Below are 113660 nucleotides of genomic sequence, written 5' to 3'. Positions count from 1 at the left end.
AGCCCCTGTCTTTGGTTCTTGTCTTTTGCCATTGGTCATTGGCGAAGCGGCCCGGCTCGATTATCTAACCGCAAGGAGATGCGCGTCTCGCGTCTCGTCGCGCAAGGAAAATGAGAATGGCCGCTGATCATGCCGGGATAAGCAAGGAGATTGTCCTCGAAGCCCTGAGAGCCGTGCGCGGCCCGGAGCTTGAAGGCAATATCGTCGATCTCGGCCTCGTCTCCGACGTCTTTATCTCGGATGGTAAGGTCTATTTCTCCATCACGGTGCCGGCAGAGCGCGCCCGCGAGCTCGACCCGTTGCGCGCTGCGGCCGAACGCGTCGTCAAGGACATCCCCGGCGTCAAGGGTGCCATGGTCGCGCTCACCGCCGACCGCAAGGCCGGGACGGCAAGCCCGCGTCCGGCCGCTGCCCCGGGCCCGCGTCCAGCCGCAGGGCCCGCGCATTCCCATGCCCATGCCCATTCGCATTCCCATCCGCAGGGCGGCGCGCCGTCTCCCGCCGCGCCGCGGGGCCCCGTCAAAGCCGGCATTCCCGGCGTCGGCGCCATCATCGCGGTCGCATCGGGCAAGGGCGGCGTCGGCAAGTCCACCACGTCGGCCAATCTGGCCCTGGCCCTGCACGCCAACGGTCTGCGGGTCGGCATTCTCGACGCCGATATCTACGGCCCCTCCATGCCGCGTCTTTTGAAGATCTCCGGCCGGCCGGAGCAGATCGGCGGCAAGATGATCAAGCCGATGGAGAATTACGGCCTCAAGGTCATGTCGATGGGCTTTCTTGTCGACGAGGAGGTCGCGATGATCTGGCGCGGCCCGATGATCCAGTCGGCTTTGCTGCAGATGCTGCGGGAAGTCGCCTGGGGCGAGCTCGACGTCCTCGTGGTCGACATGCCGCCCGGCACCGGCGATGCCCAGCTGACGATGGCGCAGCAGGTGCCGCTGGCGGGCGCCGTCATCGTCTCCACGCCGCAAGATCTCGCCCTGATCGATGCGCGGAAGGGACTGGCCATGTTCCGCAAGGTCGAGGTGCCGGTGCTCGGGATCGTCGAGAACATGAGCTATTTCATCGCACCGGATACCGGCGCCCGCTACGACATCTTCGGCCATGGCGGCGCCCGCTCGGAAGCGGAGCGGATCGGCGTTCCCTTCCTCGGCGAAGTGCCGCTGACCATTGCCATCCGGGAGACGTCCGATGCCGGGACGCCGCTGGTGGCGCTGGAGCCGGACGGGCCCGTCGCCGCCGTCTACCGCGAGATCGCCACCCGGGTCTGGGACCAGGTCTCGGCGGCCAAGGCCGACACGTCGCGCGAGATGCCGTCGATCGTATTCGAATAGGGCGGCGCCGGACGGCCCGGGGTATCCTCCGGGTATCTGCCGGGCATCGAAGGCACGCGTTCCATCACCGCTTGAAATCGCTGGTCGAGAGCGCCGGTCGAGATCGCTGATTGCGGTGCGCAATCGACATCGCCGATTGACATGGCTGTCCCCGCCGCCGTTAAGTCCTGTGGCGAAAGGGTGGCGCGGGACCGGATGGCGGTTGATTTTCGAAGGACCATGCGTCATATGCCTCTCCGCACGCCGGTCGGTCGCGACCCCCGAGCGGACGGACCGCCTTCGGGACGCGCCTGCTGGCCGCAACGCCGGGGGTCTCGTGCCTGTCGTTTCCGTTTCGCCGGTGGTCTCAGGTCCGGTTTGCCGTCCACGTCTCGAAAAGTCCGTTCGTCAGGGTCCAACGTCCAGCACTGCCTTTCGCCGTTCACGCCCAGAGATATTTCCGCACGCCCGCGTGACCCTCGCCGTCACAGCCGCGGTACGAGGTTTACGCCATGATCACTGTCTATGACGCCCGCGGCGAGGCGATGATCATCGATGCTGCGTCGGCACCGACGAGCATTCCCGACGATATCGTCTGGATCGACATGCTGTGTCCGGACCGCGCGGAGGATCACATGATCGAGCGCTATCTCGAGATCGAGATTCCCACCCGTGAAGACCTGAAAGATATCGAACCCTCCAGCCGCATGTACACGACCAGCGATGCCGTGTTCATGACGGCGTCGCTCGTCTGTCGTGCCGACAGCGGTCATCCCGACATCACCGACGTCGCCTTCGTGCTCGCGCGCGGCAAGCTCATCACCGTGCGCTACGACAAGCCCAAGGCGTTCGATCTCTTTCGCAGCGGGCTGCCGCGGATCGTCGGCGGCTGCCCCAATGGCGCCCTGATGCTCGCCCGGCTGTTCGAGACGATCTCCGATCGCACCGCCGAAATCCTGGAACAGGCCGTCGCCAGCCTCGACAAGCTGTCGCAGCAGGTCTTCGGAGACCGCACCCAGAACAAGCGCCGGCCGCCGCATTATCTCGAGGCGCGCCTGCTCGACGTCGCCGCGCATCACCGCCTCGTGGCAAAGACCCGCGACAGCCTTGCCTCTCTGGCGCGCGTGCTCACCTTCCTCTATACGGTGCCGGCCCTGCAGGAGACGCGCGAAGCCAAGGAACTCTGCCGGACCGTGACCCGCGACGTGCAATCGCTGTCGGAGCACGCCTCCTTCATCTTCGGCAACATCACCTTTCTTCTCGATGCCTCGCTCGGCCTCATCAGCGTCGAGCAGAACGCGATCATCAAGATCTTCTCCATCGCGTCGGTGGTCTTCCTGCCGCCGACGCTCGTTGCCTCGCTCTACGGCATGAACTTCGATGTCATGCCCGAACTTCACTGGACCTATGGCTATCCGATGGCGCTTCTCGCCATGGTGGTCTCGGCCATCGTCCCGTTCTATATCTTCCGCTGGAAAGGCTGGCTCTGAAGAGCCGGATCATCTCGCATGGCGCACAAGGATATCAAGGCTCCCGAGAGCTTGGGAACGGCGGCGGATGCCAGCCTGGCCCATGAGCAGGCGCAACAGCAGGCCCAACAGCATGCCCAGCAGCAGGCGCATGGCGAGGCCCACGGGGCCCACGGAGCGGCGCAGGGCCACGCCGATCACGATGCGCATGGCGGAAAGCACGGCTATATCGGGCTCGCCATCGGTTCGATCGGCGTCGTCTACGGCGATATCGGCACGAGCCCGCTCTATGCCTTCCGCGAGGCGCTGCGTCCGGTGGCGGCGGATGGCGTGACGCGCGGGGAGATCATCGGCCTCGTATCGCTGATGCTCTGGACGCTGACCATCATCGTCACGCTGAAATATGTCATCTTCCTCCTGCGCGCCGACAACAACGGCGAGGGCGGGACGCTCTCGCTGCTGGCGCTGTTGATGAAGTTCACGCGCGGACATTCGGCCTATCTCTTCTTCATGGGCATTGCGGGGGCCGCCCTGTTCATGGGCGATGCGATCATCGCGCCGGCACTGTCCGTGCTCTCGGCCGTCGAGGGGCTGAAGCTCGTCGCGCCCTCCTTCAGCGACTATGTCGTGCCGATCTCGGTCGTCATCCTCCTCGCGCTGTTTGCGGTCCAGTCGCGCGGCACGGAGGCGGTCTCCAAGTTCTTCGGGCCGATCATGCTCGTCTGGTTCGTCGTGCTGGCCGTCATCGGCTTCAGCCATATCCACGATGATTACGGCATCCTCGCCGCGTTCAATCCCTATCACGCGGTGCGCTTTCTCATTCACGCGGGCTTCGTCGGCATCGTCGTGCTCGGCGCCGTGTTCCTCACGGTGACCGGCGCCGAGGCGCTCTACGCCGATCTCGGCCATTTCGGCCGCCGACCCATTCAGGGCGCCTGGATCTGCCTCGTCTTTCCGGCTCTGGCGCTGAACTATCTGGGGCAGGGCGCCATGGTGCTGAAGCACCCGGAGGCGATGTCGGATCCCTTCTACCTGATGTTCCCGGAATGGGCGCTGCTGCCCATCGTGATCCTCGCCACCGCGGCCACCATCATCGCCGCCCAGGCGGTCATCACGGGTGCCTTCTCGCTGACCCGGCAGGCCATCAATCTCGGCTTCCTGCCGCGCATGGCCATCCTCCACACGTCGGAAACGAATACCGGGCAGATCTACGTGCCCAACGTCAACATCATCCTGATGTTCGGCGTCATGGCGCTCGTCTTCATCTTCGGCTCGTCCGAATCGCTCGCCACGGCCTACGGAATTTCGGTTACCGGCGCCATGGTGGTGGATACGTTGCTCGCGTTCCAGTTCGTGCGCATGCGCTGGCGCTGGCCGCTGGCGCTCGCCATCATCCTGCTGACGCCGCTGCTGCTGCTCGAATCGATCTTCCTGGGGGCCAACCTCCTCAAGATCCACGACGGCGGCTACGTGCCCGTCATGATCGCCGCCAGCTTCGTGCTCGTCATGTGGACCTGGCGCCGCGGCACCAAGATCCTGCAGGACAAGACGCGCCACACCAATATTCCTCTCGCCGCCTTCATCAAGTCCATCGAGCGCAAGAGCGAGCATGCGCCCGTGGAGGTTCCGGGCACCGCGATCTTCCTGACCAGCGATCCGGATTCCGCACCGGCCGCCCTGTTGCACAACATCAAGCACAATCACGTCCTGCATGCGCAGAACTTCATCCTGACCATCCGCACGACGAACACCCCGGTGGTCTCCAAGCAGCACCGCGTCAGCGCGACGAAGCTGTCGGACCGGTTCAGCCTGCTCGAAATGCGCTTCGGCTTCATGGAAACGCAGAATGTGTCGCAGACGCTCGGCCTGTTCCGCAAGACCGGATTGAAGTTCGACATCATGTCGACCTCCTTCTATCTCGGCCGGCGCAAGCTGGTGCCCGACGCGCAGTCCGGCATGCCCGAATGGCAGGATCGCCTGTTCATCGCCATGGCCAATGCCGCGATCGATCCGTCCGATTATTTCCGCCTGCCCACGAACCGCGTGGTGGAACTGGGGTCGCACGTCATCATCTGACCTGCGGCTTGCTGTCCAGAGGCCAGTGATCGCACGCCGACGCCCTCGGGTCAGGCGCCGTGATCGGGACAGGCGCCGTCATCGGCCTGGGTCGGAGACAGGTTGGGGAAGAGGGAAATGACGATGCCGCTGAGGACGAGTTCCGCAAAGAGGACCGGCGCCGCCTGACCGGCACGTCCATCGACCGTCTTGGCCGTCCGCATGTTCCGAACGGCGAAGGCGAGGATGTGCACGATCCAGAGGGCCGTTGCGGCGATAGCGAGCCACAGCAGGGATCGAAGCGTCAGATCCCGCAGCCGTCCCGTTTCCACAACGGCGCATCCCGCCGTCGCAATCCAGAGGCAGGCGGCGCAGATGGCCGACCGCCGGATGGCTCTCGGCCGGTCTCCGAAGCGGGCGAAAACGCCCGATCGGGTTGGCTGCAAATGAGGTGGCTGCAAACGGGGCGGCTGCGGGGCCGCTGGATGTCGCGTCATCGGACCTGTCCCTCCGCACGCGGTGCTTGGGGCAGCAGACGGACGGCAGGCGTGACGACGCGGAGGCGCGTTGAAAATCGATTGTTCATAACGGCTCTATAAAAATGTTTGCCGCGAAGCGGCCGTTGTTTCGAAAGAACAATGCCGGCTCCCTCTTTACGTCAGGGCACGCGGCGGTTGTTGGATGTCGCAATACCCTAACCTTAGCCGATCATTACAAATTCGGCATCCCCCAAATGAGGCATGTCCGTCACTTTGGCCCCGGGCGCCGCGTTTACCCGCCATTAAGGTTAATGCTTCATTGTCATCCGCAGAGCAGGCCCCTGGCGGCGCTTCGGATGACCAAGCCGGACCTGCAATTTCGATGGATGTTCGCGGAAAACGCGTTCCGGCCGATAGCCTCGGCCGGGCGAGGGCTCTTGCGCGTGTGCCTTACCCGAGTGGGCGTGGAGTTGCCTGTGCGTCAGAATATGCGTCAGAGAGTTCGGTCCCAGGACCAGTTTCCGCTGTCGGCGTCTCCGGAACAGGCGTCGTCGAGGCCGGCACGGCGCTGGTCCGCGCCGCTCCTCATCGCGCTCGGCCTTTTCGTCGCCTTTCCCAGCGTGTCCGCCCATGCCGATCTTGCCACCTTCCTCTCCGGCATTAACCGGGGCGGCGAGCGGTGGCGGATGCATATGACCGCGTCTCCGGCCGGCTCCCTGCACGAAGCCGAGATGGTGTTCAACGATCCGATCACCAAGGCCGCGCTCGGCGACGGCGCCGGCATGACGCTGCCGGACGGCGGCAAGGTCTCGCTCGCCTCCGCCGACAAGCAGTCGGATCCGCGCACCGACGAGGACCGCGTCAACCGCCGGGACAAGAAGGGCCGGATCGTCACCGTCGTCCCGGTTACGCCGCCCAAGGACTTTTCTGCCGGCTCCATCCTCCAGCGCACCAGCGCGCTGACGACGCCGCTGTTCGATACGCAGGACCGCATGGTCTTTGCCCGCCCGAAGATTCGCGGCCAGGAAATCGAGATCGCCACCGCGTTTTACAAGAAAGCGCCGCCGAAGCGCGACGACACGATGTCGCCGATGATCGCGAGCCTCGTCACGAACCAGCATGCCGATATCCTGGCGACCGCCTACGCCCCTGCCGCCCCGGACTATGCCCGCGAATCGCCGTTCGATTCGATCCTGAAGGACGATGCCGCCGGCGGTCGCTTCATCCCGGACATCTCGCCCGAGGATCACGCCTGGGCTGCCAATCCGCTGCCGGCCGACGCCTTCAGCGAGCCGGAGCAGAAGTGCCTGACGGCGGGCATCTACTTTGAATCCCGCGGAGAATCGGTGAAGGGGCAGGCGGCCGTCGCGCAGGTCATCCTCAACCGCGTGCGCAATCCGACCTATCCCGGCACGATCTGCGGCGTCGTTTACCAGAACAAGAACCTCTATAATCGCTGCCAGTTCTCGTTTGCCTGCGACCGCATCCCCGACATCGTCTGGTCGCTGGCGCATTGGCAGACGGCCAAGGAAATCGCGCTCGCCGTGACTGCCGGCAAGATCTGGCTGCCCGAAGTCGGCTCCGCCACGCATTACCACGCGACCTATGTCCGCCCGGACTGGGGTCCGACCATGAAACGCCTCACGCAGATCGGGAAACACATCTTCTACCGCACCTATGGCGGCGGCTGGAGCTGATCGCGCCCGCAGACGAGAATCGCGTGGAAACGCCCGCAGGCGGCCACCGGCCCTGCGGGCGTTTCCGTGACGGCGCTCGCACATGCATCGGCGCAGGCCGGGGGCGCTTTGCCCGCAACAGCTGGGGACAGATTCCGCCGGGCCGCAACTTTCCGATCACAACACGTTGATTTGTCAGTCGAATATTGTCGCTTACCAAGGCATGGCTTCGCCTTGACTATGCGCGACGCCAAAACTATGGTGCGGCCGACTTCAAACGGGCCGAGAGTGGCTTCAATTCGGGCCTTTGTGTGGCCGCTTCCGTGGTTTATCACGGAGACGGAGATGCGGGGGAGGGGCCACATGACGAACGGGAACGAAGGTCTGGAGGAACGGCGCAGGCGCCTTGATGCCGAGCTGTCGGAACGGCGCGGCAACGACAGCCGCGACGCGGCGGACGAGGCGCGGGCGGCGGGCAACCGCAAGGGCTACCAGGTCGCGATCAAGCTTTCGAGCGAATTCGTGGCGGCCGTCATTGTCGGGGCGCTTCTGGGCTATCTTCTGGATACTTTTGCGGGTACAGGGCCCTGGGGGATGATCGTCCTTCTCCTCCTCGGCTTTTGCGCTGGCGTGCTGAACGTCATGCGGTCTGCAGGCATGGTGGCTTCGCCCCATCCGGCCGATCGTGTCGGCGAGCGGCAGGGCGACGACAACAAGGATGGCGGCGCCCGATAAGGCGCGGCAACGGGAAACAACCGCTTCGCGCGGCTGAGAGCGAAAGAGAACGACAGTGGCAGGCGATAAGGTAGATCCGACCCACCAGTTTATGATCAACGAGATCGTCCCGATTCACATCGGCGGCTTGAATCTCTCTTTCACCAACGCCTCCCTGTTCATGGTCGCGACCCTGGTCCTCGCCATCGGCTTCCTCTACCTCACCACGACCTCGCGCTCGGTCGTCCCGGGCCGCATGCAGTCGGTGTCGGAACTCTCCTACGAATTCATCGCCTCGATGCTGCGCGAAGGTGCCGGCAGCCACGGCATGCACTTCTTTCCGATGGTCTTCTCGCTGTTCATGTTCATCCTGACGGCGAACCTTCTCGGCATGGTGCCCTACTTCTTCACCATCACCAGCCAGATCATCGTCACCTTCGCCCTGGCGCTGTTCGTCATCGGCACGGTCCTGGTCTACGGCTTCTACAAGCACGGCTTCGGCTTCCTGAAGGTCTTCGTGCCCTCCGGTGTGCCCGGCATCCTGCTGCCGCTCGTCGTCGCCATCGAAATCATCTCGTTCCTGTCGCGCCCCATCAGCCTCTCGGTCCGTCTCTTCGCCAACATGCTGGCCGGCCACATCACGCTGAAGGTCTTTGCAGGCTTCGTCGCATCGCTCGGCACCATGGGTGCGCTCGGCATCGGCGGCGCCATCCTGCCTCTCATCATGACCGTGGCGCTCACGGGTCTCGAATTCCTCGTCGCCTTCCTTCAGGCCTATGTCTTCGCGGTACTCACCTGCATGTACCTGAACGACGCGGTCCATCCGGGCGGTCACTGAGGAATAAGTCACGCAGGCCGGCAGCCCATCGCCGCGCCTGCCAAGAAAAGCCGCAACAACCCTTCTCAAGGAGATCAACATGGAAGCGGAAGCAGCAAAGTACATCGGCGCGGGTCTGGCATGCCTCGGCATGGCCGGCACGGCTCTCGGCCTCGGCAACATCTTCGGCAGCTACCTCTCGGGCGCACTTCGCAACCCGTCGGCAGCCGACAGCCAGTTCGGCCGCCTCGTATTCGGCTTCGCCGTTACGGAAGCTCTGGGCATCTTCTCGCTGCTCGTAGCCCTGCTCCTCCTGTTCGCCGTCTAAGACGGTCGAGCACGGCGGGTCGCGACATGTTGCGGCCCATTACATCTTGACGGTGCCGCGAACGCTCGCGGCCCGTCATCCTTTTACAGTGCCGCCATTCTCCGTCGATATCGAGGGGGACATGCGCGTGGCCTTTTGAGTTGCCCCTGGAGATGAGCATGTTCGTGACCGCGGCCTATGCCCAGTCAACCACACCTCCCGAGGGCGAGACACCCCACGCCGCGCCTGGCGAGGTGCACACCGAAACCGGTGTCGCATCAGAAGGCGGCCACGGCTCCGGCGTGTTCCCGCCTTTCGACCAATCCACATTCGCATCGCAGCTCGTGTGGCTGGCGATCACGTTCGGCCTGTTCTATCTGCTGATGCAGAAGGTGATCATGCCGCGGATCGCCACTATCCTCGCGACACGCCATGATGCCATCGCCCGCGATCTCGACGCCGCCTCGCGCTCCAAGGCCGAAGCCGATGCCGCCATCGCGTCCTACGAGCAGGAACTGGCCGCCGCCCGCGCCAAGGGCAACGCCATTGCCGCCAGCGCCCGCGAGGCCGCGAAGGTCAAGGCCGCCGCCGACCGCGCGGCCGTCGAAGCCGCCCTCAACGACAAGATCGCTGCTGCCGAAAGCCGCATCGCGGACATCAAGGCGAGCGCGCTTGCCGATGTCGGTGCGATCGCCGAAGAGACCGCCGCTGCCGTCGTCGAGCAGCTGCTCGGGCGCGACGTCCCGCGCAACGAAATCGCATCCGCCGTCAAGGCTGCGGCAGAATAAGGGAGACGACAGATGGATTTGACCTCTCTGGCCACATTCTGGGCCACCGTCGGCCTCGTGCTCTTCCTCGCTCTCATCGTGTACCTGAAGGTACCCGGCAAGATGGGCAAGCAGCTCGACGAACGTGCGGTCCGCATTCGCAACGAACTCGACGAAGCCAAGCGCCTGCGTGAGGAAGCCCAGGCTCTGCTGGTGGAATACCAGAAGAAGCGCAAGGAAGCCGAAGCGGAGGCCGCCAACATCGTTGCCGCCGCAACGCGCGAAGCCGAGGCCCTGACGGCCGATGCCAAGGTGAAGACGGAAGAGTTCGTCACCCGCCGCACCGCTCTGTCCGAGCAGAAGATCCGCCAGGCCGAGACGGACGCCATCAACGCCGTGCGCGCCACGGCCGTCGATATCGCGATCGCCGCCGCCGAGCGCGTCATCGTGGCAAAGGCCGATGCCCCGACACAGCAGGCCCTCTTCGCCAACGCGATCGGCGACGTCAAGGCACGGCTGAACTAAGCGTTTCCGACGCCGGACCGGCGTCGAAGCTCGACGGTCCGAGCCACACGGTTTCAGACATCCCGCGACATGAACGAAAGGCTGGCCATGTGCCGGCCTTTTTTCATTTGCGCCCGGCCGGGCGATGCTGCGGTATCTCCGTCGTTGGACATCTGTACCCTCTCCACACACGCTTGGCGTGGGGACGCGGCCCGCTTGGCCGATCCGCATAGGACGGAAGCGATGCGACGTGTACTCGCGCACCACGGGTGGGCTTTCGCACCGCGGGCAGGAGACGCTCATGCATGTCGCCCGAAAGCGTGCAGCGGTTTCGGGAAACGACATGCATTAAAACAAGACCTTAAAGCGCCTTGCGTGAATCCTTTGTCACGCAAGGCGCTTTAGCGGTCTTCGGACAAGGGGCCACGCGCAGACGCGCCGGCTCTCGGCGGCCGGCGCCCAGCCGCAATGCCCAATTCTCACCCTCACCGTGCGGCGACGATCCCGAGGCCTGTGCCAATCATCAGCCCGCCGGCGGCGCGGTTGACCCGGCGGAGGATCGTCGGCGTGCGCAACAGACGGCGCGCCCGCGTGGCGAGAAGCACGTGGCCGCCGATGACGATCGCTTCGACCGCGAGGATGATCGCACTGAGCTCGAGCAGCGTCGTTGCCGTGAACGTCGTCCCCACCACGTTCGGCAGCAGCGCGAGGTAGAACAGCGGCATCTTCGGGTTTCCGAGGTTGAGCGCGACGCCCGTACAGAAGACGGCGGCAAGGCTGCCGCGTTCGGAGACGGCCTGCATCTGCGGAAGCTCCGGCGGCGCGGTCCAGAGCCGGACACCCATCCAGAAGAGATAGGCGGCCCCGGCGAACCGGAGCACGGTCATGACGGCGCCCATTTCGGTCGCCAGCACCGAAAGCCCGAAGGCGGCGAGGGTCAGGAAAACGAGGATACCCGCAACGGTCCCCGCACCATAGGCCAGGCCGGAGGCGGGACCGTGCGAGAGGGTGCGCAGCACGATCGTCATGTTGTCCGGTCCGGGACTGGCGGCAAAGACGAAGAAGGTTAGGGCGAAGGCAAGAAGCGTGACGGCATCCATGTCGATCTCCTTGGGGTCGGAACTTTTCGCGCGGCGAATGTACCGCGCGATCGAGCCTAATGCATGTCGCCCGAAAATGTGCAGCGGTTTCGGGAAACGACATGCATCAAAATACGACCTTGAAGCGCTTGCGGCCATCCGGCGCTGCAGTGCTCACGGTCCTGTCGAAGGCGAAGGGGCGGGGCGGGACGCGGGGTCGGGAAAGCCCAAGGGGAATGTCGGAGGCGCAGGGCAGGCCCGGGTTGCGGGGTTCCCGGGGACCGGGACGGTTTGCCACGCCGGCGCTTCCGGTCTGACGGCCGCGGCGCGCTGCGAGGGCCCGCTACAGCAGGTCGGCGCTCGAGATTTCCACAGTCACGTCGTCGGGTCGCAGCGGCCGGAAGGTCATGCGGTGCAGCCGGCAGGGGCCATGCAGCGTGATCGCGCTGCGGTGATGCGCGGTGGCATAGCCGGCATGCATAGCAAAGCCGTAACCGGGAAAGACGCCGTCGGCCCGGGTCATCATGCGGTCGCGGGCGACTTTTGCAACGATCGAGGCCGCGGCGATGGAGAGCGAGCGGGCGTCGCCCTTGATGACGGCGCGACCTTCGCAGGCGAGCCCCGGCGGCACGTCGCGCCCATCGACAAGAACCAAGGCCGGTCGCCGGTGAAGCCCGCAGACGGCGCGGCGCATGGCGTCGAGGCTGGCTTTGCGAATGTCCGTCCCGTCGATCCGGCCTGCGCCCGAGGATGCGATCGAGACGGTGGAGGTGGAAAGGATCTCGGCAAACAGGGCCTCGCGTCGCTGCGCGGTCAGTTGCTTGCTGTCGTTGAGCCCTTCGGGAATGCGCTTCGGGTCGAGAATGACGGCCGCCGCGACGACAGGGCCGGCCAGCGGGCCCCGTCCGGCCTCGTCCGTGCCGGCGACCGGCCAGAGACCCTCCCGTCGTGCCGCTTTTTCCATGCGGAAATCCGGGCTCAGGCGGATGTCGATGAGAAGCGGGGAATCGGTCGCGGTGCGGGGTGCCATGGCGGCAGCGTTGCACGAGAGGCCGATTCCCCGCAAGGCCCCCAGGAGATGCGGCGGCGCCTGGGGGCAGGAGGCCGGCAGCGGTGCGGACGCTGCCGGCCTCGGGTGACCGCATGTTACGAGGGACATGCGGCCCCATTCGCGATCCGGAGCATGCCGGACGAGGAGAGGGCCGGCGTCAAAGCAGCGAGAGCTGCACGCCGGTTCCGAGCGGCGGCACGAAGATGTCGCAGTTCAGCGCCCGCCGGTTGGTGTTCAGTTCCAGCCGCTTGGCCGCAAGGTCGAATCGGCGGCCGATCTGCCAGGCATAGGGGCCTGCCCCCTTCATCCGCTTGGTGAAATCCGCGTCGTAATCCTTGCCGTCGCGCATGGAGCGGACGAGCGACATGACATGCCGGTAGCGATCGGGGTAATGCTGCAGCAGCCAATCGCGAAAGAGCGGGCTTACCTCCAGCGGCAGCCGCAGGAGAACATAGCTCGCCTCCGTTGCGCCGGCCGCCTTGGCGCTGTCCAGCACCCGCTCGATCTCGTGATCGTTGAGCGCGGGAATGACGGGCGCCATCAGCACGCTGGTCGGAATGCCGGCCTCCGACAGGCGGCGGATTGCCTCCAGCCGCTTCTCCGGCGTCGAGGCGCGGGGCTCCAGGAGCCGGGCGAGCTTGCGGTCGAGCGTCGTCACCGACAGGCCGACGCGGGCAAGGCCCTTCTCGGCCATCGGGGCGAGAAGGTCGATGTCGCGCAGGACCATGGCGGATTTCGTGACGATCATGACAGGATGATCCGCAGCCTTCAGCACCTCGAGGATCTGGCGCATGATCCGCCACTCCTTCTCGATCGGCTGATAGGGATCGGTGTTCGTGCCGATGGCGATCGGCTTCACCTTGTAGCCGGGCTTGGCCAGCTCGCGCTCCAGGAGCTTGGCCGCATCGGGCTTGGCAAACAGGCGTGCTTCGAAATCGATGCCGGCTGACAGGCCCATATAGGCATGGGTCGGCCGGGCAAAGCAGTAGATGCAGCCATGCTCGCAGCCACGATAGGGATTGACCGAGCGGTCGAAGGGGATATCCGGCGAGTCGTTTCGCGAGATGATCGTACGCGGCTTTTCCACCTGCACTTCGGTCTTGAACGGTGGCAGATCCTCGAGCGAGCTCCAGCCGTCATCCTCCACGCTGCGGGTCACCGGTTCGAACCGGCCGGATGCATTCACGCTTGCACCCCGTCCGCGGCGACGGTCCACGTCGATGCGGAGGCCGCTCTCCACCATCAGTGCGTCGGCCACATCGGCCCGATTGCCGGGCGCAAAAGCGCCCTGCCTTACATGGGACAGATCGTTCATGGGACACTCCGGGGAACATGGGCGATCGAGCGCTTGCCAAATCACCATGTCGTTCTCTCTGCCTCCACTGCTACCGGCAAAATGAGAACAATGCAAGAACAAATCCCGGGCTTACGGAGCCATGCGCCATGCCTTGGCGGTCAGGCGAGCGCGGATTCATGATGAATACAGGGAAACGTGGCTTCCACCCCTGGCCTTCATGGCATTCGCGGTTGCAATGCGGTAGGAACGGCGATGCTCACGATCCTGATGGAAACGCACGATAGCGAGACGCGGCTGGCCCAGTCCCTGGCCGCGCTGGTGTCGGGTGCCGTGGAAGGTCTGATCAGCGATGTCATCATCCTCGATCACGGGTCGCGCGATGCGTCGCAACGCGTTGCCGATGCCGCCGGTGCGCGGTTTTTGACTGAGTGGGCGATGACCGATGTGGTTCGCTCGGCCCGCGGCACCTGGCTGCTGTTGCTCGAGCCCGGTGCCCGCCCGCTCGGCCGCTGGGTGGAGGAGGTCGCCGAACATATGGCGATCGGCCGCGGTCCCGCCCGCTTTTCAGCGTCCCGGCGGCATCGCCGGCCGCTTCTCGCGCGGCTCGCATCGCGCCGCCCGGCGCTCGAGCAGGGCTTTCTCGTCAGCCGCACGCAGGCAGCCGGCATGGTGAGATCCGGCATGACCATCGCCGATTTCGTCACCCGCCGGGGTGTGCACCGCCTGTCGAGCGAGCTCATGCCGGCCTGGGCCGCCAGCCGCTAAGGCCTGTCGCCCGAAAGCGTGCAGCGGTTTCGGGAAACGGCATGCATCACAACAACAACGCAACGCGCTTTAGGGCTTTTACCGCTTCAGATGTTCGTCCAGCCGCGGCATGATCTCCACGAAATTGCAGGGGCGATGGCGCAGGTCGAGTTGCTGGCTGAGGATCCCGTCCCAGGCGTCCCGGCACGCGCCGGGGGAGCCCGGCAGCACGAAGACGAAGGTCGCGTTCAAGACGCCCCCGGTTGCGCGCGACTGGATGGTCGACGTCCCGATCTTGCCGTAGGAGATCTGGTGAAAGATGGCGGAAAAGCCGTCCATCGTCTTCTCGAACAGCGGTTCCAGTGCCTCGGGCGTCACGTCGCGCCCGGTAAAGCCGGTTCCGCCGGTGGTAATGACGACATCGATGCCGGGGTCGAGGCTCCAGGCGGTCACCTGGCGGGCGATCGCCTCGCGCTCGTCGGGAACGATGGCGCGGGCGGCGAGCGCGTGGCCGGCCTCCGTCAGGCGCGTGACCAGCGTATCGCCGGATGTGTCGGTCTCCGGCGTCCGCGTATCGGATACGGTAAGAACCGCAATGGAAACGGGCACGAAGCTGCGGGTGGTGTCGATCGTCATGGGGTCGTCGTCCTCTCGGCTGCCGGGCGGGAGCCCAGCGTGGTGCAGGGCAGGAGATACCAGGCCGGATAGGCCTCGCGGATGCGCGTCGCGGCATGATCGCGTGCTCGCGCATCGGAAAACAGCCCGAAACAGGTGGCGCCGGAGCCGGACATGCGGCAGAGCGCAGCGCCGGCGTCGCAAAGGGCTGCCCGCGCAAGGCCGATCGCCGGCGCAAGTCTGAGGGCCGGCGGTTCGAGGTCGTTGCGCAGCGCCGCGATCGCCGCCATCCACGCCTGCGGCCCGACAAGCCCATCGGGCAGTGTCAGCGGCGGATGCGTCTTCTCGGTCAGGGCGCGGAACACCGCCGGCGTGGAGACCGCAACGCCCGGATTGACCAGCAGAGCCGGAAAGGCAGGCAGGCCGGAGACGAGAGAGATCGCCTCGCCGATCCCGCGGGCGACGAGCGGCCGGCCGGTCAGGCACATCGGAAGATCCGCCCCGAGCGACAGACCGAGAGCGGCAAGGTCCGGATCCTCATCGGTTGCCGGCGCATGCCCCCAGAAACGCCGAAGGCCGATCAGCGCTGCGGCCGCATCCGCGGAGCCGCCGCCGATGCCCGAGGCGACGGGCAGGTTCTTTTCGAGGTGAAGGGCGACCGGCCCGCAGGCCAGCCCGCGCAGCGTCAGCTGCGTGCGCAGGCGGTTGCGCGCCTTCAGCACCAGATTGCCGTCTCCACCCTCGGCGCCGGTCGGCACATCCCCGGCAAAGGGGCCGGAAACGGTGAAGCTGTCCTCGTCTGCCGGCGCCAGCGACAGGCGGTCGCCGGCGTCGGCAAAGGTCACGAGACTTTCGAGCAGGTGATGGCCGTCGGCGCGCTGGCCGACGACATGCAGGGCGAGATTGATCTTTGCCGGCGCCACCAGCATCAGCGGCATGCCGGCGCCCTTATGGTCCGGGGCGACGGCGGCCGGGGAGGTGGCCCTTGCCGGCGCGTCGAGCGCGGCCGGCAGGACAGGCATGTCAGGCACGGCCCGGCGTCAGGACTTCTTGCCGGGCACGACCGCTTCCGGCGGCTTCGGCTTGCCCTCGGCTTCGGCGGCCGCGGGGACCTTGGTATCCAGCGGCGGCAGACCCTTTTCGATCTTCGCCTTGATCTTCGGGATCTCCTCCGCCTCCGGCTTCAGCTCCAGCGTCTGGTTCCACTGGAACACGGCTTCGAGCTTGCGGCCGACGCGCCAGTAGGCATCGCCCAGATGGTCGTTGATCGTGGGATCGCCGGCCATCAGTTCGGCCGCGCGCTCGAGTTCGGCCACGGCCTCGTCGAACTGGCCAAGGCGGAAATAGGCCCAGCCGAGCGAATCGACGATGTAGCCGTCATCCGGCTTCAGGTCGACGGCGCGGCGGATCATGTTCAACCCCTCTTCAAGGTTCATGTTCTTGTCCACCCAGGAATAGCCGAGATAGTTCAGCACCTGCGGCTGGTCCGGGTTCAGCTCCAGTGCCTTCTTGAAGCTCGGCTCGGCCTTTTCCCATTCCTTCAGCCGCTCATAGGCGATGCCGCGCTGGAAGAAGAGCGACCAGTCGCTGCGCTTGGGCACGGCGCCGACGATCTCGATCGCCTTGTCGTAGGTGACCGCCATCTCCTTGTAGTCCTTGGCGTCCGACAGCACGCTGCCATAGGCGACATAGCTGCGCACGTCCGTCGGATCGAGGTCGATCAGTTCGCGCAGATGCTTCTTTGCATCGTCCACCTTGCCGACTTCGGCCAGCGCCAGCCCCAGCTGCATCTCCGACAGGCGGCGCATGGGCGAGCCCTGCGGTATCTGCTGATAGAGCGCGATCGCGCGTTCCGGCTTCTTCAGTGTCTCGGCGATGCCGCCGAGCATCACGAGGATGTCGGCACTGTCGGGATCGAGCGCGCGCGCCGTCTGCAGGTAGAGCGAGACGATGTCTTCGGCCCCCTCGCGATTGAGCGCGGCACCGACGGAGAACAGCACGGCAGCGGCACCCTGGCTGGCATTGCGGACCTGCTGTTCCTGCGGCTTGCCGTCTTCGATGCTTTTGCGCAGCGCGTCGAGCGGCGCGTAATTGTTGATGAAATTCTGCCCGAGCGAGATCGTGTCGAGCGCCTTCTGCTTGTTGCCGTCGGTCGCCTCCAGCCGTGCCAGCGCGATGACGGAGCGGATGAACGTGTCCGGAGCCGCGCCGCCGCCGTTGCGGTCGGCCACGGCCTCGTTGAACTTGGTGCGGGCGGTCCGCTTGTCGCCGGCGGCAAGGGCGATCGCGCCCTGCTGGTAGTTCTTGAAGATGGCGAACCAATCCGGTCCCTTCATCTCCTCGATCATGGCGATGGCGTCCTTGGGCTTGCCCTGGCCGGCCTTCGCCCAGGCCAGGAGGAGGCCGTTCATCATCCGGTCGAGATCGTTCGGCCCGGAATATTTCAGGATCTTCTCGGCGTTGCGGAATTCCTTCTTGCCGATCGCATCGACACCGCGCACGACGGTGGTGATCCGCTCGACCGAGGCATCGCTCTTCAGCTCGTTCGCGATCTTCACGCCGTCGGCGAAATTGCCGTTCATCAGCGACGTGATCATCAGGCGCTGCTTGACCTCGACATTGTCCGGCTCGAATTCCAGCGCCGTCCGGTAAAGCTTGGTCGCGGTGTCCAGATCGTGGTCCACGTCGGCGGTGCGGGCCGCGAGGAACGAACCCGAGAAGCTGTTGACGGAATTCACATCGAACGGCTTGGCGGCGGTCTCTGTCGCCGGCGGCTTGGCCTCTTCCGCCAGAACAGGGCCGGAAACGACGCCGGCAAGCGTCAGAAACGCGACGCCGGTAAGCATCCGAAGAATATGTTTTTGCCGCATGACAAGCCTTTCGTTTCGGATGCGCCGCGCAAGCGCCTAACCGGAATCAGTTCTGTAGTGATACCGCATACTGCGCGGAACCGGAATTGCATCCCGATGCGTGCCGTTGCGACCGGACGGGGTCCGCTCCCCTTCGGGAGGGTCACCCATGGTTGCGGCAGGCTTGGCAAGACAGAATGGCTTTTTTGGCGCAGGCCGCCAGAAAATCGCCGGGATCCTGCCCGAAGCCGACAACCGGCGTCAGTTCACCCGGTCGATGCAGAAGTCGATGACCTCGAGCAGCGCATTCTTCCAGGGCGAGGCGGGCAGGGGCGCAAGCGCATCGCGCGCGATCATGCCGTAGTGCTTCGCCCGGGCGATGGTGTCCGTCAGCCCGCCATAGCGCGTGATGAGCCCCATGGCATGCTCGAGGTTCGCATCGCTGGCATTGCCGCCCTCGATCGCATCCTTCCAGAACGCACGCTCCTCGGCCGTTCCGCGGCGATAGGAAAGTATGACCGGCAGGGTGATCTTCCCCTCGCGAAAGTCGTCGCCGACATTCTTGCCGAGATCGACGGACTTGCCGCCGTAGTCGAGAACATCGTCGACCAGCTGGAAGGCGAGGCCGAGGTTCATGCCGTAGGATTTCAGCGCGTTGCGGGCGGAACGATCGGTCTTTGCGACGATCGGGCCGACTTCCGCGGCCGCGGCGAACAGGGCCGCCGTCTTCGCGCGGATGACGGCGAGGTAGTCGTCCTCCGTCGTTTCCATGTTCTTGGCGACGGAGAGCTGCAGCACTTCGCCCTCGGCGATCACCGAGGCGGCCGTCGAGAGAACGTCGAGCGCATCCAGCGAGCCGACCTCGACCATCATCCGGAAGGCCTGGCCGAGCAGGAAGTCGCCGACCAGCACGCTGGCCTGGTTGCCCCAGATCATCCGCGCGGTGGATTTGCCGCGCCGCAGATCGCTCTCGTCGACCACGTCGTCGTGGAGCAGCGTTGCCGTGTGCATGAACTCGACACTGGTCGCGAGCTTGACATGCGCATCGCCCTTGAAGTCGAACATGGCGGCGGAGGCCAGCGTCAGCATGGGGCGAAGCCGCTTGCCGCCCGACGAGATCAGGTGGTTGGCAACCTCGGGAATCATCTCGACGTCCGAGCCCGCCTTGGCCAGGATCAGCTGGTTGACGCGCTCCATGTCGGCCTTGGTCAGATCGACCAGCGGCTGCACCGAGGCCTGTTTGTTCTTGCCGTCTTCCAGCGGTATCACGACGCCCAAGGCGAAGCACTCCTGTTCAAGCTATTCTTCTGAGAATAGAAAGGGGTGGCATTCGCGGCAAGTGGCGATTTGCCCCAGGGCCCCGACGAAAGGCAAAAAAGCGAGCCAGATGAAAGAATTGATCCGTACCAACGACGCCGTCGTCCTCTCCTTTGCCGAAAGCCTGATGCGCGACGCGGGCATCATCTGCTTCATCGCCGACCAGGGCATGAGCATTCTCGACGGTTCGCTCGGCCTTTTGCCGCGCCGGCTGATGGTTCAGGGCGAGCGCGCCGACGAGGCGCGGCGCATTCTGTCGGATGCCGGTCTGGCCGCAGAGTTGCGGGACGCGTGACGTCCGGAGCCGCGCATGACGCTTGACAGGACGTCGGATCCCCACCCCGCTGCTGCAGCCGGCGAGACGGTGGACAGCTTCCACCGGGGACGCTTCCACCTCGTCCAGCCGCTGGGACGCGGCCATCGCGCCGGCATGGACGCGATGCTGCTCGCCGCCCTCGTGCCCGATCCGGGCCCGGCGCCGATCAAGGTGGCCGATCTCGGTGCCGGGGCCGGCGCGGCCGGCATGGCGGTGGCCGTGCGCGTGCCCTCGGCGCAGGTGCTCCTCGTGGAGCGGGCGGCCGAGATGGCGGCCTTTGCCCGCCGCAGCCTTGCCCTTTCCGAAAATGCCGCCTTCGCAGGCCGGCTCGACGTGCTGGAGGCCGACGTCGCGCTGACGGGGAGGGCGCGTGTCGAGGCCGGGCTGCCGAGCGACCTCTTCGACCATGTCGTCATGAACCCGCCCTTCAACAATGGGGCCGACCGCCGGACGCCGGATGCGCTGAAGGCGGCGGCGCATGCGATGAACGAGGGGCTGTTCGACGCCTGGATCCGCACCGCGGGCGCGATCCTGCGGCCCGGCGGGCAGGTGTCGCTGATCGCGCGGCCGGAATCGATCGGCGAGATCGTCTCGGCCTGCGGCCGGCGGCTGGGCGGACTGGAGATCACGCCGCTGCTGCCGCGTGCCGGCGAAAATGCCGTGCGCATCCTCGTCACCGGCATCAAGCAGTCCCGCGCGCGCCTTTCCCTGCGGGCGCCGCTGGTCATGCACGGCGCGGGCTCGCATGCCTTCCTGCCCGAGGTCGACGATCTCAACAATGGCCGTGCCTTCTACGCCCGCCGCTGAATTTCCCGTGATCCCGCCTGCAGGCCATTGCGCCTGCCGGGCCAATCCCTACATCCATCCGGCATCGTCTATAAAGAGGAGACAGATTTGGCCGGTTTCATCAAACGGTTGCTGCCGAAGCGCTTTCGCAAGCAGGGTGTGACCATCCCGGTCGTTCGCCTGCACGGGGCGATCATGGCGGGCGGCAGCGCCTTCCGGCCGATGCTCAACATTGCCGCCGTCGCGCCGCTTCTCGAGCGCGCCTTTGCCGACAAGGAAGCCCCGGCCGTGGCCATCGCGATCAATTCGCCGGGTGGCTCGCCGGTGCAGTCCCGGCTGATCTACCAGCGCATCCGCGATCTCGCCGCGGAGAAGAACAAGCGCGTCCTCGTCTTCGTGGAGGATGTCGCGGCATCTGGCGGCTACATGATCGCGCTCGCAGGCGACGAGATCATCGCCGATCCTACCTCCATCGTCGGTTCCATCGGCGTCGTGTCCGGTGGGTTCGGCTTTACCGAACTGCTCGACAAGGTCGGCATCGAACGGCGTGTCTACACGGCCGGCGAAAACAAGGTCATGCTCGATCCCTTCCAGCCGGAAAAGGAGAAGGATGTCGCCTACCTCAAGAGCCTGCAGCAGGAGATCCACGGCGTGTTCACCGGCATGGTGAAGGCGCGGCGCGGGCATCTGCTCAGCGAGGACAGCGAGATCTTCTCAGGCCTGTTCTGGACCGGCGAACGCGCCCGCGCGCTCGGTCTGGTCGATGGCCTCGGCGACATGCGCGGCGAACTCAAGCGCCGCTACGGCGAGAAGACGCAGCTCCGGCTTATGAGCGCCTCGCGCGGCCTGTTCGGCCGACGGCAGCCGGGTGTCGCCATCGCGAGCGGGCTTGCGCTTTCTGCCGTCGCGGGTCTTGCCGAAGCCGCCGAGGAAAAGGCATTATGGGGCCGGTTCGGCCTCTAAAGCGCGGTGCGCGAAAAAGGATTCACGCACCGCACTTTAGGTTCTTGTCTTGATGCGGGTCGTTTCCCGAAACCGCTGCACATTTTCGGGCGACATGCATCAGGATCAGGCCGCGCGACGGCAACCGGCAACGGTTGAGCGCTGGCGCGGCGTCCCCTCTCACAGGCTCTCTCGCAACAAGGCCGTACCCGTCCCCCTCTGGAACCCAAGATGCCGCAACTCCTTCTTCTCCTGATCGTCGCCGCCATTGCCTGGTTCGGTTACCGCAAGTTCGTTCTCGACGCCGAACGCCTTGCCCGCCAGCGCGAACGCGTCCGCAAGCAGCAGCAGACGGGATCGCAGGGCACGCTGGTGCAGGATCCCGCCACGGGGGAATATCGGGTGAAGAAGGACTGAGGGCGCGCTGCCGCCCGGTCGCGTCTCTTGTCTGTTGGCGTTTCGGAAAGGCCATCTCCGGGGCCGTCGACGACAGCCGGAGTCTCACCCTCGACATCGCGTCCGATCCGGCGCTGCGGATGGCAGCGAAGCTGACCGGGGGATCGTCCGCATCAACGGAAAGCCGTGCAGAGTGTAGCCCGGCCAGGTGACGGTCGCCTTGCTGGTCATCGGCGTCGCCATCGCAAATCTGCGCCCCGAAGCGCTTAAACATTGACCCCTGCCGCCGCCCGTGGCACTCGTCCGGTCTCATCTTTCCGTCACCAGCGATTGATCTTCCATGTCTGCCTTGACCGATTTCACCGCCTTGCCCGACCATATGAACCCGAAGCGTTCGTTTCAGGCGCTGATCCTCACGCTGCACGCCTACTGGGCCGACAAGGGCTGCGCGGTGCTGCAACCTTACGACATGGAAGTGGGCGCCGGCACGTTCCATCCCGCGACCACCTTGCGGGCGCTGGGGCCGCGGCCCTGGCGGGCCGCCTATGTGCAGCCTTCGCGTCGCCCGACCGACGGTCGCTACGGGGAGAACCCGAACCGGCTGCAGCATTACTACCAGTACCAGGTCATCCTGAAGCCGAACCCGTCGAACCTGCAGGAACTCTATCTCGGTTCGCTCGCCGCCATCGGTCTCGATCCGCTGCTGCACGATATCCGCTTCGTCGAGGACGACTGGGAAAGCCCGACGCTCGGCGCCTGGGGTCTCGGCTGGGAGTGCTGGTGCGACGGCATGGAGGTGTCGCAGTTCACCTATTTCCAGCAGGTCTGCGGCATCGAGTGCTCGCCGGTCTCCGGCGAACTGACCTATGGTCTCGAGCGGCTCGCCATGTATGTCCAGGGCGTCGACAATGTCTACGACCTCAACTTCAACGGCCGCGAGGGTGCGGAAAAGATCAGCTATGGCGACGTCTTCCTGCAGGCGGAGCAGGAATATTCGCGGCACAATTTCGAATATGCCAACACGGCGATGCTGCACCAGCACTTCATCGACGCCGAGGGGGAATGCCTCGCTTTGTTGAAGGCCGGCGCGCCGGGCGACACGGCCCATCGCGCGCTGCACAAATGCGTGTTCCCGGCCTACGACCAGTGCATCAAGGCAAGCCACGTCTTCAACCTGCTCGATGCCCGCGGCGTCATCTCCGTCACGGAGCGCCAGAGCTACATTCTGCGGGTGCGCACCCTGGCCAAGGCCTGCGGCGAAGCCTTCCTGATGACGGACGCCGGCGGCGTCAACCTTCCGGCGGCAGCGGCCTGAGATCGAAACCTGATCCGAGAGGCCCGACGGCAGACGCCCGACGGCAGACGCATGACGGCAGACGCATGACGGCCGCGCTGGTCTTCGCGCGACCTGACCTCTGCTGGCGGCCCGGCGGCTCAGCCGTGCCAGGGACGCGGGATCGGACGGTGAATGTTGAGCGGCGCGCTGTCGAGCATGGGCGGGGTGAAGCGATGGCGCTCGCCGCGCAGGGCGACGAGGTGGCTGATGCCGGTCAGCATCACGGCGGACAGGGCGATTACGGCAAGAAGCGTCATGTTCACGGTCTCCTATCTGCGGGAAGCCGCAGCTTCCCATGAGGTTTGTCAGGCCGTCATTGCCGACTGGACAGTGCCGATGCACCCGTGGCGCATCCATGACACCCGGCAGCGCGAACACCGCTGCGACGTCGGACGTAATCCGGAACAGGCGGCAGCTCTCGGGAGCGTGATCCGGCATGTCCCTCATCGGAAATCAGGCAATGGCGCGCGCCAAGGGTGCGTCGTCATCGTGACTGCGATCTTGGCAGCGTAAGCCGGATCGAGGCTGACGCCAATCCCGACAAATCGTGACTCATTTCCGGTGAAAGGACGCCGTTGCGGCCCGCCTCGTCTCTGCAAGACAGTGGGCAGCGGTGTAAAAGCACGCTATGGAGATGCGGGCAGCCCGCAGGGGCATCTGGGGAGAGAGTTAATGATTGCAGGTCTCGTCATTCTGGCCGTCGTCGCGGGCTATCTCGTCCTGGTCTATAACGGCCTCGTCAAGGCGCGGAACGTGAAGGAAGAGGCCTGGTCCGGCATCGACGTGCAGCTGAAGCGCCGCGCCGACCTGATCCCCAATCTGCTGGAAACGGTCAAGGGTTATGCAGCGCACGAGCGCGGTACGCTGGAAGAGATCGTCAACCTGCGCAATCGCGCCCAGGCCGTGCCGGCCGGCGACGTCGCGGGACGGGCACAGGCGGAAGGCCTGCTTGGGCAGGCGCTCGGCAAGCTGTTTGCCCTTGCCGAAGCCTATCCCGATCTCAAGGCCAACCAGAATTTCTCCGAGCTGCAGGCGTCGATCGAAGGCACCGAAGACGAGATCCAGATGTCGCGCCGCTACTACAACGGCGCCGCGCGCGACCTCAACGTGAAGGTCGAAAGCTTTCCGTCCAATCTCGTGGCGGGCCCGCTCGGCTTTTCCAAGGCGCCCTATTTCGAGATCACCAACGAGGCCGACCGCGCGGTGCCGACGATCAAGTTCTAGGCCCGCCGCCTCCGGAGTTTCACCGATGCCGCACGGTGCCTTGAGGGGCACGGAGCGCTGACAGATCACAAGAGACCGCCCGCATGACCCACGCTCCCATGACCCACGCCCCCAACCCGTCCGCCCAGAAGACCGCGATGCAGAAAGCCCTGATCATCACCCCGCCGGGCCATCCGCTGACCGGCGCCGTCAGCCCGCCCGGATCGAAGTCGATCACCAACCGCGCGCTGCTCCTGGCGGGCCTTGCCCGGGGCACGAGCCGGCTGACGGGCGCCCTGCGCAGCGACGACACCCGCTACATGGCCGAGGCCCTGCGCGCCATGGGCGTCGAGGTCCGGGAGCCCGACCCGACCACCTTCGTCGTCACCGGCACCGGCCGCCTCGTGGCCCCCGCCGCACCGCTCTTCCTCGGCAATGCCGGCACGGCCACCCGCTTCCTCACCGCCGCCGCCGCCCTGGTCGATGGCACCGTCGTCGTCGATGGCGACCAGCACATGCGCAAACGTCCGATCGCGCCGCTGGTCGAGGCGCTCCGGTCCCTCGGCGTCGAGATTTCGGCCGAAACGGGCTGCCCGCCGGTCACCGTGGCGGGAACCGGGCGCATCCCCGGCCGCCGCGTCGAGATCGACGCTGGTCTTTCCAGCCAGTACGTCTCCGCACTGCTGATGGCCGCGGCCGGAAACCTGCCGTCGGGGGCAGATCCGGCTATGGCGGAACCGCTCGAAATCGTCCTCGCCGGCGATGAGATCGGCGCGCGCGGCTACATCGACCTGACGCTCGCCGCCATGCGGGCCTTCGGTGCGCGCGTCGAGCAGGCCTCGTCCTCCGTCTGGCGCGTCTGGCCGACCGGCTATACCGCGACCGATTTCCGCATCGAGCCCGACGCCTCGGCCGCCACCTATCTCTGGGCGATGGAAAAGCTCACCGGCGGCCACATCGATCTCGGCGTGCCCACGGCGGATTTCTCGCAGCCGGACGCGCGCGCCCATGACGTCATCGCGCAGTTTCCGCATCTCCCGGCCGTCATCGACGGATCGCAGATGCAGGATGCGGTGCCGACGCTGGCCGTGCTCGCCGCCTTCAACGCGACGCCGGTTCGCTTCACCGGCATCGCCAACCTGCGCGTCAAGGAGTGCGACCGCGTGCGCGCCCTGTCGCTCGGCCTGTCCGCCATCCGTGCGGGGCTTGCGACCGAAGAGGGCGACGATCTGCTGGTGGCGTCCGATCCGGGCCTGGCAGGGCAGACGCTGCCGGCCGACATCGACACCTTCGCCGATCACCGTATCGCCATGAGCTTTGCGCTGGCGGGCCTGAAAATCGGCGGCATCGCCATCCTCGATCCCGATTGCGTCGGCAAGACCTACCCGGACTACTGGGATGCGCTCGCCTCTCTCGGCGTCGACATGACCCTGCGGTCGGCCTGATCCGATGCGGCGTGGGGGAGACAGCGTCCGCAAGAACTTTCCGGCAAGAGTGGCGCAGGACACGACCCTGCGCCTGGTGCGCCTGCTCGCGGGCCTCTGCATGGCGCTGCTTTTCCTTGCCGGTGCGACCGCCGGGATGGCAGCGGCCGACGAGCGCATCCTTTCCTACGACGCGCAGATCGAGGTTGCCCGCGACGGCACCCTGACGGTGACGGAAACGATCCGGGCGATTGCGGAAGGCGCCCTGATCAAGCGCGGCATCTACCGGGATTTTCCGCTCACCTTCACGGGCGAGGACGGCCGCACCCACCGCGTCGGCTTCCATCTCGTCTCGGTCGAGCGCGATGGTCAGGCCGAGCCGTCGCGCACCGAAACCATCGACAACGGCATCCGGATCTACACCGGCGACAAGGATGTGATCCTGCCGCAGGGCGTCCACACCTTCGCGCTGACCTACACCACCGACCGCCAGATCCGGTATTTCGAGGATCATGACGAGCTGTACTGGAATGTCACGGGAACCGGCTGGGCCTTCCCGATCGACGAGGCGAGCGCCACGGTGCTTCTGCCCGGCGGCGCGCGGCCGCAGGCGCTGAACGTGTTTACCGGCGCTTACGGCTCCAAGGAAAAGAACGCACGCGGGGCCCCGGCCGGCAATGGCGCAACGTTTCGCACGACGCAGCCGCTCGGCCCCAACGAGGGCCTGACCATCGTCATGCGCCTGAAGAAAGGCGTGATCGCTCCGCCGAGCGAGGCGCAGCTGCGTGCCGCCTGGTGGCAGGAAAACATGGCCGCGATCCTGGCCGGCGTCGGTCTTACAATCATCGCCGCCTATTACGGCTGGATCTGGCGACGCGCGGGACGGGATCCGGATGGGGGCGTTGTCGTGCCGCGCTGGGATCCGCCCGAAAACGCCTCGCCCGCTCTGGTGAACTACATCGACAATCGCGGTTTTGCCGACGGAGGATGGACCGCGATCGCGGCGGCAGCCCTCAACCTCGCCGTCACCGGCCGCGTCGTGCTGGAGGATCTGGAAAAGGCGCTCGTCATCTCCGCCACCGGCAAGGCGCCCGCCACCGAAAAGCTGCCGACGGGGGAGGCCGCCCTTCTGCGTGCCGTCGACGGCGCCGGCGGGCGGCTGGTGATCGACCGGCAAAACGGCCCTGCGGTCCAGAAGGCCGGCGACAGCTTCCGCAAGGCGATGGAAACCGAGCATCGCGGCAAATACTACAAGGCGAATATCGGTGCGATCATCGCAGGCATCGCCCTGTCCATCGTTTTCATCCTCGCCATCCTCGGGTTCGGCACGCTTGACGATGCGGGGGCGGCCATCGTCATCGTGCCCGTGGTCATCGCGGTGTTCACCGCCATCTTCATTGCCGTCATCGGCCGGTCCGTCCGGCGAAGGTCGAGCCTCGCGGGGCGCATCGCCGGCATCGTCATGCTGTCGTTCTTCGGTTTCGTCGGTGTCACGGTGTTCGGCGGCCTCGTCGCCTCCATCGCGTTCGATGCCGTAGAAACGCACCAGCTCCCGCTGCTGGCCGGCATCGGCGGCATCGTGCTGGTCAATCTCGTCTTCCTGTTCCTCATGGGTGCGCCGACGCCGGTCGGTGCGCGCCTGTCGGCCCATATTGCGGGTCTCCGGCAATATCTGACGCTGGCCGAGCAGGAGCGCATGAACATGGCGGGCGCCCCGACCATGTCGCCGAAACATTATGAAACCCTGCTGCCCTATGCGGTGGCGCTGGGTGTGGAAAAACCCTGGTCGAAGACCTTCGACGCCTGGCTGGCGACCGCGGCGGCCGGTGCCGCCGCCTATGCGCCGGCCTGGTATTCCGGCCCGGGCGGGTATGGCGGCTTCGGGGACCGCATGGGCGGCTTTGCCGGCTCCATGGCCGGGGCGATGCAGTCCTCCCTGCCGCCGCCGCCCAAGAGCTCCAGTTCCGGCTTTTCCTCCGGCGGCGGCTTTTCCGGCGGTGGCGGCGGTGGGGGCGGCGGCGGCGGCTGGTAGCCGCAAACAAGCCCGCCGAAGCGCACCTATCATGGTGACTTTTGCCGACGGGATTGCTAAGGCGACGGGCATCCGTTCGCTTCACCGAAAAGTCTGAGTGCCATGCCCGATCTTCTGCTTGAACTCCGCTCCGAGGAAATTCCCGCCGGCATGCAGCGCAAGGCTGCGGGCGACCTGAAGAAGCTCCTGACGGATGCCATGGTCGAGGCGGGCCTGACCTATGAGGGCGCCCGCGAATACTGGACGCCGCGCCGCCTGACGCTCGACATTCGCGGCGTCACCGCCCGCTCGGCCGATGTGCGCGAGGAGAAGAAGGGCCCGCGCACCGATGCGAACGAAAAGGCGATCGACGGATTCCTGCGTGCGGCGGGCCTGACCTCGATCTCGCAGGCGCACGTCCATTCCGATCCGAAGAAGGGCGATTTCTACGTCGCGCATCTGGTGAAGCCCGGCCGGGCCGCCGAGGCGATCGTCGCCGACGTGATGCCCGGCATCATCCGCAATTTCCCTTGGCCGCGCTCCATGCGTTCGGGCGTCGCCTCGGCCCGTCCCGGCGCCCTGCGCTGGGTGCGCCCGTTGCAGTCGATCGTCTGCACCTTCGGGCCCGAGAACGAGGAAACGCAGGTCATCGCCTTCGAGGTCGACGGCCTGGTCGCCGGCAATGTCACCTATGGCCACCGCTTCCACGCGCCGGACGCGATCACCGTTCGTCGCTTCTCCGATTACGTCGAGAAGCTCGAAAGGGCCAAGGTCGTCCTCGATGCCGAGCGCCGCAAGGAGATCATCGCGGCGGATGCCGGCAATCTCGCCTTTGCGAGCGGCCTGGAACTGGTTGAGGATCCGGCTCTGCTCGAAGAAGTCTCGGGCCTGGTCGAATGGCCGGTCGTGCTCATGGGCACCTTCGACGAAGGCGATCTCTCGATCCCCTCCGAGATCATCCGGCTGACCATCAAGACCAACCAGAAGTGCTTCGTCACCCGTCGTCCCGGCGAGGACACCCTGTCCCATCACTTCATCCTCGTCTCCAACATCGAGGCGAAGGACGGCGGCAAGGAGATCGTGCACGGCAACGGCAAGGTCGTGCGCGCCCGCCTGTCGGACGCCCGCCACTTCTGGACCCGCGACCAGAGCGACCTGCCGGACCTCGAAACCCTGCGCCGTTCGGCCGAAGCCTTCGATCTCGATCTCGCCAAGCCGCTCGACCAGCGGATGGCCAAGCTCGATGCGCTGAACGTCACCTTCCATGCCAAGCTCGGCACCGAGGGTGCCCGCGTCCGCCGCATCCGCGCGCTCGCGGCCGATCTCTGCGCCGTCACCGGTGCCGATCCGAAGCTGGTCGATCGCGCCGTGGTGCTTTCGAAAGCCGACCTGCGCACCGAAGCCGTCGGCGAGTTCCCTGAACTGCAGGGCATCATGGGCCGCAAATATGCGCTGTTGCAGGGTGAGACCGAAACCGTAGCGACCGCGATCGCCGAACACCGCAAGCCCCAGGGCCCGACGGATGTCGTGCCGACGGACCCGGTCTCGCTGACCGTGGCGCTCGCCGACAAGCTGGATACGCTGGTGGGCTTCTGGGCGATCGACGAAAAGCCCACCGGCTCCAAGGATCCGTTTGCGCTGCGCCGTGCGGCACTGGGTGTGGTGCGAATGCTTTTGGAGCGCAAGATCCGCGCCGGGCTCGTCTCCCTCTTCAGGATGCACGGACCGCGAGTCGTTGCCGATATCAAGGCGGGCGACGCCCGGGCCTTCGAGACCGAACACACGGCCGACCTCCTCTCGTTCTTCCATGATCGCCTGAAGGTCTATCTTCGGGATCTCGGCGCGCGGCACGATCTGATCGATGCCGTGCTTGCGGCCGGCCCCTCATCCACCCTCCGGGCACCTTCTCCCCACTTGCGGGGAGAAGGAGAGGAGAGCGCCGAGGGTGCCGCGTCCTTCTCCCCGCAGGCGGGGAGAAGGTGGCCCGAAGGGTCGGATGAGGGGCATGCCGCCGGCAACGACGATCTTCTGACGGTTGCCCGCCGGGTCGAGGCGCTGACGGCGTTCGTGACGTCGGAGGAGGGGCTGAACCTGCTCGCCGGGACCAAGCGCGCAACGCAGCTGCTGGCGGCCGAGGAAAAGAAGGGCGCCGTCGTTACCGACACGGTCGATCCTGCCCTGTTCGCCCTGCCGGCGGAAGGCGAGCTATACGCCGCCGTCAGCACGGCAACGTCTGCCGCCGCCGAGGCGGTTGCAGGAGAGGATTTCCGCGCTGCCATGGAGGCGCTCTCGACCCTGCGGGCGCCGATCGACCGGTTCTTCGCCGACGTCCTCGTCAATGACGACGATCCGGCCATTCGCGCCAACCGTCTCGCGCTGCTCGGCCGGATCCGCGCCGCCACGGGCACGGTCGCGGATTTCTCGCGCATCGCAGGATGAGCGGGACGGTGGGTGCGGGCGCGAGGATCCTCGTCAGCGCCTGCCTCATGGGCCATGCCGTGCGCTATGACGGCCGGGCAAAACCCTTGCGGCACCCCGCGCTCGAGCGCTGGCAGGCCGAAGGCCGCCTGGTGACGATCTGTCCGGAAATGTCGGCCGGCATGCCCGTGCCGCGTGCCCCTGCGGAAATCGCGGGGGGCGCAAGCGGCGCGGACGTGCTTGCCGGTCGGGCCCGCGTGTTCGAGGCGACCGGCGGCGATATCACCGACGGCTTCCGGCAGGCGGCCGAAAATGCCTTGGCGCTTGCACGTGCGACCGGCTGCACCCATGCGCTGCTGATCGACGGCAGCCCATCCTGCGGATCGCGCAGGATCTATGACGGCGCGTTTTCCGGACGGCAGCAGGACGGCGAGGGGGTTGCCGCAGCACTTCTGCGCCGCAACGGCATACGGGTCTTTGCCGATCACGAAATCGACGCCCTGGCGGCCGAGATCGATAACGGCTGATGGCCGGAGGGTTTCTGCGAGGGGGCGAGACCAGGCGAAGCGCGCGTCCCGGGCAACAAGCGCACGTCAAAAAAATTGCGCCCCTGCTTCTCTCAGGGACGCAATTTTCCGCCTTTGTTGAAGGCGCTTGCCCGTGAGGCCTGGAGGCCGGCGAGGGCAGGGACTGGAAGTCGCGATCAGTTTAGCCGAAGCTGAAGGCTTTGCCCATCAAAATCGTGTGAAGACGACGAGGCCGTGTCGGCCGCGGTCGGCGACGGGGTCGCAGACGCCGTGGACGCGGCTGGAGATGTGGCCAGAGACGTGGCCGGAGAGGGGGCCAGAGACGGGTCCTGAGAGGAGGAGGATGCGGACTCGGGGTCCGAAGGCGCGACGGAGACCGCGGCGATCGAGGCCGACGCCGTCCCGCCGAGCGAGGCCGTGGTCATCGCCTTGTCAACCGTCACCGTCGTGCCCCCCTCGGGCGGCGCCGGGCGGCCAGCCTCGCCGATCACCGTTGCAGGGCCGGCCGGGTGCGCCGGCTCGCCGCGTGCAAGGCGCACATCCTCGTCGGATGCCTTGCTGACGAAGGTCACGGGCGAGCCGCCAAGCCAGGCTTCCTCCCGGACGATCTTCATCTCGCCGTTGATTTCCTTGATCTCGCTCCGGTCCGTGCCGGGCACGAGCTCGGGCACGACATAGGTCACCGCGCGGGGGTCGGGCTTCAGGGCCGGGCAATCCGTGCAGTGCATGATCGTGACGCTCGGCGCTGCGTCCGGTGGCGTGTGCACATAGTCGAGCGAGGACGCCCGGGCCGCAAGAGGGGCGAGGCCCGCAATGGCCGAGATGGCCGAGGCAACGGCGAAGCCCGCCGGCAGAAATCCGCGCATCAGTGTCTCCCACATATCTGGGAGCAGAATACGATCCCGCGGTTACGGTCCCGTCAGGAGAATTGGTAAAGTTTGAATGAACGGCGCGAAAGCGCGCGATGTGTTGTCAAGACAAACGCGCGCTCAGGCGGTCCGGTTGACCGCGCGCCAGCCGATGTCGCGCCGGCAGAAGCCATTGTCCCAGGATACCGTGTCGACCGCCGCATAGGCGAGATCCCGTGCCGCCTCCACGGTCTCCCCGACGGCGGTCACGTTGAGCACGCGGCCGCCGGTCGCCACCAGCGCACCGTCCTTCAGCGCGGTGCCCGCATGGAACACCTTCATGGACGGGGCCTCCGGCGGCAGCGCGGCGATGGGCGTGCCCTTGTCATACGCGCCGGGATAGCCCTTCGACGCCATCACCACGGTCAGCGCCGTCTCGTCGCGCCATTCGGCCTCAAGCCCGGCCAGCCCGCCGCTTGCGGCTGCGAGCAGCAGCGGCAGAAGATCGCTCTTCAAGCGCATCATCAGGACCTGACATTCCGGGTCGCCGAAGCGCACATTGTACTCGATGAGTTCCGGACCCTTGTCCGTGATCATCAGCCCGGCAAAGAGCACGCCTTCGAACGGGTGTCCGCTGTCGGCCATGCCGGAGAGCGTCGGCTCGATGATCTCGCGCATCGTGCGCGCCACCATCTCGTCGGTCATCACCGGAGCCGGGGAATAGGCACCCATGCCGCCGGTGTTCGGGCCCGTATCGCCGTCGCCGACGCGTTTGTGGTCCTGCGCGGAGCCGAGCGGCAGCGCGTTCTTTCCGTCGCAAAGGCAGAAAAAGCTCGCCTCCTCGCCATCGAGGAAGGCCTCGACCACGACCTCGGCACCGGCCGCGCCGAACGAGCCGGAGAAGCAGGCTTCGATAGCGGCAACGGCCTCCTCGACGGTCATGGCGACCGTCACGCCCTTGCCGGCCGCAAGCCCGTCCGCCTTGATGACGATCGGGGCACCCTGCTCGTGGACATAGGCGATCGCGGGACCGGCGTCGCCGAACCGGCGATAGGCACCGGTCGGGATGTTGTAGCGGGCGCAGATGTCCTTGGTGAAGCCCTTGGAGCCCTCGAGCTGGGCCGCCGCCTGGGAGGGGCCGAACACGAGGATGTTCTCCGCCCGCAGCATGTCGGCCAGGCCGGCCACCAGCGGCGCCTCGGGGCCGACCACGACGAACTCGATGCCGGCGCTCAGGCAGAAGGAGAGGACCGCCTCATGGTTCTCGACGTCGATCTCGATCAGCGTGGCCACGTCCGCGATGCCGGGATTGCCCGGTGCCGCGAAAAGCTGGGTGAGGCGGGGCGACTGGGCAAGCTTCCAAGCCAGGGCATGTTCACGCCCGCCCGAACCGATCAGCAATACCTTCATCGTGTCTCGTCCTTCAAGCAACCGGGCAAGCCGAGGGAACGACCGGGCGTCGACCGGCCAGCAAACCTTGCTGTTGCGGTTAAGGCGGCACTCCCCCGGGGTCAAGGAAAAACGCCCGGGATCCCGTGTCCGAGACCGGACGAAACCCGCAAGCCCGCGCCGTCTAGAGGAGCCGCAGCGTCCCGCGGGCGCGCGCGACGGCGCTGGCCGGGCGCTCGCTCGGCCGCATCGTCGCCGTCTCGCTCACCCGCTGCAGCGCCCAGATGCCGAGCTCGTCCAGAGCGAGCGGCTTGGAGATGAGGTAGCCCTGAAAGAAGTCGCAGCCGGCGCGGGTGAGGAAGTCGACCTTCTCGGCACTGTCGATCCCTTCGCCGATGACCGACATGCCGCGCGCATGGCAGAGCGCGATCAGCGCCGTCAGGGCCGGGGAGAGGTCGGGCGTCGCCATGGTCTCGACGATCGCCCGGTCGAGCTTGATCGTGTCGGCGGTGTATTCGATGATCTGCTGCACGGAGGTATAGCCCGCGCCGAAGTCGTCGATCGAAATCCGGAAGCCGCGGCTGCGCAGCGCCTCGAGATTGCGATGCAGCTGGTCCCCGAGCTTGACAGCGAAGGTTTCGGTCAGCTCGATCTCGATCCGGTCCGGCGGGATGTCGTGACGAGCCGCCTCGCGGCTGAAATGATCGCCGATGCTGCGCGAATGCAGTTCCGCCGAGGAGATGTTGATGGCCAGCACGGCCTGCGGCCCGAACATGTCGCGGATCGTGCCATAGTCGCTCATCGCGCGGGACACCACCCACCAGTCGATCTTGGTGAACTGCCCGGAGCTTTCCGCGATCGGCACGAATTCGTCGGGCGTGACGCGGCCGAGCGTCGGCGATGTCCAGCGCAGAAGGGCCTCGCAGCCGGTGACGCGACCTCCGGCATCCACGATCGGCATGTAGACGAGGTGGAACTGCTCGTCCGGGTCGAGCAGGCGCAGCTCTTCTTGAATCTGCCGCACGCGGTCGCGCTTGTCCTGCAGCGCGCGGGAAAAACGCGACGACCGGTTCTTGCCGCTTGTCTTCGCCTGGTACATGGCCGCATCGGCATTGGAGACCAGCGCGGCAACGCTCGTGGCATCGCAGGGGCAGATGGCGACGCCGATGCTGGCGGTGACGGGATGCACCTTGTCCCGAACCTCGAACCCGTGCGTGAACAGCGCGAGGATCGCGTCGCACGCCTCGCGGATCGCGCCGGTGCCCGGTTCCGCCTGGAGGAGCACGGCGAATTCGTCGCCCGACAGGCGTGCGAGCACGGCGCTCGGCAGCCCCCGCCGCGTCATGATCGGGGCGATGGTATCGCGCACGCGATCGGCAAAGACGCGCAGCAGTTCGTCGCCGACGTCGTGTCCGTGCTTGTCGTTGACGAACTTGAAGTGGTCGATGTCGATGAAGAGGAGCGCGGCGCTGGCATGGCCCTCGACCGCCCGCTGCACGATCCGCCCGGCCAGCACGTTGAAGCGGTTGCGGTTCAGCATGCCCGTCAGCGCATCGGTCCAGGAGGCCTCCTGGACGCGACGAAGCGCGCTCGACGACTGGTCGTGCAGCTTCTTGATGTTGCCGGTCAGCCGGCCGATCTCGCCGTTTCCGCCGACATCGACGATCTGCTCGGACCTCTCGTCCATCACGGCGGTGACCTGCTGGTCGAGGGCCGCGATGGGATCGGTGATGAAGCGGCGGATGAGCGCGATCATCAGGCCGATGGAGAGCAGGCTCATGCCGACGGTGCCCAGTCCCAGCACCAGTTTCAGCTGCCACAGCGCCGTCGAGACATAGGCGTCGGGAACGCGCAGCGTCAGGTGCAGTTGCGGGATCAATTCGACGGAAGCCGCGAGTTCGCCGCCCTGCGCCGGCGTCGGTGCGTCGCGCGTGAACAGCGGCTCGGTGCCGTATTCCGTTTCCAATGACTGCAGCATGGCCAGAAACTGGTCCGGCTGGATGGCGACCTGCACGAGAAGCGCCCGGCTGCGATTGCTCGGCAGCGCCCGGCTGAACGTCGTGGGATCGATATATTCGGAATAGACGAGGAGCGGCCGGCGGTCGTCCGCGCTTCCCCCCGAGCGTCCGTCGAGGAACGTCCAGTTGCGCAGGACCTCGCTGCGGGACAGAGTCTGCGCCAGCGTCATCTGGGCCGGGCTGACCTCGGCGAAGGGGTCGTCGCTGTTTTCGAAATAGTAGCCGATCGAGAGGTCCGGCTGCAGGATCGAGAAGGAGACATAGGCGCGCGGATCGTCCGACAGCGAGCGGATCGACGCCTGGATGCGCAGGGACAAGGCATTGTTGCGGTAACTGTCGTCCGGCTCGGACACGAACAGGCGGACGGCATTTCCCTCGAGCAGCGAGTAGAGGAAGCTGCGGCTCTGGTTGGCGTCCGTGCGGAACAGGGCCTCGGCATGGTCGAGCTGCTGGGAGATGCGGGCCTTCTCCAGCGACAGGAGCGCCTTGCTCTCGACCACGTAGACAAGGCTCGCCGCCAGCAGATACCCGGCAAGAACGATCGGAAAGATCAGATAGACCGCGCGCTTGCCGAGGGTCACTGGAAGTTCGCCATGGCGCTGATGATCCGGCGTCGGGTCTGGATCGAGGAAACCGAAAGCTCCGTCTGGTACTGGCTCCTCTTGAGGATGTCGTCCGGCGTGTAGATCGCCGGATCGTTCTTGACTGCGTCCGGAAGGAGCGCGAGCGCTGCGGTGCTGGATGCGGGCATGCCGAGGGTCTGCGCGTTCCTGGCCGCGCTTTTTGCGGAAAGGATGAAGTCGAGCAGCTTCATCGCCTGCGCCTTGCGTGGCGATGCGGCCGTGACCGCCAGGCAATCGAGCCAGGAGAGCGTTCCCTCGTGCGGCACGACATAGCGCCAGATGCCGGGCGTCCCCGTTTTCTCGTTCAGAACCTTCTGGTCGCCGCTATAGGCGAGCGCCATGTAGATGTCGTGCCCGTAGTCGGGATTGTCGATGGAGGTGATGACGTAGTCGTAGGTCAGCACCGACGGCGCCTGGCCCTTCATCAGCTCGAAGGCTTCCTTCAGCGTTTCCGGGTCGTTGGCGTTGATCGACTTCCCGAGAAGGACGAGCGGCGCGACGAAGGCCTCGTTGTGGTCGTCATACATCGCGATGTGCTTCTTCAGCGCCGGCGCCGGCTGCATGAGGTCCTTCCAGGAGGACGGAGCCACGCCGATCTTGTCGGAGCGATAGACGATCCCCATGGTTCCCCAGAGGTAGGGCGCTCCGTAACCGCCGCAGCGCGAGGTCCACTGCGTCGCGTAATCCTTCAGCGACGGCACGCCGTCCACGTCGATCGGCGCGAGAATGCCCCGCTTGCCGAAGAGCGCGCTGCCGTTCTCGCCGACGACGCTGAGGTCGATATTGCTGTTGGGGTCGGCAAGGATCTCGTCGCGGGCGTCGCCGCTGTCGAAGTAGATCTGCCGCACCGCGATGCCCGTCGCGGCCGTCCAGTCGGAAAGGATGGCCGGGTCGATATAGGCTTCCCAGATCAGGAGGTTCAGGGTCTCCGCGCGTGCCGGCGCCGTGCCGCCGAAGAGACACAGCAGAAGCGCTGTCGCAGCAAGTCCCTGTCGCATCCGGCTTCCCTTCCATGGTCGTCAAGAAGGATAAACGAAAAAACTTGCTGAAACTTTACGCCGTTTTCCCCGTCAGACAGGGAAGTCCAAGCAAGGTCAGATGCTTGCGGAGGGCGTCGGCCGTCGGTCACGGGCAGTCGCAGCCCGCCGCGTGCCGCCCTTGGCGCGGCTTTGGCGCGGCTCCGGCGAAAGCCTGTTCGCCAGACGCCACGTTTCCTGTAGACCCGTGGCAATGGCGACGGCCCGACACTTGCCGGAACGTTGCGAATGCATCAATCATGACCGTCGAACCGATCCGGGTTTCGACGGCGCCAGCGAGGAGACATCGCCTTGACCTATCTATTGATCAAATCCTTCCATGTGGCCAGCATGGTCGCCTGGATGGGCGGCATGGTTCTCCTCTCGGCGATCCATCTCTGGCTGGCACGGGCGCAATGTCCGCGCACCGACCGCGAGACCGCGGTTATCGCGTCGGTCAAGCGCTGGGATGGGCGCGTGACCTCGCCGGCGATGGGCCTGACCTGGCTGCTCGGGATCGTCGCGGCCTGGCAGGGCGACTGGTTCACGGCGCCCTGGCTCCACGCAAAGCTGCTGCTGGTCGTCGTTCTCTCCGCGCTGCACGGCATGCTGTCCGGGGCGTTGCGCCGCACCGCCGCCGATCCCAACCGCCGCCCGCCGGCCTATGCCCGCCATTCCGGCGCGATCGTGCTCGTGATCATGCTGGTCATCGTGCTTCTCGTGATCGTCAAGCCGTTCTGAACCGACGGTCCCGATCCTAAACTCCATGTCGCCTGACCGATCGCGTGCCGGCCCGGCGTAAGGTCGATGCGCCTTGACCGGACCGGGGGGAGACGGCAAACAGGAGCGCATGAACACACTGCCTTCCGACAGCGGGCGCGTCTTCGATGCGCCGTCGACCAACTGGGTCTATCGCGTCCTGCCGCGCGCGCTCTGGCCCTATGCGCAGCTTGCGCGGTGGGACAGGCCGATCGGCTGGCAGCTCCTGATGTGGCCATGCTTCTGGTCGGCGGCGCTCGCCGCCAACACGGCCGCCCTCGAGGGAACGGCGTCCGTCGGTCGCCTCTGCATCCATCTCGCGCTGTTTTTCGTCGGTGCGGTCGCCATGCGCGGTGCCGGCTGTACCTATAACGACATCGTCGACGAGACGATCGACAGGGCCGTCGCCCGCACCCGCTCGCGCCCGCTGCCCTCCGGCCGGGTGTCGCGCCGCGATGCAAAGCTCTTCATGGCGCTGCAGGGGCTGGTGGGGCTTGTCGTCTTGCTGCAGTTCAATCTGTTTACGATCGTTCTCGGCTTTCTCTCGCTCGGCTTCGTCGCCATCTACCCCTTTGCCAAGCGCTTTACCGATTGGCCGCAATTCTTCCTCGGCATGGCCTTCTCTTGGGGTGCGGTCATGGGGTGGGCGGCGGAGTTCGGCCGTCTGTCGGCGGCCCCCGTCCTTCTCTATATCGCTGCCATCGCCTGGACGGTTGGCTACGATACGATCTATGCCTATCAGGATCGGGAGGATGACGAACTCGTGGGCGTCCGCTCGACGGCGCGGCGCTTCGGCGAACGTCCGAAGCCCTGGCTCGTGGCGCTTTACGGCCTGACCCTCGTCCTTTTGGTACTGTCCTTCGCGCTCGCCGGCGCCGGCGCGCTCGCCTATCTCGCGCTCGCCGCCGCCGCCGTCCTGCTGTTCTACCAGATCCTCGTGCTCGACATCCACGATGCCGGGCAATGCATGATCCTGTTCCGCTTCAACGGCGCGGTCGGGCTGATCATCTTCGCAGGTCTGGCCTCGGCCTTCCTGCTGCGATGGATTCTCTCTCCTTAAGCCGGATCAAGCCGCCGGCCAGTCGTTGGCCGGATCCGGAATGACCTGGTCTTCGCCGTCGTCGCTGTCGACGCGATTCTGGTCGGCTTCCTTCAGGAGGTTTTCGCGCTCCGCCTCGGTCTTCGGCGTCGTCGCTGCGGTCTCGGATGATGTCGTGTCGCGTGTCATGGGCCTGTCCTCGTTGGCGTTCCCGAGCAATGGGTCTCGAGCAATCGATCTCGGGCAACAGGTCGCGGCCCGGATTGTTCCGACAAGGGCCTCGGGGCTCTCCACAAACAAAAAGCCGGCCGCAGGGAACGGCCGACTTTTTGCACTGGAGGAGAGAACGGTATGGAGCCGGGCGATCAGCGCCGCGCGATGATTTCGGATCCGTCGATCTTCATGACCACGCCGAGGCTGCCGGTCGTGCGGCGCATCAGGAAACGCGGACGGCGCTTGGCATGGAGCGAATGGCGGCGGCGCGGGACGATCGCATGGGTCTTCACCTCGCCGAGATGATTGTCGAGCGGCCGGGCGACCCCGTCGGCTTCCACCATCAGCATGGGAATGCGATAGGCTTCCGACCAGGCGCGCCAGTCGGCCGCGATGTCGGAGAGATCGTGGGCGACGAGCAGCGGGACGCAGAGTTCCGGATCGTCATGATGCAGTTCCAGCGTCACCGTCACTTCGCCGTCGCCATGGTCGATGGCGCGGGCGGCGACGCCCTTGAAGGCCCGCGCCGGCAGCGCGATGGAAAGCGGCAGGCCGCTCGACGGGAGAACCTTGCGCATGACGGCGCCGCGTTCGTCGAGGCTGATCGTCACATTGCTCCGTGTGCCCGGCAGTGCATAGCTTGCATGTTGCGGGAAACGCTTCGGATCGAGCCGCAGTGCAGTGTCGACCCAAGCGGGTTGAGAAACGGTTTTCAGCATGGTCTTTTCGCCCTTGTTTCACCTGTGAGAGCCGGTTTCCGGTCTTTTCTCATCGAGACGTTTTCGTCTTCTATGATGCCAACATAGGCGCCGGCTGTTTGAGAGCGCTTAAAATTCGCGGTTAAAAAACTTTGCATTCCCCGATGGTTAGCAAAAGTCGAGCCTTTACGGTTTAAAAGACGTCAACGTCTGTCCGTGCATTTTCGACAATAAAAGCCTCGCGCAAGCAGCCGCCGGCATGGTGGAGCGACATGGCCGCAGCCTGCCGCCGCGCGCTTTCCGCGCGCGCGAAGCCTGCGGGTTGGGCAAGCGACAGGGCGGCAGATGTCATCGACCTATCTCGACTACAATCTCATTGTTCGCGACATGAAGGAGAGCATCAACCGCGTCTCCCAGCAGAAGGTCGTCGAGCGCGACACCCAGTACTACAAGGACAATATCGGCAAGGTCACGACGGTCGACGCCTTCCTCAGCGACTACCGGCTATACGCATACGCCATGAAGGCGCATGGCCTCGAGGACATGACCTATGCCAAGGCCTTCATGAAGAAGGTGCTGGAAAGCGACCTCAATGACGACAAGAGCTACGCCAACCAGCTGACCGACGATCGCTACCGCAATTTCGCGATGGCCTTCAGCTTCGACAAGTCCGCCACCGTGGCGCAGACCAGCGCGCAGGAAGACGCGGTGATCGGCCTCTACAACGCCAACATCGCCAACGCCGACAGCGCGATGAATGTCGAGGTGAACTATTTCAATGCAATGACGATGGACGGCAACGTCAAGACGGTCGACCAGTTTCTCCAGAACGACCGCCTGCGCGACTATGCCTTCCCGCTGTTCGGCCTCAATCCGGACAGTTACGACTTTGCAAGCGTGCGTCAGGCGCTGACAAGCGACGTCAACGATCCCGCAAGCTACATCAACACGCTGCAAGAGACCGCAAGCGCCAGCCTGTCGGGCCGGGGGGCCGAGATCCAGGACACGATCGCGAAATACGATGCGCGTTCCAACGCCGCCGCGCAGATCGCGACCCTGACGAACAGCCTCTCCCAGCCGGGCGCGGACCAGACGGCCATTCAGGCGAAGATCGCCGAGCAGGAGGCCATCTTCAACGCGCTCGATGCGCAGCTTCCGCCGATGTCCCAGACCGCCACCAATGTTTCGCTGCTCTCCAACGAGTATGCACAGCTGGAATATGCGGGCGCGCTCGCCACCAATCTCAAAGCGATGGCAACGGCCTTCAAGTTCAATCCCGATGGGACGGCGCCGGCCTCGGGGCCGCTGGTGGGCGACAGCGACAAGGCATCGATGCGCGAGCTCTATTTCGCCTCCGCGCCGCGGCTGACCGGAGCCGGGGCCGTGATCAACAAGGATTACTTCGAGGCGCACGTCAACGATTTCGCCACCGCGACCGACCTTCTGGCCGACAGCCGCATGCGCGCCTTCATCATCACCGCCTACGGCATTCCGCGCGCGACCGCCTCCACGGTGCTGAAGGCCATCATCACGAGCGATCTCGACGATCCCACGAGCTATGCCAATACGACCGGTGCCGAATACAATGCCGCCTACAAGCAACTGGCGGCGGGCTTCAACTTCAAGCCGGACGGAACGCTGAACGCTGGCGAAAAGCCGCAGACCGACGCGCAGAAGGAGGCGGCCTCGGCCAACTACATGAACCGTTACAACGACGTGGCGGATGCGGCCGACGAAAAACTGATCTCGTCCTACAAGGCCGTGATCGGCAAGGTCGACAAGGTCGACACCCTGCTTGCCAATCCGCAGGCCCTGCAGCTTGCGCTCTCGGCCTTCGGCGTCGAAAACGAGGGCAAGACCGTGCGCGAGCTGCGCCTGATCCTGACCAGCGACGTGAACGATCCGAAGAGCTACGTGAACACGCTGAAGGACGACCGCTACGTCAAGCTGACCAATGCCTTCAACTTCAAGACCGACGGCAAGATCGGCGCGCCGAAGCTGGCCCAGTCGCAGTCCGAAATCCTGCAGATCTCCAAGGCCTATGTGGTGGCCAAGAGCCAGTTCGGCACGGCGAAGGACAAGACGGACGCGACGGCCGAGGCGAAATACTACGCGTCCGAGATGGAGAAGGTCGGCACGCTCGACGATCTCCTGGGCAACAAGCGCATGACGGATTTCATTCTGGTCGCCACCGGCATCGATCCGAAGACCGTGCCGAAGGACTATCTGAAGAAGGTCTTCACGTCGGATCTTGCCGACCCGAAGAGCCTGATCAACACCGAGGCCGACCCGCGCTACCGCGCGCTGGTCGCCTCCTTCAACTTCGACAAGACCGGCAAGACGGTGCGTCCGCAGGACAACCAGATCCAGACCCGCCGCGGCCTTTTGGAAACGCAGGACCTCTACCTCAACCAGACGCTGGAGCAGCAGACGGGCGAGGACAACGAAGGCGTCCGCCTTGCGCTCTATTTCCGCCGCATGGCGTCCGGCATCGGCTCCGTCTACGACATCCTGGCCGATACGCCGCTGATGCAGGTGGTGCGCACGACCTTCAGCATCCCGGAAGAGATGAGCAGCGCCGACGTCGATGTTCAGGCCGACTACATCAAGCGCGTCCTCGACGTGAAGGACCTCCACGATCCGGAGAAGCTCGAAAAGCTCATGAAGCGGTTTACCGCGCTCTATGACCTGCAGAACGACACGAACACGTCCCCGGCGCTTGCGATCTTCAATTCGTCGGCCGGCAGCGGCGGCATCAGCGGCGACTCGCTCTTTGCCATCGCGCAGTTGCGCAGGGGCGGCTGACCAGCGGCCTGACGGCTATGCGGAAGTCTCGCCCACGGCCATTGTTCAGGGCCTGTTGTTCAGGGCCCGTTGCTTGAGGACCTGTCGCTTCAGGGCCTGATCTGCAGCACCTTGCCGGGATTCATGATGCCGGCGGGGTCGAAGGCATGCTTGATCCGCTGCATCAGCTCGATCTCGATGCCGTGCCGCACCTCCGCCAGTTCGTCGCGTTTCAGCTGGCCGATGCCATGCTCGGCGGAAATCGAACCGGAATGCGAAAGCACGATGCCGTGCACGATGGCGTTCATCTCCCGCCAGCGATCGAGAAAGGCCTGCTTGTCCGCGCCCACGGGCTGCGAGATGTTGTAGTGGATATTGCCGTCGCCCATATGGCCGAAGGAACAGATCCGCGCGCCGGGCACGGCCGCCATCACCGCGGCGTCGGCCTCTGCCATGAAGGCGGGAATGCTGGCGATGGGCACCGACACGTCGTGCTTGATCGAGCCGCCTTCGGGCCGCTGGGCGAGCGACAGGCTTTCGCGCATGTACCAGAGCGCCTTGCGCTGCGCCTCGCTGGAAGCGACGACGGCGTCGTCCGCCAGACCGTCCTCGATCGCCCCCGAGAGGAGCGTTTCCATCGTCCGCTGCGCGCTCTCCGCGCTGTCGGAACTCGAGATGTCGATCAGCACGTACCAGGGATGAACCGTCGCCATCGGATCCGTCACGCCGGGAATGTTGCGCATCGAAAACGTGATGCCGATGCGCGGCATCAGCTCGAACCCGGTCAGCGTCTGGCCGCAGAGTGTGGACGCCCGCTCGAACAGCGCAAGGGCGTCCTCGACGGTGCGCAGCCCGACCAGGGCCACCTCGTGCCCGAGCGGTTTGGGAAACAGCCGCAGCACCGCCCCGGTGATGACGCCGAGCGTGCCCTCGGCCCCGATGAAGAGGTCACGCAGGTCGTAGCCGGTATTGTCCTTCTTCAGCCGCCGCAGCCCGTCCCAGATCTCGCCGGTCGGCAGCACCACCTCCAGCCCGAGGCAGAGCTGGCGCATGTTGCCATAGGCCAGGACGGCCGTTCCCCCGGCATTGGTCGAAAGGTTGCCGCCGATCCGGCAGGAGCCTTCCGAGCCGAGCGACAGCGGGAACAGCCGGCCCACCCCGTCGGCCGCCGCCTGGATATCGGCCAGAATGCAGCCCGCATCCGCCACGATGACATTGCCGACGGGATCGACGTCGCGGATGCGGTTCATCCGTTCGAGCGACAGGAGCATGTCGGCGGCGCCCGTGCGCGGGATCTGCCCTGCGACATGGCCGGTATTGCCGGCCTGCGGCACGATCGCGACGCCGGTTTCGCTGGCGAGCTTCAGGATCGCCGAGACCTCCGCAACGCTGCCGGGCTTCAGCACGGCCGGCGTCGTCCCGCGATAGAGCCCGCGCGTCTCGACGAGATAGCGGTCCTCGACATCGGCCCCCACCTCGGCATGGCCGCCGGCGAGAGCGACGAAGCGCTGGATGAGGTCGGGCGATGGAACGGCGTTCGGCATGGCGGCACTTTCAAAGATGGGGTTGCGTCTCAGCGGGGTGCTGCCGCCCGTTCCAGCCGGTCGCGAATGGCCTCGCCCAGGCCCTCTGTGGGCATGGGGGAAAAGGCGATTGTCCGGGCGCCGGTGGCGTCTGCCTGCTTCATATAGGAAAAGAGACGGGCCGCTGCCTCCCTGAGGCTGCCCGACGGGCTGAGGTCGAGCACGATGGCGGCCTTGTCTTCACCGGGAAGCGCCGTACCGCCGAAACGGATCAGGGCTTCGCCCGGACGCACGTCGGTCGCATCCAGCCGCACGGCCGCGTCGGGGGCATAATGCGAGGCGAGCATGCCCGGGGCTTCGACCGCGGCACCGGCCGTGTCCGGGCGCAGCAGCGGCTGCCCGGCGACGGCCTCGATCTCTCCGGCCTCCAGCCCGCCCGGCCGCAGCAGGCGCAACCGGCCGGCCTCCACCTTGACGATGGTCGATTCGAGCCCGATGCCCGCCGGTCCGGCGTCGAGGATGAGGTCGATGGCCGCGCCGAGATCGTCGGCCACATGCGCGGCCGTCGTCGGGCTGATACGCCCGGACGTATTGGCGCTCGGTGCGGCCAGCGGCTGTCCGAAGGCTGCGATGACCTCGCGCGCAAAGCCCGCCGGCATGCGCAGGCCCAGCGTATCGAGCCCGGCCGTTGCCAGCGCATGCACCGCACTGCCAGGCGCCCGCGTAACGACCAGTGTCAAGGGCCCCGGCCAGAAGGCCTCCGCAAGGCGCAGCGAGACGGGATCGAACGCCCCATGACGCTCGGCCATCGCCATGTCGCTGACGTGGGAAATCAGGGGGTTGAAGCGCGGACGGCCTTTGACCTCGTAGATCGAGGCGATCGCATCGCCCCGGGTGGCGTCGGCCGCAAGCCCGTAGACGGTTTCGGTCGGCAGGGCGATCGGCCGGCCGGCGCAAAGCACCGCGATCGCGCGTTCCAGCGCCCGTTCCCGGTCCCGTGTCGTCTCGATGATGTCTGCCATGCCGCTTCGCGCTTCCGTCCGATCAGACGGCAGTCTTAAACCATGTCGCGCGGGACTGTGCAGCAGTTTTTGCGCGACCGGCCGGCGAAAGGGCTCAGAGTGCGCGGATGATCGCCCGCAGGGCGTCGTTGCGGGCTCCCAGCATCAGCACGTTCTTCAGGGCCGTCTTCGGGTCCTGGGTGCGAAAGAGAAGGCCGCCATCGCGGACGGTCCGGTTGATCACGAGCTTGCCCTGCTCGCGATCGAGATCGGTTGCGACGGCGAAGTACATGCGCGAATAGCCACGGCGCACGTCATCGAAGAAATGGTCGTCCTTGCCGATCTCGCAGAAGAAGTTGGCCATGTAGAAGGACCATCGGACCTCGTCGTACTCCGCGAACTTGGAGCGCGCCGCCGTCACGTGGCAGTAGCCGAGATGCGGGCTGCCATCGAGCGTGCGGTGAAAGATCATCTTGGGAAAGCGAATGGACGCATGGAAGCCGTTGATGCGGTCATAGGCCAGCGTGCCGGCGGCCTCCAGCCTGCGTCCGGTGCGTTCCGCCACCTGCTGATGTGTCAGGTAGCGCTTGGCCGTGCGCGCGTCCGTCGTCCCGCGGTTGATGCGTCCGGTGCGGAGATAGTCGGTATAGATGCCGCCGCGGTTTTCCGGGGGCGGCTTTATCGCATCATCGAAGTAGCGCAGGTTGGCCATGGTCTGGTCCAGCATCGGTGATCTTCCTTTTCACCGCTTCTACGGTTCCGCCATGGCGCGAGGCTTGCGTGATCGGCCGGTGAGAAGCGCGAAGCGCCCGGCGGCCGAGGGCCAAGCGCCCGGCGGCTGAGGGCCAAGCGCCGTTTCTTGGCGATGTCGCAAACAGGCTTGCGGCTGCAGGCCTTCGCCCTTCGGACACGGGGCCCTCGGAAGGGTGCCTTCGCATCGTCCCGGAGGTGTTAAAGGATTGGCGAGTTGTTAAAGGATCGGCTTGAAGATGCCGAAAAATGGCGCCGGCGGGGCGTGTCGTCATTCTCAAATCGCGTGTCGCTTCTTGGCCTCTGAAATCGCGCGACGCGGCGTTAGATAGAGATGCTCAAGGCGCTGGTTCACAAGGATCCGGACAAATTGGGAAGCCGGTCGAAACCCGGCGCTGCGCCCGCAACGGTGGTGGAGCACAGGCCGGCAGATCCTGCGGAGGGCGCACCTTCCGCGGTCGGCATGGCCAAGGCTCCTGAGCCCGGACACCTGTCTTGCGCCGATGTGACTGCGTGTGATGTGGAATGTCTGGTGTGGCGGGGATCCGGGAATGCAGGCGCGATCGCCTTGTGTCCGGACCGGCCCTGAATACGGCCCCGCAGCGGGGTCCGTCGTTTAAAGGAACGGGAAGATGGATTTTCGCAGCGAAGTGCTCCGCACGCTCCGGAACCGGCGCGAGACCCACAGCCTCGAGCAGGCGTTCTACACGGATCCCGATCTCTACCGGCTGGATCTGGAAGAGATCTGGTACAAGGACTGGCTGTTCATCGGCCATGACTGCGAGATCCCCAAGGCCGGCAATTATTTCACGGTGCAGGTCGGCGATTATCCCGTGGTCGTCACCCGCGACCGGCAGGGCGCGATCCATGCGCTCCACAATGCCTGCCGCCACCGCGGCTCGCGCGTCTGCACCCAGGCCAAGGGCGCTTCGGCCAAGCTTGTCTGTCCCTATCACCAGTGGACCTACGAGCTGGACGGCAAGCTGATGTTCGCCCGCCAGATGGGCGAGGATTTCGACAAGTCCGCCCATGGGCTGAAGCCGGTCGCCTGCGAAAGCATCGGCGGTTACATCTTCATCAGCCTGGCGGCCGAGCCGATGGACTTTCAGCCCGTGCGCGACATGGTCGCCGCATACCTCACGCCGCACAATCTGAAGGACACGAAGGTCGCCTTCGAGAGCACCATCGTGGAGAAGGGCAACTGGAAGCTCGTCTGGGAAAACAACCGCGAGTGCTATCACTGCGCCAGCAACCACCCGGAACTCTGCCGGACCTATCCCGAAGCCCCGTCGGCGACCGGCGTGCAGGGCGCCAAGGACGATCCGGTGATCTCCGAGCACTGGAGCCGCTGCGAGGCCGCCGGCCTGCCGAGCGAGTTTCGCATCGATCCGACCGGCCAGTTCCGCGTCGCCCGCATGCCGTTGATCCAGGATGCCGAAAGCTACACCATGTCCGGTGCCCGCGCCGTCAAGCGCCGCCTGTCCGACACGGTCACCCAGAGCCATATCGGGACGCTGCTCCTGTTCCATTATCCGAGCACCTGGAACCACGTGCTGGCCGATCATGCCATCACCTTCCGCGTGCTGCCGCTCGGCCCCGAACTGACCCAGGTCACCACCAAGTGGCTGGTGCACAAGGATGCGGTCGAGGGCGTCGATTACACGCTCGACGAACTGACGCATGTCTGGACCGAGACGAACGACCAGGACCGGCGCATCGTCGAGGAAAACGCCTTCGGCATCCGCTCGCCGGCCTATGAGCCCGGTCCCTATTCGCCCGAACACGAAGGCGGCGTCATGCAGTTCGTCGAGTGGTACACGCAGTTCATGCAGAACCGCCTGACCGGCGTTCACGCGCCGCTCGTGCGCGTGGCCTGACATGAGCGACGGCATGGTTCAGGGAACGGGGATCGTCTCGCCGTTCCGTCATTTCGACGAACTCCAGCCCTGGAACGACCGGCAGCACCTGCTGCACTGCATGTCGGTGACGCTTGAGGCCCCCGACGTCATGACCTTCGTGTTCAAGTCGGATCGCGACGGCTGGTTCCGATATCTGCCGGGCCAGTTCGTCACGCTCGAGATTCCGGTCACGCCGGATGATCCGGTGATGCGGACCTACACGCTGTCCTCGACGCCGTCGCGCCCGTTCTCCGTGGCCGTCACGGTCAAGGCCCAGGCGTCATCCATCGGCACGCGCTGGATGTTCGACAATCTGCGTCCCGGCATGACGCTGCGGGCGTTCGGTCCGCTCGGCGATTTCTCCTTCGTGCGCTATCCCGGCGAGAAATACCTGTTCGTGTCGGCCGGCTCCGGCATCACGCCGATGATGTCGATGACGCGCTGGTTTTCCGATTGCGCGCCGCAGACCGACGTGGCCTTCGTCTCCTGCGCCCGCCGCCCCGATGATCTTCTCTTCCGGCGCGAGCTGGAGACCATGGCCGCCGGCATGCCGAACCTGTCGCTCGGCTTCGTCGTGGAAGGCCACGAGCCCCGCCATGGCTGGCATGGCCTGCGCGGTCGCATCGATGCCGCCAAGGTGGCGCTGCTCGCGCCCGACTTCCTGACGCGCACGGTGTTCTGCTGCGGGCCCGAGCCGTTCATGCGCGGCGTGCGCGACATGTTGCAGGCCGCAGGCTTCGACATGGCGCGCTATCACGAGGAAAGCTTTCAGCCCGCCGCGGCGCCGAATGTCGACGAGCTTGCGGTCCGCGCCGGGGCAGGCGAGGGGACCGGCGAGATCGGCGGCGACCAGCCGATCGTCGCGCCCACGGTGACCTTCACCATGGCCGGCAAGGAAGCCAAATGCGTGCCCGGCCAGACCGTGCTCCAGACCGCCCGTGCCGCCGGCGTGCGCATCGGCGCCGCCTGCGAGGGCGGGCTCTGCGGCACCTGCCGCGTCATGAAGATTTCCGGCGAGGTCGAGATGAACCACAATGGCGGCATTCTCGACGAGGAAGTCGAGGAGGGCTACATCCTCGCCTGCTGCTCCCGCCCGCTGACGGACGTGCAGATCGAGGCGTGAACCGCCGATCCGGGCCTGCGGGCAGCCGATTCATTGAACCGGTCGGGCAACCGGCCGGGCAATAGACCGCTGACGGTGTTGGCGAGGACAAGCCAGCCAGAACCGGCCACGCTCGGAAGCGCTATCGCGAAGCGATGCGCGCGCCGCGCGCCGCGATCGCGGAGGTCGTCATCGTGTCCACGCCGAGGGCGGCCTGCGTGCCGATGCAGACGGGACGTGCGCCGTTGGCGGCAACCAGCGTCACGACAGGCGGATCGAGGACGGGAATGGCGGGATCCGGCTGCGCCGGCAGGGGCTTCTCCGGCAACAGGTCGCCCTTGGCCCATTCCGCCTTCAGCCGTTCCGCATTCATCGGCGCGACATTGACGTCGATGTCCGGCAGGGTTCCTTCCACGCGATAGGGACAGCGGCGCTTGTTGCAGTTGGCGCCGGAGGAGAACTGCCAGAGCGCGTAGTTGTCCCAGTTGCCCATGGGAAACACATCGCGGATGCCGGGCTTGTAGCGGGCATACCAGAGCGGCAGACGCGAAAGGATCGGGTACTGCGCGCGATTGTCGGCGATGTGGCGCGCCGTCGTATGGTTGGTGTAGAGCATCGGATAGCGCCCGGTGCGGGTCTTGATGTGCCGTGCGAAGATCTCTCCGTCCTCGAGCGACATGAAGTTTTCCGGATCGATGCCCTCGATGTCGAGCACCATCAGCTCGTCGGCGGCGGGTTCGGCATAGTCGAGAAAATGGTTGGCCTGCTCGATCGGATTGCCCGGTCGGGCCAGATGATAGGCGCCCCAGAGAAGGCCGCTCGCCCGCGCCACCATGCGACGGGTCTGGTAGAGTTCGCGGCTCACCGCATATTTCCGCCACATCGTCTTGCAGTGCGCGACGCTGTCGCCCTTGTGATCGCCTGTGCAGGAAAAACTTTCCGGCAAGCCGTCGGACGCCTTGGACACGAAACCGGCGATCCGCTTGTCCTTCAGCATGTCCTGCCAGTCGATGATGTTGAGTTCGTAGGCGTCGATGACGAGCGCCGGCTCCGGCGTCTTCCACGGCTCCAGATCGACCGCAAGCGCCGATTGCGGAAGAAAGAGGCTGCCGAACGCGAGCGCGAGGCCGGCCATGAAGGTGACGACGGGCCCGGCATGGGACGGCTGAAGCGCGCCGGCAAGGGGTTTGGCGGTGATCGGCATGGACGCAATGCTGCGCCTACATGGTTAACGGGCCGTTAACCGCGCCCAACGCCCTGCCGCTTCCCCAGTGCTTCCCCAGTGCTTCCCCAGTGCTTGCGTGGTGCTTCCGTGGCGCCGGCGCGGAACCAAGAGCGGCGCCGGCCGTTAACAGGCCAGCGGATACCGTGGCCCGCCCGGTCGTTCGATAAAACCATCAAGGAGGAAACAATGGGTCTCTTCAACGCCAAGCTCCTGTCGGCCGCCGGCCTTTCCGCAGCGCTTTTCATCACCTCGTTCGTGCCCGTTCAGGCCATGGTGCCGATCCCGGTCCAGAAGCCCGTGCAGACGGCCAATGCCGCAGAGCCGGTGCAGTATCGCAACCGTGATCGCGACGACTGGCGCCGCCGTGGCTTCCACCGCCGGAACAACGCCTATTATTACAACGGCCATCGCGGCTACCGCGAACGTCGCCGTGGCTACCGCGAGTACAACGGCGTCTGGTTCCCGCTGGCAGCCTTCGCGACAGGCGCTATCATCGGTGGTGCCGTGGCGAACGATCGCCCCGCCCGCGTCGGCGGCAGCCACGTTGCCTGGTGCCAGAACCGCTACCGTTCGTATCGCGCCTACGACAACACCTATCAGCCCAACAGTGGTCCGCGCCGCCAGTGCAATTCGCCCTATTGATCTGGTCGCCCAATTGATCAGCCGGATCTCGATCCGAGCAGCGGAAAGGCACCGGTTGACCGGTGCCTTTTTCATGTTGCGCAGGCGACCGCTTAGAGAATGCCGATCCGCTTGAGGATCGTCCAGGCGAACGCCATGGACATGATGATGAAGACGCCGGCAAACAGCGTGCCGTGAACCCCGCCGGCCAGCGGCAGATCGCTGGTGTTCATGCCGAAGAAGCCGGTCACGAGCGTCGGCGGCAGCAGGAAGGCCGTCATCAGCGAGAGAATGTAGAGGTGGCGATTGGTCTCCGACGAGAGCTTGCTGTCGATCTCCTCGTGCAGCAGCCGGGCGCGTTCCTGAAGCGCGAAGACATCGCGATCCACCGTCTCCAGCCTGTCGGTCAGGCGTTCGGCAACGTCGATGAAGCCCGTCGGCACCTCGTCGTCGTCGGAGGCCGCCGCGCGGCGCAGGAGTGCGAGCAGCGTGCGCAGATGGCGGTGCAGCCGCACGGCGGTGCGGCGCAGAGGGGCCAGTCGCGGTTGGTCGTTGTGCCCCGCCTCGCCATAGACCTCGTCCTCGATGACGTTCAGTTCCTCGGTCAACTCGAGAACGAGGCCGATCAGCGTCCGCTGGAATTCGATGACCATCATCTCGAACAGGTCGATCGGGCGCAGGCAGCGTGGGTTCTTCTCGATGGCCGCCTTGACGCGGTCGATGCTGCGCAGCGGGTGCAGCCGCGTGGTCACGATCACCCTGTCCGTCACCGCGAAGTGCAGCCAGCCGATCGTCTTCGTCATCTGGTCGAAGGTGCGCTCAAAATCCACCAGCGTGCCATGCACCATCGCTTCGTCGGTGGTGATTGCGGCCTGCGTGTCATGGCTCGACAGGGTTGCCACGGCATCCGGCGGCAGGTCGCAGATCTTTGCGATAAGCGCCGGCGTGCGCGCGTCGCTGAGGGCAAGGTGCAGCCAGAGCCAGCCGTCGCCGTCCGTCAACGCCGCAAGGGGCGCATCGGCGGAAATGCGCTCGCCCCGGCTTTGCCCCGGGCGGAAGCGATAGGCCCAGACGAGGCCGGGGATTTCAGGCGATACGAGGTTCATGACAGAGTATCCGGCAGCCGGAACCGTGCTGTATCGCGCTTCTGTGACAGTTTTGTTGCACGGGACCATCGGGGACGTGCGGGGTGCAGGACAAGGTCGCCCGGAGATCGGTGCGGGAGGTCGTGCACGCCGCCGACCTCTCGGCACCCGTCCGGGGATGTCAACAGTTGACGTTTACGTAAAAATCAATAATTTGACGACCGGCGCGGTAGACGACGAGCAGGCGCCGGCAACGGCAGGAGGCTTTCATGTACACATCGCCCGTGGACGACATTCTGTTCACCCTCAAGCACATCGCCGGTCTCGAGGGCGATGCATCCGTCGATGCCGACATCGTCGATGCCGTGATAGCGGAGGCGGGGCGCTTCTGCGATGCGACGATCGCGCCGGCTGCGGCACGCGGCGACAAGGAAGGCTCGCGGCTTTCAAACGGCGAGGTCCGCTCGCCGACCGGGTGGCCGGAGATCTACCGCGCCTGGGCCGCCGCCGGCTGGAACGGGCTTGCCGCACCGGTGGAGATCGGCGGGCAGGGCCTGCCGCACCGTCTGCAGATCGCCGCCATGGAAATCTGGAACGGCGGCTCGATGGCGTTCGCGCTCGCGCCGATGCTCACGGCCGGCGCGGCCGAGGCGCTGGCCACCCACGGATCGGACAGTCTGAAGGCCCGCTTCCTGCCGAAGATGGTCTCCGGCGAATGGACCGGCACGATGAACCTCACCGAACCCCATGCCGGCTCGGATCTGGCCACGCTGCGCACGCGCGCCGAACGCCGCGACGATGGCACCTACCGGATTTTCGGGCAGAAGATCTACATCACTTGGGGCGAGCACGACTTCACCGACAACATCGTTCATCTCGTCCTCGCCCGCCTTGCCGATGCGCCCGAGGGAACGCGCGGCATCTCGCTGTTCCTCGTTCCGAAATTCCTCCTAAACGAAGATGGCAGCCTCGGTGCGCGCAACGACCTCTTCTGCCATTCGATCGAGGAGAAGCTCGGCATTCACGCCTCGCCGACCTGCACGATGATCTATGGCGACGGCCGTTTCGGCGCGGAAGCCGGGGCCGTCGGCTATCTGATCGGCGAGGAAAACCGCGGGCTCGCCTGCATGTTCACCATGATGAACAATGCCCGGCTCGCGGTGGGCGCCCAGGGCGTCGCCATGGCCGAAGCCGCCACCCAGGCCGCGCTCGCCTATGCGCGTGAACGTCGGCAGGGCAAGGCTCCGGGCGCGGCCACGGCAAGCCCGATCATCGACCATCCCGATATCGCCCGCACGCTGCTGACGATGAAGGCGCTGACCCAGGGTGCACGGGCGATCACCTATCTCTGCGCCGAAGCGGTCGACCGCGCCCATCAGGCCGGTGCCCATGCGGATGAGACCCGTACCAGTGAGACTGGTGCCAGTGAGACTGGTGCCAGTGAGACTGGTGCCAGTGAGACCGGTGCCAGTACGAGCGGTGCCAGCCAAAGTGCGCACACCGAAGCCGGAAAACGCCACTGGCAGGATCGCGCGGCGCTCCTGACCCCGATCGCCAAATCCTTTCCGACCGATGTGGGCGTCGAGGTTGCCTCGCTCGGGATCCAGGTCCATGGCGGCATGGGCTTCGTCGAGGAGACCGGAGCCGCGCGCCTGCTGCGCGATGCGCGCATCGCCCCGATCTACGAAGGCACCAACGGCATCCAGGCCATCGATCTCGTCACACGCAAACTGCCGCTCGGCGACGGTGCCCATGTGCGCGGTCTCATTGCCGAACTCCAGGCCACGATCGACGCCCTGCCAACGGACGTCGACGCCCCCTGGGGCACGACGGCGTCGCGTCTCGGCGCGGCCGTCGGCACCCTGTCCGAGGCGACGACATGGCTCCTGTCCGAACTGGCGGCCGGGCGCCCGGCGACGGCGCTCGCCGGTGCCACGGCCTATCAGCGCCTGTTCGGGCTGGTTCTCTCCGGCCTGCTTCTCGCCAAGGGCGCGGCCAGCGACGCCGAGGACGGTCGCCAGGCGCAGCGTGTCGCGCTGGCGCGGTTCTTTGCCGAAAACCTGCTCGGTGAAACCGCCTTTCTGGCCGACGCCATTCTTCACGGCGCCGACAGCCTCGCGGCTGCGCGCATCGCGCTGAACTGAGATCCCGCCATGACCGACGAGACCATCCTCATCGAGCGACCGGATACCGCCGTCCGCGTCATCCGTCTTCATCGTCCGGAAAAGAAGAACGCGATCACGCGCGCCATGTATCTGGCGATGACCGATGCGCTGGCGGCGGCCGAGGCGGAGGACGAGGTGCGCGTGATCGTGTTCCTCGGGACGCCCGGCTGCTTCTCCGCCGGCAACGACATGGCCGATTTCGCGCAGATGGCCATGAGCGACACCCTGGGCACGGAGGTCCTGGGCTTCCTGCGCGCGCTGGCAACGGCGCAAAAACCGCTCGTCTCCGGTGTCGATGGCCTTGCGATCGGCATCGGCACGACGCTCCATCTCCATTGCGACCTGACCGTCGTGTCGACCCGGACCCAGCTGCGGACCCCGTTCGTGGATCTGGCTCTTGTCCCGGAAGCCGCATCCAGCCTGCTCGTTCCCCGGATTGTCGGCCACCAGCGCGCCTTCGCGCTGCTCGCCGCCGGCCTGCCGATCGCGGCCGAAGAGGCCGTCGCCGCCGGGCTTGTCTGGAAGGCTGTCGCGCCGGAAATGCTGGAACAGGAAACGTTTGCCGCCGCCGCGCTGCTCGCGGCCAAGCCGCCGCAGGCGCTGCGCATCGCCCGGCAGCTCCTGCGCGGCGACAGCACGGAAATCCTTGCGCGTATCGACATCGAGGCGGAGCATTTCGCCGCCCGTCTGAAGAGCACCGAGGCGCAGGCCGCGTTCATGGCTTTTCTCGCGCGGCGCTGACGAACACCCCAGGCGCGACCATCGGGAGCGCACGGGCACGAGCACATGGGCATGGGCACATGGGCACGGGCGCACGATGGCGAAAAGGCCGACAGCCCTCAGCGGGTCAGCGTTGCCACGGCTTCGACATGGGCTGACCAGAGAAACTGGTCGACCGGGGTAACGGTGGTGACGCGATACCCGCCTTCGATGAGGATCGAGAGATCGCGCGCCAGCGTCTGCGGGTTGCAGGACACGGCGACAACGGTCTTCACCGTCGAGCGCGCCAGTTCGCGGCATTGCGCCTCGGCTCCGGCACGCGGCGGATCGAAGACGACGGCGTCGTAGACCTTCAGTTCCGAGGTCATCATCGGCCGGCGGAAAAGGTCGCGCTTCTCGATGCTGACGGGCTTCAGTCCCTGCGTGTTGCGGGCGGCGAAATCGAGCGCCTTCAGCGCCTTCTCCTCGCTTTCCACCGCATGCACGCGGCCCTTTCGCGCCATGCGCAGGGCAAAGGTGCCGGTCCCCGCAAAGAGATCCGCAATGCGCTTGGCCTTTCCGAGATGCGCCAGCACCAGCTCCGCCATCGCCGCTTCGGCAACCGCACTCGCCTGCGCAAAGCCGCCGGGCGGCGGCGAGACCGCGATGCCGTCGAAGGTGAGAAGCGGCTTCAGCGGTTCCACGATCGTCTCGCCGTTGACGGCGAGCCGGGCGATGCCGCGCAGCTTGAGCACGGCTTCGATCGCCTGCTGGCGGTGCCTGTCGGACAGCGCCTTGATGCCGTCTGCGGCCAGATCGAGCCCGGCCGCCGTCTCCAGCACGGTGATGCGAAACGGCTCGGCACTGGCCGCAAGCGCTGCCGCGACGATGCGGATCGTTGCCAGCCGCGACACGATGCCGGGGCTGGCAATGGGACATTCCGTAATGGCGACGATATGGTGGCTTTCCGCCTGGTTGTAGCCGAGCAGCAGCTCCTTTTCGGTGCGCCGCGCGGTGAAGACCGTGCGTCGGCGCTCGCCGGGGCGGGCGATCACGAGCGGTGCGACCTCCGTCTCGATGCCGCGCGCGCGCAGGGCGTCGACGACGATCTGCCGCTTGAACGCGTTATAGAGGTCGTCGCCGGCATGCTGCAACGTGCAGCCGCCACAGGTGCCGTTCTCGCCCTCCGGTCCGAAATGCCGGCAGGCGGGCGCAACGCGGTCGGGCGAGGGCGCGAGCAGCGACATCACGGTGCCCTGCTGCTTGTTGACGGCCAGCGTCACCCGTTCGCCGGGCAGGGTGAAGGGCACGAAGACCGGCCCGGTCTCGGAGGCGACGATGCCGTCGCCCTGCAGGCCGAGGCGCTCGATGGTCGCGGTTTCCGCGCTCATGCCGTTTCCTCTGCCGCGTCGTCGTCCGTCTCGGCGTCAGCGTCGGCATTGTCGTCCAGCGGCTTGCGGCCGGCGAGCAGGAACTCCTCGTTGCCGTCGCCACCGGCGATCGGGGAGGGGATCAGACCGAGGCTTTCCCAGCCCATCTCCTCCACCAGCCAGCGCTCCAGCTCGGCGGCAACCTCCGGCGCGGTCGAGGGGTCCTTGAGAAGCCCCGCTTTGCTGACGAAGTCGCGGCCGGCTTCGAACTGCGGCTTGACCAGAAGCAGGCACAGGGCGCCGGGCACCGCAAGGTCGAGCGCCGGGGGCAAAGCGAGCTTCAGCGAGATGAAGGACACGTCGGACACGACCATCCCGATCTCGCGATCGTCCAGATGCTCCTCGTCGAGAACGCGTGCATTCAAGCCTTCGATGTTGGTCACGCGCGGATCGGCCGCAAGCCGCGGATGGAACTGGCCATGGCCGACATCCACCGAAATGACATGGGCGGCGCCCGCATGCAGCAGCACCTCGGTAAAGCCGCCGGTGGACGCGCCGATATCCAGGCAGTCCAGCCCCTCCGGCGACAGCGCGAAATGATCGAGCCCAGCTTTCAGCTTCAAGGCAGCGCGCGACACATAGGCCTGGACCGGATCGTCGATCTCGATCGTCACATCCTCGGGAAAGGTGGAGCTCGGTTTGGTGACGACACGGCCGTTCACCCGCACGGTTCCGCGCTGCACCGCGTCGCGTGCGCGCGACCGGCTGGCGACGAGCCCGAGGTTGAGAACGAGCTGATCGAGGCGGACGGTGGTTTTCGGTTCGTTTGACATGGCGCATGTCATGGCGCGTCAGCGCGCGGCTGACAAGCCTTTTGCGCGATCCGGGGACAAAGCCTCATCCCTGTCGCCCGAACGCGTGCAGCGGTTTCGCGAAACGACATGCATCAAAACAAGACGCTTTAGCTTGCGCCGGCTCCGCGGCGTCGCCCGAAGCGTCGGAAATCAGCTCGCAGCGCCGCGGCCGACGCGCTTCTGGCCGAGCGCGCGGAACACGGTCGAGACGATGCCGGCCCGGTCGAGGCCCGCCTGGGCATACATGGCGTCCTGCTTCATCTGTTCCATCCAGATATCCGGCAGCACCATCGGGCGCACCTTCAGGCCGGCGTCCATCAGCCCCTCGAGCGCGAGGAACTGGAGCACGTGGCTGCCGAAGCCGCCGACCGATCCTTCCTCGATGGTGATCAGGACTTCGTGCTCGCGCGCGAGCCGCCGGATCAGGTCGTGGTCGAGCGGCTTGGCAAAGCGCGCATCGGCCACCGTGGTGGAGAGCCCGGCAGCGTCGAGATCCTCGGCGGCCAGCAGGCAGTCCGCAAGCCGCGTCCCGAAGGAAAGGAGCGCAACCTTGGTGCCTTCCTTGACGATGCGGCCACGGCCGATCTCGAGGATCTCGCCCCGAACCGGCATGTCGATGCCGACGCCTTCGCCGCGCGGGTAGCGGAAGGAAATCGGGCCCTCGTCATAGGCAGCGGCGGTGCGCACCATATGCTTCAGTTCCGCCTCGTCGGCGGCTGCCATCACCACGAAGCCGGGCAGGGCGGCAAGATAGGTCGTGTCGAACGAGCCGGCATGCGTCGGTCCGTCGGCGCCGACGAAGCCGGCACGATCGATCGGGAAACGCACGGGCAGGCCCTGGATCGCGACGTCGTGGACCACCTGGTCGTAGCCGCGCTGCAGAAAGGTGGAATAGAGCGCCGCGAACGGCTTCAACCCTTCGGTCGCAAGCCCGGCTGCGAAGGTGACAGCATGCTGCTCGGCGATGCCGACGTCGAAGATGCGGGTGGGATGGGCGAGCGCGAACTTGTCGAGCCCGGTGCCGGCAGGCATGGCGGCGGTCACGGCGACGATCCGCTCGTCCTCGTTGGCTTCCTGCACCAGCGCTTCGGCAAAGACGGCCGTGTAGGAGGGCGCATTGGGCTTGGCTTTTGCCTGCGCGCCGGTGATGACGTCGAAAGTGTTGACGCCGTGATACTTGTCGGCCGCAGCTTCCGCCGGCGCGTAGCCCTTGCCCTTCTGGGTGACCACGTGGATCAGCACCGGACCATGGGCATTGTCGCGCACGTTGCGCAGCACCGGCAGCAGGTGCTCGAACGAGTGCCCGTCGATCGGCCCGATATGGTAGAAACCCATTTCCTCAAACAGCGTACCGCCGGTCACGTAGCCGCGGGCATGCTCCACCGCGCGGGTGATGGCGCGGTCGACCGACTTGCCGAGATAGGCCGTGAGCTTCTTGCCCAGTTCCCGGAACCCCATATAGGTCCGGCCGGAGGCCAGACGCGCCAGATAGGCGCTCATGGCGCCGGTCGGCGGCGCGATCGACATGTCGTTGTCGTTGAGAATGACGATCAGCCGGGCGTCCAGCGCACCGGCATTGTTCAGGGCCTCGTAGGCCATCCCGGCCGACATCGCCCCGTCGCCGATGACGGAGATGACGTTGCGCTTCACGCCCTGGAGCTCCGAGGCGACCGCCATGCCGAGGCCGGCGGAAATGGAGGTGGAGGAATGGGCGGCGCCGAAGGGATCGTAGGGGCTTTCCGCCCGGCGGGTGAAGCCCGACAGGCCGCTTTCCTGACGTAGCGTGCGGATGCGGTCCCGGCGTCCGGTCAGAATCTTGTGGGGGTAGCACTGATGGCCGACATCGAAGATCAGCCGGTCGTGCGGCGTGTCGAACACCTTGTGGATGGCGAGCGTCAGCTCGACCACGCCGAGGCCGGCCCCGAGGTGGCCGCCCGTCCGCGACACCGCATCGATCATTTCGGCCCGCAGTTCTCCGGCGAGCTGCGGCAGATCCTTGTCGTCGATGGCCTTGAGGTCCCGGGGTAGGTTGACCTTGTCGAGAAGCGGCGTCGACGGCGGGGTGTTCGGTTGGGTCACGCTGTCCTCATACCCGCGGTCATTGAAGGGCCGCGATGGAAATCATTCGCAAAAAGGCCTCTTAATCGCAATTTGCGGGAATTGCAAAAGCCTGTCGCTGCACGTCCTGCACAGGAGCGGGACGTGAAAGCCTGCCTGCTGGACGTGTCCGAAAGGCCCTGCAGCGGGGCGGATCGTCCGTCCTCTCCGCTCCCGAATCTGCGTCAGGCGTGCCGGGAAGGATACCGGAACCCCCGTCTCGATCCTACAACAAACTTCGCGCCCGAAAGTTCGGTGCGCGATGCATATGCGCCTCTCCGTCTCGCCCCGGTGCACGGCACCCGTGCACCGCGTCAGCGCGCTGTTCGTCAAGCGCGTGCGGCCTGCGTCCGGCGCATGATGCCGACGGTGGCAAGCCAGAGCACGACGCCGATGGCCAGAAGGACGCCGGCGATGAGATACTGAACCGGGTCGCGTCCGGTCCAGGGACCGGCGAGGAAGGTGCAGGTCAGCGCGCCCAAAACGGGAAAGACCGTGGGGATGCGGAAGTGCGGATGGGCGACCGTGTCCTTGCGCAGCACCAGGACGGCGACGTTGACGATGGCGAAGACGCCGAGCAGCAACAGCGCCGTGGTGCCGCCAAGCTGGGGCACGCCGCCCGCAAAGACGAGCAGGCCGACGGCCAGCAGGGTGGTAAAGCCGATGGCGATGTAGGGCGACTGGCGTCCGTGATGCACGCGGCCGAGAACGGCGGGGATGACGTCTTCCCGCGCCATGCCGTAGAGCAGCCGGCTCGCCATCATCATGTTGATCAGCGCGGAATTGGCGACCGCGAGCATGGTGATCACGCCGAAGATGCTGAGCGGAAAGCCGGGCGCCCCCGCCTGGATCACTTTCAGGAGCGGCGTCTCGCCTTCGCTGAGCTCGGCAGCCGGCACCAGCGTGATGGCGGCGATGGAGACGAGGACATAGATGAGGCCGGTGATGAGCAGGCCGGTCAGCAGGACCTTCGGGAAGATCCGGCTCGGATCCTTGCATTCCTCCGCCATGTTGACCGAATCCTCGAACCCCACCATGGCGAAGAAGGCAAGCGTCGTCGCACCGATGACCGACCAGAACACGCCGCTGTCGCCGGCCGGCGTGAACGTCGTGATGCGCGATACGTCGCCCTGACCGTGAAAGATCGCCCAGAAGCCGATGCCGATGATGATCAGCAGGCCGGTGAGCTCGATCATCGTCAGGCCGACATTGAGCTTCACGCTCTCGCCGACGCCGCGGAAATTGATGGCGGCGACCAGCCCGAGAAACAGGACTGCGATCAGGACGACCATGGCGTTGCCGACGTCGAGCCCGAGCGCCGCGGTGAAATTGGCCGAAAACGCCCGCGCGGCCGTGGACGCCGAGGTGATGCCCGACGACATCACGGCAAACGCGACGATGAAGGTCAGGAAATGGACGCCGAAGGCCTTGTGCGTGTAGAGCGCTGCCCCGGCCGCCTTCGGATACTTCGTCACGAGCTCGAGATAGCTGAAGGCCGTGAGCAGCGCGACCGCGAAGGCGATAAGGAACGGAAGCCAGACGATGCCGCCGACCTTGCCCGCGACCTGTCCGGTCAGCGCATAGATCCCCGTGCCGAGGATATCGCCGATGATGAAGAGCAGCAGGAGCGCCGGCCCCATGACGCGCTTCAGTTCCGGTTGCGTCGCGTGTCTGTCCTCAACCGACATCGAAAATCCCCTTCTCCCTTGGATCTTGTGCCAAGACACATAGCTCGACCGCCGGCGAAGGAAAGATGCATCCTTGCGCCGCGCCCTGTTGGAAATGCGAGCGCGGGTTGTGATGATCGGCGGCCGCGACTCGCCAGAGATGGGCAGGCGGGCGGGCAGGCGGGACGGACAGGCGAGACCGTCTGCATTCAAGGTTTTCGTAAGGCTTCTCGGATAAACAGGCCGTGTGACGCGGCGACAGGCGCGAACGGTGGCCGGATGTCCGGCAGGTAAACGGGGTTCGATCGCGATGCTCACGACGCTGACAGACCTGTGCCGGCAGACGATGCGCAGCGCCATTGCCGACGACGACGATCTGGTGGAGCGGGGCCTGAACGCCAACCGTGCGCTCGCGCTGATCCGGCTGTTCTGGCTGAGGACCGGCATCGAGCTCGACGTCAACATCTTCTACCGTCATCGCACGCCGCGCGCGATCGTCGATGCCATCGCGCAGGATCGTCTGCAGATGGACGACAAGATCCTCCTTCTGCGCGCCGGCGACCGCGCGCGTCCGCTCTTCCTGTTTGCCGGTGGCGTCAACTGTTTCCTGGAAACCCAGGACCTCGTGGATGCGATGGCCTTCGACGGTGCGATCTACGGCATCACGCTGACGGATTTCGGCCGACCGGCGAGCCATCCGCCGGAGGTCGCCGACGAGGTCGCGCTGGCCTATCGCGCCCTGAAGGAGATCCAGCCGGTGGGGCCGTATCGGCTGGCCGGCTATTCGTTCGGGGGCATCCTCGCGCTCGAGCTCGGGCGGCGGCTGCGGGCCGAAGGCGATGGTATCGACACGCTGATGCTGCTCGACCCGCCGCAGAACGATCACAGCTGGCCTTGGCCTCTCTGGGCCGGGCTGATGCGCCGGACCGTCATGCGCCAGGCGCGCTCGGTGCTGGCCAAGCTCTCGGCACGGATGCGGCGTCGACGGCGCTCCGCAGAGGCATCCTGCGAGACGCCGCGCGATAGCGGCGGCCTGTCCCTGCGCGACGCCGTGGCGGCGGCCGCCTTCCGTCACAGCCCGCCCCGTCGGGGCCATCAGTTTTTCTTTCGCTTTTCCGATCCGCGCACGCCGGACTACCCGTTAAGGGCGCCGCAATGGGCCGGCGACTACGTGCCCGGCTATGATGCCCGTGCCCGCCAGCTGCTGCAGATGAAGGGGCTGTATCGTCCGCGCATCTATGACGGGCCGCTCCTGTTCATCGCCTCGACGTCGGGCTCGCCGATCGATTGCGATGCCGTGCGCATCTGGAAGCCCTATCTGCCGAACGCCGCATGGACCGTCTCATCCGGCAATCACCTCAGCATGATCGTCGCGCGCAACGCCCGCAAGCTCGCCGCCCTGACGGACCGGCATCTGCAGCCCGCCAACGCGCCGTCGTCCGATCGTCAGCCATCTGCGGACGAGGGCAGCGTCGCCGCCTGATCGCGTCAGGCGCCGTCGAGCGGCTCGACGCCCTGCGGCTTGCCGGTCCGGTCGAGGCGGATCTTCTCGATGCGGTTTTCCGCCGCGTTGAGCAGGGCCTCGCAATGCTTTTTCAGAGCTTCCCCGCGCTCGTAGAACTCGATCGACCGGTCGAGCGCCACATCTCCGCGCTCGAGCGCCGAGACGATGGATTCCAGTTCCTCGACCGCCCGTTCGAAGGAGAGCGATGCCACGTCGGCAGGGGTGGCCGTCTGGGCCGGTCCGTCGGCCGGCATCTGCGTGCGTGCGTCGTTTGCCATGTCGGTCATCCCCTCATCAGGCGCTGGATATGCAGGCCCGCCGATTCGGCGAGCCCCACGAGGTCATAGCCGCCTTCCAGCAGGCTGACGATGCGGTTCTCGGCATGCTTGCCGGCGATATCGAGCAGCCGTCCTGTCGCCCAGTCGAAATCGTCGCCGACGAGGTTGATCTGGGCCAGCGGATCGCGGTGGTGGGCGTCGAAGCCGGCCGAGATGATCACCAGATCCGGCTGGAAACGCTCGAGCGCCGGCAGGACGCGGGATTTGAACGCCTCCCGGAAATGCTCGCTGCCCGTATCGGGCGAGAGCGGCGCATTGACGATGGTGTCGTGCCGTCCAGTTTCGTCCTTGGCCCCGGTGCCGGGATAAAGCGGCATCTGGTGCGTCGAGCAGAAGAGCACGGACGCGTCGTCGTAGAAGATGTCCTGCGTGCCATTGCCGTGATGCACGTCCCAGTCGACGATCGCCACGCGCTCGGCGCCGTGCACGCGCTGGGCATGGCGCGCGGCGATGGCGGCATTGTTGAAGAAGCAGAAGCCCATCGCCTTCGTCTTCTCGGCGTGATGGCCGGGCGGCCGCGAGGCGACGAACACATTGTCCGCCTTGCCGGTAAAGACGGCATCCACCGCGGCCACGGCGCCGCCGATCCCGGTGAGGGCGGCCTGCAGGCTGGCGGGGCTCGCATGCGTATCGGCCTCGAAACTGTTGATGCCCTCTTCGGGGATCACCGACATGACCGCCCGCAGATGCTCTTCCGGATGGGCGAGAAGCACGAGATCCTCGTTGCCCTGCGGCGCTTTCAGCCGCACGAGGTCCGAGAACCGGTCATGCTCCAGCGCCAGATTGAGCGCCCGCAGCCGGTCCGGCCGCTCGGGATGACCCTCGGGCACCTGATGCTCGAGGAAGATGGGATTTTCAAAGAGGATCGTTGTCATGCGCGGCAAGCTACCGCAAAACGCGGCAGACCGGAACCGGTTTCGGGATAAAATAACCAAGCATATTGAGCAGGTTAGAACATGGTCCGCAGCGACGGGAGGCTGCGGCCGGCATATGCGGCCGGCATGAGCGGCAGGCAGCAGGGACGGGCGCCCTGCTGCCTGCGCACCCTGCGACATGTGCGCCCGGGCGTCAGGTCCGCTGCGGCAGCAGCGGGTAGCCGACCAGCACGGCACGGGCGGCAAGGGCCGCGATGCCGGCCTTGAGAACGTCGCCGGGCAGGAAGACGGCGTTTGCCGAGAGCGCGGCCAGGAAGTCCATGCCCGTGCTGCGGGCGAGCCAGATCGTGCCCATGAGATAGACGACGCCGATGCCGCCGATCATCGAGGCCAGCAGAAAGCCGGCGATCTGGTGCACGCCGGCCTGGCCCTCGCGCACGATCCGCTCGGCGATCAGGCCGGTGACGAAGGTGCCGACGACCCAGCCCGCGATGTAGCCGGCCGTCGGGCCGGCCAGGATGGCAAGGCCGCCGCGACCGCCCGAAAGCACGGGCAGGCCGACGGCCACCATGAGAATGAGGAGGAGATAGGCGAGCGCGCCGCGCTTGGCGCCGATGATGCAGCCGGCCAGCATGACGCCCATGGACTGGGCGGTGATGGGCACCGGCACGAAGGCGAGCGTGATCGGCGGGATGATGCCGAGAACGACGATGACGGCCGTAAACAGGGCGATGAGAACCAGGTCGCGTGTGGACATTGTCCCTCCTTTCACAAAGGTCTTATGGACGCGAATTACTGACGGCGCAGACCGCGTGCGTCAATGGCCATGGCGATCATGTCCGCATCTTTCAGCGTCAGGATGATCATTGGCGCCAGCATCCGCAGCGGACGCACCGGCAGGCCCCGCGCCGCATGCGATTCCCGCAGGCTTTCGTAGCGCAGGGCGATGTCGGGCACGAAGCGCAGCACCAGTCCGAGCGCCAGCCCGATATCGGCGGCATTGACGAGGCCCAGCCGCTCGAACGGCCGCATGAGGACGGTCACCTCTTCCATGACATCCCCCGTCTCGCTCGACGCGGTAACGGCCGCAGCCAGGAGGATGAGCGTGGCAAAGCGCAGAAAGGTGGCGAGGCCGGCGAGCGGCGTTTCGAAAATGCCCGTGGCGAGCGCCACCAGCGCGACGGAGACGAGCGGCCAGGCAAGCCGCGACGCTGCGTCGCGCGGCGCGATCCCGACGCTGGCAAAGACGAGCGCCGCCAGCGCCGCGGCGCCGCCGAGGAGGAGAGGGCTTTCGGTGACGAAGATCGCCAGGCTGGCGACAAACAGGCCGGCAAGCTTGATCCGCACGGACAGCCTGTGAAGCGGCGTGCTGCCCTCGACATGCAGGCTCTTCAGCACAGGGCCACCGCCTCATAGGCCTTGACCACGTCGACCGGTGCGCCGTCGGCGATCAGCCGGCCCTCATGGAACAGGAGCACGCGTGCAAAGCTTTCGATCAGCGACAGATCGTGGCTGACGACGATGGCGGCTTCCGGAAGGCCCGCCAGCGTGTCGATCACCCGCTTCCGGTTCTTCAGGTCCAGCTGGTTGGTCGGCTCGTCGAGAATAAGGATGTCGGGCTCCGTCACCAGCACGCTCGCCATGGCGACCAGCTGCGTCTCGCCGCCCGAAAGCGCATGCACCCGCCGCCGCGCCAGATGCGCGATGTCGAAGCGCGCAAGAACGGCCTCGACGCGGGCGGCAACCGCGGACGTGGCAAGGCCGCGGCTCTTCAGCCCGAGCGCGATATCGTCCGCCACGATCGGCAGGATCAGCTGGTTCTGCGGGTTCTGGAAGATAAAGCCGACCTTGGACAGAACGGCCGGACCGTCCTCGACCGTGTCGAGCCCGTTCACGGTCACGCGGCCCCGGCTCGGCTTGACGAGCCCGTTGATCGCCCGCACGAAGGTCGTCTTGCCCGATCCGTTGAGCCCGATCACCCCAATCCGCCGCTCGGTCAGCGTCAGGTCGAGCGGCTGCAGCGCAACGGTGTCGCCATAGCGCACACTGCAATCGGCAAAGCGGATCTCCAATTCCCTCTCCTCGGCTCTGACAGCGAATGGCCGGTTCATAGGCCAAAGCGAGGGAAAGGCAAGCCCGGGTAGCGGGGTTCGGGGGATCGCAGATGGCGTGTTCGGGCGCTGTTGCCGGTTCTGCCGGCAGTTGATTCTTTGTCAGAACAAAGCATGATCAAAGCCATGACGATTCTCCTCTCCAATCGCGACGCCCGCCGCATCTTCCTCAACCGGCAAGGCCTGGCCTCGCCGCCCAACCGGGCGCTGGGCAAGGACGGCCTGCTCGATCTCATCACGCGCATCGGCTTCGTGCAGGTCGACAGCATCTCCACGGTGGAGCGCGCCCACCACATGATCCTGCATGCCCGCAACCAGACCTACCGGCCGGAGCATCTGACGGCGCTTCTCGAAAAGGATGGCGCGCTGTTCGAGCACTGGACCCATGATGCCTCGATCATCCCGAGCGCCTTCTTCGTCTACTGGAAGCATCGCTTTGCCCGCGAACGGGAGACGCTGGTCGAGCGCTGGCGCAAATGGCGGGAAGCGGGGTTCGAGGATGCCTTCGACGAGACGTTGCGGCAGATCACCGAGACCGGCCCCGTGCTTGCCCGCGACTTCAAATACGAGGACCGCACCTCCGGCGGCTGGTGGAACTGGCACCCCTCCAAGACCGCGCTCGAATATCTCTGGCGCACCGGCACGCTGGCCATCGCCGGTCGCGACAGTTTCCAGAAGATCTACGATCTTACCGAACGCGTCATCCCCGAGGTGTACCGCACGTCCGAGGTGGATCGGGAAAGCTTCGTCGACTGGTGCTGCCGGGCGGCGCTCGAGCGCCTCGGCTTCGCCACCCATGGGGAGCTCGCCGCCTTCTTCGCGCTGATCACGCCGGACGATGCGCGGCAGTGGGTGCTGGCGCATGCGCACGAGCTGCAGCCGGTGGTCATCGAGCCCGCCGACGGCAGCCGCCCGCGCGCCGCCCATGCCCTGGCCGGCTTCCCCGACACGCTCGGTCATCTCGACGAGCCGCCGGCGCGCCTGCGCGTCCTCAGCCCGTTCGATCCGCTGCTCAGAGACCGCGCCCGCACCGAGCGCCTGTTCGGCTTTTCCTACCGCATCGAGATCTTCGTCCCGGAGCCCAAGCGCCAATACGGCTACTACGTCTTCCCGCTGCTCGAAGGCGACCGCCTCGTCGGCCGCATCGACATGAAGGCGAACCGCAAGGCCGGCGTGCTGGAGGTCAAGCGCGTGTGGTGGGAGCCCGGCATTCGCCGGTCCGCCGCCCGCGATGCCCGCCTCGACGCCGAGCTCGCCCGCATCGCCCGCTTCGCCGGCGTCGAACAGGTGGTATGGCTCGACGGGGCCAGAAACCCCGGCGGGGCCAGAGACCTCGACGGGAAAATTCAGCCGGAGGAACGAGGGCGGTGACCTCGAGCAGAGGGCAGGGGAGACGCACGACGGCCGGAACGGCGGCTGTGTATTTCAGCATTCCCTGTTGAAAGGGTCTTGCGATTTGGCTAGGATAGGCCGGAGAACGAGGATCTGACATGACGCCGGCCGCTGCCATCGAGAAACACCGGGACGCGGTCCATGCGCTGGTTCGTCGTTTCGACCTGTCCAACCCGCGGCTCGTCGGCGCGGCGGGTGAAAACCTCGACGCTGACAGCGAGTCCGGCAGGGAAGCCGGCAGGGAGATCGACGGAGAGACAGACAGAGAGACCGACAGGGGCGAACTCGAATTTCTCGTCGACGACCGCCCCGGCACCACCCTCTTCGACATCGGCGGCCTTCAGGTCGCGCTGGAGGATCTGCTCGGGATGCCGGTGTCGGTGATGACGTCGGGCGGGTTGCCGGAGAGCCTGCGAACGAAGGTCCTGAAGGAAGCCATGCCTGTATGAGTGCGAGACGTGCCGTTCTGCATCTGCAGGAGATGCAAGACATGGCTGACTGGGCCTGTCGATTCTGCCACGGCATGGATCGCGAGCAGTTTCTGGAAGACCAGAAAACCCGTCAGGCGTGCCTCTTCACCCTCCTGATCATCGGCGATTGCGCCGCGCGCATTCTCCAGGAGCATCGTTCCTTTGCCGAGAGATTTCCCGGCATACCCTGGCCGAACATGAAGGGCATGCGAAACCACATCGTCCGTGGCTTCGCCACGCTCAATGTCGACACGATCTGGGCGACGCTCGAGCATGCCGTCCCCGCCCTGATGATCATGCTGCCCGATGCAATCGCGGAGGCCGAGACCGAGGATAACGGCATTTGAGGTTCCTCTGATGCCAGCAACTGAGGCCCTCGTCTGATGCCGGCATCTGAGGCCCCGGTCTGATCCCGGCCGGCGTCTCCCGGAGCGAGCTCTTAGAGGAGGATCGTTTCCGAGATCTCGATCCCGAAGCCTTCCAGTCCGACATAATGGCGTTCGCGGGTCGACAGGAGCTTGATGGACGAGATGCCGAGGTCCTTCAGGATCTGGGCGCCGAGACCGATCTCGAGCCATTCGCTGTCGCGGGCCTGCGCCTCGCTGTGGCCTTCCCGATCCTGCAGCGTCTTGCGCGCCGTCTGCGAGGCGCCGACGCCGACCGAGCCTTCACGCAGATAGACCACGACGCCGCGACCGCTGTCGGAGATGCGCTTCAGGATCCGGTCGAGCTGACGCTCCTTGCCGAAGACATCCGCCCCGACATTTTCGAGATGCAGGCGCACCGGAATGTCGACGCCGTCGCGAATGTCGCCGAACACCACCGCGAGGTGCTGCATCGGATCCCAGGGCAGCGCGAAGGCGTGGCCCTTGGCCATGCCGTAGGGCGTATCGATATCGAAGACCGCGCCGCGGTGGATCAGCGTTTCCTTGCGCTGGCGATAGGCGATGAGATCGGCGACCGAGAGCTGCTTGAGGCCGTGCGCCTGTGCGAAAGCCGCGACATCCGGTCCGCGCATCACCGTGCCGTTGTCGTTGACGAGTTCCGAGATCACGCCGATCTGGGGCAGGCTCGCAAGCTTGCAGAGATCGACCGCGGCTTCGGTATGGCCCGAGCGCATCAGCACGCCGCCTTCGCGCGACACCAGCGGGAAGATATGGCCCGGGCGGACGAAATCGGAGGCGCCGGCATTGGGATTGGCAAGGTTGCGCACGGTCAGGGTCCGGTCGTCGGCCGAAATGCCGGTCGTCGTGCCATGCTTGAAGTCGACGCTGACCGTGAAGGCCGTCGTATGGGCGCTGTCGTTGTCGGCCACCATCGCGTTGAGGTTGAGGCGCTTGGCCTCTTCCTTGGGCATGGGGGCGCAGACGATGCCGGAGGTATGGCGCACGATGAAGGCCATCTTCTCGGCCGTGCAGTGAACGGCGGCCACGATGAGGTCGCCCTCGTTCTCGCGGCCGTCATCATCGGTGACGACGACGATTTCGCCGGCTTCGAACGCCCGGATGGCATCGACGACGCGCTTCTGATCGAAGGACATGGGTGGGATCCTCTTCTGACAGGCGGCCGCTCGGGCCTCTTGGTCTCACAAAGTCGGCAAGGCCGACGTCTCTAAATTCTGCCGGCCGTGCCGACATTGCTCAATCAAGGCGCCCGGTCTGGCCCCGGTCGCGCAGATAGTGGTCCGCGATCGCGCAGGCGACCATGGCTTCGCCGATCGGCACGGCGCGGATGCCGACGCAGGGATCGTGGCGGCCCTTGGTGCGCACGTCCACCTCCTGGCCGTCCGCATCGATCGAGCGCCGCTCGGTGAGGATCGAGGAGGTCGGCTTGATGGCGAACCGGGCGATGACCGGCTGTCCGGTCGAGATGCCGCCGAGAATGCCGCCGGCGTGATTGGACAGGAACACCGGCTTGCCGTCCGGTCCGATCCGCATCTCGTCGGCATTTTCCTCGCCGGTGATGCTGGCCGCCTCGAACCCGTTGCCGATCTCGACGCCCTTGACGGCGTTGATCGACATCAGGTTGGCGGCGATGTCCTGGTCGAGCTTCGCATAGATCGGCGCTCCGATGCCGGCCGGCACGCCCTCGGCCACGACCTCGATGATCGCGCCGACCGACGAGCCCGCCTTGCGGATGCCGTCGAGATAGTCTTCCCAGACCGGAACGATGGCGGGGTCCGGCGCGAAGAACGGATTGTTGCCGACTTCCGACCAGTCCCAGTTCGCCCGGTTGATGCGATGCTGGCCGATCTGCACGAGCGCCGCGCGCACGGTGAGGCCCGGCACCACGCGCCGCGCCAGCCCGCCGGCCGCCACGCGCGCCGCCGTCTCGCGCGCCGACGAACGTCCGCCGCCGCGATAGTCGCGAATGCCGTATTTGACGTCATAGGTATAGTCGGCATGGCCCGGGCGGTAGCGCCGCGCGATATCGCCGTAGTCCTTGGAGCGCTGGTCGGTGTTCTCGATCAGCATCGAGATCGGCGTGCCGGTGGTGACCAGCGTCTCGCCGTCCGCGTCCGGCATCACGCCGGACAGCACGCGCACCAGGTCGTCCTCACGGCGCTGAGTCACGAAGCGCGACTGGCCGGGCTTGCGCTTGTCCATCCAGGCCTGCAGTTCCGGCAGCGTGAAGCGAATGCCCGGAGGGCACCCGTCCACGACGCAACCGAGCGCCGTGCCGTGGCTTTCGCCCCATGTCGTGACGCGAAAGAGATGACCGAACGTATTATGCGACATGCTGCGGCAACCATTGTCTGCTGCGGGCGGCCCCGACTGGCGGCACCCGTTCTTGCGCGGACACTCTTACTGCATAAGTTGCCGGGCGGAAACGCTTTGCGCAGAAAAACACGGCGTCGCCCGGGGGCCGGTCAGGATGCGAGCTGCCACTGGGTGGCCGCGGCTCGGGCCAGCGCGTCGGCGGGTACGGGTTTGGAGAAGGCATAGCCCTGCAGGATGTCGCAGCCGAGCACGGCCAGCATTTCGGCATGCGCCAGCGTCTCCACCCCTTCCGCCACGATTCCGATGCCGAGCGACCGTCCGATGTCGATGATGGCGCGCACCAGCGCCTGCTCGCGCGGGGAGCCGATGATGGGCGAGACGAGCTGCCGGTCGATCTTCAGGCGTTTCGGCCGGATCTTCAGGAGGCTGACGATCGAGGTGTGACCGGTGCCGAAATCATCGAGCTCGACATCGATGCCGAGGGCGGCGATGCCGGCGAGGTTGGCGGTGATGATCGCATCGTCGCCATCGAGGAAGATGGCCTCGACCAGCTCGAAACAGAGTTGCCCCGGCTGGAAGGCGAGGCCGGTCAGGGAGGCGAGCAGCGTCTCGTCGCTCAGCCGGCGGGCGGACACGTTGACCGAGATCCGGGGAACGGTGATGCCGGCAGCGGTCCACAGCATCATGTCCGTCAGGGCGCGCTCCATGACGATCTTGTCGAGCGTTGCGACGACGTTCAGGTCCTCCGCGATCGAGAGAAACCTGTCCGGCGTCAGGACGCCTTCGCGCGGGTGGTTCCAGCGGATCAGCGCCTCGACGCCGCAGAGCTCCAGCGTTTCGGCGGTGAACTGCGGCTGGTACCAGGCCGTAAACTCACCCTTCTCGATGCCCTCAAGGATCTCGTCGGCGATGCGTTTGCTGTTGACGATCTCGCTTTGGAGCGCCTCGCTGAAGAACTCGAAGCGGTTGCGGCCCTTCTCCTTGGCGCGGTAGAGCGCGATGTCGGCATTGACGAGCAGCCGGCGGAGATCGGCGTCGGCCCCCCGGCTGACGGCAATGCCGATGCTGACGCCGAATCGGCAGACGAAGCCTTGGTAATCCACCGGTTGCCGCATCTGGGCAATGATGCGGTCGGACAGCGCTTCCAGCTGGCCGGGCCAGGGATCGGCCACAAGCACGATGAATTCGTCGCCGCCGATCCGCGCAACCAGATCGTCAGCGCCGGCCTCCGTCTTCAGCACCTTCGAGGCGTGCATCAGCATGGCGTCGCCCGCGGCATGTCCGAGCGTGTCGTTGATCTGCTTGAAGCGGTCGAGATCGAGATGCAGCAGCGCCACGTCCGTCGCCTCCCCGGGGTCGCGGTTAAGCAGGGTGGTAAGCGCCGCGTCCAGCATTCGCCGGTTGCCGAGCCCGGTCAGCGGGTCGTGCAGCGCATTGTGCTCGATCCGGTCCTTGGCCGATGCCAGTTCCGCGGTTCGCGCCTCGGCGAGCGCCTTGGCCTCCCGCAGCGCTTCCGTCAGCCGCACGTCTTCGGTGATATCCCAGCTGATGCCCGTCACGGTCTGGCGGTGACCGGCTCCGGTGTTGATGGCGCCGATATGGCGGATATGGCGGATGCCCGTCGGCAGGACCACGCGGTAGTCGGTCTGGTAGCGCTCCAGGTAGAGCACCGTCTCGTTCAGCGCCTTTTCCGCCTGGGGCAGGTCGTCGGGGTGGACATGCGTCTTCCAGCCATCGGCACCGGGCGTGCCGTTCCCCGCGGGAAGGCCGTGAAGATGGTACATCCGGTCGTCCCAGCTGCGCGCCCCTGTAAAGAGATCGATTTCCCACACGCCGAAGCGGGAGCATTCGAGCGCCAGGTTGAGCCGATGCGACATGGCGAGGAATTCGCGGTTGCGGCAGGCCAGCGCGGCGACGGCGCGCCGGCGCTCCCCCATCATCCCGAAGGTCAGGACGATCGGCACGAGGACGGCCACGGCGCAGCCGAGAAGGATCAGGGCGATTTCGGCTTCGTTGTCGGGCGCCTGGTCGAATCCGCCGACGGGCACGCCCGCGATCTGCCACGTGCCCCCGGGCAGGGCGACCTCCTGCAGCACATGCTCGGTCTGGAAGGTCGCGTTCCGGCCGACGAAGGCGTCGCCGATATTGGCGGGGTCGGAAATGTCCCGGATCGCGAGCAGGATCGGCGTGCTGCGCCCGGCCACCACCGTGCTGCTTCCGCTGCCGATCCCCCGGTTGGCGACGGTGCCGGCAGCAGCGCCGCGTTCGATCCCCGTCGTCAGGTGCGCGCCGAGATGGATCGCGTTTTCGTCGATCACCGCCTCGACGAAGCCCCAGAAAGCCGATGATCCGCTCGGGCCCGAGAACACCGGCAGGTAGACGTCGAACCCGGCGGAGCCGTCGGGAAGCATGATCCGGCTTCCGAGTGCGGCGCGGCCATGGGCCTGCGCGCGGCGCGCGGCCGTGCGCTGCGAATAGAACGTGTCGAGCCGCGTGCCGACGATCCGCTCATGCTCCCGGCTCGGCATGACGCGGGAGATCACCCCGCCCGGGGCAAGGCCGATACGGCGGATTCCCGGATTGCGCTCCATGATGCGGGTGGCGATCGCCTGAAATCGCGATGGGGACATGTCGCCGTCGAGCGCGATGTCGTTGGCGAGGCCGGAAAGCGCGGCCGTGTTGCTCTCGATATTGGCCTGGATCTGCGCCGCCACGAGGCCGAGCGTGTTCTCCGCGTCGCTCTTCAGCGCCTGACGAAAATTGGCGCTGTTCTGCGTCTCATACACGTATCCAGCCGACAGGAGGGCGATGAGCGCCAGCAGGGAGGGCACGAGGGAGGAACGGCAGAAGCGCCCGATCGTCGCCGCCTTGGCGCGAACATTGTTCCCCATTCCGGCCATGCAGCAGACGTCCCGTTGAAAGCGACCGAGAGTAGTGCTCGAAGATTAACAACATCTTATGCACTGCGGGCTAAGGCCGAGGCTCTCCGTCATCCGGACCCCCGCTGCGTCAACGCTTGGTTAACCATGTTCTCCGGAACCGGTCCCGACGTCACATGCTCATCGGATTGTCACAAGGATGGTGAATTTTTGCCACAATCGACGCCCAAAAACTGCATCATATTCGGACAGTGAATCAAACGGTAAGAGGGAGACACAGATGCGTTTCGTCGTTGCGACATTGATGGCGACCGCCAGTTTCTTCGCCCCTCTTGCAGCCTTTGCCGACAGCGCCGACGTCGAGGCCACGATCACGAGCATCGACACGGATCGCCTCAGCCTCTCGCTGGATGACGGAAAGAGCTATCAGGCGCCTGAGGAGTTCAACTTCGAAGGCCTTAAGGCCGGCGTCAAGGTGGTGGTGTTCTACACCGAAGTCGACGGCAAGCGCGTCATCAACGATCTCGAGGTCGTCCAGTAGGCTCGGACCGCGCTCTGCGTCGTCAGACCCAGTCGACCGTGCCGTTCGCGATTTTCAGGATCCGGTCCTGCGGAATGGCGCCCATCGAGGCCTCCTCCGGCGCCATGGCGCCAAGAAGCTTGAACACGCTGCGGATGACGCCGCCATGGCTGACGCAGACGGTGGGGACCGCAACGTCCTTCATCCAGGACGCGATCCGCCAGGACAGGATCTCGTAGCTCTCGGCGTCGTCGCCCGGGGGGATGAAGTCCCACTTCGAGGCCTCGCGCTCGGCCACCCGGTCCGGCACGCTCGCTTCCAGCTCCTCGAGCGTGAAACCTTCCCAGTCGCCGAACGACACTTCCTTCAGCCGCTCGTCGATCCGGTAGGCCACGGGGTCGAGGCCCATCGCGCCGCGCAGCAGTTCCATCGTCTCGCGCGTCCGCCCGAGCGGGCTTGCCACATAGTCGAAGGTGCCGGCCGCTGTCCCCAAGCGTGCGGCCAGGGCCCGACCATTGCCGCGCGCCTGATCGCGGCCGGTCGCGTTCAAGGGAATGTCCTTCTGGCCCTGGAGGCGGATTTCCGCGTTCCAATCCGTCTGGCCGTGGCGGATCATGTAGATCAACATCGCAATGCCTGTTGAAGAGGAGAACGGGATCGCCCGCGGGGAGGGGGCCGGTTTCCCGGCGCCCTGCATCTGCGATCGGAGGGGAGGTCAGTCCTTGACGACGGCGATATCCGGCGCGTCGACCGCCTTCATGCCGACGACATGATAGCCGCTGTCGGCATGGTGCACTTCGCCCGTCACCGAGCGCGACAGGTCCGACAGCATGTACAGGCCGACATCTCCGACCTCTTCGATCGTCACGGTCCGGCGCAGCGGCGCGTTGTATTCGTTCCACTTGAGGATGTAGCGGAAGTCGCCGATGCCGGAGGCGGCCAGCGTCTTGATCGGGCCGGCCGAAATGGCGTTGACGCGGATGTTCTTCGGGCCGAGGTCGACCGCGAGGTACTTCACGCTGGCCTCGAGCGCGGCCTTGGCGACGCCCATGACGTTGTAGTTCGGCATGACCTTCTCGGCGCCGTAATAGGTCATGGTCAGCATCGACCCGCCGTCGGTCATCAGCTTTTCCGCGCGGCGCGCGACCGAGGTGAAGGAATAGACGGAGATCTGCATGGTCTTGGCGAAGTTGTCGGCCGAGGTGTCGACGTAGCGGCCGGTCAGTTCGTCCTTGTCGGAAAAGCCGATGGCGTGGACGACGAAGTCGATCTTGCCCCAGGTCTTCTCGATATGGTCGAACACGGCGTCGATGGTCGATTCGTCCGAGACGTCGCAATGGCCGGCGAGAATGCCGCCGAGTTCGGCGGCCAGCGGCTCGACACGCTTCTTCAGCGCATCACCCTGATAGGTGAAGGCGATCTCGGCACCCTGTGCATGGATCGCCTTGGCAATTCCCCAGGCGATCGACCTGTTGTTGGCGACGCCCATGATCACGCCGCGCTTTCCACTCATCAAACCGGATGTCTGCGCCATCGTGTCTGCCCCCGAATGCCTCTGGATCGGACCGGCAGGCGCCAGTCGAAATCTTGCTTGAAAATACAGTACCGGAACGCGTCCGCACCCGCTCGCAAGCGAGAGGCGGGCCGGTTTGCGAGGCCTCGCTATGGCATAGGCTTACAAGGCGTTCAAGCTTGTGAAGGATCAGGAACTGTTAGGACCGGTAACAAACGGTCAGTGTCCACCGCGAATCGCACGCGTCCGTCAGAAAGCGCCGGGCTCCGCCGGCATTCCCGCCCCTTTCCCCTGCAAGGCCAGGCGGGACGGGGCATAGCCGGGCGCCCCAGGCCGGAACGGTCCGGGCAGGGACGGCTGCGGTCAGAGAACGAGACCGTCGCGCTGGCTGCGCATCAGGTCCACCAGCTTCCGGTCGGGGCGCTTGCCGAGCGTCAGGCTGAGCTCGACGATCAGGTCGCCACGCCGTCCGTCGGCGGTCGGCAGGCCCTGCTCGGCAATGCGCAAGGGGCTGTCCGGGCCGGACCAGGGCGGGACGACGACCGCTGCCTGTCCGGTCACCGTCGCCACCGTCGTGCTGCAGCCGAGCACGGCATCGTGCAGCGACAGGAAGAGCGTGGTGCGCAGGTCGGTGCCCTCGACGCGAAAGCGCTCATGCCGCGCGATGCGGATGCTGACGAGCGCGTCGCCGCGCGCCGTTCCCTGCCGGTAGCCCTGCTCGCGCAGGCGGATCAGGCTGCCATCCGTCGTGCCGGGCGGCAGCACCACCTTCAGCACCTGGCCGTCGGGCAGCATCGCCGTCACGCGCCGCCGTCCGATGACGTCTTCGACGGTCGCGACCGCCTCGCAGACCAGATCCGGCACGCGTTCACCCGGCCTGTCACCGGTCTTGTCACCGGCTCTGTCACCGGTCTTGTCGCCTGCTTTCTCGCCGGCCCTGTCCACGGTTTCGCCCGAGACGGGCAGGATCCGGCGGAAAAGGCTGGACACGATTTCGGCGGCCGGGGCGGCTGCCCGGGCAAGGATGCTCGGGCCGGCGGGCGCGCTGGGTGTTGCGGCATCGGCCGTCGTCTCGCCGGGCGTCGCCGCCTCGTCTGCGGGCTTTGCCTCGTTTAAGACTGTCTCGCTTTTCGGCGCGGGGGCCGGGCGCGGGGCTGCGGCCCGCTGCGCCTTCGGCTTTGCAGCCTCGGTCTTGGCATCGTCGGTGCCGAAGATGCGCGACACCGCCTCTTCGGCGGTCTCCGGTCCCACGGGCTGTTCGGGTGCCCGCGCGCGGTCGGCGCGGCGCTTCATCTCTTCCATGCGGCGCAGATCGGCATCGCGGCGCGCCTGGTCGTAGCGATTGCGCATCTGCGGGTCCTTCAGGACCTCGTAGGCGCGGCCCACTTCGGCAAACCGGGCGGTGGCCGTGGGATCTTCGCGGTTCTGATCGGGATGAACGGCCTTGGCCACGGCACGCCACGCAGCCTTGATCTCGTCGGGGCCCGCATTGCGGCGCACGCCGAGAACGGCGTAGGGATCCTGCATCGACATCTTCATTCTTCATCCTCGTCGGGCGACAACGGGTTCGCCATTGCCGGCAGCGATGATGAAAAGCCGCCCCTTAAGGACAGGTTTATCCCGTGCGAACGCGGCGGCTTACCTGCGCGAAGGGTAAAGAAAGGGTTGACGGATCGAGGCGCGGCCGGGCTGCGCCCGACGACGCGCGATGGCGGTAGGGAGGTCAGCTGCGCGGGGCGAAGCTGGTCAGTGTCCAGTCGCCGTCGCCCGTCCGGCAGGTATTCCCGTCGAACTTGGCGATGCCTTGATAGGAATGGCGCGTCGTCGTGAAGCGGCGGCAGACCGTCGCCCCGTCCGTGCGCTCCTGGATGCTGGAAATCACGCCGGCGCTGCCGGATTGCGCATTGGCCCAAGGGATCGGATTATGGGCGACCTCGGCCACGTCGGCGGTCAGGACCGCGGTCTGCACGGCGGCGGCATCGGCCATGGCCGGGCTCGCCGGCGCCGGTATGGAGCCGGTCCGCACGCTGTCGACGCCGGCCGCGTCACCGAGGCCGATGCCGTTGCCCATGCAGCCGGAGAGCCCCGCGACGCACAGGCCAAGCGCGGCTGCGCCGGCCATGCGACGGAAACGCCCACGGCCGGATCGGGAGAAGAGCTTGGTGTCGCAGACGCGTTTTGCTATGTCTTTCACGGTCACCCTGTCGAACTCGAAAATGAATGCGGTGTCGCTCGAAACGGCATGTCCGAGGCTTACATTGGCGTCAGCATCGGCAGCCTGCATTGGAAACTGAATTATGACGGAAACCCGGTTAACAACTGGTGACTTCACCGAGGAAAATGAACCATTTACGCTGTTCGGCAGCTGGCTGGAGGAGGCGAAGAAGAGCGAGATCAACGATCCCAACGCCGTCGCGCTCGCCACCGTCGATCCGGACGGGCTGCCCAATGTGCGCATGGTGCTTCTGAAGGGCTTCGATGCCGACGGCTTCGTGTTCTACACGAATTTCGAGAGCCAGAAGGGTCGCGAGATCCTGGCGACGCGCAAGGCGGCCATGTGCTTTCACTGGAAGAGCCTGCGCCGGCAGGTGCGGCTGCGCGGCACGGTGGAGATCGTCAGCGACGCCGAAGCCGATGCCTACTTCCAGTCGCGCGCCCGCGGCAGCCGCATCGGTGCCTGGGCCTCCAAGCAGTCGCGCCCGCTCGAAAGCCGCTTCGCGCTGGAAAAGGCCGTCGCCGAGTTCACGGCGCGTCATGCGATCGGCGAAATCGCGCGCCCGCCCTACTGGTCCGGCTTCCGCATCCGCCCCGTCTCGATCGAATTCTGGAAGGACGGCGCGTTTCGCCTCCATGACCGGATCGAGTTTCGCCGCCCCGAGGCGGAGGGAGACTGGTCGAAGGTGCGGATGTATCCCTGAAGGTCGCTGCAAAGGGATCAGGCGGGCTTCGGGATCAGGCGGGCGTCAGCCTGCCTTCATCAGGCGGAAGGGAATGCCCGAGGCGAGCGCGGCCACATCGCCCGGCGCCTGGAAATGGCCGTTGATCGAGATGCGGGGTAGGGCGGCCGGGTGCGCGTGTCCGCCAAGGGTTCCCGGCTGCGTGGTGACGGCAAGCAGGCCGTGCCGTTCGGCAAGACGCATGTCGCGGGCAGAGACGGCGCGCGCGTCGCCGTACGGGTAGGCAAGGGTCGTCGGGCGGGTTCCGGTGATGCCGGCGATGGCCTCGACCGAGCGTAAGATCTCCGTCTCGGCCTCGGCATCTTCAAGCCGCGCAAGTGCGCGATGGCTTACCGTGTGGGCCCCGATCGCGGCGAATGGCCGGCGCGCAAGCGTGGCCAGCCCGGCAGCGTCAAGCGTCAGCCGCTCGGTCAGCGCCAGGGGGTCGAGCCCTTCGGCGCGCGACAGCCGGTCGATCGCGGCAACGGCGACGGCCTCGTCCGCTGCATGGACGAAGCGCGCAAAACGCGCGAACGCGGCCTGCATCTGCTGCGGCGTCTGGAGATGGATGCGCTCCGGCCCGTCCCCGAAATCGAAGGTCAGCCGCGGCTTCGTCTGCAACAGCTCTGCAAGCGTCTCCCACCAGAGGCTGTGCGTGCGCCGCACGAAGCCTTCGGTGGCAAAAACCGTAAACGGCACGTGGTGATGGGCAAAGACCGGCGCGGCATGGTCGAGATTGTCGCGATAGGCATCATCGAGCGTGAAGACGGCAACCGGCCTTGCATCCCCGCTTGCCAGATGCGCGGGGAGATCGGCCAGCGCGAGAAACCGGTAGCCGTCCCGCTTCAGCCGGACGATCGCCGCATCGAGCGATCGGGGGGTGATGTCGAGATGGGCATTGGCGGGAAACAGCCGGGTGGAGGCCGGGCGCACATGGTGCAGAGTGAAGATCGATCCGCGCCCGCGCGCGCCCTGCATCAGCCCCAGGGCCGAAAGTCCGCGCGACACGGCCAGCCCGCCGGCAATGACGCCTCTCCTGATCAACGGCTTCACGATGTCCGACACTCCCGCCTCTGTTGGGCGGCAACTGTAGGACGCGCGGGGTAAAGGCTCCCTGAACGCGGCCTGTCGTACATGGTCCCACGCAGGGGAACCGTGCATCGTCCTACGCGTCGCCGGGTGCGCCGGTGAGTTGAGGCAATGGCTGACCAAGCTGCGATGTCGGGCAAATTAGGGAAGCATGACCGAACGCAAACGGGCCGCTTTCGCGGCCCGCCGGGTTCGTTCAATGATCGGATGATCTAGCGACGGATATAGAGGTTGTCGTCGTCGCGCTGGCGACCCCCGAGGGCAGCTCCGATGCCGGCACAGATGGCGCCGATCAGCAGCGACACGGCGCCGATGAGGGCGGTGGTGGCGCTGGCCTTGCGGGCCGTCTCGGCGGCATCCGCAGCGGCCGTCTTCGCATCCTCGATGCTCTTCAGCACGCTGTCGACGCGCCTATTGGCATCAGCTTCCGTAAGGCCCGTGCGAGCCGCGATCAGCTGCGACAGATAGGTGCGGTCGCCTTCCGGGATCGTGCCGGTCGTCGCCCCGTTCATCAGGATGCGTGAGACCTCGGACGTGGCGTCCGGAGCGTTCGGGCCCGTCTGCGCGGTGCGCGGATCCGCCGGACGCAGCAGCGTATCGACGAAATAGGACGTCGCATTGCCGGCGGTGTCGGAGGTGGCCGCTGCGCCCACCGTTGCGGCGGTAGCCGTGCCGGTCAGCGAGGCTGCCGCCTGTACGCCGGTGCCGATGGTGGAGGAGATGACCGAGCCGAGCAGGCCGGCGGCGACGAGGGTCGCGATGGCCCAGGCGAGAATGCCATGGGCGGTGTCGCGGAAGAACGCCTCGTCATTGTGGATGCCGCTCCATTTGGTGCGCAGGCGTCCGGTCATGTAGCCGCCGAAGGCCGATGACAGCCATTGCACGATGACGATCCAGACGGCCGCGGACACGGCGAAGGTGGTGACCGACGGACCGTCATTGCCGAACGGCGACGCGACGCTGAGGCCGAGACCGGAGCCGAGGAGGGTAAGAAGCAGGGTCAGCGCCGAGGCGGCCACGGCGCCTGCAAAAATCGCGCCCCAGCTGACGGCGGACTTCGCCGATTCGGCCGAGGACACGGAGGCTGCCGCCGCGGGAATGGCGGCGGTGAGAGGCTTTGCCATCTCTGCCTCCTAGCGCACGAACAGCATGATGAGGATGATGATCGGGATCGGAATCCCCAGAAGCCAGAGCAGAATTCCGCGTCCCATGATGTCTCTCCTTGCTGTCCGGACGTACTGTCCGGTTATGACCTGCATCAACCACAAGGATATGGAAAAGTTCCGTTCGACTGCGCACGACATCGAGCGAACCTTGCTGATTCGCTTGATGCCAAACGTTTTTTGCGTGAAACGACGACGCGCCGGTCAGGCCTGCGTGCCGCCGACCGTCATGTCGTTCATGCGCAGGTGCGGCTGGCCGACACCGACCGGCACCCACTGGCCGCCCTTGCCGCAATTGCCCATGCCGGTATCGAGCGCCATGTCGTTGCCGATCATCGTGATGCGCTTCATGGCGTCCGGCCCGTTGCCGATCAGCATGGCGCCCTTCACCGGAGCGCCGACCTTCCCGTTCTCGATCAGATAGGCTTCGGTGCATCCGAAGACGAACTTGCCGGAGGTGATGTCCACCTGGCCGCCGCCGAAGGACACGGCATAGATGCCGCGCTTCACCGATGCGATGATCTCTTCCGGCGTCTTGTCGCCGGCCAGCATGTAAGTGTTGGTCATGCGCGGCATCGGCACATGAGCGTAGGATTCGCGCCGTCCGTTGCCGGTGGCCTGCATGCCCATCAGGCGCGCATTCTGCCGATCCTGCATGTAGCCGACCAGTTTTCCGTCGTCGATCAGCACATTGGAGGCGGACGGCGTGCCTTCGTCGTCCACGGTCAGCGATCCGCGGCGGGACTCGATCGTCCCGTCGTCCACCACAGTCACGCCCTTGGCCGCCACCTGTTCGCCGATCAGGCCGGCAAAGGCGGATGTCTTCTTGCGGTTGAAGTCGCCTTCGAGCCCATGGCCGACCGCCTCGTGCAGCATGACGCCCGGCCAGCCCGACGACAGCACCACGTCCATGGTGCCGGCCGGCGTGTCGATCGCCTCGAGATTGACCAGCGCCTGCCGCAGGGCCTCGTCGGCGCCGTGCCGCCAGGTCTCGCCGGTGATCAGATCGCCGAAGCCGCGCCGTCCGCCAAATCCGTAGGAGCCGGCTTCCTGCCGGTCGCCGTCGCCGACGACGACGGAGACGTTGACCCGCGTCATCGGCCGGATGTCCTGCACATGCGCCCCGTCGGCGCGCAGGATATCGACGACCTGCCAGCTCGCGGCGATCGAGGCGGTGACCTGGCGGACCTTCGGGTCCTTGGCCCTGACATAGGCGTCGATGTTGGAGAGAAGCGCGCCCTTCGCCTCGAAGCTCGGCTCGCCGATCGGGTTCTCGTCGCCATAGAGCCGGCGATTGGTCTTTTGCGGGGCTGCGGCGTAGGAGCCGGCATAGCCGCGCGTCACGGCGGACACGGCATCCGACGCGCGCTTCAGCGCGGCCAGCGAGAGATCGCCGGAATGCGCGTAGCCGACGGCTTCGCCCGCCACCGCGCGCAGGCCGAAACCCTGGTCCGTGTTGAAGCTGCCACCCTTCAGGCGGCCATTGTCGAAGGAGAGCGATTCGGACTGGATGTGTTCCAGGAACAGCTCGCCGTCATCGGCGCCCTTCAGGGTCTCGGCAAGAATGCGTCGCACCGCCGCCTCGTCGCCATCGAACAGGGTGATGAGATCGGTGTTCATGGAGCATCTCCGTCAGACTGGGTGAAGCCGCTATGTAGGCACGCGCCGGGGGAGGGGCAAGGCGGGTCGCATGCTCGTTCCGGCACGGCAGGGCGCGTCGTCTTGCGGCATCGCCGGTTTACGGCAGGGCGTCGTAGCCTTCGCCGAATCCCTTGAGGTCGACGGGAATGCCGATGCCTTCCTCAGGCGACTGGAAGACGATGAACGTCGCCGTCGCGCCGGAGCGGAAGGTCTTGAGCAGTTCTTCCTCCAGCACCACCTCGGCATAGCAGCCGTCGGAGAAGCAGCGGACGAAATAGGCGCGGCCGATATCCTTGCCGTCGACGTTGAGGCCGAGCCCGTTCGGCAGGAGCACGCCGAGCGGCGCGAGAACCCGCAGGATCTTTGCCTTGCGGTCGGCGGTTTTCAGCACCACCACCGACAGGCCGACCTCCGGCCGGTCCTCGGCGATCACGTTCTGCATCAATGCGCACTGCTCGGCCGATGCGCCGGCCGGCTGGTCGCAGACGATCGACCAGGCGCCGTGGTTCGACTTGACGGTGCCGGGGGCCGCGGGCGTCTGCTGCGCCATGGCACCCGTGGGCAGGAGGCCCAGAGGCAGCGCCAGAGCGAGGGCAACTCCGATGATCGACGGGCGAAAAAGCGGGGACAGGCCCATGAAAACCTCAAACTACCGAATCAGTCCGGCTATTCTTGAAGGGCCGGCCCGGAAATGAAAACCCCCGGAAGGGCCTGTGAACCCCTGTCGGGGCGGAGCGCGTCTCGTGTCGCCCGGCTTTCGCGGTGTCCCGTGGAAGGCAGGCGACGTTCTATCAAAGGGCGGTGTGGCGGAAATGCGACCCGCATGTTCCAGCCCTTGGCACCGTGGCATCCCGTCTGCGGCTCCATCTATCCCGCGCGCACGGGCTCTGTCCACACTCACCGCGAAATGCCGCCCCCGCGCTGTGCGGGATACCGCTTGGGCGTTTCGGGGCACGCCACACCCGCGCTGCGCAAAATGCCGCCCCGCGCTGCGCGGGATACCGCTCGAGCATTTCGGGACACGCCACACCCGCGCTGCGCAAAATGCCGCCCAGTGCTGCGCAAAATGCCGCATGGAGAAGCTGCGTCCCCCGGTGGCGGCGGCGGTCCTTCTGTGGCATTCTTCGCACGAGGAGCGGACCGTTGCCTGCGGTGCGCGGAGAGATGTTGCGGCACTGGTCAAACTGTGGTTTGAAGCGCTGTAAAGGGCGGAGATTGTCCGATCCGGCGAGAGCGGGATGGAGAGGGGAATTACGAATGGTGAGAAACAAGGCTTTTGCGGGTCTCGCGGCATGTGTGACGGCGGCAAGCTGTCTGCTTTCCGCGGGCACGGCGCTCGCGGACAAGCCGGTCGACTGGCAGACCAATTTCCAGGCGGCCGCGACCGGCATCATGGAAGAGGTTACCTGGTTCGAGCATTACACGCTGTGGTTCATCATCCCGATCACGCTGTTCGTGCTGGCTCTGCTGGTCGTGGTCGTGCTGAAGTTCCGCGAGAAGGTGAACCCGGTTCCCTCGCGCACCAGCCACAACACCGCGATCGAGATCGCCTGGACCGTCGGCCCCGTCGTGGTGCTTCTGTTCCTGGCCATTCCGTCGTTCCAGCTCCTGACCGCGCAGCTGACACCGCCGGCCAATCCGGACCTGACCCTCAAGGCCACGGGCAACCAGTGGTACTGGTCCTATGAATATGAAGTCGGGGAAACGCCGCTCTCCTTCGACAGCCTTCTGATGAAGGAAGAAGACCGCGCCGCCCTCGGCAAGGAAGACAAGAGCGCCTATCCGCGCCTCCTGGCCGTCGACAACGAGGTCGTCGTGCCTGTCGGCAAGACGGTGCGCGTGCTCGTGACCGCCGCCGACGTGATCCACGCCTTCGCCATGCCGTCCTTCGGCGTCAAGATCGATGCCGTGCCCGGTCGTCTCAACGAGACCTGGTTCAAGGCCGATCGCGAGGGCCTTTATTATGGCCAGTGTTCCGAGCTTTGCGGCAAGGACCACGCCTTCATGCCGATCGCCATCCGCGTCGTCAGCCAGCAGCAATACGACACCTGGCTGACCGCCGCTGCCGCCAATATCGGCGACGCCAACAAGGCCCTGATGGCCTCCGTCGATGCGGTGAAGACGACTGACGTCGCCGCCGCCGCCGCACAGTAATTCGGGGAGCTGGAAACAATGGCCGGAACAACCGCGCACACCGATCACCTTCACGATCATTCGCTCGACCACGCGCATGATGATCACGCCCACAAGCCGCTGACCTTCTTCCAGCGCTGGTTCCTGTCGACCAACCACAAGGACATCGGCACGCTGTACCTGATCTTCGCGATCTTCGCGGGCATCATCGGCGGCACGCTGTCGGTCTTCATGCGCGCCGAGCTGCAGGAGCCGGGCATCCAGATCTTCCACGGTCTGGCGTCCATGGTCTACGGCTTCGAGGGCGATGCTGCCATCGACGGCGGCAAGCACATGTACAACGTGTTCACCACCGCGCACGCGCTGATCATGATCTTCTTCATGGTCATGCCCGCGATGATCGGCGGCTTTGCCAACTGGATGGTGCCGATCATGATCGGCGCACCGGACATGGCGTTCCCGCGCATGAACAACATCTCCTTCTGGCTGATCATCCCGGCCTTCCTGCTCGTCCTTCTCTCCATGTTCGTGGAAGGTCCGGCCGGCGGCTATGGTGCGGGCGGGGGCTGGACGATCTACCCGCCGTTCTCGACAGCGGGGCAACCCGGGCCTGCCATGGATCTCGTGATTCTCGGCCTGCACATTGCCGGCGCGTCCTCGATCCTCGGTGCGATCAACTTCATCACCACCATCCTCAACATGCGCGCGCCGGGCATGACGCTGCACAAGATGCCGCTCTTTGCCTGGTCGGTGCTGATCACCGCCTTCCTGCTGCTCCTGTCCCTGCCGGTCCTGGCCGGCGGCATCACCATGCTGCTGACGGACCGCAACTTCGGCACGTCGTTCTTCGCGCCCGAGGGCGGCGGCGATCCGATCCTGTTCCAGCACCTGTTCTGGTTCTTCGGTCACCCCGAGGTCTACATCCTCATCCTGCCCGGCTTCGGCATCATCAGCCACATCGTCTCCACCTTCTCGCGCAAGCCGATCTTCGGCTATCTCGGCATGGCCTACGCGATGGTGGCGATCGGCGCCGTCGGCTTCATCGTCTGGGCGCACCACATGTACACGGTCGGCATGTCGCTCGACACGCAGCGCTACTTCGTGTTCGCCACCATGGTCATCGCCATTCCGACGGGCGTGAAGATCTTCTCCTGGATCGCGACGATGTGGGGCGGCTCCATCCGCTTCGCGACGCCGATGGTCTGGGCGATTGGCTTCATCTTCCTGTTCACGGTCGGCGGCGTCACGGGCGTCCAGCTGGCCAATGCCGGTCTCGACCGCGCCCTGCACGACACCTATTACGTGGTCGCGCACTTCCACTACGTTCTGTCGCTCGGCGCCGTCTTCGCCATCTTCGCAGGCTGGTACTACTGGTTCCCGAAGATGAGCGGCTACATGTACAACGAGTTCATCGGCAAGCTGCACTTCTGGGTCATGTTCATCGGCGTGAACCTCGTGTTCTTCCCGCAGCATTTCCTCGGCCTTGCCGGCATGCCGCGCCGCTACATCGACTATCCCGATGCGTTCGCGGGCTGGAACTTCGTTTCCTCGATCGGCTCTTACATTTCGGCCGTCGGCGTGCTGATCTTCCTCTACGGCGTGTTCGAGGCCTTCTCCAAGAAGCGGGTCGCCGGCGACAATCCGTGGGGCGAAGGCGCCAACACGCTGGAATGGCAGCTGTCTTCGCCGCCGCCGTTCCACCAGTGGGAGCAGCTGCCCCGCATCCGGTAAGGGCCAAGGAAGAGGGGGCGCTCACGTGGCGCGCCCCTCATCCGCCGCCCGGCACCTTGTCCCCGCGGTGCGGGGCGAAGGGACACGCGGCGACCGCCCGGATCCCCGCATCGTGGCCGCAGGCTTGAGGCCTGTTTCCTCGCCCTGCTAGGGGGAGGGGCCAAGGTGAAGGGGCCAGGGTGAAGGGCCAAAGTGAAGGCCCGGGTCAGGGCAGCCACAGGGCACGGCCTGTCATGGGAATGGCCCGGTGAGGGCAGCCTTCGGGCGCACGTCTCGCCGGAGCAGGGGCCGGAAGCCCCACCCGAAAACGCTTGAAGGAAGACAGCTGGAATGACCGTCATCGATACCACCGGAAACCTCAATGACGGCGAATTCCGCCTGTCGGAGGCCTCGGCGCGCGATTACTGGGCGCTCCTCAAGCCGCGCGTCATGTCGCTGGTCGTCTTCACGGCCTTCGCCGGCATGGTGCTTGCACCGGGTACCATCAATCCCTTTATCGGCTTCGTCGCCATCCTCTGCATCGCAGTCGGTGCCGGTGCCTCCGGCGCCCTCAACATGTGGTACGATGCCGATATCGATGCCGTGATGAAGCGCACGGCGACGCGGCCCATTCCCGCAGGCCGCATCACCGGGCAGGAAGCGCTCGGCTTCGGCCTGACGCTCTCGGCCTTCTCGGTCTGCATCCTCGGTCTCGTCGTCGGCTGGTTCGCCGCCGGGTTCCTCGCTTTCACCATCTTCTTCTATGCCGTCGTCTACACGATGTGGCTGAAGCGGGCGACGCCGCAGAACATCGTCATCGGCGGTGCGGCCGGTGCTTTCCCGCCGATGATCGGCTGGGCCTGCGTCACCGGCGGCGTTTCGATCGAAAGCCTTGTTCTCTTCCTCATCATCTTCCTGTGGACCCCGGCCCATTTCTGGGCGCTGGCGCTGTTCAAGATGGGCGAATACGGCGCGGTCGGCGTGCCCATGCTGCCGAACGTCCGCGGCATTCCCGCCACCAAGGTCCAGATCCTCGTCTATGCCGTCCTGACCGCGGTTGCCGGCATCTGTCCGACCCTGCTCGGCTTTGCGAGCCTCGGCTACGGTGCCGTGGCGCTGGCCCTCGGCCTCGGCTTCGTCTGGTATGCGGTCAAGGTTCAGTCCATGCCCGAGACGGACGAAAAGATGGTTCCGGCCAAGAAGCTCTTTGCCTTCTCGCTCGTCTATCTCTTTGCAATCTTCTCGGCGCTGCTCGCCGACCGCGCGGTCCTCGCGCTGCTGCAGGCCTTCGGAAAGGGCTTCTGATGGATCTTGTCACGCTTACGCCGGCCCAGAAGCGGGCCCGCCGCGGCCGCAACATCGCGCTCGGCTTCGTGCTCTTCGGCCTGGTGGCGCTGTTCTACGTCGTCACGCTCGTCAAGTTCTCGAACGGCCTCGCGCAGTAGGAGAGGCGTGCCCATGACACCGCAACCGGCAGCACCAGCAGGCAGAACGGGCCAGGCCGCCGCACCGGCGCGCCCTTCGGCGGCCCAGCCCGAGCGTCGCAACGGCGTGATCGTCGGCGCCTGCGTCGCCTTCGTCGTCGGCATGGTCGGCATGGCCTACGCCGCCGTTCCGCTCTACGACATGTTCTGCAAGGTCACCGGCTACAACGGCACGACGAAACGCGTCGAGCAGGCCTCCGACACGATTCTCGACAAGACCATCCGCGTCACCTTCGATGCCAATGTGTCCGGCGATCTGCCCTGGCGGTTCACGCCGGTCGTGCGCGAGATCTCGCCGAAGATCGGCGAAACCGTGCAGGTCGAGTTCAAGGCCCGCAACATGGCCGACGTCCCGACCACCGGTCAGGCCGTGTTCAACGTCACGCCCATGCAGGGCGGCGCCTACTTCAACAAGGTCCAGTGCTTCTGCTTCACCGAAACGACGCTGCAGCCGGGCGAAGAACTGGAGATGCCGGTCGTCTTCTACGTCGATCCGGAGATCGTCAAGGCGGCGGAAACGAAGGACATCGGCACGCTCACCTTGTCCTACACCTTCTATGCGCGCCAGCCGTCAAAGCCGGTCGCTGCACTGAAGACGGATCAACCGGCGGCAACGACCGGAAAACTGTAAGGCCCGCAGACACCTGCGGGAAATGAGATCAGCAGACGGACAGTGCTTGAAAAGACAGGGCTGTTCGGAAAGAGTGGCACCGGTACGCCGGACCGCTTCAGGCGAGGGGACGACGGGGAGAATCACATGGCCGACACGCATCAGAAGAACCACGACTATCACATCATCGATCCCAGCCCCTGGCCGCTGCTTGCCTCCATCGGCGCGTTTGTCATGGCCTTCGGCGGCGTCGCCTATATGCGCTATCTCTCGGGCGGGTCGTTCAAGATGTTCGGCCTCGAATGGGCCAATCCCTGGATCCTGTTCATCGGTCTCGCCATCGTTCTCTACACCATGTACGCCTGGTGGGCCGATACGGTGAAGGAGGCCCATGAAGGTCACCACACCCGCGTCGTCTCGCTGCACCTGCGCTACGGCATGATCATGTTCATCGCGTCGGAAGTGATGTTCTTCGTCGCCTGGTTCTGGGCCTATTTTGATGCGAGCCTGTTTCCGGGCGAGGCGATCCAGGCGACCCGGACAGCCTTTACCGGTGGCCAGTGGCCGCCGAAGGGCATCGAGGTTCTCGATCCCTGGCACCTGCCGCTCTACAACACCGTCATCCTGCTCCTGTCGGGCACGACGGTCACGTGGGCGCACCATGCCCTGCTGCACGGCGACCGCAAGGGCCTCGTCAGCGGCCTGACGCTGACCGTCCTGCTCGGCGTGCTGTTCTCCTTCGTCCAGGGCTATGAATACGCCCACGCGCCCTTCGCCTTCAAGGACTCGATCTACGGCGCCACCTTCTTCATGGCGACCGGCTTCCACGGCTTCCACGTCCTCGTCGGCACCATCTTCCTCGCGGTCTGCCTCATCCGGGCGCTGAAGGGCGATTTCACGCCGCAGCAGCATTTCGGCTTCGAAGCCGCCGCTTGGTACTGGCACTTCGTCGACGTCGTCTGGCTCTTCCTCTTCTTCTCCATCTACATCTGGGGTGGATGGGGCGCACCGCTCGCCGGCTGATCGGCCCTGAACGTGACGACGGACGCCGCGGCGTCCGTCGTGCTTTGCCTCCCGGTCATCGGTCGCACGCCATGACCAGCCGCACGGCCATCGCGCCGTCGCCACATGCCCGGCCATCGGGCCCGAAGCGATCGCAAGACCCGATCTTGCCTGTGCCCCCAATCCTGCGGATGTTCCAGATTCTCACGGCGATCTTGGCCTTGCCAGGGGCTTCGGCAGACGCTTGCCAACGGCATCCTGCACACGCCCACACCGGCCAAACTGTCTCTTCGGTATTTCTATATTATTAACTGCTAAAATGCTAAGGTCCGACGGGGTTCATTTTCCATCGTAGGAACGAAGACCATGAAGAGACCAAGCATCGGCCTATCTCTGACCGGGACTATTGCCGGTCTGTTTGCCATCACCGCCACGCTCGCCTTCCTGTCGATCGGATCGATGCGCACCATCGATCGGAACAGCGGCATGATCGTCGAGCACCTCATGCCATCGCTTGCCAACTCCCAGCAGGTCAATGTCGCGCTGGGCGACCTGCGTCTGGCACTGCGCGACCATATCCTCGCCGACACGCCGCAGGAATTCTCCTCGGCGGAAGACCTTGTCGCGAAAGCCCGTGCCGACATTTCAAGCGCGATGGACGCCTATGCCAAGGTCATCAGCGAGCCGGCCGAACGCGCCGAACTCGACGATTTCCGGCAGACGATGCAGAAATATTTCGACGCGGCAGACGAACTTCTGGCGCATTCCCGCGCTGGCCGGAACACGGAGGCGCAGGCGGTGCTGCAGAGCCCCGCGATGAAGGTCCTGGCGAACCGGTTGAACACCATCATCGACGGCATCGTCGCGGAAAGCCGCAGCACGGCGGTGCGCCAGGGCGATGCAAACCAGCAGGTGATCCAGACCGCGATCCAGCTTGCCATCGTCCTCTCGGGCGCGGCTGTCCTGATCGGCATTCTCTCCATCTACCTCGCGCTCAGCCAGGTCGCCCGCCCCATCCGCCGGATCACCGGTGCCATGGCCAATCTGGCGAAGGGCGACACCGTTTCGGTCATTCCCTTTGCCGACCGCACCGACGAGGTCGGTTCCATGGCCGGCGCCGTCGAAGTCTTCCGCCAGGCGGCCATCGCCAACAAGCGGATGGAGGCGGAAGCCGAGGCTGCCCGGGTGCAGAGCGAGGCGGACCGCATCGCCGACCAGAAGCAGGCCGAGGCCGACGCCACCGTGCGGCTGCAGGTTGCAACCTCCGGCCTGGCCGCCGGTCTGCAGCGGCTCGCGTCCGGCGATCTCGCCTTCCAGCTGACCGAGGCCTTTGCGCCTGAGTTCGAGGCCCTGCGTCACGATTTCAACACGTCCGTCAGCCAGCTCGGCTCCACGCTTAGCGCCATTGCCGAGAGCATCTCCACCATGGACAGCGGCACGCGCGAAATCTCGGCCGGCGCCGACGATCTCTCCAAGCGCACCGAACAGCAGGCCGCCTCGCTCGAGGAGACCGCCGCCGCGCTCGACGAGATCACCGCCAATGTCAACGCCTCGACCAAGCGCACCTCGGAAGCCCGCTCGGTCGCAACGCAGGCCAATGACGGCGCCGTCAGCTCGGCCAAGGTCGTGTCCCACGCCGAGGAGGCGATGGAGCGGATCGAAGGAAGCTCGCAGCAGATCTCCAACATCATCGGCGTCATCGACGAAATCGCCTTCCAGACCAATCTTCTGGCGCTCAACGCCGGCGTCGAGGCGGCGCGTGCGGGCGATGCCGGAAAAGGCTTTGCGGTCGTTGCCCAGGAGGTTCGCGAACTCGCCCAGCGGTCCGCACAGGCCGCCAAGGAGATCAAGGGCCTGATCCAGAGCTCGTCGAACGAGGTCCAGAACGGCGTCCGGCTGGTGCGCGACGCCAGCTTAGCCCTGAACACCATCGGCAACTTCATCACCGAGATCAACACCCATGTGGAGGCCATCGCGACCTCCGCCCGGGAGCAGTCGCTCGGGCTCGCCGAGGTCAACCAGGCCGTCAACGCGCTCGACCAGACCACCCAGCAGAATGCCGCCATGGTCGAGCAGTCGACGGCCGCATCCGCCTCGCTGGCGGTCGAAGCCGGCAAGCTGCGCGATCTCGTGTCGCAGTTCAAGCTCGGCGGCGCGACCGGCCAGACCGCAGCCCTCCGGCAGACCGCCGGCGCCCTGCGGGCCTCCGGACCCGGCATGGCGGCCCCGGCCCCGGCCCAAGCCCCGGTCCCGACCTCGACCTCGGCCCAGACCACGCTGCGCCGCAGGCCTGCGGTGCAGGGCAATGCGGCTCTGGCCCGCGCGTCCTGGGAGGAGTTCTGAGCGGATCCACCCGCGCCGGGAGGCCAGCGCCTCCCTGCCGCCTTGCCACATCCCCGCAGTCTGCGGGGAAGATTAGCGTGCGCCTCTTTCGCGCCGGCATCTGGAACCCCAAGTCCCGGATCGGACCCGGTCGGACCCGGTCGGATCGAAAGGGACGAGGGGCCAGGGCGGAGCCGCACGGGATGGCGGGGTCGTCAGGGTCGGCAGCGGCAAAGCGTCCCACCCGGTGCGCGCCGGCTTTTCCTTCTCTTTCGGGGATATCCCCGGCCGTCCGGCCGTTGTAAACCGGCTTATACTGGAGACGCCGAGAGGGGCGAGACATGACCGCAGAACCGGACCGTCACGACACCGCGCATTACCCGCCGGTCGATCCCATCAAGGCGGGCCTGCGCGGCCGCTGCCCGCGCTGCGGCGAGGGCAAGCTGTTTGCCGGGTATCTCGCGCTGCGCCCGCGGTGCGCCGCCTGCGGGCTCGATTATGATTTTGCCGACGCGGGCGATGGTCCCGTCGTCTTCGTCATTCTGATCATCGGCTTCATCACGGTGGGAGCCGCCCTCTGGGCCGAGGTCAATTACAGCCCGCCGCTGTGGTTGCACTTCCTGCTCTGGATCCCGCTTGCCATCGTTCTGTCGCTCGCGTTGACGCGCATGCTGAAGGGCGTGCTGATCGATCTGCAGTATCGCAACAATGCCCGGCCCGGCGAGATCGATCGTGGCTGAGCCGATGGCATCGTCCGGCCCGGCGCGCCGTCTGCTGTCGGGCATCCTGCTCGTCGGCCTGTTTGCGGCGCTGGTCGGGCTCGGCACGTGGCAGATGCAGCGCCTCCACTGGAAGGAGGGCCTGCTGGCCGCGATCGACGAGCGGCGCCATGCCCCGCCCGTCGACATCGATGCCATCGCCGCCCTGGCCGCAGCCGGCACGGAGATCGACTATCGCTCGGTCCGCCTCTCCGGCACGTTCCGGAACAGCGGCGAGCGGCATTTCTTTGCGACCCATGACGGACAGACGGGCTTCTACGTCTATACCCCGCTGATGCTTGCCGACGGCCGCGCCGTCCTCGTCAATCGCGGCTTCGTGCCCTATGAGCGCAAGGAACCCGCCACCCGGCCGGAAAGCCAGCGCGAAGGGCCGGTGACGATCACGGGCCTTGCCCGCGCCCGGCTGGATGCCAAGCCCTCCTGGGTCGTGCCGGAAAACGACATCGCCAAGAACATCTTCTACTGGAAGGACTGGACGGCGATGACGGCGGCCTCCGGCCTTTCGGCGGCGCGCACGCTGCCCTTCTTCGTCGATGCCGATGCGACGCCCAATCCGGGCGGCCTGCCGGTCGGCGGCGTTACCCAGTTCGACCTGCCGAACAACCACCTCCAATATGCCCTGACCTGGTACGGTCTGGCGGCAGCCCTCCTTGCCGTCAGCGGCGTGTTCGTCTTTCGCCGGCGGGCCGAGGCGCGCCCGGGCCACGGATTTGAGGCCAGGTAGCCGGGGGCCATGTGTCCAGGGACGCGCGGAACGGCGAAGGGCCGAAGGCGGGCGCCGACGCGGCCCGCGACAGCCGTGCGGGGAAGCGCCGGGCGTCCGCTGATCGGCGGCAGTCCTGCCGGTTTGCCGTGCGGTGGCCGCTGTTCTTTCTTGTGCCTCCTGTCAGCGCCGCTATATAGGGGACATCGTCGTTCCCTGCGCCCGTCCGTTCGGTGCAGGCGGTCGGGCGATGCTCGCACTCCCGTTCACAGTCTTGGCGTCTTCATCCATGGAATTTCGTGCCCCTGACAAGCCCGCTTCGCAGGCGCCCGGTTCGTCGAAATCCGCGCTGACGATCCGCCTCTGCGGTCCGCGCGGTTTCTGCGCGGGCGTGGATCGCGCGATCCAGATCGTTGTGCTCGCGCTCAAGGAATTCGGCGCGCCGGTCTATGTCCGCCACGAGATCGTGCACAACCGCTATGTCGTGGAAGGGCTCGAGGCCAAGGGCGCGATCTTCGTGGAGGAACTCGACGAGATTCCGCCGGAACACCGCAAGCAACCGGTCGTCTTCTCGGCCCACGGCGTGCCGAAATCCGTGCCGGCCGATGCCGACCAGCGCAATCTCTTCTATCTCGACGCGACCTGCCCGCTGGTCTCCAAGGTGCACAAGCAGGCCATGCGCCACAACCGCATGGGTCGCCACGTCGTGCTGATCGGCCATGCCGGCCATCCCGAGGTCATCGGCACCATGGGGCAGTTGCCGGAGGGCAGCGTCTCGCTCGTCGAAACCGTCGACGACGTGGAGACCTATACCCCGCCGGATCCCGACAATCTCGGCTTCGTCACCCAGACGACGCTGTCGGTCGATGACACCGCCGGCGTCATCAAGCGCCTGCACGAGCGCTTTCCCAACCTCACCGCGCCCGCGGCCGACAGCATCTGCTATGCCACCACCAACCGGCAGGAGGCCGTAAAGCAGGCCGCGCCCGGCTGCGACCTGTTCCTGATCGTCGGCGCGCCCAATTCGTCCAATTCCAAGCGCCTCGTCGAGGTCGCGCTTCGTTCCGGGGCCCGCCAGTCGGTGCTCGTGCAGCGCGCGGCCGAAATCGACTGGGACCATCTCGGCGAAATCCGCACCGTCGGCCTGTCGGCCGGGGCCTCCGCGCCGGAGGTCATCGTCAACGAGATCATCGAGGCGTTTCGCCTGCGCTACGATGCCGTGGTCGAACTGGCCGATACGGTGGAGGAAACCGAAAACTTCCTCGTGAACCGTGAGCTGCGCCATGTGCCGCTCACCCCGTCCGACATGGCGTTCGTCAACGGCGACTGAGCCTCGCCGGAAGCTGAGCCACGGCCGGACCGCAGGCTCCGGCCATACCCCGATCTTCCAGAAAGCGAGGCGCTCCCGATGGCCGTCTACACCGATATCTCAGAGGACGACCTCCGGCAGTTCCTCGGTCCCTACGAGGTTGGCGAGCTCACCTCCTACAAGGGCATCGCCGAAGGCGTGGAAAACAGCAATTTCCTGCTCCACACCACCACGGGCGCCTACATCCTCACGCTCTACGAAAAGCGCGTGGATGCCGGCGATCTCCCGTTTTTCCTCGGCCTGATGCAGCACCTGGCCGATCGCGGGCTCACTTGCCCGCTGCCGCTTGCGCGTGCCGACGGGGCGCTGCTTGGCACGCTGTCGGGCCGCCCCGCCGCCATGATCACCTTTCTGGAGGGCATGTGGCTGCGCAAGCCCGAGGCCGCCCATTGCCGCGAGGTCGGCCGGGCGCTGGCCGAGATGCATGTCGCCGGCGAGGGGTTCGCCCTGTCGCGCAAGAATGCGCTCTCCGTCTCCGGCTGGCGCCCGCTCTGGGACAAGGCAAAGGGCCGCGCCGACGAGGTGCAGCCCGGCGTGGCAGCCGAGATCGCGGCCGAACTCGACCATCTCGAAGCGGAATGGCCGCGCGATCTGCCCGCCGGCGTCATCCATGCCGATCTCTTCCCCGACAACGTCTTCTTCCTCGGCGAACATCTCTCGGGCCTCATCGATTTCTATTTCGCCTGCAACGACCTCCTCGCCTATGACGTCTCGATCTGCCTCAATGCCTGGTGCTTCGAGAAGGACGGGGCGTTCAACATGACCAAGGGCATGGCGCTCCTGGCCGGCTACCAGTCGGTCCGCGCGCTGACGGCCGGCGAGATCGCGGCCCTGCCGCTGCTGGCCCGCGGTTCGGCCCTGCGCTTCTTCCTCACGCGGCTCTACGACTGGCTGACGACGCCGGCCGGTGCGCTCGTGGTCAAGAAAGACCCGCTCGAATATCTCCGCAAGCTGCAGTTTCACCGCTCGGTGCACTCGGCGCTCGAATATGGCCTGACGATCTCGGAACCCGACGCATGAAACATATCGACATCTTCACCGACGGCGCCTGCTCGGGCAATCCGGGTCCGGGCGGCTGGGGCGCCGTGCTGCGCTATGGCGAGACCGAAAAAGACCTGTGCGGCGGCGAGGCGGAAACCACCAACAACCGCATGGAGCTTCTGGCCGCCATCACCGCGCTCACCTCGCTGAAGGAGCCCTGCGAGGTGGACCTGCACACCGACAGCAAATACGTCATGGACGGGATCTCCAAATGGATCCACGGCTGGAAGAAGAACGGCTGGAAGACGGCCGACCGCAAGCCGGTGAAGAACGGCGAACTGTGGCAGGCGCTCGACGCCGCCAACCGCACCCACAAGGTCACCTGGCACTGGGTCAAGGGACATGCCGGACACCCTGAGAACGAGCGCGCGGACGAACTGGCCCGCAAGGGCATGGAACCGTTCAAGACGAAGCGTGGCGTGAAGCTGGGGTGAGATCGCGCCGGGAGCAGGCCGCTCCCGATCCGCTGCCGCGACCGTGTGCGGGAGAACACGGCCTGCGGGAGAACACGGCCTGGGGCTCTTGTATCAAGCGATGATGGGGAGGCAAGCGCCGTGCTCCGTATCCCCTGTTCCCTGCCCCGTGTTTTCTGTCCCTTGGCCCCGCACGCGGGGAGAGGGTGGCGGCAGCCGGTTGAGGGGCTGCCGCACAGGCCATCGTCAGATCTGCTCGAGCATCGTGGCAGCCGAGGAGACCGTTGCCTGACCCGGGCTTTCCTCGATGTTCAGGGTCTTCACCACGCCGTCGTCGACCAGCATGGAATAGCGCTTGGAGCGCAGGCCGAGCGTGCCGGCCGACAGGTCGATGTCGAGGCCGAGCGCCTTGGTGAAGCTCGCATCCCAATCGGACAGAAAGTGGATCTTGTCCATGCCGCCCGACGCGGTGGCCCAGGCGCCCATGACATGGATGTCGTTGACGGCGACGACGGCAATGTCGTCGATCCCGCGGGAGAGAATCGCATCGCGGTTCTCGAGATAGCCGGGCAGATGGTTGAGCGAGCAGGTGGGGGTGAAGGCGCCGGGGACGCCGAAGATCACAACGCGCTTGCCGGAAAACAGGGCGTCGGTGGTTACCTCCACCGGGCCGTCGACCGTCTTTTCCTTGAAGGTCGCGGATGGAATCTTGTCGCCGATCGAAATGGTCAAAGGGAGGTCCTCGCTCAGGGAGTGGCTTTGGGGGGATGGGGCTCGCGTGACGGCGCGGAGCGCGGTCGGGCTCCGTGGAAAAACCGCGCGCCGAGACGGCGCAAAGCGAGGATATAGATGGTCAGGGCTTGAAGACAAGCGGCGTTTCCATGGCCGCCATCCCGCCCGGCCGCTTCACGCTTATCGTCGCCCGGATGCTGCCGTCGGCCGGAAGGCCCGACGCCTTGAGCGGCCGTTTGGTGGGGATCCGCACCTGCGTCCGCCCTGTCGCATCGATCTCGCTCCGCAGGGGGCCGAACGCATAGCCGGAGGGCGCCGCGAGAAAGACGTCCGACAGGGTCGCACCCTCCGGCAGCGTCAGGGCCAGGGCGATCGCGTGGCCGGTTGCGTCGAAGCGCGCCTCGGCCACGTTGAAATCCGGTGACGGCGGCGCGGGCAGGGCGGCAAAGGCGGATCGGACGCGCGCCGTGTCCAGCGGATTGTCCGCGGCCGCCCCCGCCTGCGCGTCTGCAAGCGCGACGTCGAGCTGCGCCTGCACGGGGATGCAGATGCTTTTGCAGATGCCGAGAAACACCGAGGCCTCCAGCGTCAGGGCCCCGGATGCGCCCGAATTCCCCGACCCCCCGGTGCCGGTCTTCAGAAGCAGCGGAAAGGCGACCGGCTGGTCGTAGCCGGTATAGGTGAGATCCCCCTCTGCAAACCGCTTCGGCGGCGGCAACCGCAGGCCGGAATAGACGAAGTCATCAGCGCCTGGTCCTGTTGCGGTGATCGTCACCTCCGGGGGAATGCCGCTTGCTCCCGGGTCCGTCCAATAGGTGCGCCAGCCCGGCTCCAGCCGGATTTCCAGCATCGCCGGCAGGGTGCCATCCGCCAGCCGCGCGCCCGTGACGAGCCGGATCCCGCCGCCGGCCGTATCCACCCAGGCGCTGCGCGCGGCCGATGCGGTGTCCGGACCTGCTGCGCAGGCGAAAAAAAAGACGGCGAAAAGGGTTGCCACACGGGACGAATAGGTCAAACTCTGCAGGATACGGCGCTCGATCATCGACAGAGCCATAGCGGTTTTGGCGACATCGGAGAAGATCGGCAGGGTGCGGCGGCGCTGGGTGTCGCGCACTTTTTCTTGAAGACGCGGCCTGAGAGAACGCGTCTTTCCCGTCCACCCTGCGCAGGCGAGGGAACGAACGGCAGCAAACCAGCTTCCTCTGGGCCAGCTTCCTGAAGGAGAGGACGGTTTCGGCGCAGGCATCGCACACCGACACGGACACCAGACGACGGCAGGCATCGAGAAGGCGGGACAGATCTCAACCGGGAACAAGGGCACGGGTACCATGATGGCGACATTCCAGAAGAACCGCGAACGGGGCATGTTGGATGGGCAATTCCTGATTGCCATGCCCGGCATGGTCGACAGCAACTTTGCACGCACGGTCATTTTCGTCTGCGCCCATTCGGACGACGGCGCGATGGGCTTCATTCTCAATCGCCCGCAGCAGCTGACCTTTCCCGACGTGCTGCTGCATCTCGAGATCGTCGATCGGCTGCAGGCCATCCGGCTGCCGGAGCGCACACGCACGTTCCAGATCCAGACCGGTGGGCCCGTCGAGACCGGTCGTGGCTTCGTGCTTCATTCCGACGACTATCTGAGCGAATCGAGCATTCCCGTCAGTGATGACATCTGCCTCACCGCCACGCTCGACATCGTGCGCGCGATTTCGCGGGGAACCGGCCCCTCGCGCGCCATGATGATGCTCGGCTATGCCGGCTGGGGCGCCGGCCAGTTGGAGGCCGAGATCGCCGGCAATGGCTGGCTGACCTGCCCGGCCAATGAGGACCTGATCTTCGATCGCGACCTCGGCGACAAATACGATCGCGCGCTCGCTGGAATGGGGGTCGCCCCCGCCATGCTGTCGATGACGGCCGGCCACGCCTGACGGACGTCTACGCCGGACGGCCGGTTACGCCTCACGGCCTGGTGTCGTTCCGGCGTCCGATCTCGCGGAGCCCCGGCATCTGGCCGTTTGCCACTGCCTTTCCGCCAAGTGCTTTATGCCGTCATGACGTCGCGGTGAAAGACGCAAGTTTCCCGACGGCATCATGAATAAATCGCGGAACATTTTGTCCGACGCCCCGTTTCCAAGGCAAGCGGCACAGCAATCAAGCAGCGCTGCCAAGACAGGGAGTTACGCACATGGGTAGCATGTCCGACAAGGTATCCGGTCTCGCCAACGAGGCAGCAGGCAACGTCAAGCAGGGCGTCGGCAAGATGACCGACAACGAGCGCCTGCAGGCCGAAGGCAAGGCACAGGAAGTCAAGGGCGAAGTCCAGCAGGCTTCCGGCAAGGCGAAGGACACCGTCAAGGGTGCCGTCGACCGCCTCTAGGAAAGTTTCGCTACGGCGCGCGCCGTAGCACCGAGGTGCGCAACCGTCGCCGTCCTGACGGGTTCAACTGGATGGCGATGTGCGCCGAATGCCCGCTGTGCTTCGCGCCGGCGGGCATTTCCTCGTCTGGCCTCAGGGCCCGTCGTCAAGGATCAAAATACCGCGTTTAAGCCGCCCGTGTTCAGGGCGTCTCAACGGCGCGGGTGGCCGGCGTCACGTCGCCGGAGGCCTGCGGACCGCAAAGGCGGCGCTGGCAAGGTCCTGGGGACGGCGGCTTTGCCCAACCAAATTCGGCGAGGGCAGGGTTAGGCCGGCGCAGACAAGATCGACCCATTTGAGCAAGCATCCATTCAGACCCATATACCAAGCCACATCAAACAGCAGCCGACCCGCGGGGATGGCACAGGGACGATACGACCATGAAGCTTTTTACCTGCACGAATTGCGGAAATTCTGTCCATTTCGACAATAGAACCTGCGTGAATTGCGGCTCGAGGCTGGGTTTCGACACCGGCGCCCTGACCATGAAGGCGCTGGCGCCGGCGGGTGGCGACCTGTGGAGCGTGATCGGCGCGGCTGACACCTCCGTGCGGTTCTGCGCCAATGCCATGAACGACATCTGCAACTGGCTCGTCCCCGCCGAGAGTGCGAACACCTATTGCGTCGCCTGCAGCTACAATCACATCGTCCCCGTCACGGACAATCCGGAAGGCGTGCAGCGCTGGCAGAAGATCGGGCAGGCCCAGCGCCACCTGTTCTACTCGCTCCTGCGCTGGAACCTGCCGCGTCCGGGTCGCGACGTCGATCCGCGGGGCGGCCTGGTGTTCGATTTCCTCGCCGACGAGGTCGATGCCAACGGCAATGTCGTCCAGGCCGCGATGACCGGTCACGAGGACGGCCTCATCAGCCTGCGCGCGGCGGAAGCCGACGATGCCACGCGGGAAAGCATCCGCGTGTCCATGGGCGAGCCCTATCGCACGCTGCTCGGCCATTTCCGCCACGAGATCGGCCATTTCTACTTCGCCCAGCTTTGCCGCGACGAGGAAACGCTGGCGGAAGCCCGCGCCCTTTTCGGCGATGAACGCGAGGACTATGCAGCCGCCCTCCAGCGCAACTACGAGCAGGGACCGCCGGCCGACTGGCAGAACCGCTTCATCTCGACCTATGCCAGCTGCCATCCCTCGGAGGATTTTGCCGAGTGCTGGGCGCACTTCTTCCATATCGTCGATACGCTGGAAACCGCGCGCTCCTTCGGCCTCTCGACCGACCCGCGCCGTCACGAGGAAATGGCGGCCGAGGTCGATTTCGATCCCTACAACGTCCAGGACGCGCAGACGCTGGTCGATGCCTGGGTTCCCTTGAGCGTGGCCCTGAACAGCATCCAGCGCTCGATGGGACAGACCGACAGCTATCCCTTCGTGCTCTCGATCCCGGTCGTCCAGAAGCTCCAGTTCCTCAACCGCCTGATCCGCAAGGCCGGCCGGGGGGAATTGACCGGCGCAGCAAAGCCGGTGCAGACGGCGGCTTGAGGTTAAGACGAAAGGGCTGAGCCGGCGGGCGCAGCCGGTCTCACCCGTCGATCCGCAACGGGCTGGCTAACCGCCGGCGCGTGCGGGTCGCGCTGCTAAAGCGCGTTGCGTGAAAAGGATTCCCGCAACGCACTTCGAAGTCTTGTGTCCTGCATGCCGTTTCCCGAAACCGCTGCACACTTTCAGGCGATATTCATCAGGCCCGTTTCATCAACGGAAACCGCTCCTTCAGCAGCCGCTGGATGAGGTCGGAGGCGATCGGCGGGCCGAAGAGGAAGCTCTGGCCGTAGTGGCAGCCCATCTGTCCGAGCTGGATCGCGTCCTCCTCGGACTCGATGCCTTCCGCCACGACCTGCATGTCCAGCTCCCGGGCCATGTTGATGACGGAGCGCAGGAGGATGGTGCGCTTGTCGCTCTCGTCCTTCACCAGCGCCTTGTCCATCTTGATCGTGTCGAAGGGGAAGCGCGTGAGATAGGCGAGCGACGAGTGGCCGGTGCCGAAATCGTCGAGCGCGAGCTTCAGCCCGCTGTCGCGCAGCTTCTGCAGCACGAGGCGCGCCTGCTCGGGGTTTTCCATCATCAGCGATTCCGTCAGCTCCACCATGATCTGCGCGGGATCGCAGCGGTTCTTGTGGAGGATGGCGCGGATGTCGTCGTGCAGGTCGTTGTTGAGCAGCTGGCCGCTCGACAGGTTGACCGAGACGAAGATTGGCAGCTGTCCGGTCTGGATCTGCCATTCCCCGAGATCGCTCGTCGCCCGCTCGAAGGCGAAGAGGCCGAGCTGGTTGATGACCTCGGAGCTTTCCGCAATCGGAATGAACTCGGACGGCGGAATGCTTCCGCGCTTCGGATGGTCCCAGCGCATCAGGGCCTCGAAGCCCGCGATTTCCGCGTCGCTCAGGCGCACGATGGGCTGGTAGACGAGGCTGAGCTCGTTGCGCTCGATCGCGCGGCGAAGGTCGGTCTCGAGCTGCAGACGATCGGTGCCGGAGGTGCGGAAGGCCGGCCGATAGGGCTCCACGCGGTTGCCGCCCGCCTTCTTGGCCCGAAACATCGCCAGTTCGGCATCGTCCAGGAGCCCGGCCGCACTCTGGCTCTGGTCCACCCAGGAGACCAGGCCGACGGAGGCCGTCAGGTTGATCTCGCGGTTGCCGAAGCTGATCGGCACCATGATGGCGCGGCTGATCGCCTCGGCGAAGTCCGCCACCTTGGCCGGATCGCGCTCCGAGATGAGGATCAGGCCGAACTGGTCGCCGCCGAGCCGCGCCAGCGTGTCCTGCGGCTTCAGGAGCCGCCGCAGCCGCCGCGTCAGCGCGATCAGGATGTTGTCGCCGGCCGCGATGCCGAGGACGTCGTTGACGTTCTGCTTGTAGCGGTCGATGTCGATCGCGATCACCGTCGGGCGCACGCCGTTCGCACCCGGCGCCAGCGCCAGGATCGATTGCAGCCGGTCGAGGAAGATCTGCCGGTTGGGCAGGCCCGTCAGGTTGTCGTGCAGCGCGTCGTGCAGCAGCCGGTCGAGCGAGTTGCGCTGCTCGGTGATATCCACCAGCGTGCCGACGCACCGGATGATCTCGCCGTTGGCGCCGAGCACCGGCCGCGCGCGGATCGACAGCCAATGATAGTGCCCGTCTTCCGCGCGGATCCGGAAATCATGGTTGAGACGGCCGCGGCGGTGCTCGAGCAGGATGTCGAGCGTTGCGCGGAAGCGGTCGCGATCGTCGGGGTGCAGCCGCGGCAGCCAGTTGCGCACGGGGCCGTGCATGGCGCCGGGCGTAAGGCCGAGCTGCTGCGACACATCGGGAATGGTCACCACCCGGTCGCGCGCCACGTCCCAGTCCCACACCGTGTCGCCCGAGCCCGTCAGCGCCAGAGACTGGCGCTCGAGGTCCGAAAACAGCCCCTGGCTGTAGGCGCCGCCGGCAAAGGCGTGCTGCATGACGGTGAAGCCGATGAGCAGCACGATCAGCACGAGCCCCCCGCCGAGCGCGGGCTGGACGATGTCGTTCGACAGCCGCCCGGTGACCGTCAGCCACGCGCCGAACAGCCAGACCAGCGTCAGAAGCCAGGCCGGCACGAGCAGGATCGCGCGGTCGTAGCGGTTCAGTCCGAGATAGGCGATGAGGAAGATGCCGGCCGTGCCGGTCAGCGCGAAGGAAATGCGCGCAATGCCCGCCGCGATCGCGGGATCGTAGATCGCCACGCCGAAGAGCAGTCCGAGACCGAGAATCCAGGCAAGCGTCGCATAGGACAGGTGCTGGTGCCAGCGGTTGAGGTTGAGATAGGTGAAGAGGAAGATCACGAGACCCGCCGCCAGGAACACCTCGGTTCCCGCGCGCCATATGCGCTCGTCCCCCGCCGTGATGGCGATCAGCTTCGACAGGAAGCCGAAATCGACGCAGATATAGGCGAGCACCGCCCAGGCCAGGGCCGCCGTCGCCGGCAGCATGGAGGTGCCCTTGACGACGAACAGAATGGTCAGGAACACGGCGAGCAGGCCGGCAATGCCGAGCACGATGCCGCGATAGAGCGTGAAGGCGTTGACCGTGTCCTTGTAGGCGTCGGGTTCCCAGAGATACATCTGCGGCAGGTCAGGCGTCGCCAGCTCCGCGACGAAGGTGATGACCGAGCCCGGATTGAGCGTGATGCGGAAGACGTCGGCTTCCTCGCTCGGCTGCCGGTCGAGCGCGAAGCCTTCGGACGGGGTGATGGAGAGGATGCGCTGCGAGCCGAGGTCCGGCCAGAAGATCTTCGAGTTCACCAGCCGGAAATGCGGCGCGACGATCACCCGGTCTAGCTGCTCTTCCGAGACGTTGGCGAGCGCGAACACCGCCCAGTCGCCCTGGTGGTTGTCGGCGCTGGAGCGCACCTCGATCCGCCGCACGATGCCGTCGGTGCCGGGCGCCGTGGAGACCTGGAAGGCCTCGCCGCGGCCGGTGTAGATCTCGGTCGTCGCGGTCAGGTCGAGCGCGGTATCCTCGCGCGAAATCTTCACGGGCTCGATGGCATGGGCTTGGCCGCCGCCGAGCCCGATCATCGCGAGCAGCAGGGCCAGCATCAGCCCGGGCAGCCTGCGGATCGACGGCAGACGCGTCGGACGGAAGGGATGGGTCACTCGCTAGCAGTCCTGTTGGGCGCGATGTCACGCGAAAGAAGGGAGAAGATCAGGTGGTCGCGCCACTGCCCATTGATCTTCAGATATTCCCGCAAGTAGCCTTCGCGATGAAAGCCGGCCTTTTCAAGGAGCCGGATGCTCCTGTCGTTTTCCGGAATACAGGCTGCCTCGATACGGTGCAACTGAAGGGTCGAAAAGATGTAGGGGATGGAGAGCCGGACCGCGGCGGACATATGCCCCTGGCCGGCGAAACGCTCGCCCATCCAGTAGCCGATCATGCAGCATTGCGCTGCGCCGCGCCGGATGTAGCCGATCGTGAGGCCGCCGAGCAGCGTCTCGGTGTCGCGGGCGAACACGAACAGGGGAACGGCCTGGCCGGACTGGAATTCCTGCTCGCTGCGCACCGCCCGGGCGCGGAAGGCGCTTTCGGTCATTTCCTCCGCCCGCCATGTCGGCTCCCAGGGCTCGAGGAACGGACGGCTCTCCCGCCGCAGCGCAAACCATTGCCGGTAGTCGGACCCGCGCGGCAGGCGCAGCAGATGCGTGTCGTTCTCGATCCTGACCGGGTCCGGCTGTCGTGACAGAAACCGAAACACCGATCGTGTCATGAACGCCTCCGCATCGCCGGTTGGATTGGTTGGGGCTTCGGCCTCGGGAAAGGCCGGGATCTCAGCAAGGACAGGCGCGGGACGCGATCAGCCGTTGGCTGCCCGCGGCAGGGCCGGGGCCTTGGCGAGGCCGCCGAGAATGTCGGCCATGGGGGCGAGCTTGTCGACGGGGCCGATGGCCGACAGCGTCGGCACCGTGTCGAAGAACAGGCGGCCGGCGAGATCGGTGAGACGCTCCACGGTGATGCCGGACAGCCGCTCCATCAGCTCCTCGTTGGGGATGGGCCGGCCGTAGAGCATCATCTGCCGGGCGATCTGTCCGGCGCGTGCCGCGGGGCTTTCCTGCCCCATCAGCAACTGGGCGCGGATCTGCGCGCGGGCGCGGTCGATCTCCTGCGGGTGGATGTGATCGGCGGCCTTGCGCAGCTCCTCGATGATGACGGGCATCAGTTCCGGCAGGTTCTCGCCGCCGGTCGCGGCGTGGACGCCGAAGATGCCGGTGTCGGAGAAGCCCCAGTGGAACGCATAGACCGAATAGCAGAGGCCGCGATGCTCGCGCACCTCCTGGAAGAGCCGGGAGGACATGCCGCCGCCGAGGATATTGGCCAGGATCTGCGAGCAGTAGAAATCGCGCGCATGATAGGCCTTGCCCTCGAAGCCGAGCAGGACCTGCGCGTCCATCAGGTCGCGGTCCTCGCGGGTGTCGCCGCCGGTATAGCGGGCCTTTTCGAGGATCGGGGCTTCCGCGGGCTGCTGCGGCAGGCTGGCGAAACGCTCCTCCACCTGCGCCACGAAGGCGTCGTGATCGACGGCACCGGCACCCACCACGAACATGCGGTCCGTCGTGTAGTTGCGTCCGAGATAGCTGCGGATCTGGTCGGAGGAAAACGACATCACCGTTTCCGGCGTGCCGAGAATCGGCCGGCCGACGATCTGGCCGGCAAAGGCCGTTTCGGCGAAGCGGTCGAACACCACATCGTCGGGCATGTCGTTCGCCGCGCCGATTTCCTGCAGGATGACGTTCTTCTCGCGCTCCAGTTCTTCCTCGTCGAAGGACGACTCGGTCAGGATGTCGGCGAGGATGTCGATGGCGAGCGTCGTGTCGTCCTTCAGCACCCGGGCATAGTAGGAGGTCGTCTCGGTCGATGTCGCCGCGTTGACCTCGCCGCCGACATTCTCGATCTGCTCGGCAATGTCGCGCGCCGAGCGCGACGCCGTTCCCTTGAAGGCCATGTGTTCCAGAAGATGCGCGATGCCGTGTTCGGCGATGGTCTCGTCGCGCGAGCCGGACTTGATCCACGTGCCGAGCGCAACGCTTTCCAGGTGCGGCATGGTTTCGGTAACGACCGTCAGCCCGGAGGCAAGCCGGGTGCACTCAACTTTCATCATCGGTCTTTCTGCGCACTAGTTCCGGATACGGGCGTGCTCGCCGATATAGGCCTCGACGGCTTTCAGCTCGGGATCCAGAACGTCGAAGCGCTCCTCCCTGTCCATCAGGTCAGCAAGCCACGTCGGAAGCGCCGGGTCAATACCGCTCGCCGATTTTACTGCGGCGGGGAATTTGGCCGGATGGGCCGTCGCCAGCGTCACCATAGGTGCGTTGGGTTTCAGATGCTTGGCGGCAACGAAGGCGCCGATGGCGCTGTGCGGGTCGAGGAGATACCCCGTTTCCGCGAGCGTCCTGGCGATGGTGTCCGCCACCTGTTTTTCCGTCGCGCGCCCCGCGCGGAACAGGCTGCGGATCATCTTCAGCGCCGTCTCCTCGATCTCGAAGGCGCCCGACTGCTTGAGCCCGCCCATGGCCGCGCGCACCTTGCCCGCATCCCGGTCGAAGGCCTCGAACAGCAGCCGTTCGAAGTTGGAGGAAATCTGGATGTCCATCGAGGGCGAGGTGGTGGCGCGCACGTCGCGCATCTCGTAGCGCCCGGTCTTCAGCGTGCGGGCGAGGATGTCGTTCTCGTTGGTGGCAACCACGAGGCGCGCGATCGGCAGGCCCATCTTCATGGCAACGTAGCCGGCGAAGATATCGCCGAAATTGCCGGTGGGCACGGTGAAGGAGATCTTCCGGTCGGGCCCGCCGAGCGCCACGGCCGTCGTGAAGTAATAGACGATCTGGGACATGATGCGCGCCCAGTTGATCGAATTGACGCCCGACAGATGGACGCGGTCGCGAAACGCCACGTCGTTGAACATGTCCTTCACCAGCGTCTGGCAATCGTCGAAATTGCCGCGGATCGCAATCGCATGGACGTTTGACGCCTTGGACGTCGTCATCTGGTGCTGCTGCACCGGCGAGACCTTGCCATGCGGAAACAGGATGAAGATATCGGTGCGGTCGCGCCCGGCAAAGGCATCGATCGCCGCCCCGCCGGTGTCGCCCGAGGTGGCGCCGACGATGGTGGCGCGGCTGTCGCGCGTCGCCAGCACATGGTCCATCAGCCGCGCGAGCAGCTGCATCGCCACGTCCTTGAAGGCAAGCGTCGAGCCGTGGAAGAGCTCCATGACGAAGGCGTTCGGCCCGGTCTGCACGACCGGAACCACGGCCGGATGGCGGAAGGTCGCATAGGCCTCGTCGATCATCGCGCGAAGCGTCGCATCCTCGATCTCGCCGTCGATGAACAGCGTCAGGATGCGAAAGGCGACCTCCTGGTAGGAGAGGCCGCGCAGAGCCCGGATGTCCCGCTTCGACAAGGTCGGCCATGTCTCCGGCACATAAAGTCCGCCGTCGCGCGCAAGGCCCGCCATCAGGGCATCGCTGAAACCGAGCGCAGGGGCCTCGCCCCGGGTCGAAACATACTTCACGGTCGTCATCCTCGTCTGCGTGCGTTTCGTCGCCGTCTTCTGCGCGTCTTTGCCGGCAACGCTGCTCTGGCCGAAACACAAGCCCCGAGAGAGGAGGCCGGAGCCGAACACAGCCCGTGCAAAAATCGACCGGAACGCGCGCGAGTCCAATCGATTTTCCGGCGCGCCGCTGCTATAGACCATCGCCGCAGCACTGGAAAGCCTGCCTTTCGGCAGACGGGACCGGCTCTGCGGGCAGCGACGGACACGCGCCGTGAGAGCGCGGGCAGCGACAGGGGGTCGGATTCGAATGGTGGGTCATACAGTCAGCCGCATCGCGGCATGCGTCGGTCTCTTGGCGCTCGGCGGTTGCAATACGCCAGACACGGGCGGCGCGATCGAGGCCGGCGGCAGCGCCGCATCGGCCACGCCCGCCGTCATCCAGGCCGCGTGCCCCCAGGTCGTGATGCGCGATGCGACATCGGTCTACCGCACCTATGCCAAGGGCGCCAAGGACGATCCGACGCAGATCGTCTACCAGGCCTCGCTCGCCGATTCCACGCGCCAGTGCGTGCAGAGCGACACGACGCTGACCGTCAACGTCGTCGTGCAGGGCCGCGTCACCTCCGGTCCGGCCGGCGGTCCCGGCACCATCAACCTGCCGATCCGGGTCACCGCGAGCGACGGCGACAGCACGCTGTTTTCCGACGTGACGCAGATTCCGGTGACGGTTGCGGCCGGCGCCGGCGCGCAGCAGTTCATCTTCACCAAATCCGCCCCGATCAGTGGCGGCGCCGGCAACTTCGCCAAGGTCTATGTCGGCTTCGACACGGCCCCGACGTCCACCAAGAAGAAAAAATAGGGAACGGACCCGGCCGTTCGCCCCGGCACGGCTGCCGGCATCCGGCGGCTACCATCTGGCTGCCGGCGTCTGGCTGACGGCGTCTGGCCGCCGGCGTCTGGCTGTTGGCATCCGGCGGCTGGCCGATGGCTGTCGAGCCTGGGGTCTGCGCCCTTTCGCGTCTGCGGGCAGGCGCTGGTTGCGTTTGTTGTCGCGAACGGTAACCAAACCTGCAGCGGGGGACTTTTCTTTTTCCTAACCCATGTTAAGAATTCCTTAAATTAGGTTTAAGGGGGCTTTTACCATGGCAGTCTGGACGTATTTCTTTCCGAAGAATCTCTATCCACTCAACGGCGACTATAATCTGTCCATTGCCGAATATATCGGCGAGGGCGGCCTGCGCTACAATTCGAGCACGACGAAGCAGGCGATCTACGATCTCGACAACGGCCTTCAAGTAAAGGTCCTCGGCTCGGGCTTCGCCTTCGACAGCCAGAAGGACCCGGTTTCCGGCACGGTCACCAGCATTCAGCTGCTTACCAAGACCGGCACCGTCTTCCAGACGATTTCAGGCCTCAACCTGTCCTATGCCGATCTGAGCGACGCGGCCCAGGCCTATGACGCCTGGAGTTTCCAGGACTGGCTGATGCAGGGCAACGACACGATCACCGGTTCGGCCGGTGGCGATGACATGTATGGCTTCAGCGGCAACGACATCATGAAGGGCGGCGCCGGCGACGACTACATGGAAGGCGGGCGCGGCAAGGATACCTACGACGGCGGCGACGGCTGGGACACGATCAGCTTCCAGGACAGCTATTACACGCGCGACAGCGTGCGCGGCATCGTGCTCGACGCGACGGCCGGCACCGTGACCGACCAGTACGGCAACAAGGAAACCTTCAAGAACATCGAGGAATTCCGCGGCACCCTGTTTGCCGACGTGATGACCGGCTCGTCGCGAGACGAGACGTTCATGGGCCTCGGCGGCAAGGACACGATCGACGGCAAGGGCGGCTTCGACATGGTGACCTACCATCGCGACATGCGCCGCGGCGGCGACAGCGGCGTGACCGTGGATCTGGCCAAGGGCACGGCCACCGACGGCTTCGGCAAGACCGACAAGCTGATCAGCATCGAAGGCGCGCGCGGCACGGAGCTCGCGGACAAGCTGTTCGGAAGCGCGGTCGACAATTTCCTGCGCGGCGACGAGGGCAACGACCTCCTGGCCGGTCGCGGCGGCAACGACACGCTGCGCGGCGGCGCAGGCAAGGACAGCTTCCTGTTCGACGTCGCGCCGAACGGCAGCACCAACCACGACTCCATCGCGGACTTCGTCGTGGCGGACGATACGATCCAGCTGGAAAACGCGGTGTTCAAGGTGTTTGCCAAGACCGGCGTTCTCGCCGCCGGGGAGTTCGTCATCAACACGACCGGCAAGGCCGTCGATGCCAATGACCACATCATCTACCAGTCGAGCACCGGCAACCTCTATTACGACGCCGACGGCGTGAACGGCGCCGCTGCCGTGCTGTTTGCCACGGTCTCGACCAATCTCAGGATGACGGCCGACGATTTCCTGATCGTCTAGGGCCAGGGCCAGGGCCAAGGTCCAAGGTCCAAGTCTCTGGGGCCGGAGCGTCTCCGGCCCTCAGACCGCATGCGCGCGGCGGCGGTTCAACGGCCGCCGCGGTGTGGTGCCGGACAGCGCCGGGTCAGGCGCCGAGCTCCTCCGACCATTCGGCCAGCGCCTCGATGGTGGCGGGCAGGGCGGTCATGCGGGAAATCACGGTCTCGGCCCCGGCCTCGGTCAGCGCATCCGCATGCGAGGGGTAGCTGTGCGAGGCGCCGGTGAAGCCGATGACGCGCATGCCGGCCGAACGGGCGCCGTGGACGCCATGCACGGAATCCTCCACCACGATCACCCGCGACGGATCGATGCCCATCTGGGCCGCGCCGTGCAGGAAGATGTCGGGCTTCGGCTTTACCTTGTCCTCGCCGAGGTCGCGGGCGGAAAAGATGTTGCGACCGAACAGGTCCTTCAGCCCCACCTTGCCGAGCATCATCGCCAGCCGCTCGGAGGTGGAGTTCGAGCAGACACATTTCTTCAGCCGGATCTGCGACAGCGCCGCCTTGACCCCGTCGATGATCTGGACGTCGTCCTTCAGCCGCTGGTCGAGGATCTCGCTGTGGCGCGACAGGAGGCTCGCCGAGAGCGGGATCGTCGCCTCGCGTTCGACCGCCAGCAGCGTGTTCTGCCAGGTCATGCCGGCATAGCGCTCGGCCATCTCCTCGGTGGAGATCGGATACCCTGCCTCCGTCAGCAGCGCTGCTTCCACTTCCGAAGCGATGATCTCGGAGTCGACGAGCACGCCGTCGCAATCGAAGATGATGAGGTCGATACCGGACATGGGAACATCTCTGCTGAATGGGAATGCCCGCGCTTTACACGAGGGGGCGGCGCGGGACAATGCGGGGAACGACGGAAACGCGCTGACGCCCCCGGCGGAGCCGGCGCAAACGGGAGACCACGGGAGACCACGCGAGACCACGGAGGACAATGGCGATCGGTGCCGGACCCGCGGACAGGAACACCCGGCCCGGGAAAGGGTCGTGCACGCCGTGTCGATCCACGCAAGGGGCCCGAATGCCGCAAATCCCGTGCTGACCGGCAGACGTCACGTGCGGTGCGCGTCCATCCGTCGGTTTTTCACGCAAGTTTTCCGCCTCTTCAGGCTTTGGTAACCAAACTCGGTAACCATAGCAGCAGAATTTGTGTCCCAGAGTCAGCGTATCAGCGAGTAGTCATGGTGTCCCTGAAGTCTTCCGTCGTTTTGTCTGCTGAAATCTCCCCCGCCGCCGGTTCCGACCGGGATTCCCGTGCGTGGATCGACACCATCATCAAGGGCGATTGCGTTTCCGCCCTCGAGAAGCTGCCCGACAATTCGGTCGACGTCGTCTTCGCGGATCCGCCCTACAACCTGCAGCTCGGTGGCGCCCTGCACCGGCCGGACCAGTCGCTGGTCGATGCCGTCGACGATGCCTGGGACCAGTTTGCCTCGTTCGAAGCCTATGATGCCTTCACCCGCGCCTGGCTTCTGGCCTGCCGCCGCGTGCTGAAGCCCACCGGCACGCTTTGGGTTATCGGCTCCTATCACAACATCTTCCGCGTCGGCGCGATCCTGCAGGACCTGAACTTCTGGATCCTCAACGACATCGTCTGGCGCAAGACCAACCCGATGCCGAACTTCAAGGGTCGGCGGTTCCAGAACGCGCATGAGACGCTGATCTGGGCGAGCCCGAATGCCAAGGGCAAGGGGTATACCTTCAACTACGATGCCCTGAAGGCTGCGAACGACGACGTGCAGATGCGCTCCGACTGGGTCTTCCCGATCTGCTCGGGCGGCGAGCGCCTGAAAGACGAGAACGGCGACAAGGTCCACCCGACCCAGAAGCCGGAAGCGCTGCTCGCCCGCGTCATGATGGCCTCCACCCGGCCGGGCGATGTCGTCCTCGATCCCTTCTTCGGCTCGGGCACCACGGGTGCCGTCGCCAAGCGCCTCGGCCGGCATTATGTCGGCGTCGAGCGCGAGCAGACCTATATCGACGCGGCCCGCGCCCGCATCGCGGCGGTCGAGCCGCTCGGCGGCGCCACGCTGTCGGTGATGACGGGCAAGCGCGCCGAGCCGCGCGTCGCCTTCAACGTGCTGGTGGAAAGCGGCCTCATCAAGCCCGGCGCGGTCCTCACCGACGCGCGTCGCCGGCACAGCGCCATCGTGCGCGCCGATGGAACGCTCGCTTCCGGCGGCGAGGCCGGCTCCATTCACCGCCTTGGCGCCAAGGTACAGGGCTTCGATGCCTGCAACGGCTGGACCTTCTGGCACTACGACGATGGCGGCGTGCTGAAGCCGATCGACGACCTGCGCAGCGTCATCCGCGCCGACATGGCGCGCATGGGATGATGCCCAAGGCCTGCGGCAGCCGCTCATCCGGCTGCCGCTTTCCCTCGTCCCGCAAGCAAGGCGAGGGACAAGGCCGGCGGCAACACTGAAATGGCCTGCGGGCAACTGCCCTTCGGCGCGGTAGCGTATCACCTCCAGCAACGGCCTGAGGACCGGCCGCGAACGCGTGTGTGCGGGACCGGCTGTGTTCGCCGGATTCTCTCCGCATTGTTTAAGAGAAATTAACGTCTTCGCCGCTAGTCTCGCATCCGCGATACCGCCGTGTGATCAACCACCGGCAGACCGCGATGCGGACGGGGGTTCCGGCTTTGCCGGCGCCGTTGTCCCAAGACGAAGCGGGAGTGCGACCTATCGACGGGAAATCCCGCCGGCAGTCGTTTTTCCTCCGGTTTCGTACCTTCAGTCCCGGAGGAATCTGGAACGCCCGGCCGCTTGAACAAGCCGCCGGGCGTTGCTGTTTCCAGGAACCTGTTTCTCGGGCCGAGAGCCTAAAAAGGCCCCAGCGCGCCCCGAAGCCCGAGGGCCCCGAGGGCGGCATGTTCGCCTGTGTCAGAGAATGAAATCGTCGGCATACATCTTGGTGACGCCGTTGACGCGGATCTCGAAGTCCGCGCGGCCGTCGCCATTGACGTCGCCCGAGAGAATGCCGTTCGAGAAGCGCAGTTCGCCGGCATGCTGGGTGAAGCCGTGGCTGCCGATATAGTCGAACGACTGGTTGCCGCCCGAGCGCGTGTTGGCATCGATGTTGCCGAGGTCGATAAGGTCGCCTTCGCCCGGCCGGAAATCGGCGATGACGTCGCGCAGGCTACCGACCCGGCTGTCGCTGACGCTGTCGAAGTAGAAGATATCCGCCCCGGAGCCGCCGTTCAGATAGTCGGAGCCGGAACCGCCGGTGATGTCGTCGTCGCCCGAGCCGCCATAGAGATGGTCGTTGCCGCTGCCGCCATAGAGGCTGTCATTGCCGCCGAGGCCATAGATGTCGTCGGCGCCGCCCTGGCCCTTCAGCACGTTGCGGACGGAAGAGCCGGTGATGTCGTCGGCCGAGTTCGTGCCCGTGGCGTTCTCGATGCTGATGAGGGTCTCGATCTGGTCGCTGTCGATGACGGCCGTGCCCTTGCCGAGATCGATGTCGACGCCCTTGCCGCGCTGCGAGGCGTATTGGTCCTGCATCTCGTAGCTGATCGTGTCGATGCCCGAGCCGCCATTGAAGGTGTTGTTGTAGCCGACCGATACGAAGGTGTCGTTGCCGGCATCGCCCTTGTAGACGCTGGCCTCGGAATTCACCTCGAAGCGGTCGTTGCCGTCGCCGCCCGACACGATGTCATAGGCCTTGCTGTCGCCGGCACGGATGTCCGCGACGTAGAGGTCGTTGCCGCTGCCGAGGAAGATGTCGTTGCCGCCTTCGTAATAGTTGACGACCCGGTCGGCGCCGGAGCCCGCATCCACGTAGTTGAAGCCGCCCAGGCTGTCGGTGCGGTTGAGGTAGATCGTGTCGTTTCCGCCATAACCGTAGATCGACACCTCGGCGAGGTTGTTCTGGGTCAGGATGTCGTTGCCGCTGGTGCCGTAATACTTCGCCATGAAAGCGTCCTCGCAGAATGATCGGTCAAGATGACACGCCGAGAGTACACTACCGAGGTGAACGTCGGCTGAACCAAACATGGCTTTTCAGTGATATGAAAAAGGCACATTCGGTTCAGCCCCCGGCCGTCGGGCCTTATGCCGAGGAACGGGCGGCTAGACGGGCAGGCCCAACCGTGCGAGATCGGCCTTCAGCGTCGGCCCGTCGATGAACTGCACCGCCTGCCAGCCGGCCGCCCGTGCGCCTTCGACATTGGCAAGGCTGTCGTCGATGAAGAGGGTGGCGGCGGGGTCGAGGTCGAAGGTCGTCTGGTGCGTCTCGTAGATCTCGCGGTCGGGCTTGATCTGACGCTTTTCGCCGGAAACCGTCACGCCGCGGGGCAGGTTGAGGAAGGCGAAGCGTGCGCGCGCCTCGGCGAAGGTGTCGACCGCGAAATTGGTCAGCATCGTCACGTCGTAGCCTTTTTCGACCAGAGCTTCGAGAATCGCGACTCTCTCCTCGTAGGCATGCGGCACCATCTCGCCCCAGTGGATGCGGAAGGCGCGGATATTCGCCTCCTGCTCGGGAAACTGCGCGACGAGTATGTCTTCGGCATCCGCCCAGGTGCGGCCGCGGTCCTGTTCGAGGTTCCACTCGTGCGTGCAGACGGTCGCAAAGAAGGCATTCCGCTCGGCCTCGTCGGGAATGAGACGGCTGAAGGGGATATGCGGATCGTAATGGATCAGCACCTTGCCGATGTCGAAGACGATATGGCGAATGGGCGTGGTCGCGTCGGTCATGGATGTCTCTCCTGTTTCAAGATCGGGCCTGGTCTGATCCGGTTTTTTTCGACGTTTTGGGGCTGAAGCTGCCGGGCAGGGCTTTTTCGATCGCCTTCTTCATCACGGTCGGCAAGGCCTGCGCAGCCAGCGTGGCGCGGGGCTCCCACCAGCCATTGGCCGAAATCGCGTCCCGCTCCACCTCGGCGTGGAGCACGGCAAGGCGCAGCTCGAAATGGGTGAACACATGCACGATCCCGCCGCAGTCGCGCCAGGCGATCGCGCGGGCCGGGTCAGCCTCGGAAACAAAGGGCGCCGTCGGCGTGGCCGCAGGATCGGTCGTCCAGTCGGTGCAGGGCACTTCGGTCATGCCGCCGAGCAGGCCCTTGTCGCCGCGCTTGCTGAGATAGACGGCCCCCGTGGCATCGGTGGCGACAAAGGCTGTGCCGTAGCGCACCGGTTTTGCCTTCTTCGCCAGCTTCACCGGAAAGCGCTCCGGGTCGCCTGCCTTGAAAGCGTGGCAGTCGGCCTGAAGAGGACAGAGCGCGCAGACCGGCCGGCGCGGCGTGCAGATGGTCGAGCCGAGATCCATCATGGCCTGCGCGAAATCGCCGGGCCGGTCGGCGGGCGTCAGGGCCGCGACCAGCCGGCGCAGTTCGGGACGCGCAGACGGCACCGGCGTCTCCACGCGATAGAGCCGCGACACCACGCGCTCGACATTGCCGTCGAGCACGGCGCTCTGCCGGTTGAAGGCGATGGCGGCGATGGCGGCGGCGGTATAGTCGCCGATACCCGGAAG

102 protein-coding genes, 1 pseudogene and 1 riboswitch (1 of these 104 running past the window's edge) are annotated in these 113660 nt (G+C 65.9%); of the genes and pseudogenes, 53 read left to right on the top strand and 50 right to left on the bottom strand.

Going from position 1 to position 113660, the window contains the following annotated elements:
* The first annotated feature begins 116 nt into the window (after positions 1–116).
* The 3 genes from ASG03_RS02700 (at position 117) to ASG03_RS02690 (ending at position 4858) form a co-directional block, all read left to right on the top strand.
* Positions 117–1334, top strand: a complete 1218-nt coding sequence (locus ASG03_RS02700) for an Mrp/NBP35 family ATP-binding protein (RefSeq protein ID WP_062692015.1) — start codon at positions 117–119, stop codon at positions 1332–1334.
* A 491-nt stretch (positions 1335–1825) separates the two neighbouring features.
* Entirely contained in the window at positions 1826–2803 is a 978-nt protein-coding gene (locus ASG03_RS02695; RefSeq protein WP_062469663.1) for a magnesium transporter CorA family protein, read from the top strand.
* Positions 2804–2821: 18 nt separating this feature from the next.
* Positions 2822–4858: a potassium transporter Kup gene (locus ASG03_RS02690; protein WP_244475136.1), complete on the top strand. Its 2037-nt coding sequence runs from the start codon at positions 2822–2824 to the stop codon at positions 4856–4858.
* 50 nt (positions 4859–4908) lie between these two features.
* On the opposite strand, the gene ASG03_RS02685 is transcribed toward ASG03_RS02690, so the two are convergent.
* Positions 4909–5169 carry a hypothetical protein gene (locus tag ASG03_RS02685; protein WP_156381701.1) on the bottom strand — a complete coding sequence of 87 codons (261 nt, stop codon included), beginning with the start codon at positions 5167–5169 and terminating at the stop codon, positions 4909–4911.
* Positions 5170–5804: 635 nt separating this feature from the next.
* Here ASG03_RS02685 and ASG03_RS02680 point away from each other — a divergent pair.
* The 6 genes from ASG03_RS02680 (at position 5805) to ASG03_RS02655 (ending at position 10122) form a co-directional block, all read left to right on the top strand.
* Entirely contained in the window at positions 5805–7013 is a 1209-nt protein-coding gene (locus ASG03_RS02680; RefSeq protein ID WP_062692011.1) for a cell wall hydrolase, read from the top strand.
* A gap of 342 nt (positions 7014–7355) precedes the next feature.
* Positions 7356–7727, top strand: coding sequence for an AtpZ/AtpI family protein (locus ASG03_RS02675; protein WP_062469654.1), 372 nt, complete (start codon positions 7356–7358; stop codon positions 7725–7727).
* A gap of 91 nt (positions 7728–7818) precedes the next feature.
* Positions 7819–8544 (top strand): F0F1 ATP synthase subunit A, encoded by a 726-nt coding sequence (locus ASG03_RS02670; RefSeq protein WP_062469651.1) that lies wholly within the window; start codon positions 7819–7821, stop codon positions 8542–8544.
* A 79-nt stretch (positions 8545–8623) separates the two neighbouring features.
* A complete protein-coding gene (locus tag ASG03_RS02665; RefSeq protein ID WP_056332699.1) occupies positions 8624–8851 on the top strand; it encodes a F0F1 ATP synthase subunit C in 228 nt (75 codons plus the stop codon).
* Between the two features lie 158 nt (positions 8852–9009).
* Entirely contained in the window at positions 9010–9618 is a 609-nt protein-coding gene (locus ASG03_RS02660; protein WP_062692009.1) for a F0F1 ATP synthase subunit B, read from the top strand.
* Positions 9619–9630: 12 nt separating this feature from the next.
* The gene (locus tag ASG03_RS02655) at positions 9631–10122 is read left to right on the top strand and encodes a F0F1 ATP synthase subunit B (protein WP_062469645.1); all 492 of its coding nucleotides are present in this window, start codon (positions 9631–9633) and stop codon (positions 10120–10122) included.
* Positions 10123–10586: 464 nt separating this feature from the next.
* Here the strand turns inward: ASG03_RS02655 and ASG03_RS02650 are convergent, their stop codons facing one another.
* The 3 genes from ASG03_RS02650 to ASG03_RS02640 all read right to left on the bottom strand — a co-directional run bounded on the left by ASG03_RS02650 (position 10587) and on the right by ASG03_RS02640 (position 13546).
* Positions 10587–11201 (bottom strand): LysE family translocator, encoded by a 615-nt coding sequence (locus ASG03_RS02650; protein ID WP_062692001.1) that lies wholly within the window; start codon positions 11199–11201, stop codon positions 10587–10589.
* Positions 11202–11523: 322 nt separating this feature from the next.
* A complete protein-coding gene (locus ASG03_RS02645) occupies positions 11524–12210 on the bottom strand; it encodes a ribonuclease HII (protein WP_062691998.1) in 687 nt (228 codons plus the stop codon).
* A gap of 178 nt (positions 12211–12388) precedes the next feature.
* On the bottom strand, positions 12389–13546 hold the full coding sequence (locus ASG03_RS02640; protein WP_062691996.1) for a PA0069 family radical SAM protein: 1158 nt from the start codon (positions 13544–13546) through the stop codon (positions 12389–12391).
* A gap of 234 nt (positions 13547–13780) precedes the next feature.
* Here ASG03_RS02640 and ASG03_RS02635 point away from each other — a divergent pair, with 234 nt between their 5' ends.
* Positions 13781–14293, top strand: a complete 513-nt coding sequence (locus ASG03_RS02635; protein ID WP_062691995.1) for a hypothetical protein — start codon at positions 13781–13783, stop codon at positions 14291–14293.
* Between the two features lie 78 nt (positions 14294–14371).
* Here the strand turns inward: ASG03_RS02635 and moaB are convergent, their stop codons facing one another.
* The 4 genes from moaB to ASG03_RS02615 all read right to left on the bottom strand — a co-directional run bounded on the left by moaB (position 14372) and on the right by ASG03_RS02615 (position 19014).
* Positions 14372–14908, bottom strand: a complete 537-nt coding sequence (moaB, locus tag ASG03_RS02630; RefSeq protein WP_062691993.1) for a molybdenum cofactor biosynthesis protein B — start codon at positions 14906–14908, stop codon at positions 14372–14374.
* On the bottom strand, positions 14905–15825 hold the full coding sequence (locus ASG03_RS02625) for a 4-(cytidine 5'-diphospho)-2-C-methyl-D-erythritol kinase (protein ID WP_062693013.1): 921 nt from the start codon (positions 15823–15825) through the stop codon (positions 14905–14907). The genes moaB and ASG03_RS02625 overlap by 4 nt, the downstream gene beginning before the upstream one ends.
* Positions 15826–15927: 102 nt before the next feature.
* Positions 15928–17757, bottom strand: coding sequence for a tetratricopeptide repeat protein (locus ASG03_RS02620; RefSeq protein WP_062691991.1), 1830 nt, complete (start codon positions 17755–17757; stop codon positions 15928–15930).
* A gap of 240 nt (positions 17758–17997) precedes the next feature.
* Positions 17998–19014 carry a polyprenyl synthetase family protein gene (locus tag ASG03_RS02615; protein WP_062469621.1) on the bottom strand — a complete coding sequence of 339 codons (1017 nt, stop codon included), beginning with the start codon at positions 19012–19014 and terminating at the stop codon, positions 17998–18000.
* Positions 19015–19123: 109 nt separating this feature from the next.
* Between ASG03_RS02615 and ASG03_RS02610 the strand changes: the two genes are divergently transcribed.
* The 5 genes from ASG03_RS02610 (at position 19124) to ASG03_RS02590 (ending at position 22808) form a co-directional block, all read left to right on the top strand.
* Complete coding sequence (locus ASG03_RS02610; protein ID WP_062469619.1) at positions 19124–19348, top strand: putative signal transducing protein; 225 nt, start codon at positions 19124–19126, stop codon at positions 19346–19348.
* A gap of 15 nt (positions 19349–19363) precedes the next feature.
* The gene (locus ASG03_RS02605) at positions 19364–20176 is read left to right on the top strand and encodes a tRNA1(Val) (adenine(37)-N6)-methyltransferase (RefSeq protein WP_062469616.1); all 813 of its coding nucleotides are present in this window, start codon (positions 19364–19366) and stop codon (positions 20174–20176) included.
* An 87-nt stretch (positions 20177–20263) separates the two neighbouring features.
* Positions 20264–21118 carry a S49 family peptidase gene (locus ASG03_RS02600; RefSeq protein WP_062469612.1) on the top strand — a complete coding sequence of 285 codons (855 nt, stop codon included), beginning with the start codon at positions 20264–20266 and terminating at the stop codon, positions 21116–21118.
* 210 nt (positions 21119–21328) lie between these two features.
* Entirely contained in the window at positions 21329–21514 is a 186-nt protein-coding gene (locus ASG03_RS02595) for a hypothetical protein (protein WP_062469609.1), read from the top strand.
* Positions 21515–21833: 319 nt separating this feature from the next.
* The gene (locus ASG03_RS02590) at positions 21834–22808 is read left to right on the top strand and encodes a glycine--tRNA ligase subunit alpha (protein WP_062469606.1); all 975 of its coding nucleotides are present in this window, start codon (positions 21834–21836) and stop codon (positions 22806–22808) included.
* A gap of 119 nt (positions 22809–22927) precedes the next feature.
* On the opposite strand, the gene ASG03_RS21290 is transcribed toward ASG03_RS02590, so the two are convergent.
* Entirely contained in the window at positions 22928–23086 is a 159-nt protein-coding gene (locus tag ASG03_RS21290; RefSeq protein ID WP_156379831.1) for a hypothetical protein, read from the bottom strand.
* On the opposite strand from ASG03_RS21290, the gene ASG03_RS02585 reads away from it, so the two are divergent.
* The 6 genes from ASG03_RS02585 (at position 23085) to ASG03_RS02560 (ending at position 30412) form a co-directional block, all read left to right on the top strand.
* On the top strand, positions 23085–23342 hold the full coding sequence (locus ASG03_RS02585; RefSeq protein ID WP_062691986.1) for a hypothetical protein: 258 nt from the start codon (positions 23085–23087) through the stop codon (positions 23340–23342). The genes ASG03_RS21290 and ASG03_RS02585 overlap by 2 nt on opposite strands.
* Before the next feature lie 159 nt (positions 23343–23501).
* A complete protein-coding gene (locus ASG03_RS02580; RefSeq protein WP_062469600.1) occupies positions 23502–24053 on the top strand; it encodes a LemA family protein in 552 nt (183 codons plus the stop codon).
* Positions 24054–24190: 137 nt separating this feature from the next.
* Positions 24191–25477 (top strand): 3-phosphoshikimate 1-carboxyvinyltransferase, encoded by a 1287-nt coding sequence (aroA, locus tag ASG03_RS02575; RefSeq protein WP_062693012.1) that lies wholly within the window; start codon positions 24191–24193, stop codon positions 25475–25477.
* Positions 25478–25550: 73 nt separating this feature from the next.
* Positions 25551–27488, top strand: a complete 1938-nt coding sequence (locus ASG03_RS02570; RefSeq protein ID WP_156381746.1) for a DUF2207 domain-containing protein — start codon at positions 25551–25553, stop codon at positions 27486–27488.
* Between the two features lie 102 nt (positions 27489–27590).
* On the top strand, positions 27591–29906 hold the full coding sequence (gene glyS / locus ASG03_RS02565; protein WP_062691984.1) for a glycine--tRNA ligase subunit beta: 2316 nt from the start codon (positions 27591–27593) through the stop codon (positions 29904–29906).
* Positions 29903–30412 (top strand): DUF523 domain-containing protein, encoded by a 510-nt coding sequence (locus ASG03_RS02560; protein ID WP_062691983.1) that lies wholly within the window; start codon positions 29903–29905, stop codon positions 30410–30412. The genes glyS and ASG03_RS02560 overlap by 4 nt, the downstream gene beginning before the upstream one ends.
* Before the next feature lie 176 nt (positions 30413–30588).
* Here ASG03_RS02560 and ASG03_RS02555 read toward each other — a convergent pair whose 3' ends face one another.
* The 4 genes from ASG03_RS02555 to ASG03_RS02540 all read right to left on the bottom strand — a co-directional run bounded on the left by ASG03_RS02555 (position 30589) and on the right by ASG03_RS02540 (position 36288).
* Positions 30589–31278, bottom strand: coding sequence for a plant virulence effector HPE1-like domain-containing protein (locus tag ASG03_RS02555; RefSeq protein ID WP_062691981.1), 690 nt, complete (start codon positions 31276–31278; stop codon positions 30589–30591).
* 123 nt (positions 31279–31401) lie between these two features.
* Positions 31402–32670, bottom strand: a complete 1269-nt coding sequence (gene purD / locus ASG03_RS02550; protein WP_062691977.1) for a phosphoribosylamine--glycine ligase — start codon at positions 32668–32670, stop codon at positions 31402–31404.
* A 163-nt stretch (positions 32671–32833) separates the two neighbouring features.
* Entirely contained in the window at positions 32834–35248 is a 2415-nt protein-coding gene (locus ASG03_RS02545; protein ID WP_062691976.1) for a putative bifunctional diguanylate cyclase/phosphodiesterase, read from the bottom strand.
* Positions 35245–36288 carry a polyamine ABC transporter substrate-binding protein gene (locus ASG03_RS02540; protein ID WP_062691975.1) on the bottom strand — a complete coding sequence of 348 codons (1044 nt, stop codon included), beginning with the start codon at positions 36286–36288 and terminating at the stop codon, positions 35245–35247. Before ASG03_RS02540 ends, ASG03_RS02545 begins: the two co-directional genes overlap by 4 nt.
* A 330-nt stretch (positions 36289–36618) precedes the next feature.
* Here ASG03_RS02540 and ASG03_RS02535 point away from each other — a divergent pair, with 330 nt between their 5' ends.
* Both ASG03_RS02535 and ubiA read left to right on the top strand, forming a co-directional pair.
* Positions 36619–37047, top strand: coding sequence for a CopD family protein (locus ASG03_RS02535; protein WP_062691974.1), 429 nt, complete (start codon positions 36619–36621; stop codon positions 37045–37047).
* 109 nt (positions 37048–37156) lie between these two features.
* Positions 37157–38125: a 4-hydroxybenzoate octaprenyltransferase gene (gene ubiA / locus ASG03_RS02530; protein WP_062691973.1), complete on the top strand. Its 969-nt coding sequence runs from the start codon at positions 37157–37159 to the stop codon at positions 38123–38125.
* A gap of 6 nt (positions 38126–38131) precedes the next feature.
* On the opposite strand, the gene ASG03_RS21285 is transcribed toward ubiA, so the two are convergent.
* Positions 38132–38293, bottom strand: a complete 162-nt coding sequence (locus ASG03_RS21285) for a hypothetical protein (RefSeq protein ID WP_156379832.1) — start codon at positions 38291–38293, stop codon at positions 38132–38134.
* Positions 38294–38469: 176 nt separating this feature from the next.
* Positions 38470–39036 carry a DUF6101 family protein gene (locus ASG03_RS02525; RefSeq protein ID WP_062469572.1) on the bottom strand — a complete coding sequence of 189 codons (567 nt, stop codon included), beginning with the start codon at positions 39034–39036 and terminating at the stop codon, positions 38470–38472.
* Positions 39037–39360: 324 nt separating this feature from the next.
* Here ASG03_RS02525 and ASG03_RS02520 point away from each other — a divergent pair, with 324 nt between their 5' ends.
* The gene (locus tag ASG03_RS02520; RefSeq protein WP_062691972.1) at positions 39361–41820 is read left to right on the top strand and encodes a DUF1217 domain-containing protein; all 2460 of its coding nucleotides are present in this window, start codon (positions 39361–39363) and stop codon (positions 41818–41820) included.
* An 89-nt stretch (positions 41821–41909) separates the two neighbouring features.
* On the opposite strand, the gene ASG03_RS02515 is transcribed toward ASG03_RS02520, so the two are convergent.
* From ASG03_RS02515 to ASG03_RS02505, 3 genes are all read right to left on the bottom strand, one after another.
* Entirely contained in the window at positions 41910–43343 is a 1434-nt protein-coding gene (locus ASG03_RS02515) for an FAD-binding oxidoreductase (RefSeq protein WP_062691971.1), read from the bottom strand.
* 29 nt (positions 43344–43372) lie between these two features.
* Entirely contained in the window at positions 43373–44344 is a 972-nt protein-coding gene (locus ASG03_RS02510) for an L-threonylcarbamoyladenylate synthase (protein ID WP_062691970.1), read from the bottom strand.
* Positions 44345–44438: 94 nt separating this feature from the next.
* Positions 44439–45035, bottom strand: coding sequence for a DUF6656 family protein (locus ASG03_RS02505; RefSeq protein ID WP_062693010.1), 597 nt, complete (start codon positions 45033–45035; stop codon positions 44439–44441).
* 362 nt (positions 45036–45397) lie between these two features.
* Positions 45398–45585, top strand: a riboswitch (cobalamin riboswitch).
* Between the two features lie 120 nt (positions 45586–45705).
* On the opposite strand from ASG03_RS02505, the gene ASG03_RS02500 reads away from it, so the two are divergent.
* Both ASG03_RS02500 and ASG03_RS02495 read left to right on the top strand, forming a co-directional pair.
* Positions 45706–46950 (top strand): aromatic ring-hydroxylating oxygenase subunit alpha, encoded by a 1245-nt coding sequence (locus ASG03_RS02500; RefSeq protein WP_062469560.1) that lies wholly within the window; start codon positions 45706–45708, stop codon positions 46948–46950.
* Between the two features lies 1 nt (position 46951).
* A complete protein-coding gene (locus ASG03_RS02495; protein ID WP_244475135.1) occupies positions 46952–48094 on the top strand; it encodes a hybrid-cluster NAD(P)-dependent oxidoreductase in 1143 nt (380 codons plus the stop codon).
* Positions 48095–48215: 121 nt separating this feature from the next.
* Here the strand turns inward: ASG03_RS02495 and ASG03_RS02490 are convergent, their stop codons facing one another.
* Positions 48216–49208, bottom strand: a complete 993-nt coding sequence (locus tag ASG03_RS02490) for a glycoside hydrolase family 25 protein (RefSeq protein WP_062472117.1) — start codon at positions 49206–49208, stop codon at positions 48216–48218.
* Between the two features lie 276 nt (positions 49209–49484).
* On the opposite strand from ASG03_RS02490, the gene ASG03_RS02485 reads away from it, so the two are divergent.
* Complete coding sequence (locus ASG03_RS02485; protein ID WP_062469557.1) at positions 49485–49940, top strand: BA14K family protein; 456 nt, start codon at positions 49485–49487, stop codon at positions 49938–49940.
* A gap of 92 nt (positions 49941–50032) precedes the next feature.
* Here the strand turns inward: ASG03_RS02485 and ASG03_RS02480 are convergent, their stop codons facing one another.
* Positions 50033–51025, bottom strand: a complete 993-nt coding sequence (locus ASG03_RS02480) for a transporter (protein ID WP_062469556.1) — start codon at positions 51023–51025, stop codon at positions 50033–50035.
* A 248-nt stretch (positions 51026–51273) separates the two neighbouring features.
* Here ASG03_RS02480 and ASG03_RS02475 point away from each other — a divergent pair, with 248 nt between their 5' ends.
* Together ASG03_RS02475 and ASG03_RS02470 are read left to right on the top strand one after the other, a co-directional pair.
* Entirely contained in the window at positions 51274–53148 is a 1875-nt protein-coding gene (locus tag ASG03_RS02475; RefSeq protein ID WP_062691969.1) for an acyl-CoA dehydrogenase, read from the top strand.
* Positions 53149–53157: 9 nt separating this feature from the next.
* Positions 53158–53910, top strand: coding sequence for a crotonase/enoyl-CoA hydratase family protein (locus tag ASG03_RS02470; RefSeq protein ID WP_062691968.1), 753 nt, complete (start codon positions 53158–53160; stop codon positions 53908–53910).
* Between the two features lie 98 nt (positions 53911–54008).
* On the opposite strand, the gene ASG03_RS02465 is transcribed toward ASG03_RS02470, so the two are convergent.
* The 4 genes from ASG03_RS02465 to ASG03_RS02450 all read right to left on the bottom strand — a co-directional run bounded on the left by ASG03_RS02465 (position 54009) and on the right by ASG03_RS02450 (position 59877).
* Positions 54009–55259: a class I SAM-dependent RNA methyltransferase gene (locus ASG03_RS02465; protein ID WP_062691967.1), complete on the bottom strand. Its 1251-nt coding sequence runs from the start codon at positions 55257–55259 to the stop codon at positions 54009–54011.
* Positions 55256–56071: a TlyA family RNA methyltransferase gene (locus ASG03_RS02460; protein ID WP_062691965.1), complete on the bottom strand. Its 816-nt coding sequence runs from the start codon at positions 56069–56071 to the stop codon at positions 55256–55258. Before ASG03_RS02460 ends, ASG03_RS02465 begins: the two co-directional genes overlap by 4 nt.
* A 171-nt stretch (positions 56072–56242) precedes the next feature.
* Positions 56243–58171 carry a 1-deoxy-D-xylulose-5-phosphate synthase gene (gene dxs, locus ASG03_RS02455; protein ID WP_062691962.1) on the bottom strand — a complete coding sequence of 643 codons (1929 nt, stop codon included), beginning with the start codon at positions 58169–58171 and terminating at the stop codon, positions 56243–56245.
* Between the two features lie 347 nt (positions 58172–58518).
* On the bottom strand, positions 58519–59877 hold the full coding sequence (locus ASG03_RS02450) for an APC family permease (RefSeq protein ID WP_062691961.1): 1359 nt from the start codon (positions 59875–59877) through the stop codon (positions 58519–58521).
* Between the two features lie 289 nt (positions 59878–60166).
* On the opposite strand from ASG03_RS02450, the gene ASG03_RS02445 reads away from it, so the two are divergent.
* Positions 60167–61339: a thioesterase domain-containing protein gene (locus tag ASG03_RS02445; RefSeq protein WP_062691959.1), complete on the top strand. Its 1173-nt coding sequence runs from the start codon at positions 60167–60169 to the stop codon at positions 61337–61339.
* Positions 61340–61344: 5 nt separating this feature from the next.
* Here ASG03_RS02445 and ASG03_RS02440 read toward each other — a convergent pair whose 3' ends face one another.
* The 5 genes from ASG03_RS02440 to ASG03_RS02420 all read right to left on the bottom strand — a co-directional run bounded on the left by ASG03_RS02440 (position 61345) and on the right by ASG03_RS02420 (position 64645).
* On the bottom strand, positions 61345–61614 hold the full coding sequence (locus tag ASG03_RS02440; RefSeq protein WP_062472113.1) for an exodeoxyribonuclease VII small subunit: 270 nt from the start codon (positions 61612–61614) through the stop codon (positions 61345–61347).
* A gap of 29 nt (positions 61615–61643) precedes the next feature.
* Complete coding sequence (locus tag ASG03_RS02435) at positions 61644–62573, bottom strand: histone deacetylase family protein (protein WP_062472110.1); 930 nt, start codon at positions 62571–62573, stop codon at positions 61644–61646.
* A 193-nt stretch (positions 62574–62766) separates the two neighbouring features.
* On the bottom strand, positions 62767–63330 hold the full coding sequence (locus ASG03_RS02430; protein ID WP_062469515.1) for a biotin transporter BioY: 564 nt from the start codon (positions 63328–63330) through the stop codon (positions 62767–62769).
* Between the two features lie 35 nt (positions 63331–63365).
* Positions 63366–63971: an energy-coupling factor transporter transmembrane component T family protein gene (locus ASG03_RS02425; protein WP_156381700.1), complete on the bottom strand. Its 606-nt coding sequence runs from the start codon at positions 63969–63971 to the stop codon at positions 63366–63368.
* Positions 63965–64645 carry an energy-coupling factor ABC transporter ATP-binding protein gene (locus tag ASG03_RS02420; RefSeq protein WP_062691956.1) on the bottom strand — a complete coding sequence of 227 codons (681 nt, stop codon included), beginning with the start codon at positions 64643–64645 and terminating at the stop codon, positions 63965–63967. The genes ASG03_RS02425 and ASG03_RS02420 overlap by 7 nt, the downstream gene beginning before the upstream one ends.
* A gap of 165 nt (positions 64646–64810) precedes the next feature.
* Here ASG03_RS02420 and ASG03_RS02415 point away from each other — a divergent pair, with 165 nt between their 5' ends.
* From ASG03_RS02415 to ASG03_RS02405, 3 genes are all read left to right on the top strand, one after another.
* Complete coding sequence (locus ASG03_RS02415; RefSeq protein WP_062693007.1) at positions 64811–66055, top strand: winged helix-turn-helix domain-containing protein; 1245 nt, start codon at positions 64811–64813, stop codon at positions 66053–66055.
* Positions 66056–66174: 119 nt separating this feature from the next.
* Positions 66175–66525 (top strand): nucleotidyltransferase family protein, encoded by a 351-nt coding sequence (locus tag ASG03_RS02410; protein WP_062469509.1) that lies wholly within the window; start codon positions 66175–66177, stop codon positions 66523–66525.
* Between the two features lie 41 nt (positions 66526–66566).
* Positions 66567–66893, top strand: coding sequence for a HepT-like ribonuclease domain-containing protein (locus ASG03_RS02405; RefSeq protein WP_162241353.1), 327 nt, complete (start codon positions 66567–66569; stop codon positions 66891–66893).
* Positions 66894–66985: 92 nt separating this feature from the next.
* On the opposite strand, the gene ribB is transcribed toward ASG03_RS02405, so the two are convergent.
* The 3 genes from ribB to ASG03_RS02390 form a co-directional block, all read right to left on the bottom strand.
* Positions 66986–68086, bottom strand: coding sequence for a 3,4-dihydroxy-2-butanone-4-phosphate synthase (gene ribB / locus ASG03_RS02400; RefSeq protein WP_062469503.1), 1101 nt, complete (start codon positions 68084–68086; stop codon positions 66986–66988).
* A 100-nt stretch (positions 68087–68186) separates the two neighbouring features.
* Positions 68187–69284: a chorismate synthase gene (aroC, locus tag ASG03_RS02395; protein ID WP_062691952.1), complete on the bottom strand. Its 1098-nt coding sequence runs from the start codon at positions 69282–69284 to the stop codon at positions 68187–68189.
* 131 nt (positions 69285–69415) lie between these two features.
* Positions 69416–72166 carry a bifunctional diguanylate cyclase/phosphodiesterase gene (locus ASG03_RS02390; protein ID WP_062691950.1) on the bottom strand — a complete coding sequence of 917 codons (2751 nt, stop codon included), beginning with the start codon at positions 72164–72166 and terminating at the stop codon, positions 69416–69418.
* 259 nt (positions 72167–72425) lie between these two features.
* Between ASG03_RS02390 and ASG03_RS02385 the strand changes: the two genes are divergently transcribed.
* The gene (locus ASG03_RS02385) at positions 72426–72686 is read left to right on the top strand and encodes a DUF1344 domain-containing protein (RefSeq protein WP_062469494.1); all 261 of its coding nucleotides are present in this window, start codon (positions 72426–72428) and stop codon (positions 72684–72686) included.
* A gap of 22 nt (positions 72687–72708) precedes the next feature.
* On the opposite strand, the gene ASG03_RS02380 is transcribed toward ASG03_RS02385, so the two are convergent.
* From ASG03_RS02380 to ASG03_RS02365, 4 genes are all read right to left on the bottom strand, one after another.
* Positions 72709–73293, bottom strand: a complete 585-nt coding sequence (locus ASG03_RS02380) for a histidine phosphatase family protein (RefSeq protein ID WP_062691949.1) — start codon at positions 73291–73293, stop codon at positions 72709–72711.
* A gap of 87 nt (positions 73294–73380) precedes the next feature.
* A complete protein-coding gene (gene fabI, locus ASG03_RS02375) occupies positions 73381–74199 on the bottom strand; it encodes an enoyl-ACP reductase FabI (protein ID WP_062469489.1) in 819 nt (272 codons plus the stop codon).
* A 342-nt stretch (positions 74200–74541) separates the two neighbouring features.
* Complete coding sequence (locus tag ASG03_RS02370) at positions 74542–75717, bottom strand: DnaJ C-terminal domain-containing protein (RefSeq protein WP_082475501.1); 1176 nt, start codon at positions 75715–75717, stop codon at positions 74542–74544.
* A 184-nt stretch (positions 75718–75901) separates the two neighbouring features.
* Positions 75902–76372 carry an RT0821/Lpp0805 family surface protein gene (locus ASG03_RS02365; RefSeq protein WP_062472097.1) on the bottom strand — a complete coding sequence of 157 codons (471 nt, stop codon included), beginning with the start codon at positions 76370–76372 and terminating at the stop codon, positions 75902–75904.
* A 103-nt stretch (positions 76373–76475) separates the two neighbouring features.
* On the opposite strand from ASG03_RS02365, the gene pdxH reads away from it, so the two are divergent.
* On the top strand, positions 76476–77096 hold the full coding sequence (pdxH, locus tag ASG03_RS02360) for a pyridoxamine 5'-phosphate oxidase (protein ID WP_062469486.1): 621 nt from the start codon (positions 76476–76478) through the stop codon (positions 77094–77096).
* A gap of 45 nt (positions 77097–77141) precedes the next feature.
* Here the strand turns inward: pdxH and ASG03_RS02355 are convergent, their stop codons facing one another.
* From ASG03_RS02355 to ASG03_RS02340, 4 genes and pseudogenes are all read right to left on the bottom strand, one after another.
* Positions 77142–78179 carry a polysaccharide deacetylase family protein gene (locus tag ASG03_RS02355; RefSeq protein WP_062691946.1) on the bottom strand — a complete coding sequence of 346 codons (1038 nt, stop codon included), beginning with the start codon at positions 78177–78179 and terminating at the stop codon, positions 77142–77144.
* A 236-nt stretch (positions 78180–78415) separates the two neighbouring features.
* A complete protein-coding gene (locus ASG03_RS02350; protein WP_062691944.1) occupies positions 78416–79327 on the bottom strand; it encodes a hypothetical protein in 912 nt (303 codons plus the stop codon).
* Between the two features lie 243 nt (positions 79328–79570).
* On the bottom strand, positions 79571–80986 hold the full coding sequence (gene tldD / locus ASG03_RS02345; RefSeq protein WP_062691942.1) for a metalloprotease TldD: 1416 nt from the start codon (positions 80984–80986) through the stop codon (positions 79571–79573).
* A gap of 118 nt (positions 80987–81104) precedes the next feature.
* Positions 81105–81530, bottom strand: a pseudogene (locus tag ASG03_RS02340) (invasion associated locus B family protein); the annotation flags it as partial.
* 737 nt (positions 81531–82267) lie between these two features.
* On the opposite strand from ASG03_RS02340, the gene coxB reads away from it, so the two are divergent.
* The 12 genes from coxB to rnhA all read left to right on the top strand — a co-directional run bounded on the left by coxB (position 82268) and on the right by rnhA (position 94594).
* Complete coding sequence (gene coxB / locus ASG03_RS02335) at positions 82268–83161, top strand: cytochrome c oxidase subunit II (protein ID WP_156381745.1); 894 nt, start codon at positions 82268–82270, stop codon at positions 83159–83161.
* 18 nt (positions 83162–83179) lie between these two features.
* Positions 83180–84871, top strand: a complete 1692-nt coding sequence (gene ctaD, locus ASG03_RS02330; protein ID WP_062691937.1) for a cytochrome c oxidase subunit I — start codon at positions 83180–83182, stop codon at positions 84869–84871.
* Between the two features lie 330 nt (positions 84872–85201).
* Positions 85202–86155 carry a heme o synthase gene (locus ASG03_RS02325; RefSeq protein WP_062469467.1) on the top strand — a complete coding sequence of 318 codons (954 nt, stop codon included), beginning with the start codon at positions 85202–85204 and terminating at the stop codon, positions 86153–86155.
* On the top strand, positions 86155–86295 hold the full coding sequence (locus tag ASG03_RS21735) for a hypothetical protein (RefSeq protein WP_062469465.1): 141 nt from the start codon (positions 86155–86157) through the stop codon (positions 86293–86295). The genes ASG03_RS02325 and ASG03_RS21735 overlap by 1 nt, the downstream gene beginning before the upstream one ends.
* A gap of 13 nt (positions 86296–86308) precedes the next feature.
* A complete protein-coding gene (locus ASG03_RS02315) occupies positions 86309–86965 on the top strand; it encodes a cytochrome c oxidase assembly protein (RefSeq protein ID WP_082475499.1) in 657 nt (218 codons plus the stop codon).
* A 126-nt stretch (positions 86966–87091) separates the two neighbouring features.
* Positions 87092–87967: a cytochrome c oxidase subunit 3 gene (locus ASG03_RS02310; RefSeq protein ID WP_062469462.1), complete on the top strand. Its 876-nt coding sequence runs from the start codon at positions 87092–87094 to the stop codon at positions 87965–87967.
* Positions 87968–88312: 345 nt separating this feature from the next.
* The gene (locus ASG03_RS02305; RefSeq protein WP_082475498.1) at positions 88313–90289 is read left to right on the top strand and encodes a methyl-accepting chemotaxis protein; all 1977 of its coding nucleotides are present in this window, start codon (positions 88313–88315) and stop codon (positions 90287–90289) included.
* 320 nt (positions 90290–90609) lie between these two features.
* Positions 90610–91008 carry a DUF983 domain-containing protein gene (locus ASG03_RS02300; protein ID WP_062469460.1) on the top strand — a complete coding sequence of 133 codons (399 nt, stop codon included), beginning with the start codon at positions 90610–90612 and terminating at the stop codon, positions 91006–91008.
* Complete coding sequence (locus ASG03_RS02295; RefSeq protein ID WP_062691935.1) at positions 90977–91771, top strand: SURF1 family protein; 795 nt, start codon at positions 90977–90979, stop codon at positions 91769–91771. Before ASG03_RS02300 ends, ASG03_RS02295 begins: the two co-directional genes overlap by 32 nt.
* Before the next feature lie 268 nt (positions 91772–92039).
* Entirely contained in the window at positions 92040–93080 is a 1041-nt protein-coding gene (gene ispH / locus ASG03_RS02290; RefSeq protein ID WP_062469453.1) for a 4-hydroxy-3-methylbut-2-enyl diphosphate reductase, read from the top strand.
* A 78-nt stretch (positions 93081–93158) separates the two neighbouring features.
* A complete protein-coding gene (locus tag ASG03_RS02285; protein ID WP_062691933.1) occupies positions 93159–94139 on the top strand; it encodes a homoserine kinase in 981 nt (326 codons plus the stop codon).
* Positions 94136–94594 (top strand): ribonuclease HI, encoded by a 459-nt coding sequence (rnhA, locus tag ASG03_RS02280; RefSeq protein WP_062469448.1) that lies wholly within the window; start codon positions 94136–94138, stop codon positions 94592–94594. Before ASG03_RS02285 ends, rnhA begins: the two co-directional genes overlap by 4 nt.
* A gap of 225 nt (positions 94595–94819) precedes the next feature.
* Here the strand turns inward: rnhA and ASG03_RS02275 are convergent, their stop codons facing one another.
* Together ASG03_RS02275 and ASG03_RS02270 are read right to left on the bottom strand one after the other, a co-directional pair.
* Positions 94820–95305, bottom strand: a complete 486-nt coding sequence (locus ASG03_RS02275; RefSeq protein ID WP_062469445.1) for a peroxiredoxin — start codon at positions 95303–95305, stop codon at positions 94820–94822.
* Positions 95306–95426: 121 nt separating this feature from the next.
* Positions 95427–96419 carry a protein-disulfide reductase DsbD domain-containing protein gene (locus ASG03_RS02270; protein WP_062691931.1) on the bottom strand — a complete coding sequence of 331 codons (993 nt, stop codon included), beginning with the start codon at positions 96417–96419 and terminating at the stop codon, positions 95427–95429.
* A 217-nt stretch (positions 96420–96636) separates the two neighbouring features.
* Here ASG03_RS02270 and ASG03_RS02265 point away from each other — a divergent pair, with 217 nt between their 5' ends.
* The 3 genes from ASG03_RS02265 (at position 96637) to ASG03_RS02255 (ending at position 99214) form a co-directional block, all read left to right on the top strand.
* Positions 96637–97236 (top strand): YqgE/AlgH family protein, encoded by a 600-nt coding sequence (locus tag ASG03_RS02265; RefSeq protein ID WP_062472091.1) that lies wholly within the window; start codon positions 96637–96639, stop codon positions 97234–97236.
* Positions 97237–97493: 257 nt separating this feature from the next.
* The gene (locus tag ASG03_RS02260) at positions 97494–97685 is read left to right on the top strand and encodes a CsbD family protein (protein ID WP_062469441.1); all 192 of its coding nucleotides are present in this window, start codon (positions 97494–97496) and stop codon (positions 97683–97685) included.
* Positions 97686–98104: 419 nt separating this feature from the next.
* Positions 98105–99214 (top strand): zinc-binding metallopeptidase family protein, encoded by a 1110-nt coding sequence (locus ASG03_RS02255; protein WP_062691929.1) that lies wholly within the window; start codon positions 98105–98107, stop codon positions 99212–99214.
* A 196-nt stretch (positions 99215–99410) separates the two neighbouring features.
* On the opposite strand, the gene ASG03_RS02250 is transcribed toward ASG03_RS02255, so the two are convergent.
* The 4 genes from ASG03_RS02250 to thrC form a co-directional block, all read right to left on the bottom strand.
* Complete coding sequence (locus ASG03_RS02250; RefSeq protein WP_062472088.1) at positions 99411–102272, bottom strand: EAL domain-containing protein; 2862 nt, start codon at positions 102270–102272, stop codon at positions 99411–99413.
* Between the two features lie 53 nt (positions 102273–102325).
* Complete coding sequence (locus ASG03_RS02245) at positions 102326–102937, bottom strand: GNAT family N-acetyltransferase (RefSeq protein ID WP_062469439.1); 612 nt, start codon at positions 102935–102937, stop codon at positions 102326–102328.
* 87 nt (positions 102938–103024) lie between these two features.
* Positions 103025–104326 (bottom strand): M16 family metallopeptidase, encoded by a 1302-nt coding sequence (locus ASG03_RS02240; RefSeq protein ID WP_156379835.1) that lies wholly within the window; start codon positions 104324–104326, stop codon positions 103025–103027.
* Positions 104327–104341: 15 nt separating this feature from the next.
* Complete coding sequence (gene thrC / locus ASG03_RS02235) at positions 104342–105748, bottom strand: threonine synthase (protein WP_062693005.1); 1407 nt, start codon at positions 105746–105748, stop codon at positions 104342–104344.
* A gap of 280 nt (positions 105749–106028) precedes the next feature.
* On the opposite strand from thrC, the gene ASG03_RS02230 reads away from it, so the two are divergent.
* A complete protein-coding gene (locus ASG03_RS02230) occupies positions 106029–106580 on the top strand; it encodes a hypothetical protein (RefSeq protein ID WP_062691927.1) in 552 nt (183 codons plus the stop codon).
* A 283-nt stretch (positions 106581–106863) separates the two neighbouring features.
* Positions 106864–108150: a calcium-binding protein gene (locus ASG03_RS02225; RefSeq protein WP_062691925.1), complete on the top strand. Its 1287-nt coding sequence runs from the start codon at positions 106864–106866 to the stop codon at positions 108148–108150.
* A gap of 124 nt (positions 108151–108274) precedes the next feature.
* Here the strand turns inward: ASG03_RS02225 and ASG03_RS02220 are convergent, their stop codons facing one another.
* Complete coding sequence (locus tag ASG03_RS02220; RefSeq protein ID WP_062469436.1) at positions 108275–108970, bottom strand: HAD family hydrolase; 696 nt, start codon at positions 108968–108970, stop codon at positions 108275–108277.
* Between the two features lie 396 nt (positions 108971–109366).
* On the opposite strand from ASG03_RS02220, the gene ASG03_RS02215 reads away from it, so the two are divergent.
* Complete coding sequence (locus ASG03_RS02215) at positions 109367–110521, top strand: site-specific DNA-methyltransferase (protein WP_062469434.1); 1155 nt, start codon at positions 109367–109369, stop codon at positions 110519–110521.
* Positions 110522–111070: 549 nt separating this feature from the next.
* On the opposite strand, the gene ASG03_RS02210 is transcribed toward ASG03_RS02215, so the two are convergent.
* From ASG03_RS02210 to mutY, 3 genes are all read right to left on the bottom strand, one after another.
* On the bottom strand, positions 111071–112102 hold the full coding sequence (locus ASG03_RS02210) for a calcium-binding protein (protein WP_062691922.1): 1032 nt from the start codon (positions 112100–112102) through the stop codon (positions 111071–111073).
* A gap of 156 nt (positions 112103–112258) precedes the next feature.
* Positions 112259–112882, bottom strand: coding sequence for an HAD family hydrolase (locus tag ASG03_RS02205; protein WP_062691919.1), 624 nt, complete (start codon positions 112880–112882; stop codon positions 112259–112261).
* A gap of 16 nt (positions 112883–112898) precedes the next feature.
* Positions 112899–113660 carry the 3' portion of an A/G-specific adenine glycosylase gene (mutY, locus tag ASG03_RS02200; protein WP_062691916.1) on the bottom strand. 420 nt of this gene lie beyond the right edge of the window, so only the last 762 of its 1182 coding nucleotides appear in the window; its start codon lies off the right edge, out of view; its stop codon occupies positions 112899–112901.

This window comes from Rhizobium sp. Leaf341 (assembly GCF_001424325.1).
Classification (GTDB): domain Bacteria; phylum Pseudomonadota; class Alphaproteobacteria; order Rhizobiales; family Rhizobiaceae; genus Ferranicluibacter.
Note: the sequence above shows the minus strand (reverse complement) of the source record. Positions and strands in the feature narration are given on the sequence as shown.

Coding starts and splice junctions, on each gene's coding strand:
- ASG03_RS02590 (WP_062469606.1), top strand. CDS start 21,834: ATGTCTGCCTTGACCGATTTCACCGCCTTGCCCGACCATATGAACCCG.
- ASG03_RS02465 (WP_062691967.1), bottom strand. CDS start 55,259: ATGAGCGCGGAAACCGCGACCATCGAGCGCCTCGGCCTGCAGGGCGAC.
- ASG03_RS02605 (WP_062469616.1), top strand. CDS start 19,364: ATGACGCTTGACAGGACGTCGGATCCCCACCCCGCTGCTGCAGCCGGC.
- fabI (WP_062469489.1), bottom strand. CDS start 74,199: ATGGCGCAGACATCCGGTTTGATGAGTGGAAAGCGCGGCGTGATCATG.
- ASG03_RS02245 (WP_062469439.1), bottom strand. CDS start 102,937: ATGACACGATCGGTGTTTCGGTTTCTGTCACGACAGCCGGACCCGGTC.
- ASG03_RS02255 (WP_062691929.1), top strand. CDS start 98,105: ATGAAGCTTTTTACCTGCACGAATTGCGGAAATTCTGTCCATTTCGAC.
- ASG03_RS02430 (WP_062469515.1), bottom strand. CDS start 63,330: ATGTCCACACGCGACCTGGTTCTCATCGCCCTGTTTACGGCCGTCATC.
- ASG03_RS02635 (WP_062691995.1), top strand. CDS start 13,781: ATGCTCACGATCCTGATGGAAACGCACGATAGCGAGACGCGGCTGGCC.
- ASG03_RS02225 (WP_062691925.1), top strand. CDS start 106,864: ATGGCAGTCTGGACGTATTTCTTTCCGAAGAATCTCTATCCACTCAAC.
- ASG03_RS02440 (WP_062472113.1), bottom strand. CDS start 61,614: ATGCCGGCCGACGGACCGGCCCAGACGGCCACCCCTGCCGACGTGGCA.
- ASG03_RS02580 (WP_062469600.1), top strand. CDS start 23,502: ATGATTGCAGGTCTCGTCATTCTGGCCGTCGTCGCGGGCTATCTCGTC.
- ASG03_RS02560 (WP_062691983.1), top strand. CDS start 29,903: ATGAGCGGGACGGTGGGTGCGGGCGCGAGGATCCTCGTCAGCGCCTGC.
- ASG03_RS02585 (WP_062691986.1), top strand. CDS start 23,085: ATGTTCACGGTCTCCTATCTGCGGGAAGCCGCAGCTTCCCATGAGGTT.
- ASG03_RS02595 (WP_062469609.1), top strand. CDS start 21,329: ATGCCGCAACTCCTTCTTCTCCTGATCGTCGCCGCCATTGCCTGGTTC.
- ASG03_RS02295 (WP_062691935.1), top strand. CDS start 90,977: ATGCCCGGCCCGGCGAGATCGATCGTGGCTGAGCCGATGGCATCGTCC.
- ASG03_RS02640 (WP_062691996.1), bottom strand. CDS start 13,546: ATGAACGATCTGTCCCATGTAAGGCAGGGCGCTTTTGCGCCCGGCAAT.
- ASG03_RS02370 (WP_082475501.1), bottom strand. CDS start 75,717: ATGAAGATGTCGATGCAGGATCCCTACGCCGTTCTCGGCGTGCGCCGC.
- ASG03_RS02210 (WP_062691922.1), bottom strand. CDS start 112,102: ATGGCGAAGTATTACGGCACCAGCGGCAACGACATCCTGACCCAGAAC.
- ASG03_RS02695 (WP_062469663.1), top strand. CDS start 1,826: ATGATCACTGTCTATGACGCCCGCGGCGAGGCGATGATCATCGATGCT.
- ASG03_RS02480 (WP_062469556.1), bottom strand. CDS start 51,025: ATGAACCTCGTATCGCCTGAAATCCCCGGCCTCGTCTGGGCCTATCGC.
- ASG03_RS02310 (WP_062469462.1), top strand. CDS start 87,092: ATGGCCGACACGCATCAGAAGAACCACGACTATCACATCATCGATCCC.
- ASG03_RS02540 (WP_062691975.1), bottom strand. CDS start 36,288: ATGCGACAGGGACTTGCTGCGACAGCGCTTCTGCTGTGTCTCTTCGGC.
- ASG03_RS02555 (WP_062691981.1), bottom strand. CDS start 31,278: ATGCGCGGATTTCTGCCGGCGGGCTTCGCCGTTGCCTCGGCCATCTCG.
- ASG03_RS02610 (WP_062469619.1), top strand. CDS start 19,124: ATGAAAGAATTGATCCGTACCAACGACGCCGTCGTCCTCTCCTTTGCC.
- ASG03_RS02680 (WP_062692011.1), top strand. CDS start 5,805: ATGCGTCAGAGAGTTCGGTCCCAGGACCAGTTTCCGCTGTCGGCGTCT.
- ASG03_RS02625 (WP_062693013.1), bottom strand. CDS start 15,825: ATGCCGCTGATGCTGGTGGCGCCGGCAAAGATCAATCTCGCCCTGCAT.
- ASG03_RS02510 (WP_062691970.1), bottom strand. CDS start 44,344: ATGGCAGACATCATCGAGACGACACGGGACCGGGAACGGGCGCTGGAA.
- ASG03_RS02265 (WP_062472091.1), top strand. CDS start 96,637: ATGGCGACATTCCAGAAGAACCGCGAACGGGGCATGTTGGATGGGCAA.
- ASG03_RS02620 (WP_062691991.1), bottom strand. CDS start 17,757: ATGCGGCAAAAACATATTCTTCGGATGCTTACCGGCGTCGCGTTTCTG.
- thrC (WP_062693005.1), bottom strand. CDS start 105,748: ATGACGACCGTGAAGTATGTTTCGACCCGGGGCGAGGCCCCTGCGCTC.
- ASG03_RS02405 (WP_162241353.1), top strand. CDS start 66,567: ATGGCTGACTGGGCCTGTCGATTCTGCCACGGCATGGATCGCGAGCAG.
- ASG03_RS02645 (WP_062691998.1), bottom strand. CDS start 12,210: ATGGCACCCCGCACCGCGACCGATTCCCCGCTTCTCATCGACATCCGC.
- ASG03_RS02660 (WP_062692009.1), top strand. CDS start 9,010: ATGTTCGTGACCGCGGCCTATGCCCAGTCAACCACACCTCCCGAGGGC.
- ASG03_RS21285 (WP_156379832.1), bottom strand. CDS start 38,293: ATGACACGCGACACGACATCATCCGAGACCGCAGCGACGACGCCGAAG.
- ASG03_RS02325 (WP_062469467.1), top strand. CDS start 85,202: ATGACCGTCATCGATACCACCGGAAACCTCAATGACGGCGAATTCCGC.
- ASG03_RS02250 (WP_062472088.1), bottom strand. CDS start 102,272: ATGCTGGCCCTGCTGCTCGCGATGATCGGGCTCGGCGGCGGCCAAGCC.
- ASG03_RS02385 (WP_062469494.1), top strand. CDS start 72,426: ATGCGTTTCGTCGTTGCGACATTGATGGCGACCGCCAGTTTCTTCGCC.
- ASG03_RS02655 (WP_062469645.1), top strand. CDS start 9,631: ATGGATTTGACCTCTCTGGCCACATTCTGGGCCACCGTCGGCCTCGTG.
- ASG03_RS02240 (WP_156379835.1), bottom strand. CDS start 104,326: ATGATGAAAGTTGAGTGCACCCGGCTTGCCTCCGGGCTGACGGTCGTT.
- ASG03_RS02485 (WP_062469557.1), top strand. CDS start 49,485: ATGGGTCTCTTCAACGCCAAGCTCCTGTCGGCCGCCGGCCTTTCCGCA.
- ASG03_RS02515 (WP_062691971.1), bottom strand. CDS start 43,343: ATGCCGAACGCCGTTCCATCGCCCGACCTCATCCAGCGCTTCGTCGCT.
- purD (WP_062691977.1), bottom strand. CDS start 32,670: ATGAAGGTATTGCTGATCGGTTCGGGCGGGCGTGAACATGCCCTGGCT.
- ASG03_RS02700 (WP_062692015.1), top strand. CDS start 117: ATGGCCGCTGATCATGCCGGGATAAGCAAGGAGATTGTCCTCGAAGCC.
- ASG03_RS02215 (WP_062469434.1), top strand. CDS start 109,367: ATGGTGTCCCTGAAGTCTTCCGTCGTTTTGTCTGCTGAAATCTCCCCC.
- ASG03_RS02205 (WP_062691919.1), bottom strand. CDS start 112,882: ATGACCGACGCGACCACGCCCATTCGCCATATCGTCTTCGACATCGGC.
- ASG03_RS02670 (WP_062469651.1), top strand. CDS start 7,819: ATGATCAACGAGATCGTCCCGATTCACATCGGCGGCTTGAATCTCTCT.
- ASG03_RS21290 (WP_156379831.1), bottom strand. CDS start 23,086: ATGACGCTTCTTGCCGTAATCGCCCTGTCCGCCGTGATGCTGACCGGC.
- ASG03_RS02500 (WP_062469560.1), top strand. CDS start 45,706: ATGGATTTTCGCAGCGAAGTGCTCCGCACGCTCCGGAACCGGCGCGAG.
- ASG03_RS02315 (WP_082475499.1), top strand. CDS start 86,309: ATGACACCGCAACCGGCAGCACCAGCAGGCAGAACGGGCCAGGCCGCC.
- ASG03_RS02520 (WP_062691972.1), top strand. CDS start 39,361: ATGTCATCGACCTATCTCGACTACAATCTCATTGTTCGCGACATGAAG.
- ASG03_RS02495 (WP_244475135.1), top strand. CDS start 46,952: ATGAGCGACGGCATGGTTCAGGGAACGGGGATCGTCTCGCCGTTCCGT.
- aroA (WP_062693012.1), top strand. CDS start 24,191: ATGCAGAAAGCCCTGATCATCACCCCGCCGGGCCATCCGCTGACCGGC.
- ASG03_RS02470 (WP_062691968.1), top strand. CDS start 53,158: ATGACCGACGAGACCATCCTCATCGAGCGACCGGATACCGCCGTCCGC.
- ASG03_RS02445 (WP_062691959.1), top strand. CDS start 60,167: ATGCTCACGACGCTGACAGACCTGTGCCGGCAGACGATGCGCAGCGCC.
- ASG03_RS02230 (WP_062691927.1), top strand. CDS start 106,029: ATGGTGGGTCATACAGTCAGCCGCATCGCGGCATGCGTCGGTCTCTTG.
- ASG03_RS02390 (WP_062691950.1), bottom strand. CDS start 72,166: ATGGCCGGAATGGGGAACAATGTTCGCGCCAAGGCGGCGACGATCGGG.
- tldD (WP_062691942.1), bottom strand. CDS start 80,986: ATGAACACCGATCTCATCACCCTGTTCGATGGCGACGAGGCGGCGGTG.
- ASG03_RS02435 (WP_062472110.1), bottom strand. CDS start 62,573: ATGACAACGATCCTCTTTGAAAATCCCATCTTCCTCGAGCATCAGGTG.
- ASG03_RS02415 (WP_062693007.1), top strand. CDS start 64,811: ATGACGATTCTCCTCTCCAATCGCGACGCCCGCCGCATCTTCCTCAAC.
- ASG03_RS21735 (WP_062469465.1), top strand. CDS start 86,155: ATGGATCTTGTCACGCTTACGCCGGCCCAGAAGCGGGCCCGCCGCGGC.
- ASG03_RS02525 (WP_062469572.1), bottom strand. CDS start 39,036: ATGCTGAAAACCGTTTCTCAACCCGCTTGGGTCGACACTGCACTGCGG.
- ubiA (WP_062691973.1), top strand. CDS start 37,157: ATGAACACACTGCCTTCCGACAGCGGGCGCGTCTTCGATGCGCCGTCG.
- ASG03_RS02665 (WP_056332699.1), top strand. CDS start 8,624: ATGGAAGCGGAAGCAGCAAAGTACATCGGCGCGGGTCTGGCATGCCTC.
- ASG03_RS02305 (WP_082475498.1), top strand. CDS start 88,313: ATGAAGAGACCAAGCATCGGCCTATCTCTGACCGGGACTATTGCCGGT.
- ispH (WP_062469453.1), top strand. CDS start 92,040: ATGGAATTTCGTGCCCCTGACAAGCCCGCTTCGCAGGCGCCCGGTTCG.
- ASG03_RS02450 (WP_062691961.1), bottom strand. CDS start 59,877: ATGTCGGTTGAGGACAGACACGCGACGCAACCGGAACTGAAGCGCGTC.
- ASG03_RS02285 (WP_062691933.1), top strand. CDS start 93,159: ATGGCCGTCTACACCGATATCTCAGAGGACGACCTCCGGCAGTTCCTC.
- ASG03_RS02690 (WP_244475136.1), top strand. CDS start 2,822: ATGGCGCACAAGGATATCAAGGCTCCCGAGAGCTTGGGAACGGCGGCG.
- ASG03_RS02410 (WP_062469509.1), top strand. CDS start 66,175: ATGACGCCGGCCGCTGCCATCGAGAAACACCGGGACGCGGTCCATGCG.
- ASG03_RS02675 (WP_062469654.1), top strand. CDS start 7,356: ATGACGAACGGGAACGAAGGTCTGGAGGAACGGCGCAGGCGCCTTGAT.
- ASG03_RS02505 (WP_062693010.1), bottom strand. CDS start 45,035: ATGGCCAACCTGCGCTACTTCGATGATGCGATAAAGCCGCCCCCGGAA.
- ASG03_RS02475 (WP_062691969.1), top strand. CDS start 51,274: ATGTACACATCGCCCGTGGACGACATTCTGTTCACCCTCAAGCACATC.
- aroC (WP_062691952.1), bottom strand. CDS start 69,284: ATGTCGCATAATACGTTCGGTCATCTCTTTCGCGTCACGACATGGGGC.
- pdxH (WP_062469486.1), top strand. CDS start 76,476: ATGACGGAAACCCGGTTAACAACTGGTGACTTCACCGAGGAAAATGAA.
- ribB (WP_062469503.1), bottom strand. CDS start 68,086: ATGTCCTTCGATCAGAAGCGCGTCGTCGATGCCATCCGGGCGTTCGAA.
- ASG03_RS02220 (WP_062469436.1), bottom strand. CDS start 108,970: ATGTCCGGTATCGACCTCATCATCTTCGATTGCGACGGCGTGCTCGTC.
- glyS (WP_062691984.1), top strand. CDS start 27,591: ATGCCCGATCTTCTGCTTGAACTCCGCTCCGAGGAAATTCCCGCCGGC.
- ASG03_RS02490 (WP_062472117.1), bottom strand. CDS start 49,208: ATGGCCGGCCTCGCGCTCGCGTTCGGCAGCCTCTTTCTTCCGCAATCG.
- moaB (WP_062691993.1), bottom strand. CDS start 14,908: ATGACGATCGACACCACCCGCAGCTTCGTGCCCGTTTCCATTGCGGTT.
- ASG03_RS02300 (WP_062469460.1), top strand. CDS start 90,610: ATGACCGCAGAACCGGACCGTCACGACACCGCGCATTACCCGCCGGTC.
- rnhA (WP_062469448.1), top strand. CDS start 94,136: ATGAAACATATCGACATCTTCACCGACGGCGCCTGCTCGGGCAATCCG.
- ASG03_RS02260 (WP_062469441.1), top strand. CDS start 97,494: ATGGGTAGCATGTCCGACAAGGTATCCGGTCTCGCCAACGAGGCAGCA.
- ASG03_RS02350 (WP_062691944.1), bottom strand. CDS start 79,327: ATGGCAAAGCCTCTCACCGCCGCCATTCCCGCGGCGGCAGCCTCCGTG.
- ctaD (WP_062691937.1), top strand. CDS start 83,180: ATGGCCGGAACAACCGCGCACACCGATCACCTTCACGATCATTCGCTC.
- ASG03_RS02380 (WP_062691949.1), bottom strand. CDS start 73,293: ATGTTGATCTACATGATCCGCCACGGCCAGACGGATTGGAACGCGGAA.
- ASG03_RS02650 (WP_062692001.1), bottom strand. CDS start 11,201: ATGGATGCCGTCACGCTTCTTGCCTTCGCCCTAACCTTCTTCGTCTTT.
- ASG03_RS02460 (WP_062691965.1), bottom strand. CDS start 56,071: ATGTCAAACGAACCGAAAACCACCGTCCGCCTCGATCAGCTCGTTCTC.